The following is a 111,970-nucleotide window of genomic DNA, read 5'->3' on the forward strand; positions in this document are numbered from 1 at the left end:
CCGCGGCGCACGCGGCGGCGGACGGCGGGCCGCCGGTGCTGCCCCGGCGGGAGCTGCCCGGTGCCGAGGACGGGGTGTGCGTACTGCTCGGCCCGGACTCCGACGTCGGCCGGGCGCTCGCCGACGGGCGGCCCGACCGCGCCGCGCGGCTGCTGGCCGGATGGCGGGAGGTGTGCGGCGGGGCGCTGCGGCTGGCCGTCACCGCCTCGGTGCCGCTGCGCGAGGCCGCGCGGATGCTGGAGCTGGCGGCCCGGGAGGGCGTCCTGCCGGTGCTCACCAACGCCGTGCGGTACGCCGACCCGGGCCAGGGCCCCGTCGCCGATGTGCTGGACGCCGCCCGCCGGCTGGTGCCCGTCGACCCGCGGCGCGGGCTGGACGGCGGCGAGCGCTGGCTGAAGGGGGAGGAGGAGATGGCCCGCGCGGCGGAGCGGATCGCCGAGGCCGCCGGCTACGGGGGGAACACCGCGCGCCGGCTGCTGGAGGTCACGGCCCGGACGGCCCGGCTGTGCCGGGTGGACCCGGAGGAGGACCTGGGCATCGGCCGCGTCCACTTCCCCGAGCCCTGGCTGGCCGGCACCCGGGGCCGCACCGCCGAGCGGGCGCTGCGCTCCTGGTGCGTGGCGGGGATGCTCGCGCGCGGGTACGACCGGGACGCGCGGGCCGGTGAGCGCTGGCGGCGGCTGGAGGACGAGCTGGCCGTCATCGAACGGCTCGGCTACTCCTCCTACTTCCTCACCGTCGCGCGGATCGTCGAGGACGTGCGGGGGATGGGCATCCGGGTCACCGCACGCGGCTCGGGCGCCGGGTCCTTCGTCAACCATCTGCTGGGCATCGCGCACGCCGACCCCGTCGCGCACGGGCTGCTGATGGAGCGGTTCCTCTCGCCGCGCCGGGCCGTGCTGCCGGACATCGACGTGGACGTGGAGTCCGCGCGGCGGCTGGAGGTCTACCGGGCCGTCTTCGAGCGCTTCGGCGAGGAGCGGGTGGCCACCGTCGCCATGCCGGAGACCTACCGGGTGCGGCACGCCATCCGGGACGTGGGGGCCGCGCTGGGCATGGACCCGGCCGAGGTGGACCGGCTGGCCAAGGCGTTCCCGCACATCCGGGCGCGGGACGCGCGCGCGGCGCTGGCCGAGCTGCCGGAGCTGCGCGCACTGGACGCGGACGCGTACGGGGAGCGGTTCTGGGACCTGGTCGAGGCGCTGGACGGGCTGCCGCGGGGGATCGCCATGCACCCGTGCGGGGTGCTGCTCTCGGACGCCTCGCTGCGCAGCCGCACCCCGGTGGTGCCCACCAGCGGCGAGGGCTTCGCGATGGCGCAGTTCGACAAGGACGACGTGGAGGACCTCGGGCTGCTCAAACTCGACGTGCTGGGCGTGCGGTTGCAGTCGGCGATGGCGCACGCGGTGGCGGAGACCGAGCGGGCGCGCGGCGAGCGGATCGAGCTGGACGCGGTGCCGGAGGGCGATCCGGACACCTACGCGCTCATCCGGTCCTCCGAGACGCTGGGCTGTTTCCAGATCGAGTCGCCGGGGCAGCGCGATCTGGTCGCCCGGCTCCAGCCGGAGCACTTCCACGATCTGGTGGTCGACATCTCGCTGTTCCGGCCGGGCCCGGTCGGCGCCGACATGGTGCGGCCGTTCATCGAGGCCCGGCACGGCAGACGGCGGCTGCGGCTGCCGCACCGGGATCTGGAGCCGGCGCTGCGGGAGACCCACGGGGTGGCGATCTTCCACGAGCAGGTCATCCGCATCCTGTCGGTGATGACCGGCTGCGACCGGGGCAAGGCGGACGAGGTGCGCCGGGTGCTCAAGGAGGACGAGGAACGCCCGGCGGCGCGGGCCTGGTTCGAGCAGGCGGCCACCCGGAAGGGGTATGCGCCCGAGGTGGTGGCGGCGACCTGGGAGATCGTCGAGTCCTTCGGCTCGTACGGCTTCTGCAAGGCGCACGCGGTGGCGTTCGCGGTGCCCACCTACCAGTCGGCCTGGCTCAAGGCGCACCATCCGGCCGCCTTCTACGCGGGGCTGCTGGAGCACGATCCGGGGATGTACCCGAAGCGGCTGCTGCTGGCGGACGCGCGGCGGCGCGGGGTGCCGGTGCTGCCGCTGGAGGTGAACCGGTCCGCGGCCTCCTATCGGATCGAACTGGAGTGTGATTCCGGAGTCTGGGGGCTCCGGCTCTCCCTCGGCGATGTGCACGGCATCAGCGAGGCCGACGCGGCACGGATCGAGGCCGGACAGCCCTACGACTCCCTCGCCGACTTCTGGCGCCGGGCCCGGCCGCCGCTGCCGGTGGCCGAACGCCTCGCACAGGTCGGCGCGTTGGACGCCTTCGCCCCCGACGGCAACCGGCGCGATCTGCTGCTGCACCTCGCCGAACTGCACCGCGTCCAGCGCGGCGCCGGGGCCCGCGAGGGCCAGCTCGCCCTGGACGAGAGCCCGGAACAGGAGGACCCGGAGCAGCAGGACCCGGCACAGGAGAACCCGGAACAGGGGGCGTCCGGGGAGGAACCGCACGGTGCGGAGGCCCCCTCGGTGTCGCGGACCCCGCGGGCTCCCCGGGGTCCCCGGACGGTGGACCCCGTCCACCTGCCCGACCTGGACCGGGACGAGCGGCTCGACGCCGAGATCGGCGTGCTCGGCATGGACGCCTCGCGCCATCTGATGGCCGACCACGCCGCGTTCCTCCGGGAGTTGGGCGCCCACACCGCGCAGACCCTGCACGGGGCGGAACACGGCGAGACGGTGCTGGTCGCGGGCGCCAAGGCGGCCACCCAGACTCCGCCGCTCGCCTCCGGCAAGCGCGTCATCTTCACCACGCTCGACGACGGCACGGGCCTGGTGGACCTCGCCTTCTTCGAGGACGCGCACGCCGCCTGCGCGTACACCGTCTTCCACTCCTGGCTGCTGCTCGTACGCGGCGTCGTCCAGCGGCGCGGACGCAGCCTCACCGTGACCGGAGCCGCCGCCTGGGACCTGGCCGAACTCGTCGAACTGCGCCGGGAGGGCGGCCTGGACGCGGTCGCCGCCCGGCTCGCCCGGACCGGTGCACAGGCACAGCCCGAGGCGGACCGGCCGGACGGCCCCGGGCGCACCATCGAGGTGGCGCCCGGGTACGCCATGCACCCCTGGGCCGATCTGCGCCCGGCCGGCGAGGCGGCGGACTCCCCGAAGGCCCGCACGGCGATGCGCAAGCTGTGGCACTCCAGTCCGGGGAGCGCGGGATGAGCGATGTCGAAAGCACCGGTGAGCGTGCCGGTGAGCGTGCTGAGGAGCCCGGGGCGGGCGGCGCCGGAGGTGCCATGGAGCGCGCCGGGGACGTGTCGCACGTGCTGTACGTCCACTTCGGCGAGGGCGCGCACGAACGCTACGAGGAGCTGCTGACGCTGCTCACCGACATCACCCCGGTCGTCCAGGCGCTCCCCCCGGACGCCGCGCTCGCCGATGTACGCGGCGCACTGCGGTACTTCGGGCGGGACGCGGCCGGACTCGCCCGGCTGGTACGGCTGCGCGCGCTCGCCCTGCACGGCACCGACTGCACCGTCGGCGTCGCGGCCGGCCCCCTGCTGGCCCGGATGGCCGCGCACGCGGGCGCGCCCGGGACCGTGCGCGAGGTCCGCCCCGAACAGGCGGCGGACTTCCTCGACCGCAGGCCCGTCGCCGCGCTGCACGGGGTCGGCCCGGCGACCGCCCGCACGCTGTGCTCCTACGGGCTCGACAGCGTCGGCCGGCTCGCGGCCACCCCGCTCGCCACGCTCCAGCGCATCCTCGGCGCCACCCAGGGCCGCCGGCTCCACGAGCGGGCCCGCGGCGTGGACCGCACGACCGTCACCCCGACGGCCCCGGCCCGCTCGACCGCGGCCGAACACCGCTTCCCCCACGACGAGTTGGACCCGGACCGGCGCCGGCGTGCCCTGCTCACCCTCGCCGACGAGCTGGGCTTCCGGATGCGCGCGGAACACCAGGTGGCCCGGGGGCTGAGCCTGACCGTCCGGTACGCCGACCGCTCGGCCACCACCCGGACCCGCACCCTGCCCGAACCCACCGCGCACACCCCCGCGCTGGCCCGCGCCGCCTACGCGCTGCACGACGCGCTGGGGCTGCAACGGGCCCGGGTGCGGGGCGTGGCGCTGCGGGCCGAGGAGCTGACGGCCGCCGAACTCGCCACCCGGCAGCTCTCGTTCGACGTACGGGAGGAGAAGGCACGCCGCGCGGAGGCCGCCGCCGACCGGGCCCGCGACCGCTTCGGCGCGTACGCGGTCCGGCCGGCGGGCGCGGAGCTGCCCGCAGGCGGCGCGGAGTGGCCCGACGACGGACCCGACGAGGGAGTGCGGGCCGCCTGACACACACCGCCCGACCGGGGGTCGATCCATGGACGTACCAAGGAGGTTGACGTCCCGGGGAGGCGCTCGGGGCAGGCCGGTCGCGCTGTCACCCCCGCGTGTCAGCATGCGCGGCATGGGTTTCTTCGATGATCTCGTGGTGCCGGGCGAGCCCGCACCGGAGTCGGGCCCGACGCTCGAACTGGGCCCGCCCGGGCCGGACTTCCCCGGCGAGGACCGCCCCCCGGAGGACTGGTACCTGCCCACCGTCCTGCCCGGCCGTACCGAGGTGGGGGCCGGGCCGCACACCAGGGTGATGCTCACCGGGATGTCCGTGTGGCCGGACGCGGTGACGCTGCATCTCGTCGCCTTCCGGCGCCGGGCGAGCACCGGCGGCTGGTACCCCCGCGATCCGGAGCGGGACGCCGACGGGCTGCACGTCGGGCTGCTCCTCGCCGACGGCCGGCGGGTGACCACACTGGACGGCGACCCCTGGCCGGTGATGCACGGCGGCCGGCGGCGGACGTACACCCTGACCGGTCAGGGCGGCGCGCGCAGCGCCCACCGCGAGGAGCTGGACCTGCTGCTGTCGGCCCTGCCGCCCCTGGGCCCGCTCACCCTCGTCGTCGAGTGGCCGGCCCAGGGGGTGCCGGAGACCTCGACGGCGCTCGACGCCCACGCCCTCCGCGCCGCCGCACACGACGCCCTGGCGATCTGGCCCGACCTCGCACCGCCCCCGGGCACCGTGCCGGACGCCGTGCACGGCGCGGAGAACGGGACAGAGAACAGGACGGAGAACAGGACGGAGGACGGGGAGAGCGTCGGGGAGGACCTCTGGGAGGACGCCGGGGAGTGGTGCGACGCCGTGGAGTGGCAGGCGGCGGAGGACGTCGCCCCCACGGGTCCGATGTCCGCCGGGACCGCCCGTATCGTCGGCCCGGCCGGCGACTTCCTGGCCGCCGCCGTGGCAAGGGCCGACGAGCAGCGCCTGGCCCTGCTCCTCCGCAGGCGGGAGGGCGGACCCACCGACCCGCACCGGTACGACCCCCGCCCCGACTGGCAGGGGATCGGCCGGGACGACTGGGCCGACCTCGCCCTCGTCCGCGCCCGGCTGGACGGCGGCGCGGACCCCGACGGCTCCGACGGACCCGGCGGGCCCGGCAGCTCCCAGGGCTCCGGCGGCTCTGCCGACCCCGGCGCTTCCGGGTGCACGGCCGCCGGCCCGTCCACCGTCGACGGGCGACGGACCCCGCTGCACTCGGCCGCGGGCTGCGGAGCACCGGCCGAGGTGCTCACCGAGCTGCTCCGGCGCGGCGCCCGCCCCGATCCGCCGGACGAGGAGGGAGTGACCCCGCTGTGGGAGGCCGTACGCCACGGCGGCCCGGAGCAGTGCGAGGTGCTGCTGGCCGCGGGGGCCGATGCCTGGCGCCCGTGCGTGGACGGCTGGACCCCGGGCCGGCTGGCGCTGGCCAGGCCCGAACTCGCCCCGCTGTTCGAGCGGTTGCCCGGCGCGGTGCCGCTCACCGGGGAGGAGCGGGCAGCGCAGGAGGAGGCCAACCGGCTCATCGACGTCTTCCGCGCGGTCGAGGACACCGAGGGCATCGGCGTCGCCTTCGTCGCGGGCATCGACGAGGAGGAACTGATCCGCCGCCTCGGCGCCCGGCCCGCGGACTGCCCCGTGCTCGACCTCGACCGCGAACCGGGCCCGTTCGGCACCGGGCCCGGCGGCTTCGACCCCGACGACTTCGAGGAGAGCCTGGCCTGGGTGGGCCTCACCGGCGTGCCCGGCGGTGTCGTCGTCAACCAGCCCATGGGCTACACACCCGAGGACGAGCGCTTCTTGACCAGGGTCTCGGCCGGGACGGCGGCCTACGGGGTGTTCTTCAACGCGAAGGGCGGCACGTTGGGGACCCTCGCGCGGGACGGCGTGGAGGTGAAGCACGAGGAGATCGGGCTGTCACCGTTCGCGGGCGCCCCGCCGGAGTTCTACCGCTTCCGCTTCTGGGACAGATCGGCTGAGTCGCTCTGCGGCGCCACCGAACTCGCCTACGCCTGCGCCCAGGCCGGAATGGCCCTGACCGACGCGTCCCCCTTGCTGGAGCCGCCGCGCCGCTGGGTCCGGGTGCCCTACACCCCTTAGCCACGGGCACAGCGGAGTCCCTGGCCACGGGGCACAGCGGAGTCGCGGGGCCGCCGGACGACGGAACGGCGGGCCCCGTGGGACCCGCCGTTCGCGGAATGCGCCGGAGCGCGCTCTCGTGTGCCGTCAGCTCCGGCCGTCCGCCGCGCGGAAGCCGCGCAGCCGCAGGCTGTTGCCGACGACGAAGACCGACGAGAAGGCCATCGCCGCGCCGGCGATCATCGGGTTGAGCAGCCCGGCGGCGGCCAGCGGCAGGGCCGCGACGTTGTAGGCGAAGGCCCAGAACAGGTTGGACCTGATCGTGCCCAGCGTCCGGCGGGAGAGCCGGATGGCGTCGGCCGCGGCACGCAGATCCCCGCGCACCAGCGTCAGATCGCCCGCCTCGATCGCCGCGTCCGTGCCCGTCCCCATGGCCAGCCCGAGGTCGGCCTGGGCGAGCGCGGCCGCGTCGTTGACGCCGTCCCCGACCATGGCCACCGAACGCCCCTCGTCCTGGAGCCGCTTGACGACGCTCACCTTGTCCTCGGGCATGACCTCGGCGACGACGTCCTCGGGGGCGATGCCCACCTCGGCCGCGACCGCCTCGGCCACCGCCCTGTTGTCGCCGGTGAGCAGCACCGGGGTCAGGCCCAGGCCGCGCAGCCGGCGGATGGCCTCCGCGCTGGTCGGCTTGACCGCGTCGGCCACCTCCAGCACCGCGTGGACCTCGCCGTCCCAGGCCACCACGATCGCGGTGCGCCCGGCCCGCTCGGCCCGCGCCTTGGCCTCGGCCAGTTCGGCGGGCAGCTCCAGCGCCCACTCCTCGGCCAGCTTCTCGCGCCCGACCAGCACCGCATGGCCCTCGACGACGCCCTGCACACCGAGCCCGGGCACGTTCGCGAAGTCCTCGGGGGCCGGCAGGGTGCCGTACCGCTGCGCCGCTCCCTTGGCCACGGCCTGGGCGATGGGGTGCTCGGAGGCGTTCTCCAGTGCCCCCGCGAGCCGCAGCACCTGCTCCTCGCCGGCGGCCCCCGCGTCCTTGCGCAGTCGGGTCTCCAGGAGCGTCATCTCGCCGGTGGTGACGGTGCCGGTCTTGTCCAGCACGACGGTGTCCGCCTTGCGCGTCGTCTCCAGCACCTCGGGGCCCTTGATCAGGATGCCGAGCTGGGCGCCCCGGCCGGTGCCGACCATCAGCGCCGTCGGGGTGGCCAGCCCGAGCGCGCAGGGGCAGGCGATGATCAGTACGGCCACCGCCGCGGTGAAGGCCGCCGTCAGCCCGGCGCCGCTCGCCAGCCAGAAGACGAGCGTGCCGAGCGCCAGCACGATCACGACGGGCACGAAGACGGCGGAGATCCGGTCGGCGAGCCGCTGGGCCGCCGCCTTGCCGTTCTGCGCGTCCTCGACGAGCTTCGCCATCCGCGCCAGCTGGGTGTCCGAGCCGACCCGGGTGGCCTCCACGACCAGCCGCCCGCCGGCGTTGAGCGTCGCACCGGTGACGGTGTCCCCGGCGCCCACCTCGACGGGCACGGACTCGCCCGTCAGCATCGAGGCGTCGATCGCCGAACTGCCCTCCGTGACCGTCCCGTCGGTGGCGATCTTCTCGCCGGGACGGACGACGAACCGGTCGCCGACGGCCAGTTCACCGGTGGGGATCCGTACCTCGCGCCCGTCCCGCAGGACGGTGACCTCCTTGGCGCCCAGCTCCATCAGCGCCCGCAGCGCGGCGCCCGCCTTGCGCTTGGAGCGGGCCTCGAAGTACCGCCCGGCGAGGATGAAGGCGGTCACCCCGGCCGCCGCCTCCAGATAGATGTTGGCGGCGCCGTCCGTCCGCGCGATGGACAGCTCGAAGTGGTGCGTCATGCCGGGCTCGCCCGCCGTGCCGAAGAACAGCGCCCACAGCGACCACAGCATGGCGGCCGAGGTGCCCAGCGAGATCAGGGTGTCCATCGTGGCCGCGCCGTGCCGCAGGTTGGTCCACGCGGCGCGGTGGAACGGCCAGGCGCCCCAGACCACGACCGGTGCGGCGAGCGTCAGCGAGAGCCACTGCCAGTACTGGAACTGGAGGGCGGGGACCATCGCCATCGCGATCACCGGGACGGCGAGGACGACCGAGCCGATGAGCCGCTGCCGCAGCGGCCGCAGCTCAGCGGAATCCCCGTCGTCCCCGCCGTCCCCGCCGGTTCCGTCCGCCCGGGCCGAGGCCGTCTCCTCCGTCGCCCGCGTGCGGGCGGGCGCGGGCGGGGCCGCGGTGTAGCCGGTCGCCTCGACGGTGGCGATCAGATCGGCCACCTGGACGCCCTCGCCCATGGTGACCTTGGCCTTCTCCGTCGCATAGTTGACGGTGGCGTCGACGCCCGTCATGCGGTTGAGCTTCTTCTCGACGCGGGCGGCGCAGGAAGCGCAGGTCATACCGCCGATCGTCAGCTCGACCTCGTCGGCCGGCGCGCCGTGGGTGCTCTGCGTGGTGGTGCTCATCGCGTCTCCTCCGGGACCCGTCGGGTCAGCTCGTATCCGGCGGCCGTGACGGCGGCGGCGAGGCGTGCCTCGTCCGGCTCGCCGTCGGTGGTGATGCGGACCAGTCCGCCGGCGGGGTCCGCCTGCACGGAGCGGACCTCGGCCAGGGCCTCCAGCTGTGCGGTGACGGCGCCCGCGCAGTGGCCGCAGGTCATGCCGGACACCTGGAAGGCGGCGGTCACGGGCCGCGCCCCGGCCGCCGCCCCCGAGCAGCAGCCGCCCTCGCCGGGCACCGCGCGGGCGGCTTCCCCGGCCGTCCCGGCGGGCCCGGTGGTGCAACACGAAGCAGTCGCTGCCGTCGCTGCGGTCGCCGGGGCCGCCGGGGTCGGGGTGTTCTCGGACATGAGCTCCTCCTGGGCAAGGTGTCTCGCGCCTACTCTTTCATACCCGCCAGGGGTATGAGTAGCGCTGCTCCATGTATACCCCCTCCCCGTATGTAGGGCAAGGCTTCCGCGGCGGGGAACGCGTACCCCCGGGGGGTAATTCCCGCTGGGGTGGGAGCGCGGCCCGTGAGGGGAGTTGCGGGGGTGCGGTGCCGGGGCAGCCGGACCTGAACCTTGTTCAACGCGAGGTATGGCCAGTGCGGCTACCCGCGCGTACGGTGACGGCCGTTCCGTCGTTCTGCTCCACCGCTCCACCCCCCTCGTCCTGCTGTGAGGAGCCGGATCATGAGACAGCCGTCGGTACCCGCCCGCTCCATATGCCGCCGCCTCGCCGTCGTGGCGGCGGTCCTCGCCCTCGCGTCCGTCCCCCTCGGTGCGTCCGCCGCGCAGGCCCCGCGGCAGTCGTCCGGCAGCGGCTGGAACGACTGGTCCTGCGCCCCCTCCGCCGCGCACCCCCGGCCCGTCGTCCTCGTCCACGGGACCTTCGGCAACTCCGTCGACAACTGGCTGGGGCTCGCCCCCTACCTGGTGAAGCGCGGCTACTGCGTCTTCTCTCTCGACTACGGACAGTTGCCGGGCCGGCCGTTCTTCCACGGGCTCGGGCCGATCGAGAAGTCGGCCGAGCAGCTCGACGAGTACGTCGACAAGGTGCTCGCCGCCACCGGCGCCCGGGAGGTCGATCTCGTCGGCCACTCGCAGGGCGGCATGATGCCCCGGCAGTATCTGAAGTTCCACGGTGGCGCCGACAAGGTCGACAAGCTCGTCGGTATCGCGCCGCCCAACCACGGCGCCACGCTGAGCGGGCTGACGAGGCTCGCCGACCAGTTCCCGCCCATCGGCGACATCGCCGACGAGATCGCGCCCTCGCTGCTCCAGCAGAAGGAGGGCTCCGCGTTCCTCAAGAAGCTCAACGAGGGCGGCGACACCGTCCCCGGTGTCTCCTACACGGTGATCACGACCCGCTACGACGAGGTCGTCACCCCGTACAAGTCGCAGTTCCTCGACGGGCCCGACGTCAAGAACGTGCTGCTCCAGGACCTGTGCCCGCTCAACATCTCGGAGCATGTGGCCATCGGGCTCGCCGACCGGATGGCCTTCCACGAGACGGCGAACGCCCTCGACCCGGAGCACGCCACACCGACCGGCTGTCTGTCCTGACCGCGCGCGGAAACGGGTGCGGCGCCGCCGCCCGCCCCCGAGGTGAAGGAAAGGGGAGGACGACGGCGCCGGTTCGTGGGCCGGGCGGTCACCCGGCGGCGCGGGCGCGCGCGGCCGGGTCAGCCCCGGTTGCGGGCCGCGCGGCGGCGCGCGGTGAGCATCAGGACGCCCGCGCCGGCCGCGACGACGGCGGCGCCGCCGATCGCCAGCGGGGCCGTGTTGTCGTCGCCACCGGTCTCGGCGAGGTCCGTCTTCTCCGCGCCGCCGGCGGGGCGCGGGCCGGCCTCGGCGTCGGCGGCGCCCGCCGTGTCGCCGGAGCCGGAGTGCCCGGCGTGGTCGCCGCCGTGGCCGTGGTGGTCGACGGTCGACTTCGCCCTGCCCTGCTCGATCTGGGCGTCGTCCGGTGCCGCCGGTGCGGTGGTGTCCTCGGCGCCGGAGGCGTCCGAGGCGTCCGAGGCGCCGGCGGAGCCCGAAGTGGCCGCCCCCGCCGACGACTTGCCGCCGAAGGTGACGTCCGAGCAGGTGTAGAACGCCTCGGGGCTGTCCGAGCGCTGCCAGACGCTGTAGATCAGATGGCGGCCGGACCGCTTGGGCACGGTGCCGTCGAAGACGTAACTCCCGTTCTTCAGCTGCGGGTCGGTGACCTCGGCGAAGGGCTCGGACTCCAGGTCGGACCACTTCAGCGGCTTGGCCGGGTCGTAGCCGGCCTTGGTGATGTACAGCGCGAAGGAACCCTTGTGCGGGGCGGTCGCCTTGTAGGTGAAGGTGTGCTTGCCCGCGGTCATCTTCGTGGCGGGCCAGTCGGTGCGCGGCAGATCCAGGCCCCGGTACTTCTCGCGCCCGGCGCTGCACAGCTTGCCGTCCGGGATGATCTGCCGGTGCTTGCCCGCGGCGTCGGGGATGTTGACCTCGTTCCAGTCGTAGAACGCCTGCGTCCCACTGGCCTTGACGGCGGCCTTGCAGGCGGCCGACCGCGGGCTCTCCGGGCCTTCGGCGAAGCACGTCGAGACCCGGCTGACCGGGTCCGACATCGAACCGTGCGCGGCGGCGGGGCCGGCGGCAGCCAGCGTGAGGGCGAGCGGGGCGAGGCCCAGTGCGGCCCATCCTGCGGCTTTGCGGCGAACGGTCATCGTGGGGGGCTCCTTGATCGCGGGACGTGCGGCTCGGCTTGCGACGTGTATGTGTGGGGGGAACGGGCCGGTTCCCGGGGCCCGTTCGCGGTCGGTCCCGCGGGGCGCCCGGCCCGTCGCTCCCGCACGTTAGCCGTGCTCAGCGGCCCGCACGCACCCCTGAGCCGCGCTCGCGCCGATCCTTATGGTCGCTTTAAGGCATGACTAAGCGTCGGTTCGGACAGCCGCCCGGCGCCGCCCCCGGGACGGCTCCCGGGGCGGCGCCGGACGCCCGCGCCGCGACCGGTTCGTGCTCCGGCCGCACCGTGGGCGGGACCGGAGCACGAACGGAAGGCCCGGAGAGGCGGGAGCCCCGCGGGTCCGGAGCCGAAGGGCGGCGCCGGGGACGGGGATCCGCGGTCCAGATCCCGCGGTCGGGAGCCCGGGGTCGGGAGCCCGGGGTCGGGAGCCCCGGGTCAGGAGCCCGCGGTCGGGAGCCCGCGCTCAGGAGCGGAGCAGCAGGACGACGGCGGCTGTGACCGCGGCGAGGAGGATCGCTGCCACACCGTGGGAGAGGCGGTGGGTGCGCAGTCCGGGGAGCAGCCGGTCGGCGGCCCACCGGCCCGGTCCGGTCAGGGCGAGCGCGGCGGCGCCCGCGCCCTGCGCGACGGCGTACTCCACGCCCTCGGGCGCGAAGTAGCCGTGGCCGTGCGTCACGGCCACGGCGTTGACCATCGTGCCGAGGACGGCGGCGCCCGCCAGCGGGGTGAGCAGGCCGACGGCGAGGCCGAGGCCGCCGAGCAGTTCGGTGAGTCCGGCGACCGTCGCCATGCTCCGGCCCGCCGGGTAGCCGACCGAGGTGAAGAACTGCGCGGTCGCGTCGAGCCCGTTGCCGCCGAACCAGCCCAGCAGTTTCTGGGCCCCGTGTGCCGCCATGGACAGTCCGAACACCAGCCGCAGCGCGAGGAGTCCGGCGTCGTAACAGGTCTGCTCCGAGACGGCGGGCGCCGTCGCGGGGGCGGGTGCCGAACCGCCCGTGGGAGAGGGGTCGTTCAGCGGAGCATGTGTGGCATGGGGGGTGTGCATAGGTGTCGACTCCCTGCGTCGGTGCGGACCGCGGGCGGCGAGGGCCCGCCGCGGCGCGGTCGCCGGTGGAGAGGGGGTGGGGGTGCTGCCGGGGTCGTGCCGTGTGCCTGTGCCGTGTGCCGTGTTTGCGTGCTGTGTTGCGTGCCGTGCGTCGTGCTGTGTGTCGTGCCGTGTCGTGCCGTGTGGGGAGCGAGCGGGTGGGGGAGGCCCCGGGGAGCCCGGAGAACAGCGGAGACAGCTCGGACTGCGGGGACAGCTCGGACTACGAGGACAGCTGGGGCTGCGAGGACAGCCGGGACAGCGAGGACTGCGAGGACAGCGAGGAGTGCGGGAACTGCGGGAACTGCGGGAACTGCCGGAACTGCGGGAACGGCTGGGACAGGGGGCCGGGAGGCCGGACGGCGTACGGGTCGGCACCACTGACGGTAGCGATTGGTCTGGACCTGCACAACGGTCCGCGTGCGATCCGCCACAGACGGAACCGGTGGAGCGGTTGTGCGCGTTTTCTCCCTCGACGCCCCGTCACCGGGCGGCGCGGCACCTCCCGGGGACGGCCGCCGCCGGCCGCGGGGCCGGCGGGAGAGGCGAGAAGGGAGCGAGGCCGTGAACCTGCTGGATGTGCTCCTGATCGTCGCGGCGCTGGCCTTCGCCGGCTCCGGCTACCGGCGCGGACTGGTCGCCGGGCTGGTCTCGCTCGCCGGCTTCATCGGCGGCGCGGTGACCGGGGTCTGGCTGCTGCCCTTCGTGCTCGACCACGTCGACCGGGGCACGACGGCCGCCACCGTCGTCGCCCTGCTCACCGTGCTGCTGCCCGCGCTCGCCGGGCACGCGCTCGCCTCCCAGCTCGCCTGGCGGGTGCGCGAGGCGCTCAGTTGGGGCCCGGTGCGCTGGGTCGACGGGGTGGGCGGTGCCGTGGTGAACGTGGTCTCCGTGCTGGTCGTCGGCTGGGTCGTCGGCAGCGCGCTCGCCGCCTCGCCCTCCCCGGCGCTCAACCAGGCCATACGGGGTTCCACCGTGCTGGAGACCGTGCACGAGCGGATGCCGGACAGCGCGGCCACCTGGTTCAACCGTGCCACCGGCGCGCTCACCACGGCCGGTTTCCCGCAGGTCTTCAACCCCTTCGAGCACGAGCCCGGCGCGTCCGTCCCGGAGCCCTCCGGCGACGCCGTCACCCGGCAGGCGACCGTCGCGGCGCAGCGCAGCACCGTCAAGATCGAGGGTGTCGCACACGTCGACGGCGGCCGGCAGGGGCAGGAGGGCAGCGGCTTCGTCTACGCGCGCGGGCACGTCATGACGAACGCGCACGTGGTCGCCGGGGTCGACGAGCCGAGCGTCCGGGTGGGCGGCACCGGGCGGCCCTACGAGGCCCGGGTGGTGCTCTTCGACCCGGGCAAGGACATCGCCGTGCTGAACGTGCCGGGACTGCCGGCGCCCGCGCTGGAGTTCGCGGGCGACGCCTCCCGCGGCGACCCCGGCGTCGTCGCCGGCTACCCGGAGAACGGCGGGCTCGATCTGCGCGCCGCGGCCATCGCCGAACGCACCACCGCACGCGGCCAGGACATCTACGGCAGCTCGCTGACCAGCCGCGACATCTACGCCATACGCTCCCAGGTGCGCCCGGGGAACTCCGGCGGCCCGCTGCTCACCCCGGACGGCCGGGTGAGCGGGCTCGTCTTCGCCCGCTCGACCAGCGACGCCGGCCTCGGCTACGCCCTCACCGCCGACCAGGTCCGCGACCGCGCCCGTGAGGCCGCGACGGCGACCCGGCCGGTGGACACCGGCAACCGCTCGGCGCTGTGAGCCCGGCGCTGTGAGCCCGGTGCCGTGAGCCCGGTGCTGTGAGCCCGGCGCGCACGCCTCGTTCCGGGCCCTGTCCCGCCGGTCCCGACCGCGCTCACAGCGTCTTCGCGCACCGCCACTGCGAGGCGACGACGGTGTAGCCCAGGCGCCGGTTGATGACGAGCATCGCGGCGTTGGCGGCGTCGTTGCCGGTGAACGCGTGCCGGTAGCCGGCGGCGCGGGAGCGGCGCAGCGAGTCCACCTTCGCCAGCGCAGCCAGGCCCCGGCCGCGGAAGGCCCGCCGGGTGCCGGTCATGCCCGACCAGTAGCGGTCGACCCCGTCGGTCTGCGCCACGCTGTACGCGGCCACCGCGCCGTCGACCAGGACGACGCTGCTCAGCCGCGCGTCCCAGTCCGGGCGCAGCCAGTTGTGCCGCAGCCAGACCTCGTACGGGAGCCGGACGGACGCCGCCGCGCCCGGTTCGTCGGCGGCGCACTCCACGTCCGCCTCGTACAGCGGGCGCAGATCGCCCGCTTCCCCGGCGACCTCGGCCGGGGTGCACAGGACGACGCCCTCGGGGAGCGGCGCGGGCGGTGCCGGGAGCCGGGTCGTGGCCAGATCGAGGCCGAGGATCCGGGCGCGGCGCAGGCACCGGTAGCCGCGCCGCTCGGCGAAGTCCGGCGCCACTCCGTCGTCCGCCGCCCAGGTGTGCGCACGGACCGCGCCCATGGCACGCAGCCGCTCCTCGGCCGCCGCGACCAGCGCCCCGCCGACGCCCGCCCGCTGCGCGGCCGGCAGGACCATCGTCTGGACGAAGCCCTGGCCCGGGGTTCCGCTGTCCGCTATCAGACCGATGTCCGCGCAGCCGACGAGCCCGCCCGGGGCCGCCGTGCGGGGGCCGGGCGGCGGGGCGTGCCCGGAGTGCCGTATCTCCGCCGTCCGCCCGGGGCGGTGTCCGAGGCGTCCGAGGTGTCCGAGGCGTCCGAGGAGTGCGGCGGGTTCGGCGGGTTCGGTGGGCCCGGGACGGCCGGTGCGTCCGGTGGGCCCGGTGCTTCCGGTCTCTGCGGACTCTGCGGGCTGCCCGGGCTGTGGGCGCTGTCCGTGCTGTCCGGGCTGTTCGGGCTGTTCGGGCTGTTCGGCGATCAGCCGGTACCTCTCGTGCTCCGGCCGCTGTTCGGTCTCCCACAGCAACGACCGTGCCGTGCCCACGAGATGGGGCACGGCGGCACGGCGCACGGCGACGGTGGCCTCGGCGTCCTGCGGGTGGAAGGGGCGCACAGTGATCTTCATGCGCCGCACGCTAGAGGTGATCGGCGCACACCGCCGCCGCTTCCCGCACAACCGTCCGGGACAATCGGACGCGTACTGCCGCCCCCTCCCGCACCACGGTCCGGGAGACCCGGGCCCGCCACTCGCCCTACCCGGAGGCCCCGTGACCCGGAACGCTTCGCACCGCCCCGACGGCCCGCTCGATCTCGTCGTCGACACCGAGGCGGCCGACCCTCCCTACGAGCAGATCCGGGAGCGGATCGCGGCGCGGGCGCGCGGCGGCGAGCTGCCCGTCGGCGCGAAGCTGCCGACCGTGCGCGGCCTCGCCCAGCAGCTCGGGCTCGCGGCGAACACGGTCGCGAAGGCGTACCGGGCGCTGGAGGCGGACGGGGTGATCGAGACCCGGGGCCGGAACGGGACGTTCGTGGCGGCCGCCGGGGACGCGGCGCAGCGCGAGAGCGCGGACGCGGCGCTCGCCTACGCACGCCGCGCCCAGCGGCTGGGCCTCGACCACGACGAGGCGCTGGCGGCGGTGGTCGCCGCGCTCCGCGCCACCTACGGCGACTGACGCCACCGGGCAGGACGACCGGCAGGACCGGCGCGTATGCAGCACCGGTGCGCGTGCACCACCGGCGCCATGCGCACCCCACCGGTGCCGGGGCCCGCCCGGGCCGGGTCAGTGCCGCAGATTGTGGACGGCGGTGGCCGTCGTCCCGCGGAAGGCGTCGACCGGGGCGTCGTCGAGCGTGCCCATCTGCGCCCAGCGCACCAGCGTGACCGTCGAGCCCTCGCGCGCGATGCCGAACAGGCTGACGCCGTGCTCGGATTCGGGCGGTGCCGTGTGCACGCCGTAGACGTGGGCGCTGTCCCCGGCGTCGACCGTGCCGTAGTCCTGCCCGTCGGCCGTGCCGTCCGGGTTCTCCGCCTGCCAGTCGGCGGCGCAGCCGGCCGCCCGCCGCTCCAGCCGCGCGGCCAGCTCCCCGGCCGCCTCGGGTGTCCGGGACACGACGGTGACCTGGACGGCGCCGGTGTCGTACTCGGTGCCGTAGACCCGGTGGTGGGTGCCGCCCGGCTCGTCGGGGAGGGCGCCGTCCATGCAGAACGGCTCCGGGTCGGGCAGGCCGTCGGTGACGTCACCGGCCCGCCAGGGCGAGGAGGCGTGCGGCGGCAGCTGGTCCGGGGCGAGGAAGCCCGGTGCGGGGGAGGCGGTGGCGGGCGCGGCGGACAGCAGCGCGAGGGCAGCGGCGGCGGCAGCGACCGCTCCCGCGGGCCCGGCGGACCCCGGGGCGCGGACGGACCGCGGGAGCCGGACGGTCCGGCGGGGCCGGGCGGGCCGGGCGGACGGGGCGGGCCCGTGGGGCGCGGTGCGGCGGACGGTGCGGATACGCATGCGGTGGACCTTCTCCCTGAGTCGACGGCGGATGTGCTCGGCGGCGGATGTCTCGGTGGTTTCGGTGCGCTGTGGTGGAGGTGCTCGGCGGGTCGGTGTGCGTGCCGGAGGTGCTCGGTGGTGCGTGTGCGCTGGGGCTGAGGTGCTCTGCGGTTGCGCTGCGGCTGAGGTGCCTGCGGTGCGTGTGTGTCGCGGCTGGGCAGGGGTGCTCGGCGGTGTGGATGCGTGACGGCTGAGGTGCTGCCGGGACGGCGGACGTGCGCGAGGCGCCAGGACGGTCGGACGTGGCGGAGGTTCAGGACGGTGGACGTGCCCCGGGCTCCCCCCCCGGGGGGGGAGAGAGAGCCGTCACAGCATCAGACCGTCGGCACGGCCCGAAGGTTGCCACCCGAACGGGTCCCTCCGCCGGGCACGTGGGCGGGGCACGGAGACGGCCCCGCTGCCGGAACACGCCGGTGTGCGGGGCCTGTCCGGCGTCGCGGGCTCACTCCAGGGGGCAGACTTCGGAGACGGCTCTGAGGGAGCGCAAGCCGCTGCTGACCCGCTGGGCGTCGAGCTGGGCCGCCACCACGTCGGGGTGGACGTCCGGCTCGGGGCTCTTGCCCTGTTCCGCCTCGGCCTTGGTGGAGAAGTCCGACGACTGCCCGCGCAGCACGGACTCCACCTTCCCGTCGTCGGCCTTGTCGGCGGCGGCGTCCAGGTCGGCGGCCGACCGGCGGTATGCGGCGGCGAGGTCCGGGTGGGTGCGTACCTCGGTGTCGCGCAACGTGGCGTTGGCGGCGAGGGCCTCGGCGCAGCCCGCCGGCTTGCCGTCGCCGCCTCCGGTCGCCACGACGACGCCGGCGCCGGTGGCCGCAGCGACCGTGGCGGCGGCCACGGTGAGGCCCGCCTTGGTGGTGACGGTGGAGCCGAGCTTGGCGAGGAGACCGCCGGTCTTGCCGCCGCCCGACACCGCGGCCGGGGCCGCGACGGGGGAGGCGAGGAGCGCCAGGGCGGCGACGACGGCGGCCCGGTCGCCCTCCAGGACGTTGCGGGTCTGCTCCTCGGCGTGCAGGTGCTGGCGGTGCTCCTTGTCCAAGCCCCCGCGCAGGGCCGCGGTTCTGCCCAGGGCGTAGAGCTGGAGGGCGGTCTGCGGGGTGCCGGCGGTCAGCGCGACCGGTACGGCGGTGCGGACGAAGCGCGAGCCGAGGGCCCACTGGTGCGCGGCGTTGAGGGCCCGCGCGATCGCCAACAGAAGCCCGGGCTCCGGGAGTTGGGTCGTGCCGCCCGAGGTGAGCGCTTGCATCAGCCCCTCGGCGGCGGCGTCGGCGGGCGCACCGGTCCAGCCCAGCCGGCGGACGGCGGCCACGGCGTCGTCGGTGATCCGGTAGCTCTCGCCGTCGTAGGTCACCAGGCACCGGTCGTGCAGCTCGATGCCCGCGTAGGTGTCCTCCTGGTGGCCGGTGACGGCGGGGAACCACACGGCGGCCAGCGGGACGCCGAACGTCGCCAGTGCGACCAGTACACGGCGGGCAGGTTCGCTCAGGGCCACGGTCAGCGTCTCGGCCTGGTGCAGTGGGCTCAGCAGGGCAGGGTCGACGGGCGGCGGTGCCTCGTGTGGTTCGCGCACGGTGCGGGCCCGCCAGGCGTCCTGACCCTTGATGAACTCCGCGTACTGGCGCAAACGTTGGGGTCTGCCCTCGGAGAGCCGGTAGGCGTGCTCGAACTGGAGGTTGCGGAGCCCTTCGGGGCCGAGCTCCAGCCCGAGTTCGGCGCTGAGCAGCTCGATCGCCGCGGCCTGCCCGAGCGGCTGGACGTGGTGGGCGCCGGCTGTGTCCGGCAGGGTGAGGTGCTCCGAGGTGAACAGGAAGGTGCAGCCGGAGAAGGTCTGGAGGAGCCGGTTCAGCTCGTCCCGGCCCAACGGGCAGTCGAGGACGGTGAGATGCGTGCCGCGTACCTCGGCGACGGCAGCGCGCAACTCCGTCTCGTCCACCTCGCGCAAGAACCGCACGCCGAAGAACGCGGTGACCAGCTGTCGGTACAGGTCGTCCAGCGTGCCGGGGGAGTCGGCGCGGGGCCGCAGCACGTGTCCGCGCTGCCCGTCGGCCGCCAGCCGGTGGTGTACCGCGTCGGCGACCGCGCTCTTCCCCACGCCGGCGTGCCCGTAGAGCTGCACACTGGTTCCGTTGGTGAGCTGCGCGACCACCCGGGTGACGAGGTCGTCCCGGCCGGAGAGCCGGAGGGTCGCGGGCGCCGCCAGCAACGGTGCCTCGCGCAGCGGGAGTTCGGTCAGGCTGTCGGTCTCGATGAGTCCCTGCTCGGTGCAGACCACGTTGATGGTGTTGGCACCGGTGCTGATGTTCCCCTTGTTGTCGCCGTGCAGCACCGTCACCGAGCCCGGCCGGGCAGCGGCCTCGTCGGGCCGGGCGGCGTGCGGCGAGGTGTGCGGGGCGGCCGGGACGCTCTCGTCGTCCGGTGTGCCCTCGGGGGTACGCGTGTCGCCGCTCACCGGGCCTCCCGGCGGACGATGTTGGTCGCGCCGTGCCCTGTCGAGACGATGCCCGTCACGCTTCCGGAGACGTGCACGCCCGGCGTGGGGCCGGCGGGTGGCGGGGGCAGCAGTGCGGCGAGTTCGGCGCGGAGCCCGGGTGAGGACATCAGCGCCTGCCGGATGCGCAGCCGCAGGGCGGCCAGCGCGTCCTCGTCGCCGTCGGCCTCCGCCAGCTCGGCGACCGCCGCATCGATCGCCTCCGGCTCGGGCGCGCGCCGGCGCAGCCTGCCGAGCAGCCGCTGGCCCAGCCGCACGGTCGCCCCGGCGGCCTCCTCCTCGGCGCGCACCAGCACGGCGGCGCCGTAGGCGCTGACGGCCGCACCCACGGCGGGGACGACCTGATGCAGCAAGGTTTCGATCTCGGGCACGTGCAACCTCCGTCGGGCACGCCGGCGGGCTCTGGGCGCCCGCCGTCCGAAGGCGCCGGTCCGGTGGCCGTCCGGGAGCGGCGCAGCCCGGGCACAGTCGACTGACCCGGGTTCGCCTCCGATTGACCGCCGCTGACGCGCGTCCAGTGTCGTGGAGCCGGGCCCGGGAGTGGAAGATGTTTCTAGAAAATCGTTCCAGAAGGGCGAGCGGCCCGTACCGTGAACGCCGGAGCCCGGCGCCTCGGGGAGCAGGGGAGGACGCCGCACGAGAGACCGAGGACGCCTTCCGATGGGCCGGAAGCAACAGCGTGGGGAAGCCACCGTCGAACAGGTACTGGACGCAGCCTTGTGCGTGTACGCGGCGAGGGGCGAACAGGGCCTCACCGTCAGCGCGGTCACCGAGGCCAGCGGCGTCAGCCCCGGCAGCCTCTACCACCACTTCGGCAGCCTCGAAGGGCTCCTGGACGCGCTGACGATGCGCTGGCTCGGCCGGCTGCTGGACGCACTCGCCACCGCGCTGGAGCCGGCCCGCACCGCCCGCGCGGGTGTCCGCGCCCTCGTACGGGCCTACTTCGCCTTCGTCCGGGAACACCCGGAAGCGGCCCGGTTGGTGCACTCGGCCCGGGCCGACCACCACGGCATGGGCCACGCCGGGGAGATCCGCGACTTCCAGCAGGTACGGATCTCCTCGATCGCCGGGTGGGTCGGCGCCCGCCAGGCATCCGGCGAACTCGCCCCGCTGCCCGGCCCGTTGATCGAGAGCCTTGTCCTCGGACCGGTCGTCGGCGCGGCCCGGCGCTGGATCGCGGTCGGCGACATCGACCTGGACGAGGCCCTGCGTACCCTGCCCGAGCGCATCTGGCGCTCGGTGGCCCCGTAGGCGGTGGGCACTGTCCGCCCTCTCACGGCGGCTCGCACGCATGAGAAGTGCCGCATCGGGCAGCCGACAGGTGACCAGTGCAAGCGACAGGGCCACGGGGTGCGCGATGATCAGCGGAATCGGCAGTGGAACGAGTGGGGAGTGGGCCCGTGCGGTGGACGAGGAGGCCCGGCCCTCCACCGGCCCGGCGGACACGCCGTACGGCGGCGGCAGCGGCAGCGGGCTCGCGCGGATGGTGGTCGCCGGGATCGCGGTGGCCGTCGTCGCCGTGCTGAGCGTGCTGCTGTCCCGGTAGGACGGGGGCCTGCCGAACACCGGGCGGTGCGCGGTGAGTTGCGGACGCCCACGGCCGGTTGGGGTCATGTGCGGGCTCCCGTGGGCGCACATACCGTAACTCGCCGCCCCACGCGCCACGTTGCGCCCCCGGGCCCCAGCATCGTCGGTCGCGGTCACGCATGAACGGCGCACGGTGCTGGAGCCGAACGGGAGGCGTCGGGCCCGGAGTCGTGGTCACGGGTGAGCGGTGTGCGGGGCCGGGTGGTGCTCCGGGTGGTGGGTGGCCGGCTCACAGGTAGAGGCCGGCGCTCTCCCGGTCCTGGGGCGGTACCGAGGCCGGCGAGCGGCCCTTGCGCAGGGCGAACAGCTCGGCGAGCGTGGCGCCGTCCCGGCCGATGCCCTCCTCGGTGCCCAGCCAGGACACCGACTCCTCGCGGGAGAGCGGGCCGACCTCGATCCGGGCCAGACAGCGGCCCGGCCGGACGACCGCCGGATGCAGCCGCTCCAGCGCCTCGTTCGTGGTGACGCCCACCAGCACGTTGCGGCCCTGGCCCAGCAGCCCGTCGGTGAGGTTGAGCAGCCGGGAGAGCGCCTGGCCCGCCGCGTGCTTGGCCTCGCCGCGGATCAGTTCGTCGCAGTCCTCCAGGAGCAGCAGCCGCCAGCGGCCGGTCTCCGGCTCGTCGTCGTCCGCCCCGATGGCGATGTCCATGAGATAGCCGATGTTGTTGAACAGGTGCTCCGGGTCGAGCACGCAGTCCACCTGGCACCAGTCGCTCCAGGAGCGGGCCAGGGTGCGCAGTGCCGAGGTCTTGCCGGTGCCGGGCGGGCCGTGCAGCAGCAGGAGCCGGCCCGAGACGTCGTCCGGGGTGGTCTTCATGAGGCCGTCCATGGCCTCGGCCACGCGCGCCGTGTAGTTGCCGCGCACCTGTTCCCAGGAGCCGGCGCCGATGGTGCGCGAGGTGCGGCGCGGACCGCACATGGGGGAGTGGTACCAGAAGCCCATGGAGACCTGGTCGTCCTGCGGTTCCGGCTCGTCCTCCGCGCCGTCCACCGCCTGCTTCAGCCGCTGTTCGGCCAGTTCGCCGCTGACGGCCGTCACCGTCACCTCGGCGCCCCGGCTCCAGCGCGAGACCCGGGCCGTCCAGCCGTCGCCCTCCGCGAGGACGGAGCCGCGGCTGTCCTCCTTGGTCTCGCGCAGCACCCGGGCGCCCGGAGGCAGCAGCGTGCGGCCCTTCCTGACGCGGTCGATGCTGTGGCTGCGTGCGTAGGGCTGCTCGCCCACGGCGAAGCGGCCGAGGAAGAGCGCGTCGACGACGTCGCCGGTGGTGTTGCTGTCGTCGAAGTTCAGCCGGGTGGTCAGTGCCTGCTCCGGCGGGGCCGGAACGGAAGGCGCGGACGGAGCCGGGGCCGCCGTCCGGTCGTCGGGCCGGTGATCGGAGCGCTCGGAAGACATGGCCGCCATGATCCGTCATGGACACCGCGCGTGCACACCGGTTTCACGCCCTTGCCGCGCGCCCCGCCTGCCCGCCGCCTCCGCCGCGCGCCGCCCCGGCCCGCAACTCCTGTCCGCCCGCGTCCCGGCCCGCCCTCGTCCTGCCGAGCACCCGGCCGCGTCTCTCTCCCCCCCGGTGCCCGCCCGCGCTCCGGGCCGCGCGCCCGCCCGCCCCGGCGGCCGGCCCGTGCGGCCTCCCGCGACGGGTCGCGCCACCGTAGGCTGACCGGGCGCGCACCGCTTCCGGTGCCGCGTACGGCCGGTCCACGGGGGGGCGAGCGCGACCGGCCGCGCCGGATGTTCCCGGGGCCGGAGCCGTCGGGCCATGTTCCCGGGGCCGGCGCCGTCGGGTGGGCGAAGCGGGGGTGGGAGCTGTGGTGCAGGCCGCGCGATGGCGGCTGGTGTCCCTGCTGGCCTGCGGAGTCGTCCTGCTGGCCGTCGTCCTGGCCCTGTGCGGGGCACCGCCGGGCGGCCGGGGGCGCGACGGCGGCACCTCCGGCCCGGCGGGCACGGCCCTCGGCTGGGGGTTCACCCACACCGAGGCGAGCGCCGACGAGGGCGAGCCCGAAGCGCGGCGGCGCGCGGGCGCGCTGCTGAAGAAGACGGGTCTGCCGCAGAACCAGCACCTCATGGGCTGGGGCGCCGACAACCCCGAACCGGCTCCCGGGCGCTACGACTTCGCCTCGCTCGACCGGCGCGTGGCCCTGATGCGGCGCAGCACGGACACCCCCGTGCTCACCCTGTGCTGTGCGCCGGACTGGATGAAGAAGGGCGGCAGCGCCGGGCGCACCGACTGGTCGGAGCTGGAGACGGCGCCCGCGCCCGAACACTTCGACGACTTCGCCGCGCTGGCGGGCAAGGTGGCCCGGCGCTATCCGCAGATACGCCACTTCCTCGTGTGGAACGAGCTGAAGGGCTTCTACGACGACGGCGCACACCGCTGGGACCAGGAGGGCTACACACGGCTCTACAACCTCGTCTACACGGAGTTGAAGAAGGTCGCCCCCGGCATCCGCGTCGGCGGCCCGTACGTCGTCATGGACAGCGTGGCGGAGGACGACCACAACGCCTCGGACGTGACCGGGCCGTGGGGCGCCCTCGACCGGCGGGCCGTGGCGGCCCTGCGCTACTGGAACCGGCACCGCAAGGGCGCCGACTTCGTCGTCGTCGACGGCTCCAGCTACACCGCCGACGACCGCCTGGTGCCCGGCGCGTTCACGGCGACGGAGAAGCTGACCGACGTGAGCCGCTGGGTGCGCCGCGAGACGGGCCTGCCGCTGTGGTGGGCCGAGTGGTACGTGGAACCGGGCGACGAGGACGACCGCCGGGCCGGCTGGAGCGAGGCGCGGCGCACCGCAGTGCAGGCCGCCGCACTGATCGCGCTCGCCCGCGGGGGGACGGACACCGCCTTCTACTGGAACCCGCAGACCCGGACCCGGGACTGCCCGGGCTGTCTGTGGAGCAGCACCCGGTTCCGGGACGGCGGTGCCGAGCTGCCGATGATGCGGCTCCTCGCCCGGTTCGCCCGGGAGTTCCCGCCGGGCACCCGGTTCGCCGGGGTGCGGGCCGGATCCGGGGTGCGCGCGCTGGCAGCGGCCGGAGACGGCGGGGGCGACGGCGACGGTGACGGTGACGTGGGCACGGTGCTGGTGGTCAACACCCGTGCGCGGCACACCCGTACCGAGGTGGCGGGGCGCACCGTCGCTCTGGACCCGTACGAGGTGCGCTGGCTCGGCACCCGCTGAACACCGCACGGGCCCGGCGCTTCCTCGAACCTCCCGTCGCCCGGGCCGTGCTGCCCGGGCGTGCCGTTCAGGACAGCGTCACGAACCGCTGCACCAGGGCGGCGCACAGCAGCATCACCAGCGGCAGCGCGAACCAGAAGGACCCCTGGAGCCAGGCGTCCCGGCGCGGGCCGGGTCGCCCCGTCACCCGTACCGCCTCCCGCACCCCCAGCAGCGCCAGCAGCACGACGGCGGCGAAGGCGCCCGCGACCGAGTAGGGGTTCCAGGTGACGGTGGGCCCCGCGGGGCCCGGGTCGGGGGCGGGCGGTGCGCCGGGGCCCGGGTCGCGGAGCGTGTACAGCACGGCGTCCCCGTTGCGCAGTACCGGGCGCAGATCGTCCCGGGCGTCCAGCGCCGCGGTCATCTCCCGCTGCCAGCCGGCCGGATAGCCGGAGTCGAGATGCAGATAGGTCGACTGCCCGGAGTTGAGCAGCACATAGGAGCCGGGACCGGCCTCGCGCAGCTCCCGGGCCACCCGTGCCGCCGCTTCCGCCCCGCCCGGCCCGCGTGCCCCGCCCGCCAGGAGCGGCGCACGGAACGGGACGTACTCGATGCGCTCGGCGTCCCGCGCGCCCCACGGCATCGCCGGAGTGACGTCCTCCACCGGGTCGTTGCTCGGCCACAGCACGCGTGCGCTCGGCTCGTCGTGCGCGTACACGTACTCCAGCGCCGCCACCTCGCCCGGCCGCACCCGCTCGAACTGCTCGTTGCCCCAGCGCGCCACCAGGAAGCCGCCCATCAGCACCAGCCCGGCCAGCAGCGCGGCGACGGGCGCCCGCCACACCCGCCGCGCCGGGCCCGCCGACGGCTGCGGGAAGAGGCCCAGTGCGGCCAGCACACAGGCGGTCGGCGCGGCGAACAGGAACACGCGCAGGGCGATCTCACCGCCGTAGGACTGCGCACCGAAGGCCAGGAACGGTACGGCGGTGAGCACCAGCAGCGCCCGGTCCGAGATCCCCGAGCGCAGCCGCCGCAGCAGCCCGCACGCCGCGAGCGCCAGCGTGCCGGCGGCCAGCGCCACCCGGGCGTACAGCACCAGCTTGTGCACCTCGCTGCCGCCCTCGATCCGGCCCGCGACCGACGAGGAGACATTGCCGCCCAACCCGCCGATTCCGCCGAACAGTTCGTCGAAATGGCCCGACCAGAACGGCTCGGCGAGGAGACCCACCCAGGCCGCCAGCACCACCGCGCACAGCAGCGGAAGACCGCGCAGCGTACCGCGCCGCACCAGCAGCAGCCCGGCCAGCGAGCCCAGCATCACGAACGGCGTCAGCTGGTGCGCCGCCACCGCCGCGAGGAACAGGGCCAGCAGCACCGCCAGCAGCACTCCGCGCTCCAGCCGGCCCGAGGCCGCGGGGTCGGCCTCCCCGGGCTCACGGCCACCGCGCGGCCGGGCCGGTGCGCGGAACCACACCACCAGCAGGGCCACGAACAGCAGATGGAACAGATAGGTGAAGCCCTGCGGGGAGAAGTAGTCCTGGCCCACCCAGCCGCACAGCGCGAAGAACCACAGCGCGCACCACTTGGCCCGCCAGCCCGCCCGCACCGCACGCAGCAGCAGCGCCAGCGGGGCGAGGCAGGCCAGTTGGAGCAGCGTCGGCCACCAGCGCAGCAGCCCGGTGAGGTCGTCCACGCCCGCCGCCTGCGCGAGGAAGGCCGCGCCGGCGAAGAACCCCGGCCAGCTCCAGCGCGCGTCCAGATCCGGGACGGCCGTCCCGGTGCGCACGATGTGATCGACGAACCCCAGATGCTGCCACGCGGTGGCGAACCGCGGCATCGTCTCCAGCACCGCGGGCACCGCGTGCAGCGAGACGACGGTGGCGAGCAGCGTGCCGAGCAGCAGCGCCCGGTGCCGGCGGCCCAGCGCCAGCGCGCCCGCGAACACGCACACCAGCAGGGCCGCGCCCGCGAGCGTGCCGTACGGCAGCACCGTGACCAGGCCCAGCCCGCCCATCCGGGACAGCTCGGCCTCGCCCATGCCGCGCAGCGGCAGCCAGTACAGCGCCAGCGCCGCCGCCAGCAGCAGCCACAGCGCCGTGGCCGGCCGGCGGACGGCGGCGCGCAGCCGGGCGGTACGGCGCGGCCCCGGTGGCGGGGCGACGGGTGTGCCGTACGGCGGTGCGCCGGCACCCGGGCCCGCGTCGGGCTGCTCCGCCCGCAGATGCGCCAGCGGATCCTCGTCGTCCTCGGCCCAACTCGGCCCGGCACGAGGGGGGTCCACCTGCCGGTGGACGGTCTGCCACGGGGAGCCGTGGGCTGCCGGGAAGCCGTGGGTTGCCGGGAAGCCGTGGGTTTCCGGGGGGCCGTGGGCTGCCGGGGAGCCGTGAGTTGCCCGGGAGGGGTCGGCCGCGGGGTCCGGCCCGGCCACCTGGTCCCACCCGGCCGCCGGGGTGGGGCCAATGCCCTGGCCGGGCTCAGATTCCCGGGCGGGCTCGGCTTCCTGGGCGGGGTCGCCCTCTTGGCTGGGCGCGGCCTCCTGGGTGGGCTCGGCCTCTTGGCTGGGCGCGGCCTCCTGGGTGGGCTCGGCCTCTCGGCTGGGTCCGGCCTCTCGGTCGGGACCGGCCGCCGAGGTGGGCCCGGTCTCCCGTGCGGGAGCGTCGGCGGGGGAGGGCTCGGCCCCCTGGGCGCGTCCGGTCGCTTGAGCGGGACCCACCTGCTCGACTCCGTCGTCCGAACCGGGGACTCCGGGCCCTGCTCCGGGCGTTCGGTCCGCCCCGGGCCCGCCAGGTGTTCCGGGCCCGCCGAGTGCTCCGGCCGCTCCGGGCGTTCGGTCCGCCCCCGGCCCGCCGCAGGCTCCGGGCGTGCCGGAAGGCGGGACAGGGGTGCGCCCCCGGAGTACGGGATACAGCTTCGCGCCGGCGATCGCGGTGACCACGAGCAGGCTGCCCGTCTCCGCGAGGCCTGCCCCCGTCAGCCCCAGGTGCGGCAGCAGCACGAGTGTCGAGCCGAGCACCAGGACGCACAACAGGCCCTGGAGCGCGGCCAGTCCGAGGGTACGGCTGCGGGCGCGCAGCACCGCGTAGTACAGCTCGATCACCACCCGGAGCAGCGCGCCCACCGCGTACAGCCGCAGCAGGGGAGTGGCGGCCTCGGCGTATCCGGGGCCGAAGACGTGCAGGATCTGCGGTGCGAACAGGAAGAGCGCCCCGCACACCGGCAGCATGATGCGGACCATCCGGCCCAGCGCGGCCCGGCAGTTGCCGGCCAGCTGTTCCGGGCTGTGCGCCCCCTCGACCGTCAGCGACGAACCCATGTTCAGCGCCAGCAGGTTGACGGTGCCGCCGATGGTCGTCGTGATGTAGAAGTACGCGTTGTCGCTGGAGCTGACCTGGGAGGCGACGACGACCGGCACCAGGTAGACGACCGCGAGCGAGAACAGGGCCCCGGTGTAGTCGCCCGCCAGGAAGCGGCCCATCTCGCGCAGCCCCGCGGGGCGCGCCGTCCCCCGGGTCGCCGCCGTGTGCCGGGGCACGAGCCGCCGGAAGACCAGCCAGCCCAGCGGGATCGTCGACAGTCCGATCGCCAGGGCCCAGGAGACGAAGACGCCCGCCGCCGGGAGAGCCGTGGCCAGCACGATCAGCAGGACGAGCTTCCCCGTCAGGAAGACGGTGTTGCCCACCGGTACCCACCGCGCGCTGCGCAGCCCGGTGAGCACCCCGTCCTGGAGGGTGAGCAGCGACCAGCCGACCACGGCCAGCACGAACCCCAGCCCCGGCAGCAGGCCGTGCAGAAACCGGTAGGAGGGGCCCCAGTGGTCCAGCGTCGCCAGGAACACCAGTGCGGCGAGCGCGACGACCACCGAACTGGCCGCGTAGGTGCGGAGGATGAGCCGCCCCGTGGTCCGTCCGGCGACCGGGACGAAGCGGGCGAGCGCGCCGATCAGGGTGACGGCCGTCAGCCCGGCCAGGAACTTCATCGCCGCGACGGCGGCCGAGCCGCGGCCGACCGCGTCGTCGCTGTAGTAGCGGGCGGCGACGACCCAGTAGCCGAGGCCCAGCACGGCGGAGATCCCGGTGTTCACCATCAGCGCGTAGGCGTTCCGGAACAGCTGGCTGCCCGGGCGTGCGCCGGGCGCGCTCCGCGCACCGGCCGGGGCGTCCGGCGCCCCGGGTCCGGTGTCCGCCGTCGTCTGGGTCCTGGCCGTCGTGTCCGTCACTTCTGCCGGATTCCTCCGATGCGGTGGGGGGCCGCCGACGCCGCCAGGGCCGCGGCCCGGCGGGTGCGGCGGACCACGGCGTACCCCTTGCCCAGCGCCCGGTCCGGGGCGAAGTTCCGCCCCAGCGCCCGCCCTTCGAGCAGCCGCTCGAACTCCGCGGGGCCGGTGCTGCGCCGCACGGTCAGCCGCGTCAGCGCGTAGGGGCCCTGGCCCGGTCCCGCCAGGGTGTTGCCGACGGCGAGCGCCTGGTCGTAGCCGGACGCCCGCACCGCCCGGCGCACCCGGCGGCTGGAGTACCCGAACGGGTAGGCGAAGGAGACCGGCACCTCGCCCGTGGCCTCGGCGAGCAGTTCCCGGCAGCGGACCAGCTCGGTGCGCAGCTCCGGCTCGTCGAGCTGGTCGAGCTGGGGGTGTGTATGGCTGTGGCCGCCGATCTCCACACCGGCGGCGGCCAGTTCGCGCACCTGGTCCCAGGTGAGCATCGTGTCGAGCGCGCCGCCCGTGTGGTGCGGGCCCGGCAGCCATCCGGTGGTGACGAACAGGCTCGCGGCGAAGCCGTGCCGGGCCAGTTCGGGCAGCGCGTGGGTGTGCACACCGGCGTAGCCGTCGTCGAAGGTGAGCAGCACCGGGCGTGGCGGCAGCGGCCCGGCGCCGCGCCAGGCCGCGGCCAGCTGTGCCGTGGTGACGGGGGTGCAGCGGTGCGCCGCCAGCATCTCCAGCTGCTGGGCGAAGGCCGCCGGCGCGACGGACAGCCGCCGGGTGGCCCGCGCCGGACGGTCGGTGACGGCGTGGTACATCAACACCGGCACGGCCCCACCGCTCCTTGAACGCCCGCCTGCCGCATACCCGCCCGCACGCCTGCCTGCCGTACGGACGGCTGCCGTCTGCACGGCTGCCGCCCGCATGGCTGCCGTGCGCCTGCCTGCCGTACGCATGCCGGTCGCCGCCGCTTCCGTCCAACGCCCGGAAGCCGACCGGCCGTTGGACGGACGCTCCTCCGGGACTCCCGCCCGCGCCCCCGTCCGCTTCTCGGCGTCCTCCCGGACGGGTTCCGGGGCGTCGGGGAGGACGCCGGGAACCCGCGCGTCCGGCCCGACGGAGGCCGGGGCGTGCGGCGTGGCGGGAGCGACCGGCGCGACGGAAGCCGAGGTGCTCGGCCCGACGGCAGCCGAGGCAGGCGACGCGGCGGGGGCCTCCGGCCCGGCGCGGCCCCGGGCGAGCGCCCCGGCCCGGCCCAGCGCGTAGCCGGCGGCCGCCGCACCGGCCCCCAGCAGGATCGCTCCGGCGCGCCCCGCCCCGCCGGGCCGGCCCAGCAGGGCGTCGCGCAGGCCGCGCAGCACACCGAGGGGCAACACCCGGGTGGTGTAGGCCCGTTCGGTCGCCAGGCCGTCCCGGGCGCCGACCAGCCCGGCCACCCGGGCCTTGGACAGGCCCTCGGCGAAGCACCGGGACCGCAGATAGCCGGGCCGCGCCCGGACGCGCGGCACGCGGTGGTGGATGACGGCACGGTCGTCCACGAGCAGCACCGCCTCCGGCATCAGGCGGCGCAGCCGGATGCACAGCTCCGTCTCCTCGCAGCCCAGCGGCAGCCGTGCGCCGTCCCGGCCGATGCCGGTGGTGAACCCGCCGGCCGCCGCGAACACCGAACGCCGGAACGAGGCGTTGCCGCCGAGCACGTTGCGCACCGGGACCCGGCCGGGCGGATGCCCGCGGTAGGTGCAGCCCACGGCCCAGTCCAGTTCCTCGGGGAACCAGACGGGCCGCCGTCCGCCGTCCCAGGCGGGTTCGGTCCTCCCGCCGACGGCCAGCACCCGGGGGTCGTCGTAGGCGGCGACGAGGTGCCGCAGCCAGTCGGGTTCGGCGACGGCGTCGTCGTCCAGGAAGGCGATCAGCTCGCCCGTGGCGGCGGCGATCCCGGTGTTGCGCGCAGCGGACAGCCCGCGCGGGCCCGGATTGTCCACGACGGTGATCCCCGCGGCGGCCGCGCCCGCGCCGCCGTACCGCGCCCCGAGCCGGGCGAGCAGCCCGGGGCAGTGGTCGACGACGAGCAGCAGTTCGTGTGCCGGGTGGCGCTGCGCCCGCACCGAGGCGACGGCGGCGGCGATGTCGTGCCACCGCTCCTCGGTGTGGACGCAGATCACCACGGACACCGTCCCCGGCCGCGCGACGGCGGCCGGGGACGGTGCCGTCACGAGCCCTCCCGTGCCACGGCGGGTCTGCGCACCGCTGCGGGCACGCGCTGCCGCCGCCCGGCCGGCTCGCGCAGTATCACCCGCAGCACCCGCAGCCCGTCGCGGACCGCCCGCAGATTGCTGTCGCCGTGGATGCGCCGGTACTCGTGGCTGGGGATCTCCTGCACGCGGTAACCGGCCCGCACCACCCGGATGTTCATCAGCGTCTCGACCTCGAAGCCCGCGCAGTCCAGCGCGATCCGCTCCAGGCAGTGCCGCCAGAAGGCGTTGTAGCCGTAGCACAGGTCGGTGTAGCGGGCGCCGAACTTGCGGTTGACGAGCCCGGTCAGTACCCGGTTGCCGAGCTTGCGCACCGGCGTCATGTCGTCGGTGCCGCCGCCGTTGGCGAAGCGCGAGCCCTTGGCGAAGTCGGCGCCGCCGACCAGCGCGGAGACATAGGCGACGATCTCCCCGCCGTCCGCGGAGCCGTCGGCGTCGACCATCACCACGATCTCGCCGGTGCAGGCGGCGAACCCGGCGATCAGGGCGTCGCCCTTGCCCTTGCCGCGCTGGGTGACGACCTTGACGTCGGGCCGCAGCCGGCGGGCCACGGCCACCGTGTCGTCGGTGGAGTCCCCGTCCACCAGGACGACCTCGTGGATCCACTCCGGCAGCGAACCGAAGACGTACGGCAGGTTCTCCGCCTCGTTCATCGCCGGGATGACGACGCTGACCGGCGGTGCGATGGCCAGATGGCTGGAGATACGGCGGAAGTCCGCGGACACCCGGTCCCGGCCGGGTAACGGCTCCTCGCCGGATAACGGTCGCACGACGAACGTCATGGGTGTGTGCCCTCTCGTCCGGGGGGCCGCCTTCCCGGCGGCCCGGCGTAGTGACCGGTGCGAAAGGGGGGTTGTGCTCCGCGAGTGCGGAGCGCGTGCTCGTGTACCGTCCCGCGCGGCCCGCCGGCCGGTGCCCGCCGTGCGTCCGCACGGCGAACCGGTCGGCGGCACCCCCCAACCGCGCCCCGTACCCCGCCTCCGGCGTGGCCCTCCCCTGAGCCGGCCGGCGACGGTGCCCGCCGAAACGGGCGATACGAGTGGATTCAAGACGGTATTGGCGGACAGATACGGTTGGCAATACCTCACTCGTAAGTGACCGGTTTTGTCGGCCTGTTGCGGTGATGCGGTGTTCACCGGTTCCGGAGTGCCCGCGGGTGTGCCGTCTCCCGTCCCTCCCGGGGCTCTCCCGTCACGCGCCGCCGGCCCCGCCCCGCCGCCCGGTGCGTACCGAACCGGCCGCCTTGAGCAACCGGTCGGCGGGGCCGAACAGTTCGGGCCGGGCGACGACCGTGTTCCGCAGGGCCCGCACCGGCGCACGCCGCGCCCGGTGCCCCAGCGCCACCGGGTGCCGCCGCGTCAGCCAGCCCTCGTACACGGGGATCTCCCGCGTCTTGAGCTGATCCTTGTACTCCTTGCGGCCCCGGCCCAGATCGAGCAGGGTGACGCCCTCGGCCGCCGCGGCCTCCGCCATGCGCAGATGCATCACGAGGCCGGGCGAGAACCGGCCGAACTCCGGGTCGTAGGCCGGGAACCAGCAGGTGTGCACCACCCCGGTGCGCAGCCCGAAGTGCGCGGCGACCGGCCGGTCCCCGGCGTACAGCACCGACAGCCGGCCCGCGAAGCCGTCCGGCGCCGGCCGGGCGCGGGAGTGGAAGAGATGGTGCAGCAGCCGGACGATCCAGGGGCGCGCGAAGCGGTCGCTGCGCCCGGTGCGCCGGTACTGCGCCGACTTCCACGCCATCAGCGTCTCCAGCATCCGGGGATCGCGCTCGTCGTGCACATAGCGCACGGTCCCCGCCTGCCGCCCCAGCCTGCGTTCCTTGGCCAGCGTCGTACGGACGAACTTCGGTGACCGCTCGCGCAGTCCGGCCAGATAGGCGTCGAACCCCTGGCCGAGATCGAGGACGGGCGAGCCGTGCGCCGCCGTCACCCCCTGAGCGAGGCCGGGCTGGCCGTGCGCCAGGTGGTCGAACTCCCACACCGCCAGATCACAGGCCCGCAACAGTTCCCGCCCGGAACAGCGGAACCCGGCCCTGTGCACCATGCCCTGGCAGTCGGAGAGCCCCAGCCCGGCGGCGCGCCCCACGCCCAACGCCCCGCGCTGGTACGGGAAGTAGGCGGCGGGTTCCCCGTCGCCGTCCCGTACGACGGCGATCCGGACGTCCGGACGGCAGCGGCCGAGCGCCAGGGCGAACTCCGGTGCCAGAAACGGGTTGGCCAGCTGCGGCGCACCGTGTGCGGGCGCCTGCGCCTGGAGCGCCGACCACGCCGTCCGGTCGGCCGCGGACAGCTCTCCCGTACGGCAGACGGTGATCTCCATCTCACCCGTCCCGCCGCACGCCCGGGCTCTCCAGCCGGTCACCGCCGCCCTCCTCTCCGCCCGGCACCGGGGCCGGAGCGCCCGGTGCCTCGTAGGGCCCGGCCGCCCCGGGGCCGCCTGTGCCGTCCGCCGTGCCGCCCGCCGCACGGACGGTGCCGCCCGCGCCGCGCGTACCGCCCGCACCGATCGCGCGGGCCGCCAGCCCGGCCAGGCTCAGCGCGCCGACGGCGACGACCCCGCCGCGCGCCGACCACGCGTGCGTCGCGAGCATGAGCTGCGCGGTCAGCAGGTCGACCGCCAGGGCGCCGACGAGGGCGACGACCGTCCGGCTGAGCGGGTCGAGCCGGGGCAGCGCCGCGGCCAGCGCGGTGGCGGGCGCCGCCAGCAGGAAGAACACGGTGAACGGTGCGCGGAGCACCGAGGTGCCGTCCGTGAGGGCGAGGGCGGCGCCCACGCCCGCGACGGCGGTCGCCGCCCCCGCGAGCAGCGCCCGGGAATCGCCCCCGGCACGTGCCCGTCCGGAACGGTCATGGATGTACTGATCGTGCGACATGTTCTGCATTGGTGGCCGGCCCCCCGGTATGCCCCCCGACGCGCAGGATGCGCTCATCGCGTCCTCAATCTGGCGCGACGGGAGTCGGGCGTCAAGCGCGCGCGGGCGCCGCGGACGGTCCCGCCGCCGGTCGCGGCAGGTTCCGGTTGCACCGGGGGCGCACGGAGGCGCGGCGGTGGCGTGATGGCGGTGTGGTGGCCGTGTGGAGCCCTCGATGCCTTGTCGGAGGGGCTCTCCCCGGCAGGTGCCGCCGGGCGCCGCCGAGTGCTGCGGGGTACGGCCGGGCGCCCGTGCGCGACGTCCGTGTTCGTCAACCGCCCCGTGGGGCAGGTGAATCAGATGACCGGGATACACGAGTGTCGTAGTCGGGAGATAGGGTTACTCTGCCCGGGCCGGGTGCCCTCGTACGGGTGGGGAGTGTCATGGAACAGATAACAATGAGCAGCAGAGCACGCGTACCCGCGATCACATGCGGGACGGGCGCGACGAGTTCGCGTCTCGACCGGCATCTTTCCGTGCTCGCCGGCCCCGCCGTCCCGCACGTCGAGACGGAGGAGGCGACGACGCTGATGCGAGAGATCACACAGCGCGACGCCGCCGCGAGCCGGAAGGGGAACCGCGGAGCGCGGGTCTCGCTGTTCGCTCCGCTGCGCAAGCTGCGCCGAACCCTCTTCGGCGGGCGGAGCTGAGGCGGGCCGCCGGATCGTGTCACACGGTCCGTGCGGCCCGTCGCCGACAGGGGCCGGCTTCGTGGGAGCCGGCTCCCCGGCCCCTCCCCGCACCCGGCCGCCGTACCCGGCCCCCCGCGCCCGGTCCCACCGCCGTCGGCGTGATGAGCTGATCCCGCCCGGATCCCCCTGATTTTCCCCGGCTCCCCTCCCGTTCGGCCCGCTTCGCCCGCGTATCCCGGCCTCTCCCGCTTTCTGTCTGCTCTGCCCGGTCCCACCCGGCTTCCCGGCCGGATGCTCCGCCCCGCTCCGGGATGTGCACCGCCCGGCCGATCCCGGCACCCGGCCCTCAGTCCGTGACGTTCTCCAGCGTGACGGAGAACGCGAACCGGTCCCCGCGGTAGTGGATCCGGACGACGTCCACCACCGCGCCGTCCTCGTCGTACGTCAGGCCCGTGTAGTAGAGGATCGGGCTCAGCAGCGGGACCTCCAGCAGCCGGGCCGTCTCCGGATCGGCCAGCCGCGCCTCCACCGTGTCGGTGATCCGGCTGATCCGCACGCCCACCCGGTCCCTGAGCACCTTCGTCATGGGCAGGCCCCGGGCCAGGTCCTCGGGGTCGATCCGCGCCGCCACATCCGAACGGATCAGATTCACCGCCCAGTTGACCGGTTCGCCGCTCTCCCGGTCCCGGCGCAGCCGGCGGTAGGCCGTCGCCTCGCGCCGGCCGGGAAAGTGCTCGGCCAGCTCGGCCGGCACCGGTTCGCTCCCGTGGCCCAGCAGCGTGGTGTGCTCGCCCGACTGCTGGGCCACGATCGCGTCCACGGAGCCGAGCAGCCGCACCGGGCGGGCGCGGCGCACATCGGGCTCGATGAAGGTGCCGCGCCGCCGGTGCCGGGTGATCAGCCCCTCGGTCTCCAGCTCCTTGAGCGCCTGGCGCATGGTGAGGACGCTGACGCCGTAGTGGCGGGCCAGTTGGTCCTCGGGCGGCAGCCGGTCCGGGGCCTGCGGGGGGCGGCCGAGTATGGAGGCGCGCAGCGACTGGGACACCTGGTACCAGAGGGGAAGCTTGCGATTCAGCTCCACCGGGTCCGGCACGAACGCCAACTGCTGCCTCCCGCCGAAGAAAACGCCCCCAAGCTACCAGTGCGGTACCGGGCCGGCCCGGGCGGTGTCCGCTCAGTCCGCCGCGAAGTGCCTCTCCAGGCCCTGCCACACGCGGTCGTAGTCCGGCTGGAGATGTGCGGCCTGCCGGGCCTGCCGGGTCACCGCGACCGGCCAGCGGGTCTCGAACATGAAGGCCAGCCCGTCGTCGATCTTCTGCGGGGCCAGTTCGGCGGCCGAGGCGCGCTCGAAGGTCTCCCGGTCGGGCCCGTGCGCGGACATCATGTTGTGCAGCGAGCCCCCGCCCGGCACGAAGCCGCCCTCGCCGCCGGCCTTCGCGTCGTAGGCGCCCTCGATCAGGCCCATGTACTCGCTCATCACGTTGCGGTGGAAGTACGGCGGCCGGAAGGTGTCCTCGCCCACGAGCCAGCGCGGCGCGAACACCACGAAGTCGACGCCGGCGAGCCCCGGGGTGTCCGAGGGCGCGGTGAGGACGGTGAAGATCGACGGGTCGGGGTGGTCGTAGCTGATGGAGCCGAGGACGTTGAAGCGGCGCAGATCGTAGACGTAGGGCACGTGGTTGCCGTGCCAGGCGACCACGTCCAGCGGTGAGTGCCCGTAGACGGCCCTCCAGAGTCTGCCGCAGAACTTGTTGACCACCTCGACGGGGCGCTCGACGTCCTCGTAGGCGGCGACCGGCGCGCGGAAGTCCCGTGCGTTGGCGAGCCCGTTGGCGCCGATGGGGCCCAGATCGGGCAGGACGAAGGGCTGCCCGTGGTTCTCGCAGATGTAGCCGCGGGCGTCCTGATCGAGCAGCTCGACGCGGAAGCGCACCCCGCGCGGGACGAGCGCGACCTCGCCGGGTGCGGCACGCAGCAGCCCGAACTCGGTGCGCAGCAGCAGCCCGCCGCGCTGCGGAACGATGAGCAGTTCGCCGTCCGCGTCGCTGAACACCCGGTCGGTCATGGAGACATCGGCCGCGTAGAGGTGGATCGTCATGCCGCAGCGCTGTGCGGCGTCGCCGTTGCCGCCGAGCGTCCACAGCCCGTCCAGGAAGTCGGTGCCGGCCGCGGGTTCGGGCAGCGCGCCCCAGCGCAGGCGGTTGGGGTCGAGCACGGCGTCGGCGAAGGGCGCGGAGGTCAGCGCCGGGATCTCCGTCTCGCCGTGGACGGGTTCGAAGCGCGGGTGCGCGGCCGAGGGGCGGATGCGGTACAGCCACGAGCGCCGGTTGCGGGCGCGCGGCTCGGTGAAGGCGCTGCCGCTGAGCTGTTCCGCGTACAGCCCGAGGGGCGCGCGCTGCGGCGAGTTGCGCCCCAGGGGAAGTGCGCCGGGCACGGCCTCGCTGCTGTGTTCGTTGCCGAAGCCGTGCAGATGGGGGAGCGCTTCGGCCGTTGTGCGTGCCTGTTCGCGTACCGCCTGCTCGGTGGTGCCGGTGCCGTTCGTGCCGGGTGCGGATGAACGCATGGCCAACTCCCGCCGGGTGAAGGAATCCTGTGCACGAACATAGGAATTGACCGTCGCCCCGTCAACGGATCCGCTGAACCACCCTTCTGAGCTGGGCTTTTGCTCATAGTGTTCACGGCTGAACACCTTGTGGCCGGATTCGGGCCGCCCCTACGGTCATCCGGACCGCCGTGCAGGGCGGGTGGTTCGACGGTGAACGCAGAGGTGACCCGATGCTGGCGATGCTGGGCTTCCTCATGATCGCGACCTTTCTGACGCTGATCATGACGAAGCGGATGTCGCCGATGGCGGCGCTCGTGCTGATCCCCGCGCTCTTCTGCGTGCTCGCCGGGCAGGCCACCGGCCTCGGGGACCACGTCCTCAAGGGCATCGGCGAACTGGCGCCCACCGCCGCGATGTTGATGTTCGCCATCGTCTACTTCGGCGTGATGATCGACGTCGGCCTCTTCGACCCGGTGGTCCGGCTCATCCTGCGGTTCTGCAAGGCCGATCCGATGCGGGTCGTCGTCGGCACCGCGCTGCTCGCGGCCGTGGTCTCGCTGGACGGCGACGGCTCCACCACCTTCATGATCACCGTCTCCGCCATGCTGCCGCTCTACCGCCGGCTGCGGATGAGCGTGCTGGTGATGACCGGTGTGGCCGCCACCGCCAACGGCGTGATGAACACCGTGCCCTGGGGCGGACCGACCGCGCGGGCCGCCTCGGCGCTCAAGCTGGACCCGGCCGAGATCTTCGTGCCGATGGTGCCGGCGCTGGCCGTCGGGCTCTGCTGCGTCCTGCTGCTGGCCTGGGGCCTGGGGCTGCGCGAACGCCGGCGGCTCGGGACCCTGACGCTCCGGAAGTTCGCCCACGAGGCCGGGGAGCGCACCGGGACGGTCGCCGCGCGGCCCCACGCCCGCGCGGGCGGCGGCTCCGGCGCCCCGGCAGCCGCGTCCGGCGGAGCGGATGCCACGGAAGAGGCGGGGGAGACGGCACCGGCACAGGGGACGACCGGCGCGGGGGAAGCGAAGGGAGCGGCCGGCACGGCGGGCACGCCGGAAGCGGCGCACCCGGACCTCGGGCTCGACCCGTACCGTGCCACCCTGCGCCCGAAACTCCTCTGGTTCAACGCCGCGCTCACCGTCGCCCTGCTGGCCGCGCTGATCACGCAACTGCTGCCGATCCCGGTGCTCTTCCTGCTCGGCGCCGCCGTCGCGCTGACCGTCAACTTCCCGCGCATGGCCGATCAGAAGGCCCGGATCGCCGCGCACGCCGACAACGTGCTCAACGTCGCCGGCATGGTCTTCGCCGCGGCCGTCTTCACCGGTGTGCTCACCGGCACCGGCATGGTGGACGAGATGGCCCGGACCCTCGTCGGCGCGCTGCCCGACGGGCTCGGCCCGTACATGACGGTCGTGACGGGCGTACTGAGCATCCCCTTCACCTACTTCATGTCCAACGACGGCTTCTACTTCGGGATCGTCCCGATCCTCGCGGAGGCCGGTGCCGCGCACGGTGTTCCTCCCGTGGAGATCGCCCGGGCCTCGCTCGTCGGGCAGGCGCTGCACATGTCCAGCCCGCTGGTGCCCGCGGTCTATGTACTCATCGGCATGGCCAAGGTCGAGTTCGGGGACCACACCCGGTTCACCGTCACGTGGGCCTCCCTCACCTCGCTCGTGGTACTGGGCGCCGGGCTGCTGTTCGGCATCCTGTGAGCGGGGGCGCGCGACCCGGGGCGCGGGCCGCGGCCCGGGGCGGACACCGGGGCGCCGGGGCGGCACCAGCGGGCCCCGGCAGAGGTACTGACACCGAGGTGACCGGCCAGTAAGTTTGCCTTCCATGAAGGCACATGACGCCCTGTACATCGACGGCGCCTGGCGCCCCGCGGAAGGCGGCGCGACGCTGGAGGACACCAACCCCGCCGACGGCACCCCGCTGGGCGCCGTCCCGGCCGGCGGCCCCGCGGACATCGACGCCGCCGTCCGTGCCGCCCGCGCCGCACTGCCCCAGTGGTCGCCGACGGCCCCCGCCGAGCGGGCGCGGCTGCTCTTCCGGCTCCGCGACATCCTCCAGGAACGCGGCGAGGAGACCGCCGCCCTGGTGACGGCCGAACTCGGCTCCCCGCTCACGCTCTCACGCAAGGTGCACACCGCCGTCCCCGTCCTCGTCTGCGGCAGCTACGCCGAACTGGCGGGCTCCTTCGCCTTCGAGGAGGAGAGAGGCAACTCGCGGGTGCTGCGCGCGCCCGTCGGGGTCGTCGGCGCCATCACGCCCTGGAACTACCCGCTGCACCAGATCGTCGCCAAGGCCGCGCCCGCGCTCGCCGCCGGCTGCACCATGGTGCTCAAGCCGGCCGAGGACACCCCGCTGGTCGCCCAGCTGTTCGCCGAGGCCGTGGACGAAGCGGGCGTCCCCGCCGGGGTGTTCAACCTCGTCACCGGGCTCGGCCCGGTCGCCGGGCAGGCGCTCGCCGAGCACGACGGCATCGACCTGCTGTCCTTCACCGGCTCCACCGCCGTCGGACGCAAGGTCGCCGCGCTCGCCGCCGGCGGCGTCAAACGGGTCGCGCTGGAACTGGGCGGCAAGTCCGCCAACGTCATCCTGCCGGGCGCCGACCTGAACCGCGCGGTCCGCACCGGCGTCGCGAACGTGATGTCCAACTCCGGCCAGACGTGCAGCGCCTGGACGCGGATGCTCGTCGACGCGGACCGCTACGACGAGGCCGTCGCGCTCGCCGCCGAGTCCGCGGCGAAGTACGAGCCGGGCGACCCGGGCGAGGAGAGCACCCGCATGGGCCCCCTCGTCAACGCGAAACAGTACGAGCGTGTCACCGGCTACATCCGCCGCGGCCAGGAGGAGGGCGCCCGGCTGGTGACCGGCGGCGCCGAACGGCCGGCGGGCCGCGACCGCGGCCACTATGTGCGCCCCACCGTCTTCGCCGACGTCACCCCGCAGATGACCATCGCCCAGGAGGAGATCTTCGGCCCGGTGCTCTCGGTGATGCGGTACGAGGACACCGAGGAGGCGCTGCGCATCGCCAACGGCACCGTCTACGGGCTGGCCGGCGCCGTGTGGTCCGAGGACCGGGACGAGGCCGTCGCCTTCGCCCGGCGCATGGACACCGGGCAGGTCGACATCAACGGCGGACGCTTCAACCCGATGGCGCCGTTCGGCGGCTGGAAGCAGTCCGGCGTCGGCCGCGAACTGGGCGAGTACGGTCTGGAGGAGTACCTCCAGACCAAGTCGCTCCAGCTGTGAGCCCCGGCGGGCGCCCCGGCCGCACCCCGGCGGCGCCCGCCCCGCCGCCCCGCCGCACCCGCCGAGTCTCCCTGCCGTACTGCCGGACGGCCCCGCCGCCGTGCTGCCGAGAACCCGCCCGCCCCGGAAACCTGGAGCCGCCCCATGGTCCGCGCCGCCGTGCTGCCCGCCGTCCACGCGCCGCTGAGCGTCACCACCATCGAGCTGCCCGAGCCCGGCCCCGGCCAGGTGCGGGTGCGGCTCGCCGCCGCGGGCGTGTGCCACTCCGACCTGTCGCTGTCCAACGGCACCCTGCGCCAGCCGGTCCCGGCGGTGCTCGGCCACGAGGGCGCCGGCACCGTCCTGGCCGTGGGCGAGGAGGTGACCGGCCTCGCACCGGGCGACCGCGTCGTCTTCAACTGGGCGCCCTCCTGCGGCAGTTGCCACTTCTGCGCCCGGCTCCACGAGCCCTGGCTGTGCGTGCGGGCCAACGAGGCCACGACCGCGCCCTACGCGCACACCGGCACCGGCGACGCCCTCTACCCGGGGCTGAGCGTCGCGACCTTCGCCGAGGAGACCGTCGTCCCGGCCCGCGCCCTCATACCCGTGCCGGACGGTGTGCCCTTCCAGGACGCGGCGCTCCTCGGCTGCGCCCTGCTCACCGGCTACGGCGCCGTCCACCACAGCGCCGGGGTGCGGCCGGGCGAATCGGTCGTCGTCCTGGGCACCGGCGGCGTCGGGCTGGCCACGCTCCAGGCCGCCCGGCTCGCCGGAGCCGGGCGGATCATCGCCGTCGACGTGGCCGAGGAGAAGGAGGAACTCGCCCGCTCCGCCGGCGCGACCGACTTCGTCCTGGCCTCCGAACGCACCGCCAAGGACGTCCGCGCCCTGACCGAGGGCGGATACGGCGCCGACGTCGCCCTGGAGTGCGCGGGCCGGGCCGAGACGATCCGCGCCGCCTGGGACGCCACCCGGCGCGGCGGACGCACCACCGTGGTCGGTATCGGCGGCAAGGACGAGCGCGTGACCTTCTCCGCGCTGGAGATCTTCCACTTCGCCCGCCAACTGCGCGGCTGCGTCTACGGCGACTCCGACCCGGCCCGCGACATCCCGCTCCTCGCCGAACACAACCGCACCGGCCACCTCACCCCCTCCACCCTGGTCACCCGCCACATCACCCTGGACGACCTCCCCGAAGCCCTGACACACCTCGACGCTCCCCGCGGCGGCCGGACGGTGGTGCTGTTCTGAAGGGCGCCGCCCGCCCTCCCGATAACGGATCGCCCCCACCGGGGTGCGCTGCCAAGCTGACGGCATGGCTGACGCGGAAGCGCTGTTGATCGGCGGGCGGGCGGGTGTCGGGAAGACGAGCGTGGGGTGGGAGGTTTCGGTGCTGCTGCGTGCGGCGGGGGTTCCGCACGCGGTCGTGGACGGCGACTTCCTGGGGCAGGTGCATCCGGCCCCGCCCGGGGACCCGCACCGTGCGGAGATCACCGAGCGGAATCTGGCCGCCGTCTGGGAGAACTTCGTCCGGTGCGGCTGCCGTCGGCTCGTCTACACGAACACGGCGAGTGTGCTGCCCGAGACCGCCGGCATGTTCCGGCGGGCCATGGGAGAGGGCGTGCGGATCGTACGGGTGCTGCTGACGGCCTCCGATGCCACCGCGCGGGAGCGCCTGGTGCGCCGGGAGGCCGGTTCGGAGCTGGAGAAGGAGTGGGAGCGCAGCAGGCGCAAGGCGCGGTCGCTGGAGCTGCGGGTTCCGGGGGACGCCGTGCGGGTGGCCACGGACGGGCGGAGCGTCCCCGGTGTCGCGCACGAGGTGGTGGCCGCCACCGGCTGGGTTCCGCCCGCGCGTTGAAAGCCGGCCGAGGGGGCGGGCCGAGGCCGTGGGCCGAGGTGGTGTTCTCCGGGGCTAAGCGTGCGCTCAGGTGGGGGATAGGGTGGCGGGATGACCGATGCATCGTTCGGCGGTGTCACGCCCGACGCCGCACGGCGCCTTCTGCTGGGCGCCGTCGACGCCTTCGCGGAACGCGGCTTCCATGCGACGACCACCCGCGACATCGCCGGCCGCGCCGGTATGAGCCCGGCGGCCCTGTACATCCACTACAGGACGAAGGAAGAACTGCTCTTCCACATCAGCAGGGTGGGGCACGAGCAGTCGGTCGCGGTGCTGGCGGAGGCCGTCGAGCAGGCGCCGGACTGCGCCGCGCGGCTGGCCGCCGCCGTCCGCGCGTTCGTCCGCTGGCACGCCGAGCACCACACGACGGCGCGCGTCGTCCAGTACGAACTCGCCGCGCTGGAGCCGGAGCACTACGAGCTGATCGTGGCCCTGCGGCGGCGCAGCGAGGAGATCCTGCGCGGGGTGCTGGAGGACGGGGTGGCCTCGGGCCGGTTCGCCGTCGACGACATCCGCGGGACGACGCTGGCGCTGATGTCCCTGTGCGTGGACGTCGCCCGCTGGTTCCGGCCCGAGGGGCGCCGGACGCCGGACGAGGTCGGCGCGCTGTACGCCGATCTCGCCCTGCGGATGGCGGGCGACTGCGGGGCGGCCCCGGCGGGCGTCACCAGTAGTAGCGGCTGAGGCTCTCGGCCACGCACACCGGCTTCTCGCCGCCCTCGCGTTCGACGGTGACGCGAGCGGCGACCTGTACTCCGCCGTCGGCCGCCTCGTCGACCTCGCCGAGCGTCACCCGGGCCCGCACGCGGGAGCCCACCGGTACGGGCGCGGGGAAACGGACCTTGTTCACGCCGTAGTTGACGCCCATGCGCATGCCTTCGACGCGCAGCACCTGCGGGACGAGGGCGGGCAGCAGCGAGAGCGTGAGATAGCCGTGGGCAATCGTCGTGCCGAACGGGCCCTCGGCGGCCCGCTCCGGGTCGACATGGATCCACTGGTGGTCGCCGGTGGCCTCGGCGAATCCGTCGATCCGCCGCTGGTCGATCTCCAGCCAGTCGCTGGTGCCCAGCTCCTCGCCGGCCGCCTCCCGCAGTGCGCCGGGCGAAGTGAAGACCCGGGGTTCCGCCATGGCGTGTCCCTCCCGAACGGGTACCGAATAAGCGATTGCTCAGTGGTGTTGGCTGCGATCATGCCAGCCGGGAGCGCGGGGCGCCACCGCCGTCGCACGTCGTCCTCACCACATCGCCGGCCGGTGCCCGTGCCAGGGGCGGGCCGCCTCCAGCTGGGCGGACACCGAGAGCAGGGCCGCGTCCTCGCCGTACCGCCCGCCCAGCATCACACCCACCGGGAGCCCCTCGGGTGTGCGGTGCAGCGGCAGGGAGACGGCGGGCTGGCCGGTCGCGTTGTAGAGCGGGGTGAACGGGGTGAAGGCGCCGATCCGGCGGAACTCCTCGGCCGGGTCGGCGTCGCAGCGCAGCGCGCCGACGGGCAGCGGGGGCCGGCTGAGGGTGGGGGAGAGGATCATGTCGTAGCCGCCCTCCGCGGCGAGCAGCGTGTCCGCGACGGCCTGGCCCAGCGACCGGAAGGTGGACAGTGCGGCGGCGAACTCCGGTGCGGGGATGCGCCGTCCGCGCTCGCGCATGTGGCGGGTCAGCGGCATCAGGAGCTCTTCGCGCTCCTCGGGCACCGGGCGCAGCGCCGCCAGCACGGCCCACACCTTGGTGAAGGCGACGGCGATCGATCCGTCGGACGGCAGCGCCACCTCGTCCACCTCGTGCCCCAGCTCGCGCAGCAGCTCCGCCGCCCCGCGTGTCGCGGCCAGGCACTCGGGGTGCAGTTCGGCGTCCGGCAGCGGCGGGTCGGTCAGCGTCGCGATACGCAGCCGGCCGGAAGCGCGCCCGGGGTGTGCGCAGGCCGCGTAGGTGTCGCCCGGCGGGAGCGCGGGCGCGGCGTACGGGTCGCCGGGCATCGGGCCGGCCAGGACGTCGAGCAGCGTCGCGGCGTCCCGCACGGTGCGGCCGAGCGCGCCGGAGGTGGCCAGGCCGGTCACATCGTGCAGCGTGGGGCCCGAACTGACCAGTCCGCGGCTCGGCTTGATGCCGAACAGCCCGCAGACCGACGCGGGGATCCGGGTGGAGCCGCCGCCGTCGCTGGCGTGCGCCACGGGGGCCAGCCCGGCCGCGACGGCCGCCGCGGCCCCGCCGCTGGATCCGCCGGCCGAGCGCGTGGTGTCCCACGGGCAGCGCGCGGGCGGCGCGATCCGGTTCTCGGTGTGCGAAGGCAGCCCGAACTCGGGGGTGTTGGTCTTGCCGGGCATGGGGCTGCCCCCGGCGCGCAGCCGGGCGGCCACATGGTCGTCGACCTCGGGGACGAGGCCCTCGAACGCGGCGGAGCCGAGGGAAGTGGGCACGCCGGCCACGTTGTTGAGGTCCTTGACCGGCACCGGGACCCCGTGCAGCGGCGGCAGCCCGCGTCCCTCGCGGCGGGCGGCGAGTGCTTCCTTCTCGGCCGCCGCGGCCTGGTCGAGCGCGAGCTCCCCGGTGACCGTGACGAAGGCGCCCAGATCGGCGCCGAGGCGGTCGACGCGCTCCAGGTAGTGGCGCGTCAGCTCCACGGGCGAGACGGTGCCTGCCCGTATCGCCGCCGCCTGTTCGGTCGCCGTCAGGTCGTGCAGTGCTGAGTCGGCCATCGTCGCCGTCCATCCCTTCGCGCCCTGTGGGGCCGTCGGCAGAGTGCACGGCGCATACTCGCACCCGGATCACGGGGTTGCATACCGCTCGGTATGCGGCTCAGCCCTGGGAGGGGATGATCGTCGTCCCGAAGCCGAGGCGTGAACTCCCCATGGCGCGGCGGCCGTTGCGGCTCTCGGCGCGCTTGGGGTCGGAACGTGTGCTCTCGGTGCGCTTGTTCTCGGAGCGCTGGGCCTCCGCGCGCCGGGCCTCGGCCCGCTTCTCCGCCCGCTTCTCGGCGCGCTTCTCGGAGCGGCTGGGCTCCGTGCCGCGCCGGGCGGCGGAGTGCGCGGGCTCGGCGCGCTGTTCGGGACAGGCCCGGGAGTGCGGGACGCCGGCCGGCACCCGTGCGGCCGCTGCCCGGTCCGCCGCTCCGGGCTCCCGCTCCTCCACGGCGATCATGCGGCGCAGCACCTCGGCCAGCCGCGGAGTGGGCGGCTGGGCGGGATCGCAGGGCATCAGCGAACGGCCGCCCCAGCTCAGCCGGTGCCACTCGTCCAGCTCGGTGGGCTGCCTGATGCCCTTGCGCTTCTCCCGGCGGCGGCGCGCGCGGACCTCTTCCTCGTAGGCGAGCCAGACGGCGCGTGCCTCTTCCAGCTCCTCCAGTGCCGCCATCAGCAGTGCGGGGTCGGGCTCCCGGTCCTCGGGGTGGAAGCCCGCGTTCCGGCACAGGTGCTGCCAGGTGGCGCGGTGCCCGTAGGGGGCGAACCGCTCCAGACACTTGCGGAGAGCCTGGCGGCGTTGCGAGGGCTCTCTGTCAGGGTCACGGACTTGCTGGGCGAGTGCTCTGAAACCGGCCAATCATCCCACCTCCCGCGGAGAGGACCCGAGTCGTCGGGGATGTGACGTACGACCCCTCGCTCTGGATCCTTCTTGGGCCGAGCTTCTTCGCGCGTCGGCGCGCGGCGTGCTCTGGCGTGGCGGATTACCCCGCATAGTGCCCTCTATTCCTGGATGGGGGATGTGGCCGCCCCAGGGAACGCAGCCGCGCCCGGGGCACCCGCCTGTCACACGTGGTCGGCGCCGTGCGCCGCTCACACGGGGGGAACGAGCCCTGCCCCGTGCCCGTTCCCGAACTCATATAGCAACCTCGTCACCGGACGGGATCCGCCCCCTTCCACGGCGACATACCGACTGGTTAGTCTGCCGGGGCGCGGCCGGCGTGTGCCGGACGCACACGGGCGGCAGGACGAACCGAAGGGGCAGCCATGGAGTCACTGCGGGGCACGGGCGTCGTCGTCACGGGAGCGGGCGGCGGCATAGGCGAGGCGCTCGCGAGGCGGTTCGCCGCCGCGGGCGCCAGGGTCGCCGTCAACGACGTGGACGCCGGGCGGGCGCGGGCGGTCGCCGACGACATCGGCGGTGTCGCCGTGCCCGGCGACGCGGGCGGTGTCGCCGCCGCCGCACGCGAGGCGCTCGGCGGCACCGTCGACACGTTCTGCGCCAACGCCGGCCTCGGCACCCGCGGCGGCCCCGAGGCTTCGGAGGAGGAGTGGGCGACGGCCTGGGACCTCAACGTCATGGCGCATGTGCGGGCCGCCCGCGAGCTGCTGCCGCACTGGCTGGAACGCGGGTCGGGGCGGTTCGTCTCCACCGTCTCCGCCGCCGGGATGCTGACCATGCTGGGCGCCGCCCCCTACAGCGTCACCAAACACGCGGCGCTCGCCTTCGCCGAGTGGCTGTCGGTCACCTACCGGCACCGGGGCGTCGAGGTGCACGCCATCTGCCCCGAGGGCGTGCGCACCGCGCTGCTGGAGCGCACCGGGACCGAGGGCGACATGGTGCTCAGGCCCGGCGCCATCGAGCCCGCCGCCGTCGCCGACGCCCTCTTCGACGCGCTCGGCGCCGGCCGCTTCCTCGTCCTGCCGCACCCGGAGACGGCCGGGTACTACGCGGCACGCGCCGGCGACACCGACCGCTGGCTCGGCGCGATGAACCGCGTCCAGCAGAAGGTCGAGGCCCGGAAGGGGAACGCGGGCCCCGAGGGGGCGGGCCGGACCGCCGGTGCGGGGGACGCGGCGTGACGGCGGCCACGACCTACGAGGACAGGCCCTGGCTCGGCCGGCTCACCCCCGCGCAGCGGGCGCCCGTCGTCCCGCCGGAGACGGTGCTGAGCGCCTTCCGGGAGGCGGCCCGCGCGGTGCCCGGGCGCACGGCGCTCGCCTACTTCGACGGACGGCTCAGCTACGCGGAGACCGACGCGCTCTCCGACGGCGTCGCCGCCCACCTCGCCGCGCGCGGCCTGGAGCGCGGCGAACGGCTCGCGCTGATGTTGCAGAACTCGCCGCACTTCGTGCTGGCCCTGCTCGGCGCGTGGAAGGCCGGGCTCGTCGTCGTCCCGGTCAACCCCATGTACAAGGAGCGCGAGGTACGGCACGTCCTCGACGACGCGGGCGCGGGCGCGCTGGTGTGCGCCGGCCCCGCCTGGCAGGAGCGCCTGCGCACGGCCGCCGCCGGCTCCCCGGTGCGCACCGTGCTGACCGCCTGCGAGCGCGGCCTCCAGACCCGCGACGACCCCCGCGTGCTGGACTTCCCGCGCGCCGCACCGGCCGACGACGCCGACGACCTGCTCGCCGTCGCCCGCGCCGGGGGCGCACCGCCCGCCGGACGGGAGCCGGTGGCCGGCGACATCGCGCTCATCAGCTACACCTCCGGCACCAGCGGAACCCCGAAGGGCGCCACCAACACCCATGCCAATCTGGCCTACAACGCGGAGCGGCAGCGGGTCGGCGGCGCGGTCCCCGAGGGCTCCACCGTCTTCGCGCTGGCCCCGCTCTTCCACATCACCGGCATGGTCGTCGAGCTGGCCGGCTGCCTCGCGGCCCGGGGCACGCTGGCGCTCGCCCACCGCTTCGAGGCGGGCGTCGTCCTCGACGCCTTCCTGGAGCACCGGCCCGCCTTCACCGTCGGGCCGTCCACCGCCTACATGGCGCTGGCCGCACACCCCGCCGCCACCCGGGACCACTTCGCCTCCTTCGTCCACCTCTCCTCCGGCGGGGCGCCGCTGCCCCCGGCGCTCGTCGAGAGGTTCCGCTCCGCCTTCGGGCGATACCTCGGCAACGGCTACGGCCTGACCGAGTGCAGCGCGCCCTGCGCGTCCGTACCGCCCGGCCTGGAGGCGCCCGTCGACCCGGAGTCGGGCACCCTCGCCGTCGGTGTGCCGGGCCCGGACACCGTGGTGCGGATCCTCGACGAGGCGGGCCGGCCGGTGCCGTTCGGCGAACGGGGCGAGATCGCGGTGCGCGGACCGCAGGTCGTGCCCGGCTACTGGGGGCGCCCGCGGGAGAGCGCCGAGGCGCTGCCGGACGGTGAACTGCGCACCGGGGACATCGGGTTCATGGACCGGGACGGCTGGCTCTACGTCGTCGACCGCAAGAAGGACATGATCAACGCCTCGGGTTTCAAGGTGTGGCCGCGCGAGGTCGAGGACGTCCTGCACACCCATCCGGCGGTGCGCGAGGCCGCCGTCGTCGGGGTGCCGGACGCGTACCGCGGCGAGAGCGTCAAGGCGTACGTCAGCCTGCGGGACGGAGCGGCGGCCGGCCCCGGCGAGCTGCGCGACTGGTGCCGCGAGCGGCTCGCCGCCTACAAGTACCCGCGCGAGGTGGCGATCCTGGCCGAACTGCCGAAGACCGCCAGTGGGAAGATCCTGCGGCGTCGGCTGCGTTCCCCGGACGCGCCGGACGACGCGACCGAGCGCTGACCGCCACCGGACGGCGCGGCACCACGTACGACGAGAGGCAGGCGACGGCATGGCGAGCAGAACCGCCGGCAAGGACCACACCGACCGGGCCGCGGCACCGCCCGGCACGGCGGCGGCAGCCGGCGGCGGCGAGGCGCCGGTGCCGCAGCGCCTGATGGCCGCCGCCACCCGGCTGTTCGCCGAGCGCGGCTACGACCGCACCTCCGTCCAGGAGATCGTGGAGGCCGCGGGCGTCACCAAGGGCGCCCTCTACCACTACTTCGGTTCCAAGGACGATCTGCTGCACGAGATCTACGGGCGGCTGCTGCGGCTCCAGCAGGAGCGGCTCGACCGGGTCGCGGACAGCGGCAGCGGCGTCGAGGAACGGGTGCGTGCCGCGGCGGCCGACGTGGTCGTCACCACCATCGAGAACCTCGACGACGCGATGATCTTCTTCCGGTCCATGCACCAGCTCTCCGACGAGAAGCAGAAGCAGGTGCGGGCCGAACGGCGCCGCTACCACGAGCGGTTCCGCGCACTCGTCGAAGAGGGCCAGCGGGCAGGCGTGTTCACCGACGAGACCCCCGCCGACCTGGTCGTGGACTACCACTTCGGCTCCGTGCACCACCTCAGCAGCTGGTACCGCCCGGACGGGCGGCTCACCCCGCAGCAGGTCGCCGACCATCTGGCCGGTCTCCTGATGCGCGCACTGCGCCCGTAGCAACCCGCAGGCGCTCCGCCCGTCCCCAGTCCGTCCACCGAGGAAGGGAACACCCCGTGCAGGTCTGGCGCGTCCACAGCAACGGCGAACCGCGCGATGTGATGCGGCTGGAGGAGATACCCCCGCCCGAGCCCGCCGAGGGCCAACTGCTGGTGCGGGTGCGCGCCGCGAACGTCAACTACCCGGACGCGCTGCTGTGCCGCGGCGAGTACCAGGTGCGGCCCGAGCTGCCGTTCACGCCCGGCGTCGAGCTGTGCGGCGAGATCGCCGGCGGCGCGCGGGCCGGTGAGCGGGTGCTGGCCCAACCGGTGCTGCCGGCCGGGGGGTTCGCCGAGTACACCGTCGTCGACGAGGCCACGGCGCGCCCGGCCCCCGAGGGGCTCGACGACGCGGAGGCCGCCGCCCTGCACATCGGGTACCAGACGGGCTGGTTCGGTCTGCACCGGCGCGCGGGCCTGCGCGAGGGCGAGACGCTGCTCGTGCACGCGGCGGCGGGCGGCGTCGGCAGCGCGGCCGTCCAGCTCGGCAGGGCGGCCGGTGCCCGCGTCATCGGCGTCGTCGGCGGCGAGCACAAGGCGCGGGCGGCACGGGAGCTGGGCTGCGACGTGGTCGTCGACCGGCGTGCCGAGGACGTCGTGGCCGCCGTCAAGGAGGCCACCGGCGGCCGGGGAGCGGACGTGATCTACGACCCGGTCGGCGGCGACGCCTACAAGCAGTCCACGAAGTGCGTGGCCTTCGAGGGCCGCATCGTGGTCGTCGGCTTCGCGAGCGGCGCCGTGCCCACCCCGGCGCTCAACCACGCCCTCGTCAAGAACTACTCGATCCTCGGCCTGCACTGGGGCCTGTACGCGGCCAAGGACCCGGCCGCTGTGGACGCCTGCCACCGGGAGCTGACCCGGCTGGCCGACAAGGGCCTGGTGCGGCCCGTGGTCAGCGAGCGCGTCGGCCTGGACGCGGCGGCCGACGCCGTCCAGCGCGTCTTCGACGGCGTGACCACGGGCCGCATCGTCGTCCTGCCCTGACCGGACCGGGGCGCGCCCGGCCGCACCGGGCCGCGCCCCGCGGACCCCTGCTCCCGCACGACGGCGTCCCCGTCGTCCCTCGTCGTCCCCGTCGTCCCCGCCTGGCGACGCGCGCATATCCGTACATACTCTGGAACGGAGGGCGTGAGTGCCGGAGACGGCCGGCGCGCGACGGAAGGGGTGTCCATGCACACCATGTCGGACGAGGAGTGGCGCGCGTTCGTCACACGTGAGGTCCACACTGGGAAGTTCTCCTACGCCGGGCCCGACGGCGCCCCGCGCGTCACGCCGGTCTGGTACGTGTTCGACGGCGAGGACTTCCTGTTCACCACGGGCGGCGACACGGTGAAGGCGCGCAATCTGCGGCGCAGACCACACGCGGCGCTCTGCGTCGACGACGAGAGGCCGCCCTTCTCCTACGTCGAGGCGCGCGGCGAGGTGACGCTGAGCGAGGACCCGGACGAACTCCTCGACGTGGCCACCCGGGCCGGTGGCCGGTACATGGGCGAGGACCGGGCCGAGGAGTTCGGCAGGCGCAACGGCGTGCCCGGCGAGGTCGTCGTCCGCCTCCACCCGACGAAGGTCGTCGCCTACGCGGAGCTGCTCGACTGACCGTTGCGCCCGTCCGGCCCGGCGCCGGGCAGGGCGGCCCGGGTCCGGGCCGGGCGGCTCGGACGGTACCGCCCGAGCGGCGGGCGGTACCACCCAGCGGTCAGCGGTGAGTGGTCAGTGGCCGGCGCTCAGGGCGGTGAGCGGTAGCGCCCATGCGTCTGCGCGCAGGCCCGGGGGAGGCGCACGGGCCCGGGGAGTCCGGGCCCGCCGCCCGGGCGTACCGCTCAGGCGTCCCGGTCAGGCGTACCGCTTCAGTTCCCGGCGGGCCAGTGACCGCTGGTGCACCTCGTCGGGGCCGTCCGCGAGGCGCAACGTGCGGGCGGCGGCCCACAGTTCGGCCAGCGGGAAGTCCTGCGAGACGCCGCCGGCGCCGTGCAGCTGCACCGCGTCGTCCAGGATCCGCACCACCGCACGCGGCGTCGCGATCTTGATGGCCTGGATCTCGGTGTGCGCGCCCTTGTTGCCGACGGTGTCCATCAGCCAGGCCGTCTTCAGCACCAGCAGCCGCAGCTGCTCGATCTGCACCCGCGCGTCGGCGATCCACTCGTGGATCACGCCCTGCCGGGCCAGCGGTTTGCCGAACGCCTCGCGCTCCAGCGCCCGTCGGCACATCAGCTCGACGCCCCGCTCGGCCATGCCGATCAGCCGCATGCAGTGGTGGATCCGGCCGGGGCCGAGCCGGGCCTGCGCGATGGCGAAGCCGCCGCCCTCCTCGCCGAGCAGATTGCCCGCCGGGACCCGCGCGCCGTCGAAGACGACCTCGGCGTGCCCGCCGTGGTAGTGGTCCTCGTACCCGTAGACGGTCATCGCCCGGCGCACCTCGACGCCCGGGGTGTCGCGCGGTACCAGCACCATCGACTGCTGGCGGCGCACATCGGCGCCGTCCGGGTCGGTCTTCCCCATGACGATGAAGATCCGGCAGTCCGGGGACATGGCGCCGGAGATGTACCACTTGCGGCCCGTGACGACGTACTCGTCGCCCTCGCGCCGGATCGTCGTGCCGATGTTGGTGGCGTCCGAGGAGGCCACGTCCGGCTCGGTCATCGCGAACGCCGAGCGGATCCCGCCCGCCAGCAGCGGCTCCAGCCACCGCTTGCGCTGCTCGGGCGAGCCGAAGGAGGCCAGCAGTTCCATGTTCCCGGTGTCGGGCGCCGCGCAGTTGAGGGCCGTCGGCGCCAGCTGCGGGCTGCGTCCGGTGATCTCCGCGAGCGGCGCGTACTGGAGGTTCGTCAGCCCGGCGCCGTACTCGGGATCCGGCAGGAAGAGGTTCCACAGGCCCTGCCTGCGCGCCTCGGCCTTCAGCTCCTCGACGACCGGGGGCGTGGCCCAGGGCGAGTCCTGCTGTGCGCGCTGCTCGGCGGCCACCTGCTCGGCGGGGTGGACGTGCGCGTCCATGAACGCCAGCAGGCGCTCGCGCAGTTCCTCGGTGCGGGCGTCGTATGCGAAGTCCATGTGCCGCTCAGCCCTTCCGGAGCGTGGTGAGTCCGTTGTCGATGAAGACCGGGACGAGCGCGCCGATCCGGTCGAAGCCCGCGCCGACGGTCTGCCCGAGCGTCCAGCGGTAGTGGATGCCCTCCAGGATCACGGCGAGCTTGAAGTAGGCGAACGCGGTGTACCAGTGGACGCGGGAGACGTCCCGGCCGCTGCCCCGCGCGTACCGCTCCACCAGCTCGGCGGCCGACGGGTGCCCGGGTGCGCTGCCCGTGGTGGATATCGGGGAGCCGGGAAGGTCCAGTTCGCTGTACATGGTGAGCAGACCGAGGTCGGTCAGCGGGTCGCCGAGGGTGGACATCTCCCAGTCGAGCACCGCCGTGATCCGCCCGTCGTCGTCCACCAGGACGTTGTCGAGCCGGTAGTCGCCGTGCACCAGCGTGGGCGGCGGCGAGTCGGGCAGCGCGGCGCCGAGCGCGCGGTGCAGCTCGTCGACGCCCGGCAGCTCGCGGCTGCGCGAGGCCGCCAACTGCTTGCCCCAGCGGCGCAGTTGACGCTCCAGGAAGCCCTCGGGCCGGCCGAAGTCGGCGAGCCCGACGGCTGCGGGGTCGACGGCGTGCAGTGCGGTGAGCGTGTCCGGCAGCGCCAGGACGATCGCGCGGGTGCGCTCGGCGCCCAGCTGTGTCAGCTCCTCGGCGGTGCGCAGCGGGGTGCCGGGCATGTGCTCCATGACGTAGAAGGGCGCGCCGAGCACGTCCTCGTCCTCGCACAGCAGCACGGTGCCCGGCACCGGTACCGGGGTGTCGCGCAGCGCGGTGATGACGCGGTACTCGCGCGCCATGTCGTGCGCCGTGGCCAGCACATGGCCCAGCGGCGGCCGGCGGACCACCCATCGCGAGGTCCCGTCGGTGACCCGGTAGGTCAGATTCGAGCGGCCGCCCTGGACGACCTCGGCGGTCAGCGGCCCCTGCACCAGGCCCGGCCGCTCGCGCTCCAGATACGCGGCCAGCCGGGCGGGTTCGAGCCCCGGCGGATGCTGTTCGCTCATGTGCCTGCTCCTCTGCGTCGGTCGCTCCGATCATGCCGACTAGTCGGTATGGAGTCCAGAGGCCGACCGGCCCCGGGACGCGCCCCGGGGCCGGAAGGCTCAGCCGCGGGGCGCGGGAACGGCCCGCAGGGCGCGGGCGACGGTCTCGTCCACCGTCCCGGTCACCGGGACGGTGACGCCGGGCTCGTCCCCCTGGAGCGGCTGGAGGGTGTCGAACTGCGAGCGCAGCAGGCTCACCGGCATGAAGTGGCCCCTGCGCCCGGCCAGTCGGCCCGCGAGGAGGTCGAAGTCCCCGTGCAGGTGCAGGAAGAAGACGGCCGGGGAGGCGCGCCGCAGCCGGTCCCGGTACGCGCGCTTCAGCGCCGAACAGGAGGCCACGGCGCCGCCGTCGGCGTGCGCGGCCAGCCAGCGGGCGACGGCGTCCAGCCAGGGGGCGCGGTCGGCGTCGTCCAGCGGGACGCCGGAGCGCATCTTCTCGATGTTGGCGGCGGGGTGGAAGTCGTCGGCGTCCCCGTAGGGCAGCCCCAGGGCCTCGGCGAGCCGCTCGCCCACCGTCGTCTTGCCCGAGCCGGAGACGCCCGTCACCACGAGCAGCGGTGCCCGGCCGGTGTCACCGCCCGGCCCGCCGGTGTCCGGCCTCGCTTCGTCCGTCACAGCAGAATCACCCCCACGACGATCAGTGCCAGCACGCTCAGCAGCGTGCCGCGGACCTCCGCCGCGCCCATCGCCTCCGGCTGTGCCCGGGACAGGGCGCGGATACGGCGCTGGGTCACGCGGAGCATGGCCAGCCAGGCGAGTGCCCCGCATGCGGCCGCCACCACGGCGAGCGCCGAACGTTCCACGAGCGCGACGCGCGCGGCGAGCGCGACGACCACCACGAAGGACAGCGTCGTGCGGCGCCAGGCGAACCAGGTGCGCTCCGGCTGGGCCCCCGGGTCGCGCGGGGGGAAGGTGACCCGCGTCCGCCCGTTCCCGCTCACGCCGTCCTCCGTGCACCGCCGCTGCCGTGCCCCCGTCCGCTGCCCCGGCTCACCGGCCGGCCCAGCCCAGGACCACCACCGCGATCACGAGGACGGCGGCGCCCGCGGTCGCCGTCGCCAGCACGGCGGGGAACCGGGACGCCGGAAGGTCCTCGCCGCGCCGCATCGCGCGCTCCACCCGCACCCACTGGTGCACGGCGCGGAAGGCGCACGCCACGGCGCCGGCCAGCAGCACGATCGCCACCGTCGTCCGCGCGGCCCAGCGCAGTCCGGTGAGGAACTGGTCCACGGCGATACCGCCGGCCACCAGGGCCAGTGCGGTGCGGATCCAGGCCAGGAAGGTGCGCTCGTTGGCGAGGGAGAAGCGGTAGTCGGGCGTGGTGCCTTCCTCGCGGATGCGTTCGGGGGCGAACCACAGCCGGACGGCTGCCGTGATGCGGGCGATCATGGCCCCACCGTACGTCGCGGCCCGCGAGCCGCCGCCCGGTGGGCACCGCAGGTTCAGCCCCGGGCCGCGTCCAGCCTGCGGTGGCACTCCAGGCCGTCCGGGACCACGTCCCAGGTGGGCAGCCGGCGCTCCAGCTCGTCCTCGGTCAGGAAGTCCCACCAGGCGACCTCCTCCGGCTGCGGGCGGACGGGCAGCGTGCAGACCACCTCGTAGACCTGGATGAACCAGGACACCTCGGGTGTCTCGAAGAGGAACTTCAGCCGCAGCTCCGGCAGGGGCAGTCCGCGCACCCCCAGTTCCTCCTCCGCCTCGCGCAGCGCCGCCGTGTCGTAGTCCTCGCCCGCGCCGACCACGCCGCCCACGACGACGTCGTACATCGAGGGGAAGATCAGCTTCTCCGGGGTGCGGCGGTGTACGAAGATCCGGCCCTCGCCGTCCCGGACCCGGATGGCGGTGCAGCGGTGCCGCAGCCCGTGCGCATAGACCTCGGCACGGCGGCGCTGCCCGGTCATCCGGTCCCGCTCGTCCACGGTGTCCAGCAGCTCGTCCGCCGCGAGCCCGCCCTGCCGGCCCTGCTGACTCTCCTGTGTCATACCGGTCATCCAATCACCGCGCTCCGCGAGGGTGTCCGGTGGCCGGGTCCCGCGGTTACTCTCCGGTCACCACGGCGACCGCGGCGGAGAGGATGGTCAGGAATGGCGTACGACGCCGATGCGATCGTGATCGGGGGCGGCCTCGCGGGGCTCGCCGCCACGGCGGAACTCGCCGAGGCCGGGCGGCGGGTGATCCTCCTCGACCAGGAGCCCGAACAGGCGCTCGGCGGCCAGGCGCACTGGTCCTTCGGCGGGCTCTTCTTCGTCGACTCGCCCGAGCAGCGGCGGCTGCGCATCCGCGACAGCCACCGGCTGGCCTGGCAGGACTGGCTGGGCACGGCCGCCTTCGACCGTCCCGAGGACCACTGGCCGCGCCGCTGGGCGGAGAGCTATGTCGACTTCGCCGCCGGGGAGAAGCGGGCCTGGCTGCACCGCATGGGCGTGCGGTTCTTCCCCGTCGTCGGCTGGGCCGAGCGCGGCGGCTACGACGCGAACGGGCACGGCAATTCGGTGCCGCGCTTCCACATCACCTGGGGCACCGGGCCCGGCCTGGTCGAGCCGTTCGAGCGCCGGGTGCGGGCGGGCGTCGCCCGCGGCCGGGTCGAACTGCGCTTCCGGCACCGGGTGACGGGACTGAAGCGGACCGCGGGCGCGGTGGACACCGTCACCGGCGAGGTGCTCGCGCCGAGCACGGCGCAGCGGGGCACCGCCAGCAGCCGCGAGGCCGTCGGCACCTTCGAACTGCGGGCCCAGGCCGTGATCGTCGCCTCCGGGGGGATCGGCGGCAACCACGAACTGGTACGAGCCAACTGGCCCGAGCGGCTGGGGACCCCGCCGGAGAAGATGCTCTCCGGCGTCCCCGCCCATGTGGACGGGCTGATGCTGGGCGTCGCCGAGGACGCCGGCGGACGGATCATCAACCGCGACCGGATGTGGCACTACACCGAGGGCATCGAGAACTGGAACCCCATCTGGGCCCGGCACGGCATCCGGATCCTGCCCGGGCCCTCCTCGCTGTGGCTGGACGCCACCGGCCGGCGGCTGCCCGTGCCGCTCTTCCCCGGCTTCGACACCCTCGGCACGCTCGACCACATCATGCGTACCGGGCACGGCTACACCTGGTTCGTGCTCAGCCGGAAGATCATCGAGAAGGAGTTCACGCTCTCCGGGTCCGAGCAGAACCCCGACCTGACCGGGCGCTCCGTACGGGACGTGCTCGGCCGGGCCCGGCACGGAGCCCCCGGACCCGTCCAGGCGTTCATGGACCACGGGGCCGACTTCGTCATCGAGCGCGAACCGGCCGCGCTGGCCCGGCGGATGAACGAGCTGACCGGCGACGACCTCATCGACGCCGACGCGCTGCACGGCGAGATCGCCGCCCGCGACCGGGAGATCCGCAACCCGTACAGCAAGGACCTCCAGGTCACCGCGGTCCACGGCGCCCGGCGCTACCTCGGCGACCGGCTGATCCGGGTCGCCGCACCGCACCGGCTGCTCGACCCCGCAGCCGGGCCGCTGATCGCCGTCCGCCTCAACATCCTGACCCGCAAGTCCCTCGGCGGCCTGGAGACGGACCTGTCCGCGCGGGTGCTGACCGAGGACGGCTCGCCCCTGCCCGGGGTCTACGCGGCAGGGGAGGCCGCCGGGTTCGGCGGGGGAGGCGTGCACGGATACCGCTCGCTGGAGGGCACCTTCCTCGGCGGGTGCCTCTTCTCCGGGCGCACCGCCGGACGGGCCGCCGCCCGCGCGCTCGGCTGACCCGGAGCGCCGGCCGCCTCCCCGCGGCTCACCGCCCCAGTACCGCGGCGCCCGGAGCGCAGGCGCTGCGGACGGCGGCCAGTTCGTCGGGCGGCAGGCGCAGCGCGGCGCCCCGCCGGCCCGGGTCGAGCATCGTCGCCGCCCGGTCCAGCCAGTCGGGCAGCGGCGGGACACCGAGGAACCCGGCCAGCCGCGTGAGCTGTTCGCGCGGCTCGTCCAGCATCCGCTCGTACGAGAGTGTCGTCACGGTGTCCGGCGGGAGCGCGCCCAGATGTTCGGTGGCCTCCTGGACGAGCCGGGACCACAGCCCGGCGAACCGGGCCACGGGCAGCTCACGCTCCCACAGCAGTGCCGGGTCGAACCGCTCCTCCAGCAGCGCGGACAGATGCGGCGGCAGGACGGCCTTGTGCTCGTCGGTCAGCTCCCGCGGGGAGTCCACCCCCGCCAGCTCGGCCATGTCCATCAGCTGCATGATCATCCGGAATCCGGCGTGCCGGCTCATCGAGAGCGCGCAGTCCGGCCCGTCCCGGTGCAGATGCACGAAGCGGGCGTGCGGGAAGTGCGCGTGCAGCAGCGGAATGTTGCCCGTGGAGAAGCCCGAGCGTTCGACGACGGCCCGGGCGCCGCCCTGGTGCGCGGCGAGCGCCTCGAACAGCGTCTCCCAGTGGGCGGCGCAGGGCGCGGACGGCCGGCTCGTGATCTTCGGCTCCAGGGTGTCCAGGAGCCCGTCCGGATCGTCGGACAGATGCGGCAGCACCATCAGCGAGAGCGCGGGAATGCCTCCGCCCTCGGTGCTGTAGCGGCCGGTGGACATGTCGTAGAGGAACTCCGGCAGCGGGACCTCGCTGCGGATCATGTTGTTGAACAGCTCGTTCGGCGCGGTGATCCGGGACCAGAACTCCTTGCCCGTCAGCGGCTCCTCGCACAGCGTGTCCGGCTGAAGGGCGGTGGCGCCCAGCTCGTTGAGGCTCAGCACGTCCGGGTGCTCGCGCAGCACCCGGGACAGTGCCGTCGACCCCGAACGCCCCGTCCCCACAACGAAGGTCAGATTCTCCGCACTCACGTATTTCCCTCCCCTGGGACCTGCCAGGTCCACATCGCCGTCGCCCCGAGTCCTGCCCACCCGACATCCCGGAGCAACCACGGCACCACGGAGCGGGGGTCTCCCAGAGGGGGCGGAAGCCACCCGGCCCCCCGGCCGGCGAGGCCAACGGGGAGAGGGGCGAAGCCCCATACAGGGGGCGAAGCCCTGGGGAGGGCCACCACGACGGCGCGGTACGAACGCAGAGACCCCGGCCACCCCGCGCAGACCCCAGAAACCCCCTCAGCCGACCCCCCGCAACCGATCCAACTCCCGCCTCTCCCGCTTGGTGGGCCGCCCGGCACCCCGGTCCCGCCGAGGCACGGCCGCCGCCTCCGCGGGCGCCGGCGGCGGCGGACTGTTGTCGAGGTAGCACTCGGCGGCCACGGCCGCCCCCACCCGCTTCTTGATCAGGCGCCGGACGACGACGATCCGCTCCCGCCCCGAGTGCCGTACCCGCACCTCGTCGCCCACCCGCACGGGGTGCGCCGCCTTCACGGACTCGCCGTTGACCTTGATGTGACCGCCCCGGGCGGCCGTCGCCGCCTGGGAGCGGGTCTTCGTCAGCCGTACCGACCAGACCCAGCTGTCGACCCGCACCGGTGCCGCGGTGTCCGTGCTCCCCGCCTGTGACGTCATGGGACGACTCTAGGCGAGCCGCCGGGGCGGCCGGGAGGGTTCCCGCGCGGGGGCGAGATGGCCGGGAACATCGGAGAATGCCGGTAATGGGCTCTTCCTCTGCTGCTTCTTCCGCTGACTCCTTCCCCGACCCGTCGGACGGCCGGGAAGCGGCGCTGCGTGCCCTCGCCTCCCGGGCGCTGCGCCTCGGCCCGCGCCCGCTGCCACGCCCGTGCGCGGGTCGCCGCGCGGGAGCACGAACGCCGGGAGGGGCGCGCGCCGAGCTGTGCGGCCGGGGAGCCTGGGGAGGAGCGCGAGATCTGGGCGGAGCGGGCCGATGTGCCGGAGGACGTCGCCGTCCTGCCCGGCGCACCGCCCTGGACGGGCTCGGTCCTCTCGGCGCTGCCGGGCAGCTCGACGGTGCTGCGGCCGGAGCGGGACCCGGCCGGCGAAGTGTCCGACTTCACCGTCGTCGCGGCGAACGACCGGGAGCTGAGCGGGGGGCTGCGCACCCCGGCGCGGCTGATCGGCCGGCCGATCTCCGAGGTGCGGCCCGGGGTGCACGCCAGCGGGATGTTCGCGCTGTACTGCGAGGCACTGCGGGACGGGCGGCCGGTCGCGAGCGACGCGTTCGACTATGTCGACGTGGTCGAGGGTGCGGTGCACCGGGCCCGGCTCAGCGGTGTCGTCAGCCCGCTCGCGGGCGAGGACGGGCTGCTGCTCACGCACTGGCAGCCGGTGGGCGAGGCCGCCATCGGGCAGCGCGTCCAGCGCACGGGCCGGATGGGCTGGGCCGAGTGGGACCTCGTCTCGGGCCGGGTCCAGTGGTCCGTCGGGATGCGCCGGCTGCTGGGCCTGGAGGAGGCACCGGCGGAGGACGACGTGCCGGACGGGACGGGGGCGGCGGAGACGGCGGACACGGCGGGTACGGCGGGGGCGCCGGGTGGGGAGCGTGCCGGGTGGGAGACGGGCGTGCGGCGCGGCCGGGGCGGTGACACGGCGCCGCTGGTGGCACAGGCGCGGGATCCGGCCGCCGACATCCTCTCCGTCGGCCGCCTCGTCGAGCGCTCCGACGTCCCCGGCTTCGTCCAGGACGTACGCGAACTGCTCACCGGGGGCGAGATCGCCGACCGCGAGCTGACGCTGCACACCCCGGCGGGCACCCGCCGGGTGCGCTGGCTCGGCCAGGCGCAGCCCGCCGGCAGCGACCCGCCCACGACGGTGCTGTTCGCCGCCCGGGACATCACCGAGCAGGAGGAGCGGCTGCGTTCGGCGCTGAGCACAGCGGAGCGGCTGCGGCAGGAGGCCGCGGCCGAGCGCCGGGTCTCCGAGACGCTGCGCGGCGCGCTCACCCCGCCGCCTGCCGGTGGTCGGCGCCGAGGGGATCTCGGTGGGCGCCGCCTTCGTCCCCTCGGACCACCGCATCGGCGGCGACTGGTACAAGTGCCGCGAACTGCCCGACGGCCGGGTGCTGCTGGCCGTCGGGGACGCCTCGGGGCACGGGGTGGACGCGGCCAGCAGGGCGGTGCAGCAGCGCTCGGCGCTGGCCGGGCTCGCCTACACCGACGGCGACCCGGGGGAGCTGGCGACGGCGCTGGGCGAGGTCGTCTACTACTCGGGCGTCGACAGCACGGCGACGGCCGTCATCGGCCATCTCGACCCGGCCTCCCGGCGGTTCCGGTGGGCCAGCGCCGGGCATCCGACGCCGCTGCTGGTGCGGGACGGCGAACCCCGGGTGCCGGACGCGGAGCACGGCCTGATGTTCGGGGTGGCGCCGGAGCCCTCCTACCCGGTCAACTGCACCCTGTTGCGGCCGGGCGATCTGCTGGTCTTCTACACCGACGGCGTCATCGAGAGCCGGGGTCAGGACCTGGACGCCGGGACGCGCGCCCTGATCGACGCCGTGCGGGAGTGTGCCGCGGGAGGCGACGGCGGGGCCCGCGCGGTGGCGGACCGTGTGATGGGCGAGATCCTCGGGCCCGAGGCGGAGGACGACGCGACGGTCTTCGTGCTGCGGGTGGCCTGAGCACGCAGGCCCCGCCTGCGGGTGGTGGGAGCGCGCGGGCCCGGACCCGGATCCGGACCCGGGGCGCGGCCCGAGCGCGGTGTCCCGGACGGCGGGGCCGGTCCGGGGCACGTCAGCGGTCCGGACGGCCGCGCTCGTACCGGTTCACCAGGCGGTAGCCGAGCAGGGCGCCGTCCCCGTCGAGCGTCATCTCGTAGGAGCCCAGCAGGCTGGTGGTGTCGGGCACCCTGCGCAGCTCGACCGCTTCGACGCGCAGTTGCCAGCCGCCCTCGCCGTCCGGCTCGACGCGGGAGAACGACTCCGGTTCGCTGCCGGTCAGCTCGCGCAGGGTCTCGCGCGCGGCGACCAGCACCTCGGCGACGGGCACGGCCCGGCTCGGCCGCCCTCCGGCCCGGGCGTCGTCCGTTCCGCCGCCGGCGTCCGGTGTCCGCCCGGCGCCGTCCTGCCGCGCGGTACGGCTGGGCTTCTCCTTCTCGGCTGCCACGTCTCCTCCTCGGTCGGGCCCCCGGGCGCCCGGTCGCAAGCGGCCGGGCGCCCGGGGTCGGTCGCGGCCGTCCCGGGTGCCCCGGGACGGCCGCGTGAACCGGACCTCGGTGGGTACCGGTGTGGGGCCGAGAAGAAAGGAGGAGTTCGGCATGACGTACGGAACGTTCCTGTCCGAGGTGCGCGACCGCGGAAACTACCCGGACCGCGGGGAGGCCGTACGCGTCTCCGAGGCCGTGATGACGCTGCTCGGTGCGAGGCTCCAGCCCGCCTCGGCCCGGCATCTGGCCTCGCAGCTGCCGGAGCGGATGGCCGGAACGGTCACCCACGACGGCCGCGGCGCGACGACCTGGAGCGAAGGGGAATTCGTCGAACGGGTACGGCAGGCGACCGGGGCGGAGAACACCGGGGTCGCACGCAGGCACGCCGAGGCGGTCTGCCAGACCATCTGCGACCAGGTCTCGGGCGGGGAGCGCAACAAGCTCCTCAGCCAGCTGCCCAGCGGCTACGCGCCCCTGTTCGGCCACCCCGAGCTGCACTGATCCGGGCCGTACCGCGCACCGTGCGCTGCGCTCACCTCCGTGACGGCAGTGCGCTCCCGCGCGGGCCGTGTCCGCTCCCGGCGTGCGCACACCGCACCGCCGGGACGGGGCGGCCCGCTTCCTTCTGAGCGTGCGGGATCCGGCCTCGCCGGGCCGTGCGGTTCAGGGAGCGGGCGCACAGGGGGAGCGGCGCTCCGGGCACCTGCGGGTGCCGGGCACATGGTGGGCGCCGGGCACACGTGGGCGGCGGCGCTCCGGGTTCCGGTGCGGCCGCCGCGGGATCCTCGTGCCCCCCTCGGCGTTCAGTCCTCGCCGCGGAAGATGTGCGATTCGGGGTCGCTCTCGTCGGCGGGTCCCCGGGGTCCGTAGCCCATGGGACCGTCGCCGCGGGCCGACCCCACGCCCGTCCGGTGGACGAGCGCGGCTCTGCTGTTGCGCGTCCGGGCGTCCTGGTCCTTCCTGGTGCTCTCGGTCTGCTGCACCTGCGATCACCTCCACGTCCGACTCAAACACGAGTCCCCGCGCCGTGCAGTACGAAACGGCAGAACAGCCGGTCACGGACGCGAGGACGCCACGAGGAGACGACGACGGACATGGCCTACAAACAGGATCTTCTCGAACTCTTCACGGACGAACACCGGGAGGCGGAGCGGCTGCTGGCGGCGTACGAGGCCACGTCGGACGTGCGGCGCCGCGACGCGCTGGCGGGCCGGCTCGTCACCGACCTCGCCCGGCACACCGTCGCCGAGGAACACCATCTGCACCCGGTGGTCCGCCGTGCGCTGCCGGACGGCGAACACCTCGTGGCGAGGGCTCTGGCGGACCGGGCCGAGGCCGAGCGCGTCGTCGGGGAACTGAGCCGGCGGGCGCCCGGCGGGCCGGGGGCCGAACGCTGTGTGCGGGAGCTGTCCGACTGGCTCGGGCGGCACTCGGCGTACCAGGAGGACGAGGTCTTCCCGAGGCTGCGCGACGTGCTCACCCGGCGGGAGCGGCTGGAGCGGGGCACCCGCGCCGCGGCGCACGCCGAACGGCCGCTGGACCCCGGCCCCGGGCTGTTCGACCGGCTACGCGAGCGGCTCTCGGCACGGTTCTGACAGCGGCCGCAGCGCCGGGGTTTGGGCCCGGGACGGCGGGCTACCCGGTGCCGCAGCCCGGACGGTGCACAGCCCGGTGCAGAGCCCGGTGACGAAGTCGGCGGAGAGCCCGGTGAAGGGCTCGCGGAAAACCTGGCCGGCGAGCCGCTCCGGCGCGGGAGAACCGGCCGGCGCGGTGCGCGCAGGCGACCGCGCCGGACCTGTGGCCGGACCCGTGGCCGGATGCGGCGACCGAGCGCGACCGGCGCGGAGGGCGGCGCACCGCACCGCGGACGGCGCCGCCCCACGGCACACCGGGCCGCCGTTCCCGACACGCGAAGGAGGCCCGCCATGACTGTCGCCCCGGCACAGCAGCAAGGCGGCGGAGGTACCGGCAACCTCTACGACGTACTGGAACTCGTCCTCGACCGCGGGCTGGTGATCGACGCGTTCGTGCGCGTCTCGCTGGTCGGCATCGAGATCCTCAAGATCGACGTCAGGGTCGTCGTGGCCGGTGTCGACACCTATCTGCGGTTCGCCGAGGCATGCAACCGGCTGGACCTGGAGTCCGGCCGCAACAAGAGCCCCGGACTGCCGGACGTCGTGGGCGAGATGACCGAGTCCGGCGCCCGCGGCAAGACGAAGGGCGCGCTCAGCGGGGCGGCGCAGACCGTCTCCGACGCCTATCGGCAGGCGCGCGAGGAGTCCCGTGAGCGGGAGGAGGCGCCGCGGCGCTCCACGAGCCGCCGGAAGGAGGAGCGCGAGTGAGCACCTACGTCTACGGCATCGCGGCCGCCCCCGGCCCCCCGCTGCCCGACGGCCTCACCGGCGTCGGCGATCCGCCGCGCCCGGTGCGTACCGTCGAACGCGAGGGACTGGTGGCGCTGGTGAGCGACGCGCCCCCGGAACTGCGGCCCAAGCGCCGCGAACTCCTCGCCCATCAACGGGTGCTGGCCGAGGCGGGGGCGCACGCCCAGGTACTGCCGCTGCGTTTCGGGAGCGTCTCGGCGGACGACGAGACCGCCGGCGGCGTGCTGGAGGAGCGTGCCGAGCACTTCCGGGAGCGCCTGGCGGCGCTGGAGGGCAAGGCCGAGTACAACGTCAAGGCCGCGCACCACGAGGAGGCCGTCCTGCACCGCGTGCTGGCCGACCGGCCCGAGCTGCGCGCCGCGACGGAGGCCAACAGGGCCGCCGGGGGCGGCAGTCACGAGGAGAAGCTGCGGCTGGGCGAGCAGATGGCCACGGCCGTGCAGGCACAGGAGACGGCCGACGAGGCCCTGCTGCGCAGCGTGCTGGAGCCGTACGCCTCGGAGGTCAGCGAGGGGCCGCGGAGCACCGGCTGGCTGGCCAATCTCTCGCTGCTCGTCGGCGAGGAGTCGGCGGCCGGGCTGCTGGACGCGGTCGACGAGCTGGCCGAGCTGCACCCGCAGCTCGATCTGCGGGTGAACGGGCCGCTGCCGCCCTACAGCTTCGTCGAACGGACCGGCGCCACGGCCGATCCGCCCGTGGGACACGCGGCCCGGTGACGGCATGGGACTGCTCACCGAGCTGGTGCTGCTGCCGGCCGCCCCGTTCCGCGGCACGGCGTGGGTCCTGCGGCAGGTGCAGGCGGAGGCCGAGCGGCAGTACCGCGACCCGGCCGTCGTCCAGCGCGAACTGGCCGCGCTGGAGGAGGCCCTGCTCGCGGGCGAGATCGACGAGGACACATTCGACCGGCGCGAGGACGAGCTGCTCGCGCGGCTGGAGAACAGGAACCCATGGACATGAACGGCAGGCTGACGACGGCGGCGGCCGTCGCGGGCGGGTACGCCCTCGGCCGCGCCGGGCAGTCGAAGTGCGCCCTCGCGGTCGGCTCGGCGGTACTGCTGCTGGGCAGGCGCGTGGATGCCGGATCGCTGCTGGCGGGTGTGGGCCGCGGGCTCGGCCGGGTCACCGGCCGGCTGGACGCCGTCGCCGAGGGCCGCGGCCCGGGCCGCGCCGGCCCGGCGCCGGACAGCGACGGCGAGGCCGCCCGCGCGTCCGAGGGCGCGCCCGCCGATGCCCGGGCGCCTGAGGATGCGCCCGTCGACGCCCGGACACCCGCGGACGCGCCCGCCGATGCCCCGACGCCCGAGGACGCGACCGCCGAGGAGGACGGTGCCTCCGGGGACGGGTCCGGCGAGGGGGCGGCGGGTCCGCGGCAGGGGGCCGGTTCCGTCGAGGTGGGTGAGCGCGGATGACGCTGCCCAGCAGGCTGCCGGGCGGCGGCGCCCCTGCCTCGGCGGGTGAGAGGGGGTCGAGCCTGGCCGACATCCTCGAACGCGTCCTCGACAAGGGCGTGGTGATCGCCGGGGACATCCGTATCGACCTGCTCGACATCGAGCTGCTCACCGTCAAACTGCGGCTGATCGTCGCCTCCGTCGACAAGGCCAAGGAGATGGGCATCGACTGGTGGGAGACCGATCCGGCCCTCAGCTCCGCCGCCCGGCGGGACGAACTGTCCGACGAGAACGAGCAATTGCGGCACCGCGTCGCCGAACTGGAGGGCCGAAGCGATGAACGCTGAGCTGCGCTACGCCTACGCGGTCGCCCCGCCGGGGCTGCCGCCCCTGCCCGAGGGGCTGCGCGGCGTGGCCGGCACCGTGCCGCGCGCCCTGGAACACGCGGGGCTGACGGCCGTGGTCGGCACCGTGCCGGCGGACGACTTCGCCGAGCAGCCGCTCCGCGCCCATCTGGAGGACCTGGACTGGCTGGCGGAGACCGCCCGCGCGCACCAGGCCGTGGTCGACGCGCTCACCGAGGTCACCACACCGCTGCCGCTGCGGCTGGCGACGGTCCACCACGACGACGACTCCGTCCGCCGGTCCCTTGAGGCGGACCGCGAGGAGCTGGCCGGGACCCTCGACCGCCTCGCGGGACGCGTCGAATGGGGCGTGAAGGTCTACGCGGAGACGGACCGGGCACAGCGGCGCGCGGCCCCGGCGGCGAGCCCGTCCGCTGCCGGCGCGGCACCCGAAGGGGGCGCGCGGAGCCCGGCGGACGCGGCTCCCGGCAGTGGGCGCGCCTATCTCCGCCGTCGGATGCGGGCCGTCAGCGACCGGGAGAGCGCGCTGGACGAGGCGGAGAACACCGGCCGCACCCTGCACGCCGCGCTCGCCGCGTACGCCGAGGACGTACGGCTCCACCCGCCGCAGGACCCGCGGCTGTCCGGCGCCTCCGGGCAGAACCTGCTCAACGCGGCCTACCTCGTGCCCCGGGAAGGCGCCGGCCGGTTCGTCGAGCGTGCCGAACAGCTGGGCGCCCACGATCCGGTGGTCCGGGTGGAGGTGACCGGGCCCTGGGCCCCGTACTCGTTCGTCGCCCCCGCGTCCGGGCGCGGCCGACACGCCGGTGGGGCCGCGGCGGAGGCGTCCTCGTGACCGGCGGCCCCGCGGGCAGCGAGCCGCGGCAGGCCGGGCCCGCTCCCGTTCCCGAGCCCCGTCCCGATCCCGTGGAGGAGTACCGGGACGCGGTACGCGGCCGCGAGGTCTCCCTCGTCGACCTGCTCGACCGGCTGTTGGGCACCGGGGTCGTGGTGAGCGGAAGCCTCACGCTGGGCATCGCCGGGGTCGATCTGGTGCGGGTGGACCTGCGGGCGCTGCTCAGTTCGGTGAACGACGGCGTCCCCTCGCCGTGGAGAGGAGGCGGGCTCCTGTGACCCGGCATGTCGATGTCGACCCCGATACGGTGGAGCGCGATCTCGCGTCGCTGGTCCTGACCGTCGTCGAGCTGCTGCGGCAGCTGGTCGAGCGTCAGGCGCTGCGCCGCGTGGAGGTCGGGGACCTCTCGGAGGACCAGGAGGAGAGGATCGGCATGACCCTGATGCTGCTGGAGGACCGCATGGCACTGCTGCGGGAACGCTTCGGGCTGGAGCCCGAGGACCTGAATCTCGATCTGGGCCCGCTCGGCTCGCTGTTGCCCACCGACGGCCCGGCCTCCTGACGCCATGCACGACGCCTTCTACTCCTCGATGGGGCAGGGCTGGCCGCAGGTCGCCGATCTCGCCCTCGCCTTCGTCCTCACCTCGCTGATCGGTCTGGAGAGACGCGCCAAGGGCAAGAGCGCCGGGCTGCGCACCCACGCACTGGTGGGGCTGGGCGCGGCCCTGTTCATGCTCGTCAGCAAGTACGGCTTCGCCGATCTGCTGGGCGAGGAGGACATCGCGCTGGACCCCTCGCGGATCGCGGCCCAGATCGTCTCGGGCGTCGGCTTCCTCGGCGGCGGCGTCATCTTCGTCCGCCGGGACGTGGTGCGCGGGCTGACCACGGCGGCCATCGTGTGGGTCTCGGCCGCGGTCGGCATGGCGTGCGGCGCGGGGCTGCCGCTGCTGGCGATCGTCGCCGTCGCGATGCACTTCCTCACGGTCTGGGGCTTCACGAAGCTCGGCTACTACCTGCCGGACGCGGAGCCTCCGCGGCTGCGGATGACCTACCAGGAGGGCCGGGGTGTGCTGGCCACCGCGCTCACCCTGTGCACGGAGCGCGGCTTCGTCGTCACGGAGACGGATGCCCAGCGGGGCACGGAGGCGGAGCGGATGACGGTGACGCTCGCGGTGTCCGGCAAGGGCTCGGTGCCCGAGCTGGTCGGGGAGCTGATGGACGTGCCCGGCATGATCGCCGTCAACAGCAAGGAGAACGAGCGGCACGCCGGGGAGTGAGCCCGCGCCGGGCGGCCGGCGGCTCCCGTGCCCGCGGGGTGCGCGCGACAATGGAAGTGGCCCGGTTTGTCCGGTGGCACCGGCGGTTACCCGGTGATCGCCATCGTGCGGGAAGGGGCTGAACGATGAACGTCTACGCCATAGCAGCCGTCGCCGACCTCGCCGCCACACGGGACCACCTCGTCGGCATCGCCCCGCTGGCGATCGGCCTGCTGATCGTCGCGGCGCTGATCGGCGCCGTGTGGCTGGGCATCCGGGTACGCAACCAGGAGCCCGAACCCCCGGACCCGGAGTCGCAGCCGAAGCTCCCCGAGGAGGGGGCGACGGACGAGATCATGGAGAACCGCGAACCCGACGAGATGCCTCAGGACGGTGTGCGCCGGCTGCCCCACAAGGACGTGCACGACTACGCCGACAAGGAGAGCCACCCGGGCGAGCCGCCGAAGCGGCGCCGGTGGGAGCCCGGCAAGAGCGGCTCGTTCGGCAGCGGCGGCTTCGGCTGACCCGCGGCCCGCCCCTGCCGGAGATGGGGACGGTGCCGCCCGGGACCCGAGTCCCGGGCGGCACCGTGCTGTGCCGGCGGCCGGCGGCGCCCGCTGTCGCGCGCCGTCGCCCGCGGTCCGGCAGCGGTGGCCGTCATTTGCCGATGCCCAGCGTCATACCGGAGATGATGCGGCGCGAGAGCCAGCCGTAGAGCACCAGCATCGGCGCGACGACGAGGCACAGCCCCGCGAACATGCCGCCCCAGTCGGCGCCCTTGTACTGCTGTTCACCGATGAACCGGGCCAGCACCAGGGGCAGCGTGAAGTTGTCGTTGCTCTGCATCAGGGCCAGCGCGAACAGCGTCTCGTTCCAGTTGTTGATCAGCTGGAGGATGAAGGCGGTGATCAGCCCGGAGCGGGCCAGCGGCAGCACGATCTGCCAGAAGGTGCGGCCCGGCGAGGCACCGTCCAGGGCCGCCGCCTCCTCCAGTTCGCCGGGCAGCGAACGGAAGAACCCGGTGAGCAGGAAGACCGTGAACGGCATGGCGATACCGACGTAGACGAGGAACAGCCCCGGCAGCGAATCGACCATGCCGACCTCCGTCAGCATGAAGAACACGGGGATCAGCAGCACCTGCCCCGGTACGCCGAGGCCCAGCACGAACAGCATCGTCAGCGGGCCCGCCATCCGGTTCAGCCGGCGGCTGAGCGCATAGGCGGCCGGGGCCGCGAGGACGACGGAGACCAGCGCGGCCGAGCCGCTGACGAGCACGCTGTTGACCGCGGCGCGGCCGAAACCGGAGTCGAAAGCGGTCGTGTAGTTGGACAGCCGGAAGGGGTCGGGCAGCGCCCAGGGATCGTCGAAGATCGAGCGGGAGTCGCGCAGCGAGGTCAGCAGCATCCACAGCAGGAGCAGCAGGCTCGCCGCGACGAACAGCCAGATCAGTCCGATGCCGACGGCGCGGCCCGGGCCCACGCGTCCGCGTGTGCGGCGGGTGCCGGAGGCCGTGGTGCGGGGCTCGGCGAGGGATGTCGTCACCAGCTCACCTCAGAATTCGACGGGGTCACGGCGCATGAGCCGGCGCAGCAGCACGGTGAAGACCGCCACCAGCACGAGGCTGACGATCCCGGCCGCGCACACCGTCCCGAACTGCGGGATGTCGGTGCCCGTGAAGGCGTTGCGGTAGATGTACAGCGCGCTCGTCCAGGTCTCGATGGACGGGCCGCTGGTGGTCGAGGTGCCGCCGAAGACCAGCACCAGTTCGAAGACCTTCACCGAACTGATCGTCCACAGCACCGCGCAGACGCCCACCACGTCCCAGCTGAGCGGGAGCGTGATGTGCCAGAACTTGCGGAAGGCGCCCGCGCCGGCGAGTTCGGCGTCCTCGTAGAGGTAGTGCGGGATGTTGTCGACGGCGGCCATCAGGATCGCCACGTAGAAGCCGGTGGAGGTGCACACCATCGTTGCCATGATCAGCGGGAAGATGGTGTCGCTCCCCAGCCACTTGGGCGGATCGTCCACGCCCAGCGCGCTCAGCGCCGTGTTGACCAGCCCGTTCGGGTTGAACATGAACCCGGCGAGCACCCCGAACACCATCGCGTTGACGATGTGCGGGAAGAAGATCACCGCGCGGACGAACTTCTTGCCGGCCATGTCGCGCAGCACCATCGTCAGCGCGAAGGCGATCACGAAGACGGCCGCTCCGACGAACACCAGGATCTTGAAGGTGTTCAGCATCGAGGTGCGGAAGAACGGGTCGGACAGCAGAGCGCGGTAACTGCCCAGGCCGTTCCACTCCATGGGCGCGTAGCCGTCCCAGCGGTGGAAGCTCGTCCAGATGCCGAAGAGCAGCGGGCCCAGATAGAAGACCGTCAGGAAGGCGAGCGCCGGGGCGACGAACGGCCAGAACAGCCGTCTGCGCCGGCGGGCCAGCGGGGTGTCACGCGGCTGCGCCGCCTCCGGCAGGGAGGACGGCGCGCTGCGGCGCATCCCCGCGGTGAGCACCGCCATCAGTTCCGGCCCTCCCCGTAGGAGGTGTGCAGCTTCTTCACCTTCGCCAGGAAGCGGTCAGGGGAGGCGTGGCCGAAGAACAGGTCCTTGTAGGCCGGGTAGAGCACCTTGTCCGTGTAGGAGGTGACCGAGCCCGGCAGCTGCTCGCGGGAGGGCGTGGACTCCATCTGCCGCTGTGCGTCCCGCAGCAGTGACGGCGCCTCGATGTCGGGCCGCGGGGTGATGTTGCCGGCCTTGTCGGCGATACCGCTCAGCCGCTTCTTCGCCAGGAAGTAGGAGATGAACTTCTCCGCGGCGCCCGCGTTCTTCGCCTGCTTGGGCACCGCGAAGCCGAACAGCCGCACATCCGTGGCGTTCCGCTTGCCGCCCTTCGCCTCCGTGGCCGAGGGGAACGGTGCCGCCTTGTAGTCGAAGCCCTTCTCGGCGAACTTCTCCGTCTCCGTGGGCAGCCAGCTGCCGTTGAGGTTGAAGGCCGCCTTGCCCTGGGCCCAACGGTTCTGCTGCTCCGGGTACTTGCTCGCGTCGTAGCCGTCGAGGAGATAGCCCTTGTCGACGAGTTCCTTGACCATGCCGGCGGCCTTCTTCACCGCCGGGTGGTCCCAGCCCTTGCCGGAGGGGTCGGTGATGGCCTTCTTCATCACGCCGTCGCCGCCGATGCGGTCGGCGAGGTAGTCCAGCCACCACAGGATGTAGACGGGCTGGTCGCCGTCGGCCGCGATGCACGCCCGGTCCTTCTTCTTCAACGCCGCACAGATGTCGAGCAGTTCGTCCCACGTCTTCGGCGGCCGGACGTCCTTGTCGGACGCGTCGTACCAGAGGTTGACGGAGGTGACCTCGTACGGCACCAGCCATTTGTTGCCGCTGCCGTCCGGCTGGTCCCGCAGATAGCTCATGTAGCCCATCTTCAGCACCTGCGAGAGCTTCTTCTTCTCGCCCGTGGCGGGTTTGTCGAACAGATGCGAGAGGTTTTTGGCGCGCTTGGACTGCACCAGGGTGGGATAGAGCTTGTCGTCGGACTGGTCCACCAGATCGGGCACCTTGCCGGTGGTGAGCGTCGGCGCGAGCTTCTCCATGACGGTGCGGCCCTGCCACTGGACGTTCACCTTGACGCCGGTGTCCTTCTCGAAGCTCTTGATGGCGGACTTCAGCACCGCGGCCTGCGGTTCGTTCTCCGTCCACATCGACCAGTACGTGAAGCTCTTGCCGTCCCCACCGCTGCCCGAGCCGCATCCGGTGACCGAGGTGAGCACGGCCGCCGACGCCAACACGACGGCGGCTGCGCGGATTCCGGTGTGCGACATGGGGGCCTCCCGGCAATGCTGGCGCGCCGTCCGGGGCCCGGGGACACCTGTGGCCCTAACGCGCGTCGTACCAACGGACAGGGCTATTGATCCCGCCGCCCTCGCCCGAGGTCAAGGCATGTGGACAGAAGTCCAGTGGTGCACGGCAGTTGTCCAAGAATCCGTCCCGCCCACCCCTTGCGCCCCGGGCCACCGGCACGCTCGCCTCCCGCGGTGCTTAGCACGATCGGGCAGCCGGTAAACCTCGGCCTTCTGTGCCCATGGCGAAAACAGCCGGTTTGTGCGGGAAGCGAACCGCGGGCCCGAGGCGGCCGTTCCGTGCCTATGCTGCGTTCACGGTGCCGGTTCCCCGCGGTTCCGGCACGTCCGCGGAGCGGCGAAGAGCCCCTTCCCGCAAGGGAATCCGGTGGCGGCGGAACCGCGACAGGAACGCGGAAAGGAAGCCGGAAAGGAACCCGAATCGGCACCCGGTACAGAGCCCGAATCGGAACAGAGCCCGAATCGGAATCCGGAACAGAATCCGGGACGGAGATCCGGATGCTTCGGCGGGGCCCGCCGGGCGCATCCGGGCGCGGCACGGGAAAGGTGGGAGAAGTGGGTTTTCGGAACGAACCGGTGCTGGAGCGGTGGGCGGGCGCGGCCCCGGCCGAGGGCACGGCGCCCGCGGCAGGCGGCATGGGTGACCAGGTGTTCGACCGGCTGCTGCGGGAGAGGGTCGTGTTCCTCGGGCAGTCCGTCGACGACGAGGTCGCGAACCGGATCGCCTCCCAGCTGTTGCTGCTCGCCGCGGACTCCGCGGACGACATCCAGCTGTACATCAATTCCCCGGGCGGCTCCGTCTCGGCGGGCATGGCGATCTACGACACCATGCAGTACATCGAGAACGACGTCATGACGACCGGTATCGGATTCTGCGCCTCCATGGGGCAGTTCCTGCTGACCGCGGGAACGCCCGGCAAGCGGTTCGCGCTGCCGCACACCAAGATTCTGATGCACCAGCCCTCCGCGGGGCTCGCCGGCACCGCGTCCGACATCCGTATCTACGCGGAGCAGTTGACCCGCACCAAGCGCGAGGCCGCCGAGCTGATCGCGCACCACTCGGGCCAGGACGTGGAGACGATCGTCCGGGACTCCGAGCGCGACCGCTGGTTCACCGCCGAGGAGGCCGTCGCCTACGGGCTCGTCGACGCGGTGATGAGCGCACCGGCCGCGTTCCCCGGCGCCACCGCCCGGCAGGGCGCCGGGTTCGGCTCCACCGCGCGCTGAGCCGCGTGCCGCGCGCGGGCCCGCACACCGCGTGGCCGTCGGGGGCCCGCGCCGCGGCAGGGCGGGGCCCTCCGGCGTACGGGCCGGCCCTCAGCCCTCCGGGGTGAGCAGGGCGGCGAGCGGCGCGGTGATCTCTTCCCGGGACGGCGGGGTCCGGGCGGCCAGGGACTGCAACAGGATGCCGTCCAGGACGAGGACGAGCGCGCGGGCGGTGTGCGGGTCGGTGTGCGCGGCGATCACCTCGCGTTCGGTCTCGGCGTAGAGCACGGCGGCGGGGCGCAGTTCGGGGCGCCGCATCGCCGCGCTCATCAGCTCGAAGGAGAGCACCAGCTCGGCGCGGGAGCCGGCCAGTTGGGTCTCGACGAGGTCGGCGAGGTGCTCGACCAGCTCGGCGGGGGAGGGGTCGCCGAGCCCGGCGCCCCACTCGTGCAGCCAGTGCGCGTACTGCTCGGTCAGTCTGCGGGTCGCGCCGTCGAGCAGATCGTCGAGCGTCTCGAAGTAGTACGTCGTGGACCCGAGCGGTACCCCCGCCTCGCGGGCCACCGCGCGATGGCTGAGCCCTCCGATGCCCTCCTCCAGCAGAAGCCGCTGGGTCGCGGCCATGATCCGCTCCCGGCGCCCCGGGTCGGCCGGCCCTCGCTTGGCTGCCATGTGCTCGCCCTTCTCGCTGCCCGGCCGTGCGGGCGGCCGGGGCGGCGGGGTGCGGCCGGAAATATTGCGAGGCACCCCGCCGGATTTTTGTGTACTGTAGTACACGAATTTATGTACGGCCGTACACAATCACGGAATCGGAGAGCTGACCATGGCGCACCCCGCCGACGCCAGGGCCGGAGCACGGGAATGGGCGGGTCTCGTCGTCCTCACGCTGCCGGTCCTGCTGATCGCCGTCGACCTCACGGTCCTCGGCTTCGCCGTCCCGGCGCTCAGTGAGGATCTCGCGCCCTCCAGCACCCAGCTGCTGTGGCTGGTGGACATCTACTCCTTCGTCCTCGCCGGCCTCCTGGTGACCATGGGCACGCTCGGGGACCGCGTGGGGCGGCGCAAACTGCTGATGATCGGCTGCGCCGGCTTCGGCGTCGCCTCGCTGCTGGCCGCCTACGCCCCCAGCGCCGGTGCGCTGATCGCCTCCCGGGTGCTGCTGGGCATCGCGGGCGCCACGCTGATGCCCTCCACGCTCTCGCTGCTGCGCAACATGTTCCGGGACGAGAAGCAGCGCCTGGTCGCGCTGGCCGCCTGGGGCTCCGCCTTCAGCGCCGGGTCCGCGCTCGGGCCCGTGGTGGGCGGGCTGCTGCTGGAGCACTTCTGGTGGGGCTCGGTCTTCCTGATCAACCTGCCGCTGGTGGCCCTGGCGCTGATCGCGCTGCCGCTGCTGGTGCCCGAGACGCGCGATCCGCGGCCGGGCCGCTTCGATCTGCCCAGCGCCGCGCTCACCCTGCTCGCCGTGCTGCCGTTCGTCTACGGCATCAAGTCCTTCGCACACGGCGACGGGCCGGTGTGTGTGCCGTATCTGCTGGCCGGGCTGGTCTTCGGGGCGCTGTTCGTGCGGCGGCAGCGGCGGCTGACGGATCCGATGATCGACGTCGAGCTGTTCCGCATCCGCCGGTTCTCGGCGGCCATCGGCACCAACGTGCTGGTCGTCTTCGTCATGGCCGGTTCGCTCTTCTTCATCCCGCAGTTCCTCCAGCTGTCCGAGGGTCTCTCACCGCTGCGCGGCGGGCTGTTGCTGCTGCCCGGCGCCGCGCTCTCGATCGCCGCCGGGTTCTTCGCCGCCGCGGCGGCCCAGCGGGCGGGCCTGCGCCGGCTGATCGCGGGCGGCCTGGCGACGGCCGCGCTCGGCTATGCGCTGATCACCGCCCTGCCGCTGGCGGACGGCCCGACGCTCCTCGCGGTCGCGTTCTGCTTCGTGAGCCTCGGCGCCGGCACGGTGATGACGCTCACCAACGGCATCGTGCTGGACACCGTGCCGCCCGAGCGGGCGGGCGCCGCCTCCGCGGTCTCCGAGACGGGGATCGAGCTGGGCGGTGCCATGGGCGTCGCCGTGCTGGGCAGTGTCCTCTCGTCCGCCTACCGCCGGGGGCTCGACCCGGTGGAGGGTGTGCCGGGGCGGGTGCTGGAGAGCGCACGCGAGACGCTCGGCAACGCGCTGCACATCGCCGCCTCCGTGGGCGGGGACACCGGCCGTGCCCTGGCGTCCGCCGCGCGGGACGCGTTCGAGCGCGGCGTCCAGTTCACCGGTGCGGCCGGCGCCGTCCTGCTGGTGCTGGCGACGGTCCAGGCGTGGGTCCTGCTGCGCCCCGCACCCGGCGCGGAGGGGCAGGTGCCGGGCCGGGAGGGCGCGAAGGGCGCGGGCAGGATCGGCGGCACGGACGGCGCGGCGAGCGCGGACGGTACGGACGGCGCGGTGGCGGCCGGAGAGGAGCAGTCGCGCGGCGGCGGCCGGGAGCGGGAGACGCACCGGCCGGGCTGAGCGGGGCTCCCGGCCGCCTCCCGGTCCGGGCACCGCGTCTTCTTCTACAGTCCTGTAGATTCAAGGGAAGCGGTCAACCGAACCAGGAGGAGAACGTGGGAGTTTCACTCGCCAAGGGCGGCAACGTCTCGCTGAGCAAGGAGGCGCCCGGTCTGTCGGCGGTGCTGGTCGGCCTGGGCTGGGACGTCCGGACGACGACCGGCGCCGATTACGACCTGGACGCCAGCGCGCTGCTGTGCGACGGCTCCGGCAAGGTGCTCTCGGACCAGCACTTCGTCTTCTACAACAACCTCAAGAGCCCCGACGGTTCGGTCGAGCACACGGGCGACAACCTCACCGGTGAGGGCGAGGGCGACGACGAGGTGATCAAGGTCGACCTCTCCGCCGTCCCCGCCGGCGCGGAGAAGATCGTCTTCCCCGTCTCGATCCACGAGGCGGAGCAGCGCGGCCAGAACTTCGGGCAGGTCAGCAACGCCTACATCCGCGTCGTCAACCAGTCGGGCGGTTCCGAACTGGCCCGCTACGACCTCACGGAGGACGCCGCGACGGAGACCGCCATGGTCTTCGGCGAGCTGTACCGCCACAACGGGGAGTGGAAGTTCCGCGCCGTCGGCCAGGGTTACGCCTCCGGGCTCGCGGGGATCGCACAGGACTTCGGCGTCAACGTCTGAACTCCCGCGCGGCAGCGCCGCGCCCGGCCGCACCCGTCCGCCGTCCGACCACCGCCCCAGCGCCGGTGGCGGCCGGCGGACCGAGCTGTGCCGCCGGACGGCCACGCCGCGCGCCGGCCCACATCCGCTCCGTCACCGAGCCCTCGGGGGAAGAAGTGAGCAGCCGCACGCAGCGCCTCCTCGCGCGCGACCGAGCCGCATTCGAACGAGTTCTGGACCGCGCCCTGGACGAGGCCGACGCCCGCGACGAGCCGCCGCACACCGGCGCCGAGCCCGGCCGGGACGCCGCCCTGCGCGCGGAGGCGCTGGCGTCCGCCGAACGCATCGCGGCGCCCGCCGGGCGCGAGTACGCCGCCTATCTGCGGCTGCGTACGGCCGCCGAGAAGCGGGCGGCGCGCCGCACCCGGCCCAAGGCGAGCAGCTCGCGGGGCGTCTCCGCCGTGCTCGCCGTGCTGGCCCCCACCGTCTCCGGTGCCGCCGCCGTGCTCTTCCTCCTGATCGGCGGCGTCTTCCAACTCGCGGGCGGACTCAAGGAGTTGGGCGAGTCGCTGGTGGTCGCCGGCTGGGTGGCCGCCGCCGTCGCGGCGCTCGCACTGATCGCCGCCATGGCCGGGCTGCTGTTCGTCGCGCTGCGCAACCGCACGGCGGGCAAGCGCGCCCAGAGCCTCGCACGCGCCCTCGAACGCGCCCGCGGGGAATGGGAGACGGCCCTCCTGGAGCGCGGCATCGTGCCCTTCGTCGCACAGCAGCGGGGCTCCGGGCGGCCCCCGGGCCGGGCGGGGGAGCAGGGCCCGGGCCGGGCGGCGGAGCCGGGCCACCACGAGGAGCGGCCCGCGTCCCGGCCCGACGGGGGTGCCGGGGAGGCCGCCGGCTGACCCGGGCCCGGGGCGTCACCCCAGGTGCCGCAGCAGTCCCGGCAGTGTGCGGTCGAACTCCCGTGCCCAGTAGACCGGATCGTGGGTGCCGCTGTGGAAGTGCGTGGTGACGGGCGCCCCGTGGCCGACGAGGCGGCGTGCGAGCAGCCGGGTCTCCTCGCGCATGAGTGCCTCGGTCGGCGACAGCACGTCCTCCGGGAACGGATGTGCCGGGTCCTCCAGCCCGGGGACGACGGGGTCGGGCTTCGCATCCGGCGGATTGAGCGGGCCCGCCCGCCCGTCCCCCGCCGACAGATGGACGGGCACCCCCACCAGCCGTTCGGCGAGGTGATACGGATCGTGCGCCTGCCAGTTGCCGCGCTGCTCGACCGGGTCGCCCCACAGCGCGAGCCAGTCGAGGCCCACATGGGTGGCACCGGCGCGCACCGCACGGGGGTGCCGGAGCGGATGCACATAGCCGCTGTACGAGGCCGCCGCCCGGAACAGCCCCGGATACCGCGCCGTGTACGAGAGGGCCCCGAAGCCGCCCATCGACTCGCCCGCCACCACCCGCAGCGGCCCGGCGCCGTACTCCCGCTCCACGAACGGCAGTACCTCGCCCAGGTGGTAGGAGGCGACCGCGGGCGGCCCTCCCCGGCCGCCGTTCCACCAGTCCGAGTAGAAGCCGAACACGGGCATCCACGCCATCACCACCAGCACATCGCGCAGTTCGGCACGGCTGTCCAGGCTGTAGCGCCGCAGCAGGGCCCGGTGGTCGCCGTCGCCTCCCGGCAGCATCCACAGCACCGGCCACGGACCGCCCCCGCGCCGGGGCCGGTCGGGAGTGAGCAGCCGCAGATGTGCGGGGCCGCCCATCGAGGGGGAGTCGAAGGTGAGGTCGACCAGCCGTCCGGAACGCTTCTCCTCCAGGACGCGAACTCCCTTGTGCTGCTTGCCTCCCCGGTGCTGCTCGTGTCCTCCGGGAGGAGCCGCGTGGGCCCGGGCGGGGACGGCCGTTGCCGGGAGCGCGGCCGCGGCCGCGAGTGCGAGGGCGGGGCGGAGAACCTGCCGGCGGGTGCGCCCGGGCCGTCGCGCCGGGCCCGTTGTGTCGTCGATGTCCGTCATGTGCAGCAAGCTAGCGGCCGGATGAGCACGCGGTGCTCCGCCACGAGGGTGCTGGATCCCTGTACCGAAGGGCCGGCCACCGGTTCGCCGCAAGGCGGGGCAGCGGTCTCCCACGGCCGGTGGACGCCCTCCTCGCCGGGAATCGCGGGCCCTTGAGGCCGTCGCCGATACACCAGACACGCGCATCCGTCCATGGAACGGCGACGAAACCGCCCGTACCGGGGGCGGGCGCTGCGCCGATCGGGCAAGGGCGCCGCGTGCCGCCGTGGTACGGGCCGTCCGGGGGCAACCGCCGACGCACGATCGTGCCATGACTCAGGTCGCACGAAACAGACGCAGGCCGGCTGCTGCCGCGCTGCTGTGTGCCGTCGTCGTCGCCGGTGGAACGGGCGACGGTGCGGCGGCCGTTGCCGGGCCGCGCCCCGGGCCCGCCGAGGCCGCGCAGCGGCTGCCCTCGCGGGTGGACGCGCTCTACGGTCAGGCGTCCCGCGCCTCGGCGCGGTACGAGGCCGCCCGCCGCAAGGCCGCACACCAGCGCGCCGCCGTCGCCCGCGTCCAACGCGCCGTCAGCCGTGGCCACAAGCGGCTCGACGCGCTGCACGAGCTGCTCGGCAGCGTCGCCCGCAGCCAGTACCGGCACGGCGGATGGGCGCTCGGCACCCGGCTGGTGCTGTCCCGGTCGCCGGAGTCGCTGCTGGAGCGGCTGCGCGCACAGCGCCAGGGGGACCACGCCTTCCAGCGGCTGCTGCGCACCACGAAGACCACCCAGCGCCGGCTCCAGCGCAACCGTGCACGCGCGCACCGCGTGCTGGAACTCCTCAAGGAGAACGCCGCCCGGCAGCGGGACGCCAAGGACACCGTCGAGCGCCGACTGGCCGAGGCGCGGCGGAAGTTGGCGCGGGCCGAGGCGGCCCGGAAGGCGCGGGAGGCCGCGACGGCCGGGCCCGTGCTGCGGGCCGCCCGGTCGGCGGCGGCCGGCAGCTCGGACGGCTGCCCCGTCGGCGAACCGCCGGGCGGCGGCGCGGACAGCGGTGCCACCTGGGTGCGGCCGGTGCGGAACTACACGCTCTCGGCGGGCTTCGCCTCGTCCGGCGCCCGCTGGTCGAACGGGCACACGGGCCAGGACTTCGCGGTGCCGACCGGCACCCCCGTGCACGCCGTGGGCAAGGGCACGGTGGACTCCGTCGAGTGCGGCGGCCCCTTCGGCAACCAGATCGTCGTGCGGCACCCGAACGGTTACTACACGCAGTACGCGCATCTGTCGCAGATCCAGACCCGGCGGGGCGCGCACGTCGCGGCCGGGGAGCAGATCGGCCTGTCGGGCAGCACCGGCAACTCCACCGGCCCGCACCTCCACTTCGAGGTCAGGCTCACTCCGCAGGTGGGCTCGGCCGTCGAGCCGGTCCGCTGGCTGCGGGACCGGGGCGTCCGGGTCTGACGCCACCCGGCCCGGTGCCGCACATGGTCCGCGGCACCGGGCGGCGCGGTACGGCGCGGTGGCGGGGTGCGCGGGTACGGCCGGGGCGGTCCGGCTCCCGGGTCGCCCGCCCGGTCCGGGCCCCGTCCACCGGCGTACCCCCCCGTCTTCGCCCCCGGTCCGTCCGCCCCGCGCGCCCGGCGACGCCTCCGGCCGTCCGCCGGTCGTGCCCCGTCCACCTGTCCACCCGTCCAGCGCGGCCGTGAGCCCGTGTGGGCCCGGGGGCCCGGGGGCCCGGGGGCCTGGGGCCGAGCGGACGTGGATGAATCTTCGTGCGTGAGCGCCCGCGCGGGCGTGGGGCCGGGTGGCTGTGTACGCGTGTGGCTGTGCCGCTGTGTACCGCTGTGTGCCCCTGTGTTCGTTCGGCGTCTGTTTCTGTGCGGCTGTGCCGTTTTCCGTCTGGACAGGGTGGATTCGGCGTGCTGTCATGCCAACTGCCCCTGTATTCCACGGTGTACAGACATCTGAGCAGTGGAGCAGGGCGCAGGGGCTCTTGTCGCATCCACCTTCTCCCACCTGCGGAGGTACCGTGAGACGCGCACCCACCCGGCCGGCGGCGCTCGTCGCCGTCTTCGCCCTCCTCGCTCTGCTGTCCTCGGCGCTCGGCTCCGGCCCCGTCGCCTCGGCCGCCGGCCGCGGGCACGGCGGCGCACCGCCCACCGTGCACGGACTCAAGGGCGAGTACTGGACCCAGTCGGCGCCCGGCGCACACGACTTCGGCACCCTGCGGGCCACCGCGTTCGACCCGTCCCTCGACTTCGCCGACCTGGAGCCGCGCCTGGCCGAACGCGCCGGCCGGGCCGACCATGTGAGCGTCCGCTGGACCGGCGACCTCACCCCCGCCCGCAGCGGCGCGCACACCTTCCACATATCCGGCGACAACGGCTTCCGTATGTGGGTCGACGGCGCGCTCGTCATCGACCACTGGGTCGCCGACTGGGACAACGAACAGTCCTCCGCACCGGTCGAGTTGACCGCCGGTACCGCGCACTCCGTCAAGGTCGAGTACTTCGAGGAGGACGGCGGCTCCAATCTGCATGTGCGCTGGACCCCGCCCGGCGGCGAGAAGGCCGCGATCCCGCAGTCGGCCTGGACACCGCCCGAGGACTTCGCCTACGACGGCCCCGCCGACGTCCGCGTCACCGCCTCCGGCCGCACTCTCCGGCTCGGCTTCGCCCAGCGGCTCAGCGCGCCGCCGGCCGCCGTCCGGGAGCATCTGAAGGCCGTGATCGGCGGCGCCGAGTGGCCGCTGGGCGCCGTACGGCTCGACCCGCGCGACGACCGCACCCTGCTGGTCGCGCTGCGCGAACCCGTCGTCGGCCAGGGCGGCACGGCGGACGTGCGCTACGACGGCGAGGGCGGGCTGGCCGACGCCACGGGCAAGGCCGTCGGGGACTTCTGGACCTCCGGCGACAACCGCTCCACGTACCAGCTGAAGACCAGGTGGGCGAAGGAGGTCGGCCCGGACAACGCGCTTCCCGCGTACCCGCGCCCGCAGCTCAAGCGCAAGCAGTGGCGCAACCTCAACGGCAGCTGGCAGTTCGCCGCGGCCGGGAAGGGCGAGCAGCCGCCGGTCGGCGCCGGCCGCACCCTCGACGAGAAGATCCTGGTGCCCTACCCCGTCGAATCCCAGCTGTCCGGCATCGGCAGGCACGAGGAACGGATGTGGTACAAGCGCTCGTTCACCGTCCCGGCGGACTGGCGGGTCGGCTCCGGCAAGCGGCTGCACCTGAACTTCGACGCCGTCGACTGGCAGGCCACCGTCTACGTCAACGGCGAGCGCGTCGCCGGGCACAAGGGCGGCTACGACCGGTTCACCGCCGATGTCACCGACGCGCTGCGGCCCGGCCGCCACCAGGAGCTGGTCGTCGGCGTGTACGACCCGACGGACGCGCCCGACGGGGAGAACCCGCCCGTCGGCAAGCAGCGCCTCGACCCCGAGGGCATCTGGTACACCCCGTCGTCCGGCATCTGGCAGACGGTGTGGATGGAGCCGGTCGCCGCCGAGCACACCACCGGTGTGCACACCGAGCCGGACGTGACGGGCGAGAAGGTGGCGGTCACCGCACGCGGTGCCGGCGCCGGCGTGCCCGTGACGGCCGTGGCCTACGACGGCCGCAAGGAGGTCGGCCGCGCGAGCGGGACCGGTGGCGAGCCGTTCGACGTGCCCGTGCCCGCACCGCACCTGTGGTCACCCGACGACCCGCACCTGTACACGCTCAAGGTGACGGTGGGCACCGGGCGTTCGGCCGACGTCGTCAGCAGCTACTTCGGCATGCGGGAGATCTCCGTCGAGACCGTGGACGGCGAACGGCGCATGGTGCTCAACGGCGCGCCCGTCTTCTCCATGGCCACCCTCGACCAGGGTTTCTGGCCGGACGGGCTGTACACCGCGCCGACCGACGAGGCCCTCGCCCACGACCTGAAGATGCACAAGAAGATGGGCTTCAACTCGGTACGCAAACACATCAAGGTGGAGCCCGACCGCTGGTTCTACCACGCCGACCGGCTCGGGCTGCTCGTCTGGCAGGACATGCCCTCGATGCGCTCGGACCGCACCCCCGACGCGGCGGCCCGCGCACAGTACGAGCACGAGATGAAGGAGATGATCCGGCAGCACGACAGCCACCCGTCGGTCGTCATGTGGGTCACCTTCAACGAGGGCTGGGGCCAGTACGACCAGGCCCGCATCGCCGACTACGCCAAGGGGCTCGACCCCGCGCGGCTGGTGAACAACATGAGCGGCCACAACTGCTGCGGTGCCGTCGACGGCGGCAACGGTGACATCTCCGACGCACACGGGTACCCGAGCGCGCAGTTGCCCGCCGACGACGGGAAACGGGCCCGGGTGAGCGGGGAGTACGGCGGGCTCGGGCTGGCCGTGCCCGGGCATGCGTGGCCGGTGCGGCACACCTACGTCGGTGTGGAGAAGGAGAAGTTCACCGACGAGTACCTCGCCAAGCTGGCGGAGGTGGAGCGGTTCGCCTGCGCGGGCAGCAGTGGGGCCGTCTACACGCAGATCACCGATCTGGAAGGGGAGTTGAACGGGCTGGTCACCTATGACCGGGCCGTCGTCAAGGGGGATGTGGGGCGGCTGCGGGCGGCCCACCGGGCGTTGATCCGGGGCGTCGCCGACGGCACGCTTCGCTGCGGCGGCTGACCCTCGTTTTCTCTCTCCTGTTCTTCCCCTTGCCTGACGTCCGGCCGGCGAGCTGCGTTCCGGGCTTCGCCCCCTGTACGGGGCTTCGCCCCTGTTCCCGTTGGCCTCGCCGGCCGGGCGTCGGGGGCTCCGCCCCCTCTAGGAGACCCCCGGCTCCGTGGTGCCCCCGTTGCTGCCTTCGGGGCGCGGGCTCTCGCGGTCCTGCGGGGTGCCGGGCGTCACTGTCGGAGTTTCGGCGGAGTCCTTTCGCATGGCGCGGGCCTCGCTCTTGAGGATGCGCATGGATTTGCCCAGGGCTCGTGCCCCGTCCGGCAGCTTCTTGGAGCCGAAGAGCAGGACGAGGACGATCCCCAGAATGATCAGGTGCCAGGGTTCGAGACCGTTGCGGAGCATCGTGGACCGTCCGCCTTCCCTTGTGATCGTCGTCAGTTGCTACATTGCGCAAGTGTATAACCTGGTCGACGACAGCTGGGGGAGTGCATGGCAGGCAGCCACAGGACGGGTGCCCGGGGGCGTTCGGGACGGCGCCGGGCCCGGAGCCGGGGCTCGCGACTGCGCGCGGCCGGGGTGACGGTGGTGTGCCTGGCGATCCTCGCCGTCGCGGCGGGCGGCTGGTATTACCACAAGCTCAACGGCAATATCAGCACCTTCGGTTCCGACGGCATCAGCCGGGACCGGCCGGAGGCGAGTGCGGGCGGCCGCAATGTGCTGGTCATCGGGTCCGACTCGCGGTCCGGGAAGAACAAGTCGTTCGGCGGCGGTGAGGGGGACGTCGGGCGTTCGGACACCGCGTTCCTGCTGCACGTCTACAAGGACCGGCAGCACGCCGTCGCCGTCTCGTTCCCCCGGGACGCGCTGGTGGACATACCGCCCTGCAAGCTGCCCGACGGCGGCTGGACCAAGGGCAGCGAGAACACCATGTTCAACGTGGCGTTCACGGTGGGCAGCACGGCGGAGGGCAATCCGGCCTGCACCCAGAACACCGTCGAGAAGCTGACGGGGCTGCGCGTCGACCACACGGTCGTCGTCGACTTCGCCGGCTTCTCCGCCATGACGGACGCCGTCGGCGGGGTGCCGGTGTGCGTGCCCGGCGATGTCTACCAGGGCGATCTCAACCCCAACCGGGGCTCGCGCGGCAAGCGCATCTTCAGCAAGGGGCGGCAGACCGTCTCGGGCCAGAAGGCGCTGGACTACGTGCGGATCCGGCACGGCATCGGTGACGGCTCCGACATCGGCCGTATCCGCCGCCAGCAGGCGTTCGTCTCCAGCCTCATCAAGAAGGTCAAGGACAAGGGGCTCAACCCCACCACCCTGCTGCCGCTGGCCGACGCCGCCACCAAGTCGATGACCGTCGACGAGGGGCTGGGGACGGCGAAGAAGATGATGGACTTCGCCATGTCCCTCAAGGACGTCGATCTGCACGACACCAAGTTCGTCACCCTGCCCTGGCGGTACCAGGGGGCGCGGGTCGCCGTCGTCCAGCCGGACGCCGACCGGCTCTGGGCGGATCTGCGGGCCGACCGGACCGTCGACGGCTCGCTCGCCGGCCGCAAGCCGGAGAAGTCCGGCAAGCCCGAGCCCTCGGCGTCGGCACGGAGCGTCGACGGCTCCGGTGTGCGGGTCGCCGTGCGGAACGGTACGGGCATCACCGGCCTGGCAGCGCGGGCGGCCGGGGCGCTGGAGGAGAGCAAGTTCACCGTGACGGACACCGGGAACGCCTCCGTGCCCACCACCGGGACCCGGGTCGAGTACGGGCAGGGGCACAAGGCCGAGGCGGAGAAGGTGGCCCGGCTGTTCCCCGGCGCGGAAGTCGCCGCCGGGCAGGAGCAGGGCGTCACCGTCACGGTCGGCAAGGACTACGCCGACAACCCGCAGGCCGGGCGGCCGACCTCGACGCCCGACAAGGACTCCGACGACGACGGGGACAAGCCCCGCTCCGCCGACGACGACCTGTGCGCCGGCCTCTCCTACGGCTGAGGCCGGACCTTCGCGGCCGGGGACGCGGCCGGCGTCGTCGATGCCCTCGGGTCCCTCTCCCACGGAGGGGGCCCGGGGGCCCACCGATCTGCGGGCGAGGCCCCGGCCCGGTGACCGGGATCCGCCCCCGCGGCCGTGTTCCCCGGCGCGGGCCGGGGCCCGGCCCCGCGCCGGGCCTCAGCGGTCGAGCGCCTCGGCGGCCTTGTCCCAGTTGCCGCGGAGCTTGTCCAGGTAGGACGCGGCCTGGCTGCCGGGCGAGGCGCCCCGGGCGAAGGCCAGCATGTTGCTCGCGCCGGCGTTGTAGCCGAGGGCGAGCAGCTCGTTCTTGTTCAGCCCGCCGCCGCGGCGGTCGCCGAGCTGGGCGGCGAGGTCGTGCAGATGCCAGGCGGCCGCCTCGATGGCCAGATCGCGGTCGTCGGGCAGCTCGTCCCAGCGGCGGTCGGCGAAGTCGCGGCCCCGCCGGGTCGCCTCGAACGCGGCCCGGTGCATATTGGCGATGCCGAACGCCGCGTCCGGCTTCATCCGCTGCCAGGAGCGCTCCAGCTCGGGATCGTGCGGCTTGTACGCCTCGTTGTAGAGGATCGCCATCACCAGCCGGGGGCTCACCCCCGCGGCGGCGGCGTACTTGCGGACCTGCGGCGCGTACCGGGCCGGGTCGTCGCTCCGGCGTGCGGAGGACGAGCCGCTCTTCCCGCCGCCGTCCGGGTCGTCCTGCCCGTGGCCGGGAGCGGACGGCGACGACGCCGAGGGCGACGGCGTGGCCGAGGGCCCGGCGGACGGCTCGCCCCCGTCGTCCTTGCCGCCGCGGGCCAGGCCCCACACGACGAGCACCACCAGCGGAAGCACCCACCAGCGCATGCCCTTGCCCGCGCCCTTGCCCCTGCCCTCAGCCATCGCTCTTCCTGCCCTTTCCGTACCGCCCGGGCCGCGCCCCGGCCGCCCGCCGCTCACCGGCGGCCCGGGCGAGCGCCAGCGCGGCGCCGTACACACACAGAACCAGAGCCAGCATCGGGTAGTACACCCAGGGCAGCGGTGTCATGCCCAGCGGGGCGCCCAGCGGGGAGAGCGGCAGCAGCAGCCCCACGGCGGCGAGTCCGGCCACCGCGAGCAGCAGTGGACGGGCCGGGCGCCGGGCGTACGCGGCGGAGCCGCCGGTGCGCAGCAGCAGCATGACCATGGCCTGGGTCAGCAGGTTCTCGGTGAACCAGCCCGAGTGGAAGGCCGCCGCCGAGTCGGTGCCCGTCCCGTGCCGCACGGCGAGGGCCAGCACCGCGAAGGTCGCCACGTCGGCGGCGGCGTTGAGCAGGCCGAACCCGGTGACGAAGCCGAGCAGGGCGCGGGGGCGCAGCACGGCGGGCCGGCGCCGGCCCTCGACGGTTCCGGGCCGGTCGAAGGCCAGCGCGAGCTGGGCCGCGTCGAAGCACAGGTTCTGCACCAGCACCTGCGCGGGCAGCATCGGCAGGAACGGCAGCAGCACGCCCGCCACCAGCATCGCCAGCACGTTGCCCAGGTTGGACGAGAGCACGATCCGCAGGTACGAGGCGATCGCGCCGCCGCAGCGGCGGCCCGCCGCGACCGCGTCCTCGATCGCCGTCAGCTCCTTCGCGCCGAGGACGACATCGGCCGCCTCCCGCGCGACCGGCGCCGCCGTGCGCGGGCACAGGCCGATGTCCGCCGCGTGCAGCGCGGCCAGGTCGTTGACGCCGTCGCCCAGGAACCCGGTGGTCGACCGGGTGCGCAGAGCGCGGACCACACGGGCCTTCTGTGCGGGGGTGCAGCGCGCGAACACCGTGCTGCGGGCGGCGACCTCGGCGAGCCGGTCGTCGTCCAGGGTGTCGACGACGGCGCCGGTGACGACGCCGGGCGGGGCCCCGGGCCGCACGGTGCCGGTGGCGCCGGCGTCCTGCGACGGGGCGTCCGCCGCCGGTGTCCCGTCGGCGTCGAGCAGGCCGAGGTCCCGGCAGACGCGGGCGGCCGTGCCCGGGTGGTCGCCCGTCAGCACCTTCACGGCGACGCCCTGCCGGGCCAGCCCCGCCAGGGCGCGGGCGGCCGTCGGCGCGAGCGCGTCACGCAGCCCGACGAAGCCGAGGAAGGTGAGGCCGCGCTCGTCGCCGGGCACGTACGGGCCCAGCCGGGAGCGGCGGCGTGCACAACCGACGGCCAGCAGGCGCAGCCCGTCCTCGGCCAGCAGGGCCGCCCGGCGGTGGAGTTCGGCCCGGCGCTCGTCGTCCAGCGCGCACCGCTCCAGCACCTCTTCCGCCGCGCCTTTGACGACGACGGTGTACTCGCCGGGCCCGTACGCCGTGTACTCGCCGGGACCGCCCGCCGCCGCTTCCGCCGCTTCCGGTGCGTGCGGGGCCGCGGCGGGGCCGGGCGTCCCGTCGGCGTGCGGCGGGCGCAGCACCGCGCAGGAGAGGCGGCGCACCGGGTCGAAGGGCAGGGCCGCCACGCCCTCCCAGTCCCACAGTCCGCCGAGGTCCGCGCCGCCGCCGTCCCCGGAGCCGGCGGGGCCGTCGGGCTCCACGGTGGCGTCCAGCAGGGCCTCGTCCAGCGGGTCGGGGACGGGGAGTTCGGCCAGGTGCAGCGTCCAGAAGGCGCTGAGCGCGGCCCACTGGGCGACACGTGCGTCGGGTGTGCCGTCCGGCGCCAGGGAGCACTCCAGCACGGGGCGGTCCTGGGTGAGCGTGCCGGTCTTGTCGGTGCACAGCACCCCGGCGGCGCCCAGATCGCCGAGCGCGTGCAGCCGCCGCACCAGCACCGCGCGCCGCCGGGCCAGCCCGCCGGCGGCCCGGGCGAGCGCGGCGGTGACGACGACCGGCAGCATCTCCGGCGTCAGCCCCACCGCGACGGTGACCGCGAACGGCAGCGTCTCCAGGCCCCGTCCGCGCACCGCGGCGTCGGCGAGCAGCGCCACCGGCGGGATCAGCAGCATGCAGCGGATGAGCAGCCAGGCGACGGAGCGCACCGACCGGTCGAAGGTGCCCCGGCGGCGGCCCGGTGGCGTGGCCCACGCGTCCGCGAAGCGGGTGTGCGCGCCGGTCGCGACGACGACGGCGGTGGCGCTGCCCGAGGCCACGCTGCTGCCCTGGAAGCACAGGTGCGGCGCGGAGAACTCCGTGGCGTCCCCGGCGCCCGGACCCGTGGCGCCCCCGATCCCGGGGCCGGTGTCCGCGGTGCCTTTCGCCCCGGGGACCGGATCCGCGGAGTCCGGGGCCCCGGGGCCCGTGAACTCCCCGTTTCCCACGGGGCGTTCGCAGCCGGTGTCCACCGCGTGCTTGGGGACCGGGGCCGACTCGCCGCTGAGCACCGCCTGGTGCACCGTCAGCCCGCTGGCGCGCAGCAGCCGCACATCGGCCGGTACGAGATCGCCGGCGCCGAGGCGGACGACATCGCCGGGGACGAGCTGGTCGACGGGAAGCTCCCGGTGCACGGGCGCCGCGCCCTCGGCCGGGCGGCGCCGCACCGTCGCCGTCTGCGGCAGCACCGCGCAGAGCGCGGCGACGGACCGCTCGGCACGGCGCTCGCCCGCGGCCCGCAGCACCGCGCTCACCACCACGAGCACCGCGATCACACACGCGGTGCCCCACGAGGCGATCACCGCCGAGACCAGCCCCAGGCAGAGCAGCACCGCCGTGAACGGTTCACCGACCGCCCGCGCCAGCCGCAGCCCCCACGGCACCGGATGGCTGCCCGGCACGGTGTTCTCGCCGTGTTTCACCAGCCGTTCCTCGGCCTGCGCCTCGGTCAGCCCGCGCGGCCCGCTCTCCAGCAGCCGCAGCGTCTGGAGGGAGCTGGCGGCCCCCGCCGGCCGGCCGGAGCGCACGGCGGTGCCCCGGGACTCAGGCGCCGAGGCCACGGACCCGCCCCGCCCCGTGCTCCGGGCCGGTGCGCTGCGCCAGCCGCTCCACCATCAGCCGGACGACGTCCACCACGTCCGGGTCGTCCACCAGGTACACCACCCGGCGGCCCTCCCGGCGCGAGCGCACCAGCCCGGCCAGCTTCAGCTTCGCCAGGTGCTGGCTGACCGCGGGCAGGGCGCCGCCCACCCGCTCGGCGAGATGGCTGACGTCGCTCTCCCCCTGCGCCAGCGCCCACACGAGGTGCAGCCGGGCCGGTGAGGCCAGCAGCCCGAAGGCGGCCGCGGCCTCGGTCAGCACCTGCTCCGGCGGGTCGGCCGGTGTCGTCTCCGCCGTCACGCCCGGGCCTCCGCCCTGTCGGCCGTCCCCGTCGCGTCGGCTTTTCCTGCCGTGCCTGCCGTGCCTGCCGTGTCAGCCGGGCCTGCCGTCCCCGATGCCCGGCCGGTCGCGGTCGTGTCCGCCGGGTCGGCCGGGTTCGCAGGGTCTGCCGGGTCCGCCGGGTCGCCCGTCAACCGGTCGATGTGTGCGCTCACCTGCTCGGCCAGCTCCGTGCGGGGCGGGAAGCCGCACCGGGCCGCGACCGTCTCGGACGCCTCGCGGAAGACGCCGATCGTGGCGTGCAGCGCCCGCCGGCTGTCCGCCGCGTCGAAGCGGCCGTAGGTCTCCTGGACGGCGCGCCACATCCGCTGCGGCAGCCAGCGGTCCATGTGGTGGCCGAGGTGCCAGGTGTCGCGCGGCCGGCCGGGCTCGGTCGCGGCGTACCACTCCAGCATCTCCAGCAGGTACTCCTTCATCGTGACGTCGCGGGCCTTGACCACCCACAGGTCGCCCCGCGCCAGATACACGGCGACCTGAGTGGCCTCGAACCAGAACTCGTCGAGGGCCTCGTCGAACGCGGCCCTGTCCGGCCGGGGCGGCGCGGGGGCGCGGCCGGTGGCGGCGGGCAGGGCGTCGGCAGCGCCCGTCTTGTCCAGCAGCACCCGGTAGCCGCGCTCGTAGAGCGCGTCCAGACCGCGGGCGCGGCGGGCCAGCCGCTCGGGCCCGGCCAGGGAGAAGTCCACCTTGCGTCCCCGCGCGTAGACGACGAGCCGGGAGGCCCACGCCTCGTCCTCGTCCTCGTCCTCTTGCTCGTGCGCGGCAGCGGGTACGTTTCCGCCGCCGTCGCCGTCCGCGGGGGCGTGCCCGTCGGTGCCGTCCGCCGGCCCCGGTCCGTCCCCCTCCGTTCCGCCGTCCTCCGGGCCGGAGACCACCTGGACCAGCACGGGGGCGAACGCCCCGCTCCAGTCCGGGTCGGCCACCAGCTCGCGCCAGCGGGCGCCGATCAGCTCGATGTCCAGGTCGGAGTACGCGTCCACCCCGCTGCCGCGTCCGCGCGACCCGGTCTGTACGACGACCTCGACCCGGTCGTCCGCGCGGGCCCAGGCCAGGATCGCGGCGAGCAGCTCGTCTGGATCTTCCATGGCTGCGAGGGTAGCCGCAGCCGCCCGGGCCGGGCAGTGCGCCCGGAGGCGACGGGGCCGCACCCGGTCAGGCCGGGACCGGCCACCAGCCGCGCCCGGTAGCCGCCCGGGACCGGTACCCGGGCGGGGCCGGGCCGGTCGGCCCGCCCGCCCGTGTGCACGTGAGCCCGCCCGCCCGTGTGCGCTGGCCCGCCCGCCCGTCAGCCGGCCCGCTCGTGTGCACGCAGCGCCGCCAGCACCGGCGCGACCCCGTCCTCGGCGCGCAGCCGCTCCGCCAGCCGCGCCGCCTGCCGGGCGTAGCGGGGTTCGCGGACGGCCGCGGTCAGGGCGGCGGCCAGCCGGTCCACGGTCAGCTGCCGGAGCGGGACGACGGCGGGTGCCACGCCCAGCGCCGTCAGCCGCGCCGCCCAGAAGCCGCCGTCGAACTGCACCGGCATCGGCACCGCCGGGACACCGGCACGCAGCCCGGCGGCCGTCGTTCCGGCCCCGCAGTGGTGGACGACGGCGGCCATGTGCGGGAAGAGCAGCGCGTGCGGCACCTCGTCGACGGTGAGCAGATCGTCCGCGCCCCCGCCGGTCCCGGTGCCACCGTCGGCCCCGGCGGCGCCGTCCAGTCCGGCCCAGCCGCGCTGGACGATGCCGCGCAGCCCGGCCTTGCGGACGGCGCGTACCAGCAGCGCGCTGGTGCGCTCCCGGTCCGGCACGGTGGCGCTGCCCAGGCCGAGGAAGACCGGCGGTGGCCCGGCGGCCAGGAAGTCCCGTACCCGGGGCGGGAGTTCGGCGCCCGGCGGGTCGTGCGGCCACCAGTAGCCGCCGATCGTCAGACCGGGCCGCCAGTCCCGGGGCCGGGGCACCACCAGGGGGCTGAAGCCGTGCAGCACCGGCAGCCGTTCGCGCTCCCGGCTGCGGTACCGGGCGGTGCGCACCGTCCGGCGCGGCAGCCCCAGCTCCCGGGCGCCGGCCCGTACCGCGTCCGAGAAGACCCGGTCCACCGCGGTGTTCACCAGGTGCCCGGCCAGCAGATTGCCCGTCGGTCCCCAGGAGCGCGGCCCCAGCACGCTCGGCCCGAACGCCCGGGTGGGGTGCAGGGGTTGCAGGAAGGCGCCGAGCGTGGGCAGGCCCAGGCCGCGGCCGATGGTGTGCCCGAGCGGGGCGAGCGAGCTGGACAGCAGCAGCACCTCGCTCTCCCGGGCCTGGGCGATCAGCGGCGCCGTCATACCGCCCACCACGGCCCGGGCCATCCGCACCAGATGCAGTATCTTGCCGGGCCCGCTCGCGGTGTCGTGCAGCGCCCGGCCCCGCCCGGACTCCAGCTCGGCCCGCGGGTCGACGGGCAGGGCACGGAAGCCCACCCCCGCGGCCTCCACGAGCGGGCGGAACGAGCCGTGCGTGGCGACCGTCACCTCGTGTCCCGCCGCGGCCAGGGCGTGCGCCAGGCCCGTGTAGGGGGCGATGTCTCCTCGGGATCCCGCTGTCATCACCGCAACGCGCATGCCCCAAGTATCGTGCACCGCACGCTCGGTGACGATCCGCCACGGGAGCCCCCTCGCTCACGTCCGGGGGTTCCCGGTCATGCCGCGCGCGTCCCGGTCACGCTCCCGGGGGCTTCCCGGCCGCCGCAGCCGGAGGACGGCGACGGTGCCCGCGACGCACGGCAGGATCCCGGCCGCGCCGAACAGCGGCGGCAGCACGGTCTCGCCGTACTCGGTGATCAGCGCGTCGGCGAGGGCGACGCACCAGCCGAGGGCGAGCAGCACCGTGGCCGCCGGGCGGAGCAGCCGCGTGCCGCGCCGCGCCGCGTACAGCGCCCACAGCCAGCAGCCGGCCGCGAGCACACCCAGCACGGTCAGACAGCCAAGGACGACGTCCTCCCGGCGTCGATCTCCGGGCCGCTGATCTCGCCGTCGTAGACGGTGTGCAGCCGGTCGGTGAGGATGTCGGCGGTCACGGCGTCGACGAGCGGGACGAGCGTGGCGGCGACGGTGAGGGCCAGGCCGGTCCACAGGGCCGGCAGGGCCCGGGCGGTGCCCGTGTGCGGGGGTGCCGTGCGGCGTTCGGTGGTGTTCATGCCCGGAAAAGTAGGAGCGGTCCCGGCCGGGCGGCTTGAACGAATGGGACCTCGCGCCGGTGCCCCGACGGGAGCCGGGGCTATGCGGACACGACCCGGCCCGCGACGGCGGGCGGACCCGTCGGCGGGGGCGGGGCGGCGGGACGCAGCAGTGCGGTCAGCTCGCCCGCCGGGACGCCGGTGAACTCCCGTACGTCCCGGGCGAGATGGGACTGGTCGGCGTACCCGGCTTGGGCCGCGACCTCCGCGAGGGTGCGGCCTCCGGAGCGCAGCAGGGCCCCGGCGCGCTCGAAGCGCAGCAGCCGGGCGACGGTCTTGGGCGGCAGCCCGACCTGCTGCCGGAACCGGCGGACGAGGTGACGTCTGCTCACCCCCACCCGCTCGGCGAGCGCACCGACCCGTGCGGTGCCCGCCGTCGCGGTCAACTGCCGCCACGCGGACGCCACCGCCGGATCCGGCTGCGGCCCCTCGGCGCGCAGCCGGGCCAGCGCCGAGGTGAGCAGCGCGAACCGGGCCGCCCAGTCCTCGGCCGCCGCCAGTTGTTCGGTCAGCCGGGCCGAGCGTGGTCCCCACAGGTCCGCCAGCTCCGTGTAGGCGTTGCTCACCAGGTGCATGGGCGCGCCCAGCAGCGAGTACGCCGTCAGCGGGCTCAGCCACAGCCGCACGCCGTGCTGGCTGCCGCCGACGCCGAGCACCCGCGTCTCCTCCTGGAGCCCGGCCACCAGCGAGTGCAGCGGACGGGCCGGGGCATCGCCGTCGGCGCCCACCCGCACCGGGTCGCCGAACGCCACGACGAGCAGCACCCGCGAGGACGGGAACCTCCGTACCAGCACGCCCTCTTCGACCGGTTCCCGGTAGCCGACGAGCGGCCCCGGCGGCGCGGCGGGCACGGTCGCGGCGCCGTCCGTGGGCACCGCGCGGGCCGCCGGGCGGACGCAGACGGGGCTCGCGGCACACGGCAACGAGCCCTGCGCAGGGCCCACCGTCACCGCCCTCGTGAGCTGATGCCCCGCCATCGCACCCTCCCGCCGTCCGCACACACCGCACCCGCCCCCGCGGGCCCGTCCGTGCAGGTGGACGCGGGCGCGGGGGCGGGCGGTTGCCCGACGGGGACGCTGCGCCGCCCGGCTCCGTCCGGCCCCCGTCCGACGCTGTTCGTTGCCGTCCGGAGGTGGACAGCGTCGGACGGGGCCGTCCCGAGCGGGCCGGGACCCGCCGGGGTCGGCCGGAAGCGGCCGTGGCGGGTGGCCGGAAGCGGCCGTGGCGGGTGGACGGATGCCGGGCCGGGGACCGTGGGAGAACGCGGGGCGCCGAACAGCGCGGCCGGCGCGTGCCCCCGGCCCGGCATGACCACGCCGAACAGCGTGTTCGGCGCGTCGATCCGACCGGTCACGGCAGCCCCGCACCGGTCACGGCAGCCCCGACCTCACAGCCCGGGCACGCGGCCGGTCAGGCTCCCTGCGTCCGCCGCCCGGCTCCCGGCCTCCGCCAGGCTCCCGGCCTGCGCGGGGGTCCCGCCGGTCAGGCCGTGCAGCGAGGCCACCAGCCGGTCGATGTCCTCGACGGTGTTGTACAGGGCCAGCGACGCACGGGTCGCGCTCTGGACGCCGTAGTGCGCCAGCGAGGGCTGGGCGCAGTGGTGTCCCGCGCGGACGGCGATGCCGTCCTGGTCGAGCCGGTCGGCGATCTCGGCCGGGTCGTGCCCGGCCAGCGTGAAGGTCAGCACCGCGACCCGCCCCGGCGCGGAGCCCAGCAGCTCCAGGCCGGGCACGGTGCCGAGCGCCTGCTCGGCGTACGCGGTGAGCTGCTCCTCGTGCGCGGCGACGCCCTCCCGGTCGAGGGAGGTCAGCCACTCCAGCGCGGCCAACAGGCCCACGGCGCCCGCGATATGACCCGTTCCCGCCTCCAGGCGGTGCGGGGCCGGCGCGAACGTCGTGTCGTCGAAGGTGACGGACTCGATCATGTTGCCGCCGCCCTGCCACGGCGGCAGTTCGGCCAGCAGCTCCGGCTTGGCGTACAGCGCGCCGATCCCGGTGGGTGCGAACACCTTGTGCCCGGAGAAGACGTAGAAGTCCACGTCCAGGTCGGTCACATCGACCGGCAGGTGTGCGACCGCCTGCGCCCCGTCCACCAGCACCTTCGCGCCGTACCTGTGGGCCAGCGCCGTCATCTCCCGCACGGGCTGGACGGTGCCCAGCACGTTGGAGACATGGCTGAGCACCACCAGCTGCGTCCGCAGGGACAGCAGGTCCGCGTACGCGTCCTGGTCGATCCGTCCGTCCGGCAGCAGCGGCACCGGCACCACGCGCGCCCGGGTCTGCCGGGAGAGCATCTGCCAGGGAACGATGTTGGAGTGGTGCTCCAGCACCGGCACCAGGATGTCGTCCCCCGGCCCGAGCCGGTCGCGTCCCCAGGTCTGGGCGACGAGGTTGATCGCCTCGGTGGTGCCCCGGGTGAAGACGATGCTCTCCGTGCCGGGGGCGTTCAGCAGCTCGGCCACCGCCGCACGGCCGCCCTCGTACGCCGCGGTCGCCTCCCGCGCCATGGTGTGCGCACCCCGGTGGATGTTGGAGTTGCCGTGGCTGTAGTAGCCGGTCAGCGCCTCGATCACCGCGCGGGGCTTCTGCGTGGTGGCCCCGTTGTCCAACCAGGCCAGCGGCTGCCCGTTCACCGTGCGGTGCAGTACGGGGAACTCGGCGCGCGCGGCCTCGGGGGAGAAGCCGTTGGTGCGTCCGCCCCGCCGGGTGGTGCCGCCGGGCGCCGCCGGCTGCGGTGTGCTCGTGCCCGCCGGCCACCCGGGCAGGGGCCCGGCGGGCGACGGCCCCGGCCGCAGCAGCGCGTCGGGCTCAGGCGTAGTCATAGTGGTGCGCCACCCCGACGTTCTGGAGCACGGCGACGGCGTCCTCGACGAGCACGGCGGCGTTGAAGTACGCCGTCATCAGGTACGAGGTGACACCGCGGTGGTCGACGCCCATGTTCCGCACGGCCAGGCCCGGTTCGATCTCGTCGTCCACCTTCGAGGGGCGCAGCCCGACCACGCCCTGCTCGGCCTCGCCGACGCGCATCAGCAGGATCTCGGTGGTGCCGGTGCCCGCGCCGGAGAAGCGCATCTTGTCGGAGGGCAGGAGCGGCACACCGCGCCAGGTCAGCAGCGGGCTGCCGAACCGGGTGTCGATGACCGGCGGCACGCCCCTGCGGGTGCACTCCCGGCCGAAGGCGGCAATGGCCCGGGGGTGTGCCACGAAGTAGCCCGGCTGCTTCCACACCCGGCTGAGCAGCTCGTCGAGGTCGTCCGGGGTGGGGGCGCCGGTGCGGGACTGCACGCGCTGGTCCGGCGCGACGTTGCGCAGCAGGCCGTACTCGGGGTGGTGCAGCAGCGAGGACTCCTGCTGCTCGCGCAGCGCGTGCGCGGTCAGGTTGGTCTGAGCCCTGGTCTGGTCGATGGGCCCGTTGTACAGGTCGGAGACCCGGGTGTTGACCCGCAGCACCGTCTGCGCCAGCGTCATGTGGTACTCGCGCGGCGCCTCCTCGAAGTCGACGTAGGTGCGCGGCAGTTCGGGCTCTCCGACGTGGTCGGCGCTCAGGTCGATGGGGGCCTCGCTGCCGGCCCGCTGCTCGCTGCCGGCGAGGTAGGCGTCCACGGCGGCGCGTACGGTCTCGTTGCGCTCGGACACCGCCGTGAGGGCCGTACGCGGACAGCGCAGCGCGACGCCGGCGGTGAGCGCCTGGACCCGGTAGGGCGCCGGGGCGCCGCGGGTCCAGGCGTCGAGGTCGAAGAACTGGCCGTCGGCCACGACGTCCAGCAGGGCGTCCTCGCCGTGGTGGCCGGTGGACCGCTTCTCGGCGCGCCCGCGGACGAGGACCCACAGCTGGTCGGCGTCCGCGCCCTCCTGGACGAGCGTCTCGCCGGGCTCGAAGGCCACCTCGGTGAAGGCGTGGGCGAGTTCGCCGAGGGCGTCGTCGTCCGCGGGGCGCAGGTACGGCAGTTCGCGGAGGTCGCCGGGGATGACGCGGGCCGCGCCGCCTTCGGTGTAGGTCCCGATCCGGTCGTCGCCGACCGTGTAGGTGCGCCGGCGGTTGACGCGGTAGACACCGGAGTCGATGTCGACCCACGGCAGTGCACGCAGCAGATAGCGCGGGGAAATGCCGCGCATCTGCGGGCTGGTCTTGGTGGCGGTCGCCAACTGCCGTGCGGCACCCGGGGCCAGACTGGTCCGGTCGGTCACGTGGTTCTCCTCGGAATTGCGCTCACCCGGCGCCCACGGAAATGCGCGCGCCGGGGCATGGGCGCCGGGCGCGGCGCATTCCGTGGGCACGGGGGTGAGGTGAAGTACGGAACAACGGGAGATCGTCGTGTGCCCCGCTCCCGGCTGCAACAAGCGTGGAGCGGGCGAATGACGAAAAACCATCGGTTCGGCGTGGACTGTTCCAGGAACCGTTGTTCGAGTTCCCTTTTCTCGCTGGTCACCGGTCATTCGGCGCGACGGGAAAGAGTGCTATCCGGAACCAGGGATTCCCTAATGCTTTCATCACAACGGCTGGTTTCTATTCGCGAAGAAATGTTCCTCCTTTCGAATAGAGGAGCGAGGAGACGGCGGTACGCGCGACGGGGCGCGTACCGCCGGGGCCGGGTCGGCCCGGTCACCCCGCCGCCGGCTCGGGCGCGGGGGTCCGCGCCGCGACGAGCCGGTTGTGCTGCTCCTCCCAGGTGGACAGGGCCAGCCCGCAGGCGTGGTCCATGTGCCGCAGGCCGTCCAGATGCAGCTCCACACGCCGGTCGGCGGGCAGCGCGTCCAACTGGTCCTGGAGCCTGGGCAGTCGCAGGAAGGTGGCGTTGCCCAGCACCCGGACGCGCAACGGCTCGTCGTCGCCCGGATCCTCGGTCTCCACATGGACGTGCGAGGTCTCCCAGGCCGTCTTGACCACGGAGGCCAGCAGCCCGAGCAGCACGCCCTGGAACATGTCGGTCAGCACGATGGCCAGCGCGGTCACCGCGAGGATGACGGCCTCCGCCCGGTGCTCACGCCACATCGGGCGCAGCTGCCGCAGCGGGATCAACTTCCAGCCCGCGTGCACCAGGACACCCGCGAGCGCCGAGAGGGGTATCAGCTCCAGCACCGCGGGCAGCGCCGCGGCGAACAGCAGCAGCCACACCCCGTGCAGCACGCGGGACGCCTTCGTCCGGGCCCCGGCCGAGACGTTCGCCGAACTGCGGACGATCACCGCCGTCATGGGCAGCGCGCCGAGCACCCCGCACACGGCGTTGCCGGCGCCCTGTGCCATCAGCTCCTTGTCGTAGTCGGTGCGGCGGCCGTTGTGCAGCCGGTCCACGGCCGCGGCGCTGAACAGCGACTCGGCGGAGGCGATCAGCGTGAACGCCAGCACGGTGCCGAGCATCGCGCCCGAGGCCAGACCGCCGAACTCGCCGAGCGCGGGCGGTTGCACGGCCTCGAACAGGCCCTGCACCTCGACCCGGGCGATGGGCAGCCCGAAGCCGGCGGTCACCGCCGTGGCCAGCAGTACGGCGGCCAGCGGGCCGGGCACCGCACGGGCGCCGGCCCGCCACCGGGGCCACAGGACGAGCACCGCCACGGTGCCGGCGCCGACGGCGAGCGCGGTGAGCGCCCCGGTGTCCCCGGCGGTGTCCAGGACGAGGCGCCCCAGGCCGAGGATCTTGGCGGGGCCGCTGCCGGGTGCCTCCGCGTCGGCGAGGGCGTACAACTGCCCGGCGATCAGCACCAGTCCGATACCGGCGAGCATGCCCTGGACGACGGAGACGGAGATCGCCCGGAACCAGCGGCCCAGCCGCAGCGCCCCCATGGCCAGCTGGAGCACCCCGGCCGCCAGCACGAGCACGCCGAGTGCGGCGAGCCCGTGGGTCTGTACGGCCTCGTACACCAGGACGGTCAGACCGGCCGCCGGCCCGCTGACCTGGAGGCTGCTGCCGGGCAGGAAGCCGGTGACCAGCCCGCCCACGATGCCGGTGACCAGGCCGAGTTCGGCCGGTACCCCGGAGGCGACGGCCACGCCCACGCACAGCGGCAGCGCGACCAGGAAGACGACGAGGGAAGCGGTGAAGTCCGCGCGGAACGTGCGCCGGTCCGGCAGCAGGGCGCTCAGCCGCCCGGTGCGCTCCGGGCGCTGTGGAGTCGGTGTCATGGCGGGCCTCACAGCGGAAGGAAGGCGTCGACGTCGGCCCGGTGTTCGAGGACGAGCCCGGTGTCGACGGCGTAGAACCAGCCGCGCAGCGTCAGCCGCCCGGCCTCCTCCCGCTCCGCGACACAGGGGTAGGCGCGCAGCCGTGCCAGCTGGGTGCGCACATGCCGCTGCACCGCAGCGGACACATCCGCCTGCGCCGACTCGTCCTCGCCGGCCGCCAGTTCGGCGCCGGGCGGCAGCTGGGCGGCCAGCCATCCCGCGACGGCGGGCAGCTCCGCCAGGTCGTCACCGCGCACCCGGGCGCCCACGGCCCCGCAGTGCGAGTGCCCGCACACGACGACCTCGGGCACGCCGAGCACACACACCGCGTACTCGATGGTCGCGGCCTCGCCGCTGGGTGCGCCGGAGCGCGGATAGGGCGGTACGGCGTTGCCCGCCGTGCGCAGCTCGAACAGCTGGCCGGGCTCGGCCCCGGTGAACAGCGCCGGCACGACCCGGGAATCGGAACAGGTGATGAACAGGGCCTCCGGCGACTGGCCCTGCGCCAGGCGGCCGAAGCGGGTCCGCTCGTCCGCGCGGTCGCGGATGCGGGCGGAGAAGGCACGGGTATGCGGAATGAGGGACTGCATGAGGAGTCACACCTCGCTCGGGTCTCGACTGATGGATGTCACGGCCGGGCGGCCGTGCTCACAGTCGGAACACCTGGTGCAGTACGGGGACCTCGACCTGTCTGTGCCACGGCAGCCCGCCGCAGCCCAGCCCCGGGAAGGGCGCGTGCCGCCGTGCCGGGTCCTCCCGGGGAGCCGGTTCGGTGTGCAGCACCGGGCGTTCGACCGGTGCGGGCGGCGAGGTGAGGGCACGCGCCGAGCGGCGGCCCCGGCAGTCGACGGGCCCGTCCTCGTGCTCGGAGGTGCTCGGCCCCGCGCTCTGCTGCGTGGCGGCGGAGCGCACGGACTCGGTTGTGGAGGCCGGGCCGGAGGCGGCCATGGTGCACACGGCGAGCAGGAGGCCCACCACGAGCGCGACGGCGTGTGCCCATGGCCGCGCGGTCACGCTGCGGTGCATCCTCCCCCTCCGTGCGCTGGTCGTGGACGGCCGGCGCCGGTGGCACCGCGTCGGCGGGTGTCGCTGGTCGACTCCATGCTGACCCACCGCTTGTGTCGGTTCGCGGCGCGTACGGTGAACAATGGATGAACTCCGCGCGTAGCGTGCTCACTTACGCGTGGTAACCCCCCGTGCGGGGACGACGACCTTCCGTCGAGAAGGCGGCGGCCTTCCCCGCCGCCCCGGCTCACCCCTTGAAGGCGCCCTGCAACAGCCCGGCGACAAAGCTGCGTTGGAAGATCAGATACAGCAGTGTGATGGGCAGCATCACCAGCACGGTGCCCGCCGCGAGCATCGGCACATCCGTGTTGTTCTGCCCCACGAAGAAGCCCAGCCCGGCCGGAGCGGTGCGCTTGGTGGCGTCCTGGACGAGCACCAGCACCAGCAGGAACTGGTTCCACGACCACATGAACACCAGTACGCCCAGCGTCATCAGAGGCGGCCTGGCCAGCGGCAGCAGCACCCGGAAGAGGATCGTCAGCGACGAGGCGCCGTCGATCCGGGCCGCCTCCACCAGCGAGGCGGGCGCCGCCCGGAAGTGGGTGCGCATCCAGAAGACGCCGAACGGCAGGAACAGTGCGATCTCCACCAGGATCACGCCGAGGTAGGAGTCCGTCAGCCCGATGCCGCGCAGATCGAAGTAGAGCGGTACGACGACGAGTTCGACGGGGATCGTCAGCCCCGCGACGAACAGCGCGGCGACGCCGTCCCCGCCCGGCAGCCGCATCGTGCCCAGCGCGTAGCCGGCGAGTGCGGCCAGCACCAGCGTCGCCGGGACCACGCCGACGGCGATGACCAGGCTGGAGCGCATCAGCTCCGAGAAGCCCGCGACCGACCACGCCTCCCGGTAGTTGTCCAGGCTCCACCGCTGCGGCCAGGACATGCCCGTCACCGGCTTGCCCGAGGGCTGCATCGAGGCCAGGAACACATTGAGGAACGGGACGACGACGGCCGCGGCCAGCACCGTCAACAGGCCGTAGCCGCCCCAGCGTTCGGTGTGCGACGCCGTCCGCCCCGCGCCCGCCCTCCGCGTCGGTGTCCCCGCCCTCATGACGGCGTCCTCGACAGCCGGTTGACGAGGTAGACGATGACGAGGATGAGCAGGCTCAGCACCACACCGAGCGCCGAGGCCAGCCCCACCTTCCCGGCGGAGAACGCCAGCCGGTAGATCAGCAGCCCCGGCACGGTCGTCTCCTCGCCGGGACCGCCGCCGGTGGTGACATAGACGATGTCGAAGCTCGCCAGCGCGGCCACCGTCGTCACCGTCAGCGCCACCGCCAGCTCACCGCGCAGCTGGGGCAGCGTCACGGAGACGAACTCCCGCACCGGCCCCGCGCCGTCCAGCCGCGCCGCCTCGTACAGCTGCGGATCGACCTTGTGCACCCCGCTGAGGAACAGCATCATGCACAGCCCGCTCAGCACCCAGGTGCCCACCAGACCGACGGCGATCAGCGCCCAGTCGAAGTCGCCCAGCCAGGCCCGGGTGAACCCGCCCAGGCCGACCGCGTCGAGCGCCTCGTTGACCAGCCCGTCCTCGCCGTACAGCCAGCGCCAGGTGACGCCCACCGCGACCAGCGGGACGACCTGCGGCAGCATGAACAGCAGCCGGTAGCCGGCCATGCCCGGGCGCCGGTGCCGGGCCAGCAGCGCCGTCAGCAGCAGCCCCGCCAGGATCGGCAGCAGCGCGAAGAAGACCACCAGCACCAGCGCGTTGACCACCGAGCCGCGCAGCGCCGGATCGGTGAACACCCGCCGGTAGTTGTCCAGGCCCGCCCAGCTGCCCAGCGTCACCCCGTCCCAGTCGAACAGCGACAGATAGGCGGTGTGCAGCGCGGGCAGCACGGCGAAGGCCAGATAGACGGCCAGCGCCGGCAGCACGAACAGATAGCCGCGCAGCCGCCGGCCGCCGCGGGTACGCCCCCGGGCGGTCATCGGCCGCCTCCCCGGCTGTAGTGCTCGCGCCACACGTCCTGGAGGGAGTCGAGGAACTCGCCCGGGGTGGTGCGGTCCGCGATGAGTTTCTGCACACCGGCGCGCAGCGGGTCGAGCATGTCGGGCGCCGTGAAGTCGGGGAAGTGGTTCATGCCGTCGTCGGCGGTCACCCGGCGGTGGGCGCGGGCCACTTCGCCCAGCACGCCCTCCGGCACGGGGACGGACGTGTCGCCGGGCCCGTCCGGCGGCAGGAATCCGAAGCCGCTGACGAGCTTCGCGGAGGCGCGGGAGGCCAGGAAGTCCAGAAAGGCGCCGGCCGCCTGCGGGTGCCGGGTGCGTGCCGAGATCGCGTAGCTGACGCTGAAGCCGGAGGCCATCGCCCGGGCGTGCGCACGCTCGGCGGGCATCAGGAAGAAGCCGGCCCGCTCTCCCATGGCCTCGGCCACCTGCCCCGCCGCCCAGTTGCCGTTGACGAGGAAGACGCTGCCGGCACTGCCGCCGCGGATGAACCCGCCCGTCGAGTCGACCTGCGTGGTGCCGTTGGCGGACTCGCTGAGATAGCCGCGGCGGCTCCAGTCCACCAGCCGCCGGGTGGCGCGCAGCGTCGCGGGTGTGCGGATGGTGGCGCCGGGCTCGCCCTTGACCCAGGCCCGGTAGTCGCGGGGCGGCATCGCGTTGTTGATCAGCCCGGCCCACAGGTGCAGCCCGCCGGAGTCCAGCGCGCCGACGCCCAGCGGGGTCATCCCCGCCCGGCGCGCGGCGGCCAGTTGGGCCTCGAACTCGTCCAGGGTGCGCGGCGGGCGCCGCACCCCGGCGCGGGCGGCGCGCCGCTTGTCGTAGTAGATGCCGGTCATCGACAGACCGGCGGGCACGCCGAACAGATGCCGGCCGGCGCCCGGACCGGAGCCGGCGAGCTGGTCGAGCGCGGTGGCGGGGAAGCGCTCGCGCCAGCCGTAGGCGTCCCGGTAGGGCGTGAGGTCGAGGATGTCGCCGCGGGCCGCGACGTCGTTCATGCCGACGGCGAACTGGGCCAGATCGGGGGCGGTTTCCGAGGCCATGGTCAGCTTGAGGCTCTTCACGTAGTCGGCGAACTGCGTGTAGGCGGGCTCGATCCGCACGTTCGGGTGCCGCTTGTGGAAGGCGGCGATCAGCGCGTCCACCATCTCCGGCGCGTCCGCGAAGGTCAGCCGCAGGGTGACGTCCCCGGCCGGTACGGCGGTGGCGCGCGGCACGGTGCGGGTGCGCGAGGTGTCGGGCCCGCTGCCGGGCGTCAGCGCGGCGCAGCCGGTCAGCGGCGCGGCGAGCAGGGCGCCGCACAGGGCACGGCGGCCCGGCCGGTACGCGGTCGTCCACGGGTGCGCCATACGCGCCCTTTCGGTCGGCAGGGGCGTGCGGGACGGAGCGGACCTGGACGGTAGCAGCGGGCGCGGGGCCGGGCCAGACCCCCGCGCGGTGGTAAGTCCTGGTCATGGCGGGGCGGTTGGGGGCCGCGGGCGGGGCGGGCGGTGGAACGCGCCGCCCCGCGCGGCCGGCCCGGCGGCCGGTCGGCCCGTCAGGAGAACAGCACCGAGCGCAGCTTCAGCCGCTCCGAGCCGTACCCGGTGCCCGGCCGCATGCTGAAGTGCTCGCCCGTGCAGTCCGGTCCGGTGAAGGCCACGGCCGTGGAGCCGGTGCGGTTCCTGGGGGAGTGCGCGGGCGGCGTCCCGGGGGACGCGGCCTGGGGGAGCGTGACGCACTGGCGGCTCGGCAGGTCGTGCAGCACCTGCTGCCGGGGGCCGTCCGGGGTGCCGTACGTGTAGGCGAAGTCGCCGGTGGTGGCTCCGGCGGGGGTGGCGAGCGTGAGGGCCAGGGCGACGGCGCCGAGACCGGTCGCCGCGCAGGTACGCAGACGCATGGTGTTCCTCCTCGGGGAGTGCGGCGGCCCGCCGGGATGGCCGGGCCGTCCGTGATCAAGCGGTCACTGCCTGCCCCGCGTGTGGCGGGTGATGCGCCCGGGGCGCGGTCCTCACACGAACGAGCGGATTCGGGTGGAATCGCTGGTCACAGCGCCGACGAGAGGACCCGCGCGATCGGTGCGAGGATGGAGGAAGAGTCCATCCGTGGAGGCAGAGATGTTCGAACCGGAGGACATCCGGGAGTGGCGTGGCCGCAACGTCGTCGACGAGAGCGGCAGCAAGATCGGCTCGATGGAGTCCGTGTACGTCGACACGGCCTCCGACCGGCCCTCCTTCGCCACCGTGACGGTGGGCATGCCGACCAAGCACCGCCTCGTCTTCGTCCCGCTGGCCGGAGCCACCGTCGGACCGGATTACCTGAAGGTCAAGTACGACAAGGGCGCCGTCAAGGACGCCCCCTGGATCAGCACGGACGGTGAGCTGCCCGCCGACCGGGAGGCGGCCGTCTTCGCGCACTACGACCTGCACTACACGCCCGGCGCGAGCGGGGAACGCCGCCTCGCGCGCCGCTGACGGCGGGAGCCGGTATGGCGCTGTTCCTCTTCCTCGTCCTGGTCGCGGTCGTGCTGGGTGTCTTCGGCACGATCGTCAAGGGTCTGCTGTACCTGCTGGTCATCGGCATCGTCGTGCTGGTGCTCGCGCTGTGCTTCGGCGCCTGGCGCCTCCGGCGCCACGCGAGACGCCCGACCCGCTGAGCCGGCGCCGGGCGCCGCCCCGGCGCCGACTGCCGCGCGCAGAAGCCCTTTACGCGGCCCCCGCCGCGTGTCAGCCTTCCGCCACGATCCGGCGTGCGCCGCGGGCGCACCGAGGCCAGGGAGGACCGGATGGGGGGCGTCGCGCGGCGGGACGTGGTGCGGGCCGCCGTCCTCGGTGCCGGTTCGGCGGCGCTCGCGGCCTGCGGGAGCCCGCTCGACCCGCGCGGGGCCGGCGCCGACGGCGAGGTGGCGCTCACCGTCGCCACCAACGCCGTCTCCGGCGGCAAGAACGCCGACGAGGCGGACTGGATCACCCGCTGGGTCGTCCCCCGCTTCGAACGGCGCAAGCGGGCCGAAGGCACCCCGGTGCGGGTGCGGTTCGCGCCCAGCGGCGTCGACGACGAGCAGTACAAGACGAAGCTCGCGCTGGACCTCAAGGCGCACGCCGGGCCGGACGTCATGGCGCTGGACGGTATCTGGGTCGGGGAGTTCGCCCAGGCCCGGTACATCCGCCCGCTGCGGGAGGTGGCGGGAGAGCGCGCCGTCGACTGGGCGGGCTGGGCGCAGATCGATCCGAAGGTGCGCTCCCTCGCCCGCTTCGAGGGCAAGCTGTACGGCATCCCCGCCGGCACGGACGCCCGGCTGCTGTTCTTCCACCGGCCGCTCTTCCGCAGGGCCGGTCTGCCCGCCGACTGGCAGCCGCGTTCCTGGGCCGAGGTGCTGGCCGCCGCCCGCCGGCTGAAACGGCTGGACGGCGTCACCCCGCTCCAGATCAACGCCGGCACGGCGATGGGCGAGGCCACCACCATGCAGGGCGTGCTGCCGCTGCTGACCGGGGCCGGCGGGCGGATCAGCGACGGCGAACGCTGGTACGGCGACACCCGCGAGCTGCGCGCCGTCCTCGGCTTCTACCGCGACGTGTACGGGGCCGGGCTGGGGGATCCGCGGCTCCAACAGGAGGCCAAGGGGCGGGACAAGTCGTTCGAGCGGTTCGCCACCGGGCGGCTGGGCATCCTCGCCGAGGGCGACTACTTCTGGCGCGACGTGATCGCACCGAAGACCGGCACAGCGCCGATGAAGGGCCGCGACGACGAGGTCGGTTACGCGCTCTTCCCCGCCCGCGCACCCGGCGCCGGCCTCGGCGGACGCGACCACGTCAGCCTGTCCGGCGGCGCCGTCCACGTCCTCAACCCGCACACCCGGCACCCCCGGAAGGCGTTCGCGCTGCTGGCCGCGCTGCACTCGGCCGCCGCCCTGCGCGCCCGGCTCGGCGACAGCGCGATGATCACCGAGCGGGACGATGTGAACGACGCGGTCCTGGACCGGGATCCGATGCTGCGCTTCGCCGCCGACAAGGCGCTGCCCGTCACCACGTTCCGGCCCGGGCTCGCCGCCTACCCCGCCGTCTCCCTCGCCCTCCAGGAGGCCACCGCCGCCGTGGTCGCCGGCAGGAGCCCGGCGGCAGCCGCCGCGGCCTACCGCAGCGCGCTGAAGGAGGTGCTCGATGGCGACGACCGCATCATCGGCTGAGCCCGCGCCCCCGGACGGCACACCGCCCGGCGGCCCGCCGGAGCAGGACGCGGCCGGGCTCGGCCGGCGCGGGGCCGCGCTGTTCGTGGTGCCGGCGCTCGTGCTCGTCGCGCTCTTCCTCGTGCTGCCCGCCGTCTGGACGCTGTACCTGGGCTCGACCGACTACCGGCTCACCGGCATCCCCGCGGTCGACCCGTCCTTCGTCGGCACGGACAACCTCACCCGGGCGCTCGGCGACAGCGGGTTCCTGCGGTCGCTGTGGCTCACCCTGCTGTTCGTGCTCGGCTCCGCCGTCATCGGGCAGGCGGGGCTCGGGTTCGCGCTGGCCTGGTGGATGCGGGAGCGCACCGGATGGCTGAAGACCACCCTCGAAGCGCTGGTGATGCTCGCCTGGATCCTGCCGTCCTCGGTCGTCGCGTTCCTGTGGATCGCCTTCCTCGACCGGGACGGCGGCACCCTCAACGCGCTGCTGCACACCCCCGGCGCCGCCTGGCTGCTGGACCACCCGATGCTGTCGATCGTCGTCTACAACATCTGGCGCGGCACCGCGTTCTCGATGATGCTCTACAGCGCCGCGCTCGGGAACGTGCCCGCCTCGCACCTGGAGACGGCACGGCTGGCGGGCGCGAACGGATGGCAGCTGCTGCGCGATGTCGTCCTCCCGTGCGTCCGCGGCCATGTGCTGACCAATCTGCTGCTGATCAGCCTGTGGACCTTCAACGACTTCACGCCGTTCCTCATCACCGCGGGCGGGCCCGACGGGGCCTCGGAGATCCTGCCCGTCCACATCTACAAGACGGCGCTGGGCAACGGCGAACTCGGCTACGGCGCCGCCCTGTCGTTCCTGATGCTGCTGATCAATCTCGTCGTCGCGGTGATCTATCTGCGGCTGCTCGGCCGGGGCCGCAGGGCCCGCCGGCGCCCGGCCGCGGACGTTCCCGCGCCGCGCGGGCCGGGCGCCGGGGACGCACCGGGCCGCCCGGACGACCCGGGGGAGGCCACGGCATGAGCACCCCCGCACACGGCAGCGCCCTGCGCGCGGACCAGGACCGCGCGGCGGCCCCGCACGAGGCGCCCGGCGGCGCGTCCGAGGGGCGCCGGGCCGTCCTCCGGCTGCTGCGCGGCGTCGGCGCCTACGTCCTCGTCGCCCTCGTCCTGGCCTTCTTCGCGCTGCCGCTGCTGTGGCTGGCCGCCGCGCCCTTCGACCGGAACCCGGGCATCACCGCCTCGCTGCCCGAGTTCACGCTGCGCAACTTCGAGCGGCTGTGGCACAGCACCGACGCCGTGCACTCGCTGGCCAGTTCGCTGGTGCTCGCCGTCGGCAGCGCCGTCCTCGTCGTCGGCTGCTCCGCGCTCGCGGCCTACGCGCTCAGCCGGGTACGGATCCGCGGGCGGGACGGGATCCTCTACGCGCTGCTGCTGCTCTCGTCCATCGTGACGGGCACGGCCGCCATGGTGCCGGTCTTCCTGCTGGCCGCCGGACTGAACCTGGTGGACTCCTACCTCGGCGTGATCCTGGTGCTGACCGGTGGGCTGCTGCCGGCCGCCATCTTCATCCTGAAGGACTTCATGGACACCACGCCGCGCTCCTACGAGGAGTCGGCCCGGGTCTTCGGCGCCTCGCCGCTGCGGGTGCTCAAGGACGTCGTCGTGCCCGTGGTCCGCCCCGGGCTGGCCACCGTCGGGGTGTGGACGGTCGCCCAGGTGTGGGGCAACTTCCTCATCCCCTTCCTGCTGCTGCGCTCGCCCGACAAGTCGCCGGCGGCGGTGGTGATGTACACCTTCTACACGGAGGGAGGCCAGCCCGACCTCGCCCTCATCTCCACCTTCTCGCTGCTGTACTCGCTGCCGGTCGTGCTGATGTTCCTGTTCGTCAGCCGCCGCTACGGATTCCGTTTCCACGGAGGGATCAAGGGCTGATGACGAGAGCCGCACACGCAGCAGACACAGCACACCCGGCATCCCCGGCGCGCCCGGCCGACCTCGCCCTCGACCGGCTGACCAAGGTCTACCCCGGCGGTGTCCGCGCGCTCGACGGGCTCGAACTGACCGTGCGGGACGGAGAGTTCTTCGCACTCCTCGGCCCCTCCGGCTGCGGCAAGTCCACGCTGCTGCGCACCATCGCCGGGCTGGAGACCGCGACCTCGGGCACCCTGCACATCGGCGGCCGCGACGTGACCGCGCTGCCGCCCGGCGCACGCGACATCGCCATGGTCTTCCAGGACTACGCGCTCTTCCCGCACATGACGGTCGAGGAGAACATCGCCTACCCGCTCAAGGTCAGAAAAACGGGCCGGGCCGAGCGCACCGCCAGGGCCCGCGAGACCGCCGCGGAACTCGGCCTCGGACACCTCACCGGCCGCCGCCCCGGTCAACTCTCCGGCGGCCAGCAGCAGCGCGCGGCCCTCGCCCGCGCCATGGCCTGCCGCCCCCGGGTCTTCCTCTTCGACGAGCCGCTGTCCAACCTCGACGCACGGATGCGGCTGGAGGCCCGCACCTTCCTCAAGAAGCTCCAGCGCGAACTCGGCGTCACCACCGTCTTCGTCACCCACGACCAGGCCGAGGCGCTGGCCCTCGCCGACCGGATCGCCGTCATGGAGACCGGCCGGCTGCGCCAGGTCGGCACCCCCGCCGAGATCTTCCGCCGCCCCGCCGGCACCTTCGTCGCCTCCTTCATCGGCTCCACCCCGATGAACCTGCTCGACGCGCGGGCCACGGCGCACGGCACCCTGCGGGTGTGCGGGGCGGTGCTGCCCGTACCGGGCGATCCGCCGCCCCCGGTCACCGACGGCGAGAAACTCGTCTACGGCATCCGCCCGGAATATCTCGACCCGGCGGGCGACGGCGACGCACGGCCCGCCCTCGAAGGCACCGTCGAGGTCGTCGAGAGCCTCGGCAGCGCCCAACTCGTCACCCTGGCCTGCGCGGACGGCACCGGCGTCCAACTCGTCGTCGACGAGGACCACGAGGCGCGCCCCGGCGACCGGATGCGCGCCGTGCCCCGCGCGGGCCGCGCCCTCCTCTACCGCGACGACGCGCTGGTGACCGCCCCGGCCGCCGGTACGGGGAACGGCACGCCGGAGCCCGCCCGCCACACCCCGCGCGAAGGGTGAGCCGATGAGCGGACACCGCCCCGGAACCCGCGCCGCACACACCGCGCGCGCCACCCGGCGGCACGGCACCTGGAGCATGGAGGAACGCGCCGCACAGCCGGTGCGGCCGCTGCCCGTCGAGGTACCGCCCGGCACCGCCGCGCTCACCGTGACGCTCGACCACCCGCGCGACGCGGGCGTCCTCGACCTCGGACTCCTCGGCCCCGACGGAGAGTTCCGCGGCTGGTCCGGCGGCGCCCGGGACCGGTTCACCGTCACCGAACAGTGGGCCACCCCCGGCTATCTGCCCGGCCCGCTCACCCCCGGCACCTGGCAGATCCTGCTGCGCCTCCACCGCGTACCGCCCGGCGGACTGCCGTACACGCTCCACACCGAGACCCCGGCGGGCCCGGCACCCGCGGCGCCCGAGGAGACACCGCCCCCGCCGCTGCCCCCCGGCCGCCGCCGCACCCGGCGCCCCGTGCCCCCGCTGGACGGCGCCCGCTGGCTCGCCGGCGACCTGCACGCCCACACCCTGCACAGCGACGGCAGCCTCACCGTCGACGAACTCGCCCGCCGCGGCGCCGCCGAGGGCCTCGACTTCCTCGCCGTCACCGACCACAACACCGTCAGCCACCACCCGTCGCTCGCCGCCGCCGGACGCCGCCAGGGCATCACCCTGCTGCCCGGCCAGGAGGTCACCACCGACCTCGGCCACGCCAACGTCCTCGGCGACACCGGCTGGATCGACTTCCGCGCCCCCGCCGCCCGTTGGCTCGACGACGCCGAAGCCGCCGGCGGCATCCTCTCCGTCAACCATCCCCTCGCCGGCGACTGCGCCTGGGAACTGCCCTTCGCCGGACGACGGCCCCGGCACGCCGAACTGTGGCACCACACCTGGACCGACCGGCGCGACGCCGGACCGCTCGCCTGGGCCGCTGCCTGGCGGCCCGGCCTCGTCCCGCTCGGCGGCAGCGACTTCCACGACCCCGCACAGGGCAGGCCGCCCGGGACACCCACCACCTGGGTGCTCGCCGAGGACGACTCCGCCGCGGCGATCCTCGACGGCATCGCACACGGCCGCACCGCCGTCTCCGCCGGGCCGCACGCGCCCGTACTCCTGCGGTACGGCGACGAGTTGCTGGCGCTCGGCGCCGCGGGGACGGTGCTGGTGCGGGCCGACGGAGAGCGGACCGTCGTCCGGTCCGACCGTGCGCGGCTCCCGGCGGGGGAGGGGCTGCACCGCCTGGAGAGCTGGGAGTGCGAGGTGGTCGCCCTCAGCGGGTGACGATGGGCTCTGCGCCTTTCCTCGTGCCTTTGTTGCGCTTGACGTTCGGCTTTCTGTCGTCGTGTGGTGCGATCGCTCGCGCTCGTCCTCAGGCGCCGGACGGGCTGGGGGTGGGTGTGGTTGGTGTTCGGCTTTCTGCTGTCGGTTCGTGCGATCGCTCGCGCTCGTCCTCAAGCGCCGGACGGGCTGGGGGTGGCTGTCGTGGGTGGTCGGCTTTCCGCTGTCGCGGGGTTGTCGCTCGCGCTCGTCCTCAAACGCCGGACGGGCTTGGTGTGTGTGCCGGGCGGGCTTGGTGTGTGTGCCGGGCGGGCTTCTTTTGGGGGCTACTCGGTGCGGAGGGTGGTCAGGGTCGAGGGGGTCAGGGGGCGGGGTGGGGTGTCGGGGTCGAGGAGGATCACCGTGCAGGGGGCGGTGTGGGTGAGGGCGCTCGTCAGGCTGCCCTCGCCGAACTGGACGAGCGAGCCGTGCGGGGAGCGGCCGACCGCGACGGTGGTGGCCCCCACCTCCTCGGCGTAGCGGGCCAGGACCCGTCCGGCGGCGGCATGGTCGCCGACGCTGCTCAGCACCTGCCCGCCGGCGGGGATGCCGCGCGCGCTCAGCCGGTCGAGGTGCGCGGTCACGGCCGCGCGTGCCCGCGCTTCGCTCTCGGTGTCGGCGGCCTGTTCGTCGACGACGGCGGTCTGGTGGACGTGCACGATCTCCAGCGGGCTCCCGGCGTCCCGGGCGAGCCCGGCGGCGGCGTCGACGACGGCGGCGGCGTCACCGTGCGACCCGACGGCGACGACGAGCGGCGGTCCGTCCGCCGCCGCGGCCGGGCCGACCCGGGTGAGCACGGGAGCGGCGGGCTGGACGGACTCGCCCTCGCCGGTGTCCTGTTCGGCGGCGCGGACCAGCCGGTGCCCGCTGGCCAGCACGGGAATGGCCACGAGGAAGGCGGCCGCCGCGACGTAGAAGGGCACGCCCAGATCGGTGGCGTCGGCGAGCTTGCCCGCGACGTAGGGGGCCAGACCGCCGCCGATGAAGCGCAGGAAGCCGTACGCGGAGGAGGCCACCGGGCGTTCGACGGGCGAGACGAGCATGACGGCCTGGGTGGTGAGGGTGTTGTTGATCCCGATGAAGGCGCCGCTGACGATGACGGCCACGATGACGACCTTCGGGGTGGTCACGCCCGCGGCGATGACGCTCATCACCACGGCGAGGCCGAGCAGATTCGCGTACAGCACCGGTGCGGTGCCGAACCGGGCCTGGAGGCGGGGTGCGAAGAACACGCTGAAGGCCGCCACGAGCAGGCCCCAGCCGGTGAAGACGAGGCCCAGCTCGTGGGCGCCCAGCTGCATCGGGTAGGGCGCGTACCCCAGCATGGTGAAGAAGCCCCAGTTGTACAGCAGGGCCATGATGCCCATGGTGAGCAGTCCGCGGTGGCGCAGTGCCTTGAGCGGGGCCACCGGGGAGGTGGGGCGGGGCGGCTTGGGCGAGCGGGGGACGAACGCGAGCGTGGCGGTCAGGGCTATGGCCATCAGGACGGCGACGCCGAAGAACGGGCCGCGCCAGCTGATGGCGCCCAACTCCCCGCCGAGCAGCGGCCCCACGGCGATGCCGAGCCCGAGTGCGGTCTCGTACAGGATGATCGCCCCGCCGAACCCGCCGCTCGCCGAGGCGACGATCACGGCGAGGGAGGTGGCGATGAACAGGGCGTTGCCCAGGCCCCAGCCGGCCCGGAAGCCGACGATGCCGTTGATGGAGTCCGTCGCGCCCGCCAGCGCGGCGAAGACGACGATCACCGCGAGCCCGGTGACCAGGGTGCGCTTGGCGCCGATCCGGCTGGAGACCCAGCCGACGAACAGCATGGCGACGGCCGTGACGATCAGATAGCTGCTGAACAGGAGGGAGACCTGGCTGGGCGAGGCGTCGAGGCTCTCGGCGAGGGCGGGCAGGATCGGGTCGACCAGCCCGATGCCCATGAACGAGATCACGCAGGCGAACGCGACCGCCCAGACGGCCTTCGGCTGCTTGAACGGACTTGCGGGCTTCCCGTGCGATGCACTCATGTCGGCTTCTCTTCCGAGCGGTTGGGGTGTGGGGTGCACAGCGGGTGCGCGGGCCGCACGGCGGTGCGCCCTGGTGTGCGTGGGGTGCGCCGAGGTCTGCCGGGGGCGGGGGAGCCCGGGGTCAGGGGCGCTCCCGCCGGTCCGCGATGGCGCGGGCCAGCGCCGGGAGGGCGAGCTGTACCGCGTGCTGCTCTTCCTCGGTCAGCTCCTCGATCAACTCCCGCAGGGCCTCGGTGCGTTCGGCGCGCCGCTGCCGGAACACGTCGAGGCCGGCGGCGGTGGCCTCCACCAGGACGCCGCGGCCGTCGCTGCTGTCGGCGGTCCGGCGGACCAGTCCGGCGCGTTCCATGCGGGTGACCAGCTGTGTCATGTTCGGCTGCGAGACGCCCTCGGCGCGGGCC

Annotated in this window: 101 protein-coding genes and 2 pseudogenes (1 of these 103 cut by a window edge); 48 read left to right on the plus strand and 55 right to left on the minus strand. The window is 74.4% G+C overall.

Annotated features, from left to right (window positions below):
- The 3 genes from dnaE to SCA03_RS18450 form a co-directional block, all read left to right on the plus strand.
- Positions 1 to 3,227 (plus strand): DNA polymerase III subunit alpha (gene dnaE, locus SCA03_RS18440; protein ID WP_141275502.1); only part of this gene is annotated, 3,227 nt, incomplete at its 5' end.
- A gap of 74 nt (positions 3,228 to 3,301) precedes the next feature.
- The gene (locus SCA03_RS18445) at positions 3,302 to 4,342 is read left to right on the plus strand and encodes a DNA polymerase Y family protein (RefSeq protein WP_063764737.1); all 1,041 of its coding nucleotides are present in this window, start codon (positions 3,302 to 3,304) and stop codon (positions 4,340 to 4,342) included.
- A 115-nt stretch (positions 4,343 to 4,457) separates the two neighbouring features.
- Positions 4,458 to 6,461 (plus strand): ankyrin repeat domain-containing protein, encoded by a 2,004-nt coding sequence (locus tag SCA03_RS18450; RefSeq protein ID WP_086816609.1) that lies wholly within the window; start codon positions 4,458 to 4,460, stop codon positions 6,459 to 6,461.
- A gap of 126 nt (positions 6,462 to 6,587) precedes the next feature.
- On the opposite strand, the gene SCA03_RS18455 is transcribed toward SCA03_RS18450, so the two are convergent.
- Both SCA03_RS18455 and SCA03_RS36330 read right to left on the minus strand, forming a co-directional pair.
- Positions 6,588 to 8,915: a heavy metal translocating P-type ATPase gene (locus SCA03_RS18455; RefSeq protein ID WP_086816611.1), complete on the minus strand. Its 2,328-nt coding sequence runs from the start codon at positions 8,913 to 8,915 to the stop codon at positions 6,588 to 6,590.
- Positions 8,912 to 9,298, minus strand: coding sequence for a heavy-metal-associated domain-containing protein (locus tag SCA03_RS36330; RefSeq protein WP_086816613.1), 387 nt, complete (start codon positions 9,296 to 9,298; stop codon positions 8,912 to 8,914). Before SCA03_RS36330 ends, SCA03_RS18455 begins: the two co-directional genes overlap by 4 nt.
- Positions 9,299 to 9,622: 324 nt before the next feature.
- Between SCA03_RS36330 and SCA03_RS18465 the strand changes: the two genes are divergently transcribed.
- Positions 9,623 to 10,495, plus strand: a complete 873-nt coding sequence (locus SCA03_RS18465; protein ID WP_030893487.1) for an esterase/lipase family protein — start codon at positions 9,623 to 9,625, stop codon at positions 10,493 to 10,495.
- A gap of 119 nt (positions 10,496 to 10,614) precedes the next feature.
- Here the strand turns inward: SCA03_RS18465 and SCA03_RS18470 are convergent, their stop codons facing one another.
- Entirely contained in the window at positions 10,615 to 11,625 is a 1,011-nt protein-coding gene (locus SCA03_RS18470) for a lytic polysaccharide monooxygenase auxiliary activity family 9 protein (protein WP_086816615.1), read from the minus strand.
- Positions 11,626 to 12,108: 483 nt separating this feature from the next.
- Positions 12,109 to 12,690 (minus strand): DoxX family protein, encoded by a 582-nt coding sequence (locus SCA03_RS18475; RefSeq protein WP_086816617.1) that lies wholly within the window; start codon positions 12,688 to 12,690, stop codon positions 12,109 to 12,111.
- Positions 12,691 to 13,293: 603 nt separating this feature from the next.
- On the opposite strand from SCA03_RS18475, the gene SCA03_RS18485 reads away from it, so the two are divergent.
- Positions 13,294 to 14,490, plus strand: a complete 1,197-nt coding sequence (locus SCA03_RS18485; RefSeq protein WP_086816621.1) for a MarP family serine protease — start codon at positions 13,294 to 13,296, stop codon at positions 14,488 to 14,490.
- A 94-nt stretch (positions 14,491 to 14,584) separates the two neighbouring features.
- Here the strand turns inward: SCA03_RS18485 and SCA03_RS18490 are convergent, their stop codons facing one another.
- Positions 14,585 to 15,760 (minus strand): GNAT family N-acetyltransferase, encoded by a 1,176-nt coding sequence (locus SCA03_RS18490; RefSeq protein ID WP_141275503.1) that lies wholly within the window; start codon positions 15,758 to 15,760, stop codon positions 14,585 to 14,587.
- A gap of 142 nt (positions 15,761 to 15,902) precedes the next feature.
- On the opposite strand from SCA03_RS18490, the gene SCA03_RS18495 reads away from it, so the two are divergent.
- Positions 15,903 to 16,307, plus strand: coding sequence for a GntR family transcriptional regulator (locus SCA03_RS18495; protein ID WP_030893490.1), 405 nt, complete (start codon positions 15,903 to 15,905; stop codon positions 16,305 to 16,307).
- A gap of 108 nt (positions 16,308 to 16,415) precedes the next feature.
- On the opposite strand, the gene SCA03_RS18500 is transcribed toward SCA03_RS18495, so the two are convergent.
- From SCA03_RS18500 to SCA03_RS18510, 3 genes are all read right to left on the minus strand, one after another.
- Complete coding sequence (locus SCA03_RS18500) at positions 16,416 to 17,129, minus strand: hypothetical protein (protein ID WP_230988798.1); 714 nt, start codon at positions 17,127 to 17,129, stop codon at positions 16,416 to 16,418.
- A gap of 484 nt (positions 17,130 to 17,613) precedes the next feature.
- A complete protein-coding gene (locus SCA03_RS18505) occupies positions 17,614 to 19,617 on the minus strand; it encodes an ATP-binding protein (RefSeq protein ID WP_030893492.1) in 2,004 nt (667 codons plus the stop codon).
- A complete protein-coding gene (locus SCA03_RS18510; protein WP_051846805.1) occupies positions 19,614 to 20,027 on the minus strand; it encodes a hypothetical protein in 414 nt (137 codons plus the stop codon). Before SCA03_RS18510 ends, SCA03_RS18505 begins: the two co-directional genes overlap by 4 nt.
- A 289-nt stretch (positions 20,028 to 20,316) precedes the next feature.
- On the opposite strand from SCA03_RS18510, the gene SCA03_RS18515 reads away from it, so the two are divergent.
- Positions 20,317 to 20,907 carry a TetR/AcrR family transcriptional regulator gene (locus tag SCA03_RS18515; protein WP_030876662.1) on the plus strand — a complete coding sequence of 197 codons (591 nt, stop codon included), beginning with the start codon at positions 20,317 to 20,319 and terminating at the stop codon, positions 20,905 to 20,907.
- A 106-nt stretch (positions 20,908 to 21,013) separates the two neighbouring features.
- Positions 21,014 to 21,202 (plus strand): hypothetical protein, encoded by a 189-nt coding sequence (locus SCA03_RS18520; RefSeq protein WP_141275505.1) that lies wholly within the window; start codon positions 21,014 to 21,016, stop codon positions 21,200 to 21,202.
- A 270-nt stretch (positions 21,203 to 21,472) separates the two neighbouring features.
- Here the strand turns inward: SCA03_RS18520 and SCA03_RS18525 are convergent, their stop codons facing one another.
- Complete coding sequence (locus tag SCA03_RS18525; RefSeq protein ID WP_371863958.1) at positions 21,473 to 22,636, minus strand: DUF5925 domain-containing protein; 1,164 nt, start codon at positions 22,634 to 22,636, stop codon at positions 21,473 to 21,475.
- Positions 22,637 to 23,049: 413 nt separating this feature from the next.
- Between SCA03_RS18525 and SCA03_RS18530 the strand changes: the two genes are divergently transcribed.
- Positions 23,050 to 24,420, plus strand: coding sequence for a glycoside hydrolase family protein (locus tag SCA03_RS18530; protein ID WP_086817509.1), 1,371 nt, complete (start codon positions 23,050 to 23,052; stop codon positions 24,418 to 24,420).
- 67 nt (positions 24,421 to 24,487) lie between these two features.
- Here the strand turns inward: SCA03_RS18530 and SCA03_RS18535 are convergent, their stop codons facing one another.
- The 6 genes and pseudogenes from SCA03_RS18535 to SCA03_RS18555 all read right to left on the minus strand — a co-directional run bounded on the left by SCA03_RS18535 (position 24,488) and on the right by SCA03_RS18555 (position 33,721).
- A complete protein-coding gene (locus SCA03_RS18535; RefSeq protein WP_230988799.1) occupies positions 24,488 to 28,615 on the minus strand; it encodes a lipopolysaccharide biosynthesis protein in 4,128 nt (1,375 codons plus the stop codon).
- Positions 28,612 to 29,412 (minus strand): polysaccharide deacetylase family protein, encoded by an 801-nt coding sequence (locus SCA03_RS36335; RefSeq protein WP_230988810.1) that lies wholly within the window; start codon positions 29,410 to 29,412, stop codon positions 28,612 to 28,614. Before SCA03_RS36335 ends, SCA03_RS18535 begins: the two co-directional genes overlap by 4 nt.
- A gap of 900 nt (positions 29,413 to 30,312) precedes the next feature.
- A pseudogene (locus SCA03_RS37015) lies at positions 30,313 to 30,807 on the minus strand (glycosyltransferase family 2 protein); the annotation flags it as partial.
- Positions 30,804 to 31,628, minus strand: a complete 825-nt coding sequence (locus SCA03_RS18545) for a glycosyltransferase family 2 protein (protein WP_030876672.1) — start codon at positions 31,626 to 31,628, stop codon at positions 30,804 to 30,806. The gene SCA03_RS18545 and the pseudogene SCA03_RS37015, both read right to left, overlap by 4 nt.
- Positions 31,629 to 32,037: 409 nt before the next feature.
- Positions 32,038 to 33,168 (minus strand): GNAT family N-acetyltransferase, encoded by a 1,131-nt coding sequence (locus SCA03_RS18550; protein ID WP_086817209.1) that lies wholly within the window; start codon positions 33,166 to 33,168, stop codon positions 32,038 to 32,040.
- Position 33,169: 1 nt separating this feature from the next.
- The gene (locus tag SCA03_RS18555; protein WP_141275506.1) at positions 33,170 to 33,721 is read right to left on the minus strand and encodes a hypothetical protein; all 552 of its coding nucleotides are present in this window, start codon (positions 33,719 to 33,721) and stop codon (positions 33,170 to 33,172) included.
- A gap of 422 nt (positions 33,722 to 34,143) precedes the next feature.
- On the opposite strand from SCA03_RS18555, the gene SCA03_RS18560 reads away from it, so the two are divergent.
- Positions 34,144 to 34,410 (plus strand): hypothetical protein, encoded by a 267-nt coding sequence (locus tag SCA03_RS18560; RefSeq protein WP_030876680.1) that lies wholly within the window; start codon positions 34,144 to 34,146, stop codon positions 34,408 to 34,410.
- A 328-nt stretch (positions 34,411 to 34,738) separates the two neighbouring features.
- Here SCA03_RS18560 and SCA03_RS18565 read toward each other — a convergent pair whose 3' ends face one another.
- Positions 34,739 to 35,494 (minus strand): GntR family transcriptional regulator, encoded by a 756-nt coding sequence (locus SCA03_RS18565; protein ID WP_030876683.1) that lies wholly within the window; start codon positions 35,492 to 35,494, stop codon positions 34,739 to 34,741.
- 72 nt (positions 35,495 to 35,566) lie between these two features.
- Positions 35,567 to 36,955: a homogentisate 1,2-dioxygenase gene (hmgA, locus tag SCA03_RS18570; RefSeq protein ID WP_086817637.1), complete on the minus strand. Its 1,389-nt coding sequence runs from the start codon at positions 36,953 to 36,955 to the stop codon at positions 35,567 to 35,569.
- Positions 36,956 to 37,167: 212 nt separating this feature from the next.
- On the opposite strand from hmgA, the gene SCA03_RS18575 reads away from it, so the two are divergent.
- The 5 genes from SCA03_RS18575 to SCA03_RS18595 all read left to right on the plus strand — a co-directional run bounded on the left by SCA03_RS18575 (position 37,168) and on the right by SCA03_RS18595 (position 42,752).
- Positions 37,168 to 38,649 carry a CitMHS family transporter gene (locus SCA03_RS18575; protein WP_086817636.1) on the plus strand — a complete coding sequence of 494 codons (1,482 nt, stop codon included), beginning with the start codon at positions 37,168 to 37,170 and terminating at the stop codon, positions 38,647 to 38,649.
- Between the two features lie 124 nt (positions 38,650 to 38,773).
- Positions 38,774 to 40,192 carry an aldehyde dehydrogenase family protein gene (locus SCA03_RS18580; protein WP_141275507.1) on the plus strand — a complete coding sequence of 473 codons (1,419 nt, stop codon included), beginning with the start codon at positions 38,774 to 38,776 and terminating at the stop codon, positions 40,190 to 40,192.
- A gap of 144 nt (positions 40,193 to 40,336) precedes the next feature.
- Positions 40,337 to 41,422 (plus strand): Zn-dependent alcohol dehydrogenase, encoded by a 1,086-nt coding sequence (locus tag SCA03_RS18585; protein ID WP_141275508.1) that lies wholly within the window; start codon positions 40,337 to 40,339, stop codon positions 41,420 to 41,422.
- A 64-nt stretch (positions 41,423 to 41,486) separates the two neighbouring features.
- Positions 41,487 to 42,029, plus strand: a complete 543-nt coding sequence (locus SCA03_RS18590) for a hypothetical protein (protein ID WP_086818054.1) — start codon at positions 41,487 to 41,489, stop codon at positions 42,027 to 42,029.
- Between the two features lie 90 nt (positions 42,030 to 42,119).
- Positions 42,120 to 42,752: a TetR/AcrR family transcriptional regulator gene (locus SCA03_RS18595; protein ID WP_086818055.1), complete on the plus strand. Its 633-nt coding sequence runs from the start codon at positions 42,120 to 42,122 to the stop codon at positions 42,750 to 42,752.
- Here the strand turns inward: SCA03_RS18595 and SCA03_RS18600 are convergent.
- The 3 genes and pseudogenes from SCA03_RS18600 to SCA03_RS18610 all read right to left on the minus strand — a co-directional run.
- Positions 42,733 to 43,197, minus strand: coding sequence for a MaoC family dehydratase (locus SCA03_RS18600; protein ID WP_086818056.1), 465 nt, complete (start codon positions 43,195 to 43,197; stop codon positions 42,733 to 42,735). The genes SCA03_RS18595 and SCA03_RS18600 overlap by 20 nt on opposite strands.
- Before the next feature lie 105 nt (positions 43,198 to 43,302).
- On the minus strand, positions 43,303 to 44,757 hold the full coding sequence (locus SCA03_RS18605) for an amidase (RefSeq protein ID WP_086818057.1): 1,455 nt from the start codon (positions 44,755 to 44,757) through the stop codon (positions 43,303 to 43,305).
- 409 nt (positions 44,758 to 45,166) lie between these two features.
- A pseudogene (locus tag SCA03_RS18610) lies at positions 45,167 to 45,598 on the minus strand (hypothetical protein); the annotation flags it as partial.
- A gap of 407 nt (positions 45,599 to 46,005) precedes the next feature.
- Between SCA03_RS18610 and SCA03_RS18615 the strand changes: the two are divergent.
- The 5 genes from SCA03_RS18615 to SCA03_RS18635 all read left to right on the plus strand — a co-directional run bounded on the left by SCA03_RS18615 (position 46,006) and on the right by SCA03_RS18635 (position 50,834).
- The gene (locus SCA03_RS18615) at positions 46,006 to 46,821 is read left to right on the plus strand and encodes an SDR family oxidoreductase (RefSeq protein ID WP_037865642.1); all 816 of its coding nucleotides are present in this window, start codon (positions 46,006 to 46,008) and stop codon (positions 46,819 to 46,821) included.
- Positions 46,818 to 48,500 (plus strand): AMP-binding protein, encoded by a 1,683-nt coding sequence (locus SCA03_RS18620; protein WP_086818058.1) that lies wholly within the window; start codon positions 46,818 to 46,820, stop codon positions 48,498 to 48,500. The genes SCA03_RS18615 and SCA03_RS18620 overlap by 4 nt, the downstream gene beginning before the upstream one ends.
- Positions 48,501 to 48,654: 154 nt before the next feature.
- Positions 48,655 to 49,200, plus strand: a complete 546-nt coding sequence (locus SCA03_RS18625) for a TetR/AcrR family transcriptional regulator (RefSeq protein WP_051855899.1) — start codon at positions 48,655 to 48,657, stop codon at positions 49,198 to 49,200.
- Positions 49,201 to 49,256: 56 nt separating this feature from the next.
- The gene (locus SCA03_RS18630) at positions 49,257 to 50,222 is read left to right on the plus strand and encodes an NADPH:quinone oxidoreductase family protein (protein ID WP_086818060.1); all 966 of its coding nucleotides are present in this window, start codon (positions 49,257 to 49,259) and stop codon (positions 50,220 to 50,222) included.
- A 186-nt stretch (positions 50,223 to 50,408) separates the two neighbouring features.
- Complete coding sequence (locus tag SCA03_RS18635; protein ID WP_030876719.1) at positions 50,409 to 50,834, plus strand: PPOX class F420-dependent oxidoreductase; 426 nt, start codon at positions 50,409 to 50,411, stop codon at positions 50,832 to 50,834.
- A 237-nt stretch (positions 50,835 to 51,071) separates the two neighbouring features.
- Here SCA03_RS18635 and SCA03_RS18640 read toward each other — a convergent pair whose 3' ends face one another.
- From SCA03_RS18640 to SCA03_RS18665, 6 genes are all read right to left on the minus strand, one after another.
- On the minus strand, positions 51,072 to 52,286 hold the full coding sequence (locus tag SCA03_RS18640; RefSeq protein WP_030876722.1) for an acyl-CoA dehydrogenase family protein: 1,215 nt from the start codon (positions 52,284 to 52,286) through the stop codon (positions 51,072 to 51,074).
- 7 nt (positions 52,287 to 52,293) lie between these two features.
- Positions 52,294 to 53,313 carry a phosphotransferase family protein gene (locus SCA03_RS18645; protein WP_030876725.1) on the minus strand — a complete coding sequence of 340 codons (1,020 nt, stop codon included), beginning with the start codon at positions 53,311 to 53,313 and terminating at the stop codon, positions 52,294 to 52,296.
- Positions 53,314 to 53,412: 99 nt separating this feature from the next.
- Positions 53,413 to 53,967 (minus strand): gluconokinase, encoded by a 555-nt coding sequence (locus SCA03_RS18650; protein ID WP_037851977.1) that lies wholly within the window; start codon positions 53,965 to 53,967, stop codon positions 53,413 to 53,415.
- Positions 53,964 to 54,293, minus strand: a complete 330-nt coding sequence (locus SCA03_RS18655) for a DUF202 domain-containing protein (RefSeq protein WP_037851979.1) — start codon at positions 54,291 to 54,293, stop codon at positions 53,964 to 53,966. The genes SCA03_RS18650 and SCA03_RS18655 overlap by 4 nt, the downstream gene beginning before the upstream one ends.
- Positions 54,294 to 54,342: 49 nt before the next feature.
- A complete protein-coding gene (locus SCA03_RS18660; protein WP_030876733.1) occupies positions 54,343 to 54,741 on the minus strand; it encodes a YidH family protein in 399 nt (132 codons plus the stop codon).
- Positions 54,742 to 54,794: 53 nt separating this feature from the next.
- A complete protein-coding gene (locus tag SCA03_RS18665) occupies positions 54,795 to 55,334 on the minus strand; it encodes an NUDIX domain-containing protein (RefSeq protein WP_086818063.1) in 540 nt (179 codons plus the stop codon).
- A gap of 102 nt (positions 55,335 to 55,436) precedes the next feature.
- Here SCA03_RS18665 and SCA03_RS18670 point away from each other — a divergent pair, with 102 nt between their 5' ends.
- Positions 55,437 to 57,092 carry an FAD-binding dehydrogenase gene (locus tag SCA03_RS18670; protein ID WP_086818061.1) on the plus strand — a complete coding sequence of 552 codons (1,656 nt, stop codon included), beginning with the start codon at positions 55,437 to 55,439 and terminating at the stop codon, positions 57,090 to 57,092.
- A 28-nt stretch (positions 57,093 to 57,120) separates the two neighbouring features.
- Here the strand turns inward: SCA03_RS18670 and SCA03_RS18675 are convergent, their stop codons facing one another.
- Together SCA03_RS18675 and SCA03_RS18680 are read right to left on the minus strand one after the other, a co-directional pair.
- Positions 57,121 to 58,155 carry a sulfotransferase family protein gene (locus SCA03_RS18675; protein WP_230988800.1) on the minus strand — a complete coding sequence of 345 codons (1,035 nt, stop codon included), beginning with the start codon at positions 58,153 to 58,155 and terminating at the stop codon, positions 57,121 to 57,123.
- Between the two features lie 261 nt (positions 58,156 to 58,416).
- Complete coding sequence (locus SCA03_RS18680) at positions 58,417 to 58,812, minus strand: RNA-binding S4 domain-containing protein (RefSeq protein ID WP_030876744.1); 396 nt, start codon at positions 58,810 to 58,812, stop codon at positions 58,417 to 58,419.
- Between the two features lie 1,369 nt (positions 58,813 to 60,181).
- Between SCA03_RS18680 and SCA03_RS18685 the strand changes: the two genes are divergently transcribed.
- Positions 60,182 to 60,817, plus strand: a complete 636-nt coding sequence (locus SCA03_RS18685; protein ID WP_170223844.1) for a PP2C family protein-serine/threonine phosphatase — start codon at positions 60,182 to 60,184, stop codon at positions 60,815 to 60,817.
- A 112-nt stretch (positions 60,818 to 60,929) separates the two neighbouring features.
- On the opposite strand, the gene SCA03_RS18690 is transcribed toward SCA03_RS18685, so the two are convergent.
- On the minus strand, positions 60,930 to 61,301 hold the full coding sequence (locus SCA03_RS18690; RefSeq protein WP_230988801.1) for a gas vesicle protein GvpO: 372 nt from the start codon (positions 61,299 to 61,301) through the stop codon (positions 60,930 to 60,932).
- 151 nt (positions 61,302 to 61,452) lie between these two features.
- On the opposite strand from SCA03_RS18690, the gene SCA03_RS18695 reads away from it, so the two are divergent.
- Positions 61,453 to 61,842 carry a DUF2267 domain-containing protein gene (locus tag SCA03_RS18695; RefSeq protein WP_030876750.1) on the plus strand — a complete coding sequence of 130 codons (390 nt, stop codon included), beginning with the start codon at positions 61,453 to 61,455 and terminating at the stop codon, positions 61,840 to 61,842.
- Positions 61,843 to 62,144: 302 nt separating this feature from the next.
- Here the strand turns inward: SCA03_RS18695 and SCA03_RS18700 are convergent, their stop codons facing one another.
- Positions 62,145 to 62,324 carry a hypothetical protein gene (locus SCA03_RS18700; RefSeq protein ID WP_030876753.1) on the minus strand — a complete coding sequence of 60 codons (180 nt, stop codon included), beginning with the start codon at positions 62,322 to 62,324 and terminating at the stop codon, positions 62,145 to 62,147.
- 111 nt (positions 62,325 to 62,435) lie between these two features.
- Here SCA03_RS18700 and SCA03_RS18705 point away from each other — a divergent pair, with 111 nt between their 5' ends.
- From SCA03_RS18705 to SCA03_RS18755, 11 genes are all read left to right on the plus strand, one after another.
- Positions 62,436 to 62,936 (plus strand): hemerythrin domain-containing protein, encoded by a 501-nt coding sequence (locus SCA03_RS18705; RefSeq protein WP_086818397.1) that lies wholly within the window; start codon positions 62,436 to 62,438, stop codon positions 62,934 to 62,936.
- 330 nt (positions 62,937 to 63,266) lie between these two features.
- Positions 63,267 to 63,683 (plus strand): gas vesicle structural protein GvpA, encoded by a 417-nt coding sequence (locus tag SCA03_RS18710; protein ID WP_030876758.1) that lies wholly within the window; start codon positions 63,267 to 63,269, stop codon positions 63,681 to 63,683.
- Positions 63,680 to 64,441: a GvpL/GvpF family gas vesicle protein gene (locus SCA03_RS18715; protein WP_141275510.1), complete on the plus strand. Its 762-nt coding sequence runs from the start codon at positions 63,680 to 63,682 to the stop codon at positions 64,439 to 64,441. Before SCA03_RS18710 ends, SCA03_RS18715 begins: the two co-directional genes overlap by 4 nt.
- A 4-nt stretch (positions 64,442 to 64,445) precedes the next feature.
- Positions 64,446 to 64,682 carry a gas vesicle protein GvpG gene (locus SCA03_RS18720; protein WP_030876765.1) on the plus strand — a complete coding sequence of 79 codons (237 nt, stop codon included), beginning with the start codon at positions 64,446 to 64,448 and terminating at the stop codon, positions 64,680 to 64,682.
- Positions 64,679 to 65,134 (plus strand): hypothetical protein, encoded by a 456-nt coding sequence (locus SCA03_RS18725; protein ID WP_141275511.1) that lies wholly within the window; start codon positions 64,679 to 64,681, stop codon positions 65,132 to 65,134. The genes SCA03_RS18720 and SCA03_RS18725 overlap by 4 nt, the downstream gene beginning before the upstream one ends.
- Positions 65,131 to 65,460, plus strand: coding sequence for a gas vesicle protein (locus SCA03_RS18730; protein ID WP_086813964.1), 330 nt, complete (start codon positions 65,131 to 65,133; stop codon positions 65,458 to 65,460). Before SCA03_RS18725 ends, SCA03_RS18730 begins: the two co-directional genes overlap by 4 nt.
- Positions 65,450 to 66,313 (plus strand): GvpL/GvpF family gas vesicle protein, encoded by an 864-nt coding sequence (locus SCA03_RS18735; RefSeq protein ID WP_086813963.1) that lies wholly within the window; start codon positions 65,450 to 65,452, stop codon positions 66,311 to 66,313. Before SCA03_RS18730 ends, SCA03_RS18735 begins: the two co-directional genes overlap by 11 nt.
- Before the next feature lie 71 nt (positions 66,314 to 66,384).
- Positions 66,385 to 66,591, plus strand: coding sequence for a gas vesicle protein (locus SCA03_RS18740; RefSeq protein WP_030893532.1), 207 nt, complete (start codon positions 66,385 to 66,387; stop codon positions 66,589 to 66,591).
- Positions 66,588 to 66,875, plus strand: coding sequence for a gas vesicle protein K (locus tag SCA03_RS18745; protein ID WP_030876781.1), 288 nt, complete (start codon positions 66,588 to 66,590; stop codon positions 66,873 to 66,875). Before SCA03_RS18740 ends, SCA03_RS18745 begins: the two co-directional genes overlap by 4 nt.
- A 4-nt stretch (positions 66,876 to 66,879) precedes the next feature.
- Positions 66,880 to 67,590 (plus strand): MgtC/SapB family protein, encoded by a 711-nt coding sequence (locus tag SCA03_RS18750; RefSeq protein WP_030876784.1) that lies wholly within the window; start codon positions 66,880 to 66,882, stop codon positions 67,588 to 67,590.
- 125 nt (positions 67,591 to 67,715) lie between these two features.
- On the plus strand, positions 67,716 to 68,093 hold the full coding sequence (locus SCA03_RS18755) for a DUF6479 family protein (RefSeq protein ID WP_030876786.1): 378 nt from the start codon (positions 67,716 to 67,718) through the stop codon (positions 68,091 to 68,093).
- A 133-nt stretch (positions 68,094 to 68,226) separates the two neighbouring features.
- Here the strand turns inward: SCA03_RS18755 and SCA03_RS18760 are convergent, their stop codons facing one another.
- From SCA03_RS18760 to SCA03_RS18770, 3 genes are read right to left on the minus strand one after another with little or no spacing between them, the layout of a single operon-like run.
- A complete protein-coding gene (locus tag SCA03_RS18760) occupies positions 68,227 to 69,111 on the minus strand; it encodes a carbohydrate ABC transporter permease (protein WP_051846810.1) in 885 nt (294 codons plus the stop codon).
- A gap of 9 nt (positions 69,112 to 69,120) precedes the next feature.
- Entirely contained in the window at positions 69,121 to 70,083 is a 963-nt protein-coding gene (locus tag SCA03_RS18765) for a carbohydrate ABC transporter permease (RefSeq protein ID WP_230988802.1), read from the minus strand.
- Positions 70,083 to 71,384 carry an ABC transporter substrate-binding protein gene (locus SCA03_RS18770; protein WP_086813960.1) on the minus strand — a complete coding sequence of 434 codons (1,302 nt, stop codon included), beginning with the start codon at positions 71,382 to 71,384 and terminating at the stop codon, positions 70,083 to 70,085. Before SCA03_RS18770 ends, SCA03_RS18765 begins: the two co-directional genes overlap by 1 nt.
- A 675-nt stretch (positions 71,385 to 72,059) precedes the next feature.
- Between SCA03_RS18770 and SCA03_RS18775 the strand changes: the two genes are divergently transcribed.
- A complete protein-coding gene (locus tag SCA03_RS18775; protein WP_170298006.1) occupies positions 72,060 to 72,650 on the plus strand; it encodes an ATP-dependent Clp protease proteolytic subunit in 591 nt (196 codons plus the stop codon).
- A 90-nt stretch (positions 72,651 to 72,740) separates the two neighbouring features.
- On the opposite strand, the gene SCA03_RS18780 is transcribed toward SCA03_RS18775, so the two are convergent.
- Positions 72,741 to 73,301 carry a TetR/AcrR family transcriptional regulator gene (locus SCA03_RS18780; protein ID WP_030876806.1) on the minus strand — a complete coding sequence of 187 codons (561 nt, stop codon included), beginning with the start codon at positions 73,299 to 73,301 and terminating at the stop codon, positions 72,741 to 72,743.
- Positions 73,302 to 73,452: 151 nt separating this feature from the next.
- Between SCA03_RS18780 and SCA03_RS18785 the strand changes: the two genes are divergently transcribed.
- The 3 genes from SCA03_RS18785 to SCA03_RS18795 all read left to right on the plus strand — a co-directional run bounded on the left by SCA03_RS18785 (position 73,453) and on the right by SCA03_RS18795 (position 76,663).
- Positions 73,453 to 75,117, plus strand: coding sequence for an MFS transporter (locus tag SCA03_RS18785; protein ID WP_086813956.1), 1,665 nt, complete (start codon positions 73,453 to 73,455; stop codon positions 75,115 to 75,117).
- Between the two features lie 95 nt (positions 75,118 to 75,212).
- On the plus strand, positions 75,213 to 75,788 hold the full coding sequence (locus tag SCA03_RS18790; RefSeq protein ID WP_030876811.1) for a TerD family protein: 576 nt from the start codon (positions 75,213 to 75,215) through the stop codon (positions 75,786 to 75,788).
- Positions 75,789 to 75,943: 155 nt separating this feature from the next.
- Complete coding sequence (locus SCA03_RS18795) at positions 75,944 to 76,663, plus strand: hypothetical protein (protein ID WP_051846812.1); 720 nt, start codon at positions 75,944 to 75,946, stop codon at positions 76,661 to 76,663.
- 15 nt (positions 76,664 to 76,678) lie between these two features.
- On the opposite strand, the gene SCA03_RS18800 is transcribed toward SCA03_RS18795, so the two are convergent.
- Positions 76,679 to 77,767, minus strand: a complete 1,089-nt coding sequence (locus SCA03_RS18800; protein WP_141275512.1) for an alpha/beta hydrolase — start codon at positions 77,765 to 77,767, stop codon at positions 76,679 to 76,681.
- A gap of 310 nt (positions 77,768 to 78,077) precedes the next feature.
- On the opposite strand from SCA03_RS18800, the gene SCA03_RS18805 reads away from it, so the two are divergent.
- Complete coding sequence (locus tag SCA03_RS18805; RefSeq protein ID WP_141275513.1) at positions 78,078 to 79,205, plus strand: M23 family metallopeptidase; 1,128 nt, start codon at positions 78,078 to 78,080, stop codon at positions 79,203 to 79,205.
- Between the two features lie 568 nt (positions 79,206 to 79,773).
- Positions 79,774 to 82,404, plus strand: a complete 2,631-nt coding sequence (locus tag SCA03_RS18810; RefSeq protein ID WP_230988803.1) for a PA14 domain-containing protein — start codon at positions 79,774 to 79,776, stop codon at positions 82,402 to 82,404.
- A 138-nt stretch (positions 82,405 to 82,542) separates the two neighbouring features.
- Here the strand turns inward: SCA03_RS18810 and tatA are convergent, their stop codons facing one another.
- The gene (gene tatA, locus SCA03_RS18815) at positions 82,543 to 82,797 is read right to left on the minus strand and encodes a Sec-independent protein translocase subunit TatA (protein WP_086817787.1); all 255 of its coding nucleotides are present in this window, start codon (positions 82,795 to 82,797) and stop codon (positions 82,543 to 82,545) included.
- Positions 82,798 to 82,884: 87 nt separating this feature from the next.
- Between tatA and SCA03_RS18820 the strand changes: the two genes are divergently transcribed.
- Positions 82,885 to 84,381 (plus strand): LCP family protein, encoded by a 1,497-nt coding sequence (locus tag SCA03_RS18820; RefSeq protein ID WP_030876826.1) that lies wholly within the window; start codon positions 82,885 to 82,887, stop codon positions 84,379 to 84,381.
- Positions 84,382 to 84,558: 177 nt separating this feature from the next.
- Here SCA03_RS18820 and SCA03_RS18825 read toward each other — a convergent pair whose 3' ends face one another.
- The 17 genes from SCA03_RS18825 to SCA03_RS18900 form a co-directional block, all read right to left on the minus strand.
- Entirely contained in the window at positions 84,559 to 85,275 is a 717-nt protein-coding gene (locus SCA03_RS18825; RefSeq protein WP_230988804.1) for a lytic transglycosylase domain-containing protein, read from the minus strand.
- On the minus strand, positions 85,268 to 88,237 hold the full coding sequence (locus SCA03_RS18830; RefSeq protein WP_107429113.1) for an HAD-IC family P-type ATPase: 2,970 nt from the start codon (positions 88,235 to 88,237) through the stop codon (positions 85,268 to 85,270). Before SCA03_RS18830 ends, SCA03_RS18825 begins: the two co-directional genes overlap by 8 nt.
- Entirely contained in the window at positions 88,221 to 88,577 is a 357-nt protein-coding gene (locus tag SCA03_RS18835) for an ArsR/SmtB family transcription factor (RefSeq protein ID WP_030876833.1), read from the minus strand. The genes SCA03_RS18830 and SCA03_RS18835 overlap by 17 nt, the downstream gene beginning before the upstream one ends.
- The gene (locus SCA03_RS18840; protein WP_141275514.1) at positions 88,574 to 89,698 is read right to left on the minus strand and encodes an aminoglycoside 6-adenylyltransferase; all 1,125 of its coding nucleotides are present in this window, start codon (positions 89,696 to 89,698) and stop codon (positions 88,574 to 88,576) included. The genes SCA03_RS18835 and SCA03_RS18840 overlap by 4 nt, the downstream gene beginning before the upstream one ends.
- A gap of 200 nt (positions 89,699 to 89,898) precedes the next feature.
- Positions 89,899 to 91,191, minus strand: a complete 1,293-nt coding sequence (locus tag SCA03_RS18845; RefSeq protein ID WP_174864501.1) for a glycosyltransferase — start codon at positions 91,189 to 91,191, stop codon at positions 89,899 to 89,901.
- Positions 91,192 to 91,248: 57 nt separating this feature from the next.
- Positions 91,249 to 91,542, minus strand: coding sequence for a hypothetical protein (locus SCA03_RS18850; protein ID WP_230988805.1), 294 nt, complete (start codon positions 91,540 to 91,542; stop codon positions 91,249 to 91,251).
- A gap of 2 nt (positions 91,543 to 91,544) precedes the next feature.
- Positions 91,545 to 91,766, minus strand: coding sequence for a hypothetical protein (locus SCA03_RS35160; protein ID WP_143665225.1), 222 nt, complete (start codon positions 91,764 to 91,766; stop codon positions 91,545 to 91,547).
- A gap of 80 nt (positions 91,767 to 91,846) precedes the next feature.
- Positions 91,847 to 92,782, minus strand: a complete 936-nt coding sequence (locus tag SCA03_RS35770) for a helix-turn-helix domain-containing protein (RefSeq protein WP_141275515.1) — start codon at positions 92,780 to 92,782, stop codon at positions 91,847 to 91,849.
- A 410-nt stretch (positions 92,783 to 93,192) separates the two neighbouring features.
- Entirely contained in the window at positions 93,193 to 94,626 is a 1,434-nt protein-coding gene (locus SCA03_RS18860) for a SufS family cysteine desulfurase (protein ID WP_086814264.1), read from the minus strand.
- Entirely contained in the window at positions 94,613 to 95,992 is a 1,380-nt protein-coding gene (locus SCA03_RS18865) for a family 2B encapsulin nanocompartment shell protein (RefSeq protein WP_086814266.1), read from the minus strand. The genes SCA03_RS18860 and SCA03_RS18865 overlap by 14 nt, the downstream gene beginning before the upstream one ends.
- A gap of 415 nt (positions 95,993 to 96,407) precedes the next feature.
- Positions 96,408 to 97,925, minus strand: coding sequence for a SulP family inorganic anion transporter (locus tag SCA03_RS18870; protein ID WP_086814267.1), 1,518 nt, complete (start codon positions 97,923 to 97,925; stop codon positions 96,408 to 96,410).
- A gap of 8 nt (positions 97,926 to 97,933) precedes the next feature.
- A complete protein-coding gene (locus SCA03_RS18875; protein ID WP_086814269.1) occupies positions 97,934 to 98,554 on the minus strand; it encodes a carbonic anhydrase in 621 nt (206 codons plus the stop codon).
- Between the two features lie 58 nt (positions 98,555 to 98,612).
- Positions 98,613 to 98,978 carry a hypothetical protein gene (locus SCA03_RS18880; RefSeq protein ID WP_141275516.1) on the minus strand — a complete coding sequence of 122 codons (366 nt, stop codon included), beginning with the start codon at positions 98,976 to 98,978 and terminating at the stop codon, positions 98,613 to 98,615.
- 238 nt (positions 98,979 to 99,216) lie between these two features.
- Positions 99,217 to 100,080 carry a carbohydrate ABC transporter permease gene (locus tag SCA03_RS18885; protein ID WP_086814271.1) on the minus strand — a complete coding sequence of 288 codons (864 nt, stop codon included), beginning with the start codon at positions 100,078 to 100,080 and terminating at the stop codon, positions 99,217 to 99,219.
- Entirely contained in the window at positions 100,077 to 100,961 is an 885-nt protein-coding gene (locus SCA03_RS18890; RefSeq protein WP_051855879.1) for a carbohydrate ABC transporter permease, read from the minus strand. Before SCA03_RS18890 ends, SCA03_RS18885 begins: the two co-directional genes overlap by 4 nt.
- Complete coding sequence (locus tag SCA03_RS18895) at positions 100,958 to 102,325, minus strand: ABC transporter substrate-binding protein (protein ID WP_086814273.1); 1,368 nt, start codon at positions 102,323 to 102,325, stop codon at positions 100,958 to 100,960. The genes SCA03_RS18890 and SCA03_RS18895 overlap by 4 nt, the downstream gene beginning before the upstream one ends.
- 188 nt (positions 102,326 to 102,513) lie before the next feature.
- Entirely contained in the window at positions 102,514 to 102,855 is a 342-nt protein-coding gene (locus SCA03_RS18900) for a hypothetical protein (RefSeq protein ID WP_086814276.1), read from the minus strand.
- A gap of 217 nt (positions 102,856 to 103,072) precedes the next feature.
- Between SCA03_RS18900 and SCA03_RS18905 the strand changes: the two genes are divergently transcribed.
- From SCA03_RS18905 to SCA03_RS18930, 7 genes are all read left to right on the plus strand, one after another.
- Complete coding sequence (locus tag SCA03_RS18905; RefSeq protein WP_030876871.1) at positions 103,073 to 103,429, plus strand: PRC-barrel domain-containing protein; 357 nt, start codon at positions 103,073 to 103,075, stop codon at positions 103,427 to 103,429.
- 14 nt (positions 103,430 to 103,443) lie between these two features.
- Positions 103,444 to 103,611 carry a hypothetical protein gene (locus tag SCA03_RS35170; RefSeq protein WP_169729602.1) on the plus strand — a complete coding sequence of 56 codons (168 nt, stop codon included), beginning with the start codon at positions 103,444 to 103,446 and terminating at the stop codon, positions 103,609 to 103,611.
- A gap of 129 nt (positions 103,612 to 103,740) precedes the next feature.
- Positions 103,741 to 105,141, plus strand: coding sequence for an extracellular solute-binding protein (locus SCA03_RS18910; RefSeq protein ID WP_086814280.1), 1,401 nt, complete (start codon positions 103,741 to 103,743; stop codon positions 105,139 to 105,141).
- Positions 105,116 to 106,150 (plus strand): carbohydrate ABC transporter permease, encoded by a 1,035-nt coding sequence (locus tag SCA03_RS18915; RefSeq protein WP_078872831.1) that lies wholly within the window; start codon positions 105,116 to 105,118, stop codon positions 106,148 to 106,150. The genes SCA03_RS18910 and SCA03_RS18915 overlap by 26 nt, the downstream gene beginning before the upstream one ends.
- Positions 106,147 to 107,061, plus strand: a complete 915-nt coding sequence (locus tag SCA03_RS18920) for a carbohydrate ABC transporter permease (RefSeq protein ID WP_230988806.1) — start codon at positions 106,147 to 106,149, stop codon at positions 107,059 to 107,061. Before SCA03_RS18915 ends, SCA03_RS18920 begins: the two co-directional genes overlap by 4 nt.
- Positions 107,061 to 108,254: an ABC transporter ATP-binding protein gene (locus SCA03_RS18925; protein WP_141275517.1), complete on the plus strand. Its 1,194-nt coding sequence runs from the start codon at positions 107,061 to 107,063 to the stop codon at positions 108,252 to 108,254. The genes SCA03_RS18920 and SCA03_RS18925 overlap by 1 nt, the downstream gene beginning before the upstream one ends.
- 4 nt (positions 108,255 to 108,258) lie before the next feature.
- Complete coding sequence (locus tag SCA03_RS18930) at positions 108,259 to 109,521, plus strand: CehA/McbA family metallohydrolase (RefSeq protein WP_051855887.1); 1,263 nt, start codon at positions 108,259 to 108,261, stop codon at positions 109,519 to 109,521.
- Between the two features lie 323 nt (positions 109,522 to 109,844).
- Here SCA03_RS18930 and SCA03_RS18935 read toward each other — a convergent pair whose 3' ends face one another.
- Both SCA03_RS18935 and SCA03_RS18940 read right to left on the minus strand, forming a co-directional pair.
- The gene (locus SCA03_RS18935; protein WP_141275518.1) at positions 109,845 to 111,569 is read right to left on the minus strand and encodes an MFS transporter; all 1,725 of its coding nucleotides are present in this window, start codon (positions 111,567 to 111,569) and stop codon (positions 109,845 to 109,847) included.
- Between the two features lie 121 nt (positions 111,570 to 111,690).
- Positions 111,691 to 111,970 carry the 3' portion of a MarR family winged helix-turn-helix transcriptional regulator gene (locus tag SCA03_RS18940; protein ID WP_030876899.1) on the minus strand. 173 nt of this gene lie beyond the right edge of the window, so 280 of the gene's 453 nt are visible here — the last part of the coding sequence; the start codon falls outside the window, past its right edge; it ends in the stop codon at positions 111,691 to 111,693.

It is taken from the genome of Streptomyces cacaoi (assembly GCF_006539165.1).
Taxonomy (GTDB): domain Bacteria; phylum Actinomycetota; class Actinomycetes; order Streptomycetales; family Streptomycetaceae; genus Streptomyces; species Streptomyces cacaoi.

What these genes read in the sequence shown, in the direction of transcription:
- SCA03_RS18445 (WP_063764737.1), top strand. Translation starts at nt 3,302, where the DNA reads ATGGAGCGCGCCGGGGACGTGTCGCACGTGCTGTACGTCCACTTCGGC.
- SCA03_RS18450 (WP_086816609.1), top strand. Translation starts at nt 4,458, where the DNA reads ATGGGTTTCTTCGATGATCTCGTGGTGCCGGGCGAGCCCGCACCGGAG.
- SCA03_RS18455 (WP_086816611.1), bottom strand. Translation starts at nt 8,915, where the DNA reads ATGAGCACCACCACGCAGAGCACCCACGGCGCGCCGGCCGACGAGGTC.
- SCA03_RS36330 (WP_086816613.1), bottom strand. Translation starts at nt 9,298, where the DNA reads ATGTCCGAGAACACCCCGACCCCGGCGGCCCCGGCGACCGCAGCGACG.
- SCA03_RS18465 (WP_030893487.1), top strand. Translation starts at nt 9,623, where the DNA reads ATGAGACAGCCGTCGGTACCCGCCCGCTCCATATGCCGCCGCCTCGCC.
- SCA03_RS18470 (WP_086816615.1), bottom strand. Translation starts at nt 11,625, where the DNA reads ATGACCGTTCGCCGCAAAGCCGCAGGATGGGCCGCACTGGGCCTCGCC.
- SCA03_RS18475 (WP_086816617.1), bottom strand. Translation starts at nt 12,690, where the DNA reads ATGCACACCCCCCATGCCACACATGCTCCGCTGAACGACCCCTCTCCC.
- SCA03_RS18490 (WP_141275503.1), bottom strand. Translation starts at nt 15,760, where the DNA reads ATGAAGATCACTGTGCGCCCCTTCCACCCGCAGGACGCCGAGGCCACC.
- SCA03_RS18500 (WP_230988798.1), bottom strand. Translation starts at nt 17,129, where the DNA reads ATGCGTATCCGCACCGTCCGCCGCACCGCGCCCCACGGGCCCGCCCCG.
- SCA03_RS18515 (WP_030876662.1), top strand. Translation starts at nt 20,317, where the DNA reads ATGGGCCGGAAGCAACAGCGTGGGGAAGCCACCGTCGAACAGGTACTG.
- SCA03_RS18520 (WP_141275505.1), top strand. Translation starts at nt 21,014, where the DNA reads ATGATCAGCGGAATCGGCAGTGGAACGAGTGGGGAGTGGGCCCGTGCG.
- SCA03_RS18525 (WP_371863958.1), bottom strand. Translation starts at nt 22,636, where the DNA reads ATGTCTTCCGAGCGCTCCGATCACCGGCCCGACGACCGGACGGCGGCC.
- SCA03_RS36335 (WP_230988810.1), bottom strand. Translation starts at nt 29,412, where the DNA reads ATGTACCACGCCGTCACCGACCGTCCGGCGCGGGCCACCCGGCGGCTG.
- SCA03_RS18545 (WP_030876672.1), bottom strand. Translation starts at nt 31,628, where the DNA reads ATGACGTTCGTCGTGCGACCGTTATCCGGCGAGGAGCCGTTACCCGGC.
- SCA03_RS18550 (WP_086817209.1), bottom strand. Translation starts at nt 33,168, where the DNA reads ATGGAGATCACCGTCTGCCGTACGGGAGAGCTGTCCGCGGCCGACCGG.
- SCA03_RS18555 (WP_141275506.1), bottom strand. Translation starts at nt 33,721, where the DNA reads ATGTCGCACGATCAGTACATCCATGACCGTTCCGGACGGGCACGTGCC.
- SCA03_RS18560 (WP_030876680.1), top strand. Translation starts at nt 34,144, where the DNA reads ATGGAACAGATAACAATGAGCAGCAGAGCACGCGTACCCGCGATCACA.
- hmgA (WP_086817637.1), bottom strand. Translation starts at nt 36,955, where the DNA reads ATGCGTTCATCCGCACCCGGCACGAACGGCACCGGCACCACCGAGCAG.
- SCA03_RS18575 (WP_086817636.1), top strand. Translation starts at nt 37,168, where the DNA reads ATGCTGGCGATGCTGGGCTTCCTCATGATCGCGACCTTTCTGACGCTG.
- SCA03_RS18580 (WP_141275507.1), top strand. Translation starts at nt 38,774, where the DNA reads ATGAAGGCACATGACGCCCTGTACATCGACGGCGCCTGGCGCCCCGCG.
- SCA03_RS18585 (WP_141275508.1), top strand. Translation starts at nt 40,337, where the DNA reads ATGGTCCGCGCCGCCGTGCTGCCCGCCGTCCACGCGCCGCTGAGCGTC.
- SCA03_RS18590 (WP_086818054.1), top strand. Translation starts at nt 41,487, where the DNA reads ATGGCTGACGCGGAAGCGCTGTTGATCGGCGGGCGGGCGGGTGTCGGG.
- SCA03_RS18595 (WP_086818055.1), top strand. Translation starts at nt 42,120, where the DNA reads ATGACCGATGCATCGTTCGGCGGTGTCACGCCCGACGCCGCACGGCGC.
- SCA03_RS18600 (WP_086818056.1), bottom strand. Translation starts at nt 43,197, where the DNA reads ATGGCGGAACCCCGGGTCTTCACTTCGCCCGGCGCACTGCGGGAGGCG.
- SCA03_RS18605 (WP_086818057.1), bottom strand. Translation starts at nt 44,757, where the DNA reads ATGGCCGACTCAGCACTGCACGACCTGACGGCGACCGAACAGGCGGCG.
- SCA03_RS18615 (WP_037865642.1), top strand. Translation starts at nt 46,006, where the DNA reads ATGGAGTCACTGCGGGGCACGGGCGTCGTCGTCACGGGAGCGGGCGGC.
- SCA03_RS18625 (WP_051855899.1), top strand. Translation starts at nt 48,655, where the DNA reads ATGGCCGCCGCCACCCGGCTGTTCGCCGAGCGCGGCTACGACCGCACC.
- SCA03_RS18635 (WP_030876719.1), top strand. Translation starts at nt 50,409, where the DNA reads ATGCACACCATGTCGGACGAGGAGTGGCGCGCGTTCGTCACACGTGAG.
- SCA03_RS18640 (WP_030876722.1), bottom strand. Translation starts at nt 52,286, where the DNA reads ATGGACTTCGCATACGACGCCCGCACCGAGGAACTGCGCGAGCGCCTG.
- SCA03_RS18645 (WP_030876725.1), bottom strand. Translation starts at nt 53,313, where the DNA reads ATGAGCGAACAGCATCCGCCGGGGCTCGAACCCGCCCGGCTGGCCGCG.
- SCA03_RS18660 (WP_030876733.1), bottom strand. Translation starts at nt 54,741, where the DNA reads ATGATCGCCCGCATCACGGCAGCCGTCCGGCTGTGGTTCGCCCCCGAA.
- SCA03_RS18665 (WP_086818063.1), bottom strand. Translation starts at nt 55,334, where the DNA reads ATGACACAGGAGAGTCAGCAGGGCCGGCAGGGCGGGCTCGCGGCGGAC.
- SCA03_RS18670 (WP_086818061.1), top strand. Translation starts at nt 55,437, where the DNA reads ATGGCGTACGACGCCGATGCGATCGTGATCGGGGGCGGCCTCGCGGGG.
- SCA03_RS18680 (WP_030876744.1), bottom strand. Translation starts at nt 58,812, where the DNA reads ATGACGTCACAGGCGGGGAGCACGGACACCGCGGCACCGGTGCGGGTC.
- SCA03_RS18695 (WP_030876750.1), top strand. Translation starts at nt 61,453, where the DNA reads ATGACGTACGGAACGTTCCTGTCCGAGGTGCGCGACCGCGGAAACTAC.
- SCA03_RS18705 (WP_086818397.1), top strand. Translation starts at nt 62,436, where the DNA reads ATGGCCTACAAACAGGATCTTCTCGAACTCTTCACGGACGAACACCGG.
- SCA03_RS18710 (WP_030876758.1), top strand. Translation starts at nt 63,267, where the DNA reads ATGACTGTCGCCCCGGCACAGCAGCAAGGCGGCGGAGGTACCGGCAAC.
- SCA03_RS18720 (WP_030876765.1), top strand. Translation starts at nt 64,446, where the DNA reads ATGGGACTGCTCACCGAGCTGGTGCTGCTGCCGGCCGCCCCGTTCCGC.
- SCA03_RS18725 (WP_141275511.1), top strand. Translation starts at nt 64,679, where the DNA reads ATGAACGGCAGGCTGACGACGGCGGCGGCCGTCGCGGGCGGGTACGCC.
- SCA03_RS18730 (WP_086813964.1), top strand. Translation starts at nt 65,131, where the DNA reads ATGACGCTGCCCAGCAGGCTGCCGGGCGGCGGCGCCCCTGCCTCGGCG.
- SCA03_RS18735 (WP_086813963.1), top strand. Translation starts at nt 65,450, where the DNA reads ATGAACGCTGAGCTGCGCTACGCCTACGCGGTCGCCCCGCCGGGGCTG.
- SCA03_RS18750 (WP_030876784.1), top strand. Translation starts at nt 66,880, where the DNA reads ATGCACGACGCCTTCTACTCCTCGATGGGGCAGGGCTGGCCGCAGGTC.
- SCA03_RS18755 (WP_030876786.1), top strand. Translation starts at nt 67,716, where the DNA reads ATGAACGTCTACGCCATAGCAGCCGTCGCCGACCTCGCCGCCACACGG.
- SCA03_RS18765 (WP_230988802.1), bottom strand. Translation starts at nt 70,083, where the DNA reads ATGGCGGTGCTCACCGCGGGGATGCGCCGCAGCGCGCCGTCCTCCCTG.
- SCA03_RS18770 (WP_086813960.1), bottom strand. Translation starts at nt 71,384, where the DNA reads ATGTCGCACACCGGAATCCGCGCAGCCGCCGTCGTGTTGGCGTCGGCG.
- SCA03_RS18775 (WP_170298006.1), top strand. Translation starts at nt 72,060, where the DNA reads ATGGGTGACCAGGTGTTCGACCGGCTGCTGCGGGAGAGGGTCGTGTTC.
- SCA03_RS18780 (WP_030876806.1), bottom strand. Translation starts at nt 73,301, where the DNA reads ATGGCAGCCAAGCGAGGGCCGGCCGACCCGGGGCGCCGGGAGCGGATC.
- SCA03_RS18785 (WP_086813956.1), top strand. Translation starts at nt 73,453, where the DNA reads ATGGCGCACCCCGCCGACGCCAGGGCCGGAGCACGGGAATGGGCGGGT.
- SCA03_RS18800 (WP_141275512.1), bottom strand. Translation starts at nt 77,767, where the DNA reads ATGACGGACATCGACGACACAACGGGCCCGGCGCGACGGCCCGGGCGC.
- SCA03_RS18805 (WP_141275513.1), top strand. Translation starts at nt 78,078, where the DNA reads ATGACTCAGGTCGCACGAAACAGACGCAGGCCGGCTGCTGCCGCGCTG.
- tatA (WP_086817787.1), bottom strand. Translation starts at nt 82,797, where the DNA reads ATGCTCCGCAACGGTCTCGAACCCTGGCACCTGATCATTCTGGGGATC.
- SCA03_RS18820 (WP_030876826.1), top strand. Translation starts at nt 82,885, where the DNA reads ATGGCAGGCAGCCACAGGACGGGTGCCCGGGGGCGTTCGGGACGGCGC.
- SCA03_RS18825 (WP_230988804.1), bottom strand. Translation starts at nt 85,275, where the DNA reads ATGGCTGAGGGCAGGGGCAAGGGCGCGGGCAAGGGCATGCGCTGGTGG.
- SCA03_RS18840 (WP_141275514.1), bottom strand. Translation starts at nt 89,698, where the DNA reads ATGGAAGATCCAGACGAGCTGCTCGCCGCGATCCTGGCCTGGGCCCGC.
- SCA03_RS18845 (WP_174864501.1), bottom strand. Translation starts at nt 91,191, where the DNA reads ATGCGCGTTGCGGTGATGACAGCGGGATCCCGAGGAGACATCGCCCCC.
- SCA03_RS35160 (WP_143665225.1), bottom strand. Translation starts at nt 91,766, where the DNA reads ATGAACACCACCGAACGCCGCACGGCACCCCCGCACACGGGCACCGCC.
- SCA03_RS35770 (WP_141275515.1), bottom strand. Translation starts at nt 92,782, where the DNA reads ATGGCGGGGCATCAGCTCACGAGGGCGGTGACGGTGGGCCCTGCGCAG.
- SCA03_RS18860 (WP_086814264.1), bottom strand. Translation starts at nt 94,626, where the DNA reads ATGACTACGCCTGAGCCCGACGCGCTGCTGCGGCCGGGGCCGTCGCCC.
- SCA03_RS18870 (WP_086814267.1), bottom strand. Translation starts at nt 97,925, where the DNA reads ATGACACCGACTCCACAGCGCCCGGAGCGCACCGGGCGGCTGAGCGCC.
- SCA03_RS18875 (WP_086814269.1), bottom strand. Translation starts at nt 98,554, where the DNA reads ATGCAGTCCCTCATTCCGCATACCCGTGCCTTCTCCGCCCGCATCCGC.
- SCA03_RS18885 (WP_086814271.1), bottom strand. Translation starts at nt 100,080, where the DNA reads ATGAGGGCGGGGACACCGACGCGGAGGGCGGGCGCGGGGCGGACGGCG.
- SCA03_RS18890 (WP_051855879.1), bottom strand. Translation starts at nt 100,961, where the DNA reads ATGACCGCCCGGGGGCGTACCCGCGGCGGCCGGCGGCTGCGCGGCTAT.
- SCA03_RS18895 (WP_086814273.1), bottom strand. Translation starts at nt 102,325, where the DNA reads ATGGCGCACCCGTGGACGACCGCGTACCGGCCGGGCCGCCGTGCCCTG.
- SCA03_RS18900 (WP_086814276.1), bottom strand. Translation starts at nt 102,855, where the DNA reads ATGCGTCTGCGTACCTGCGCGGCGACCGGTCTCGGCGCCGTCGCCCTG.
- SCA03_RS18905 (WP_030876871.1), top strand. Translation starts at nt 103,073, where the DNA reads ATGTTCGAACCGGAGGACATCCGGGAGTGGCGTGGCCGCAACGTCGTC.
- SCA03_RS35170 (WP_169729602.1), top strand. Translation starts at nt 103,444, where the DNA reads ATGGCGCTGTTCCTCTTCCTCGTCCTGGTCGCGGTCGTGCTGGGTGTC.
- SCA03_RS18910 (WP_086814280.1), top strand. Translation starts at nt 103,741, where the DNA reads ATGGGGGGCGTCGCGCGGCGGGACGTGGTGCGGGCCGCCGTCCTCGGT.
- SCA03_RS18915 (WP_078872831.1), top strand. Translation starts at nt 105,116, where the DNA reads ATGGCGACGACCGCATCATCGGCTGAGCCCGCGCCCCCGGACGGCACA.
- SCA03_RS18920 (WP_230988806.1), top strand. Translation starts at nt 106,147, where the DNA reads ATGAGCACCCCCGCACACGGCAGCGCCCTGCGCGCGGACCAGGACCGC.
- SCA03_RS18925 (WP_141275517.1), top strand. Translation starts at nt 107,061, where the DNA reads ATGACGAGAGCCGCACACGCAGCAGACACAGCACACCCGGCATCCCCG.
- SCA03_RS18930 (WP_051855887.1), top strand. Translation starts at nt 108,259, where the DNA reads ATGAGCGGACACCGCCCCGGAACCCGCGCCGCACACACCGCGCGCGCC.
- SCA03_RS18935 (WP_141275518.1), bottom strand. Translation starts at nt 111,569, where the DNA reads ATGAGTGCATCGCACGGGAAGCCCGCAAGTCCGTTCAAGCAGCCGAAG.